The sequence below is a fragment of the Gilliamella sp. wkB195 genome (assembly GCF_001690445.1).
Taxonomy (GTDB): Bacteria; Pseudomonadota; Gammaproteobacteria; order Enterobacterales; family Orbaceae; genus Gilliamella; species Gilliamella apicola_E.
Window position 1 is genome coordinate 115,344 of the sequence record NZ_LZGP01000011.1, and the last position, 115,343, is coordinate 230,686.

Annotated in this window: 102 protein-coding genes, 4 tRNA genes, 1 other RNA gene and 1 riboswitch (2 of these 108 cut by a window edge); of the genes, 54 read left to right on the top strand and 53 right to left on the bottom strand. The window is 35.1% G+C overall.

Annotated features, from left to right (window positions below; translation table 11 throughout):
* Together proQ and A9G08_RS02710 are read right to left on the bottom strand one after the other, a co-directional pair.
* A protein-coding gene (gene proQ, locus A9G08_RS02705; protein ID WP_065562206.1) for an RNA chaperone ProQ crosses the window boundary here: on the bottom strand, positions 1–305 show its 5' portion. Its footprint begins 232 nt before the window's first position; only the first 305 of its 537 coding nucleotides appear in the window; its start codon is at positions 303–305; the stop codon falls past the left edge of the window.
* Between the two features lie 64 nt (positions 306–369).
* A complete protein-coding gene (locus A9G08_RS02710) occupies positions 370–726 on the bottom strand; it encodes a DNA-binding protein (RefSeq protein WP_065562207.1) in 357 nt (118 codons plus the stop codon).
* Between the two features lie 178 nt (positions 727–904).
* On the opposite strand from A9G08_RS02710, the gene A9G08_RS02715 reads away from it, so the two are divergent.
* From A9G08_RS02715 to rnpB, 3 genes are all read left to right on the top strand, one after another.
* On the top strand, positions 905–1,186 hold the full coding sequence (locus A9G08_RS02715; RefSeq protein WP_065562208.1) for a helix-turn-helix domain-containing protein: 282 nt from the start codon (positions 905–907) through the stop codon (positions 1,184–1,186).
* 209 nt (positions 1,187–1,395) lie between these two features.
* The gene (gene bamE / locus A9G08_RS02720) at positions 1,396–1,758 is read left to right on the top strand and encodes an outer membrane protein assembly factor BamE domain-containing protein (protein ID WP_065562209.1); all 363 of its coding nucleotides are present in this window, start codon (positions 1,396–1,398) and stop codon (positions 1,756–1,758) included.
* Positions 1,759–1,936: 178 nt separating this feature from the next.
* Positions 1,937–2,324: RNase P RNA component class A (rnpB, locus tag A9G08_RS02725), an RNA gene on the top strand.
* Between the two features lie 2 nt (positions 2,325–2,326).
* Here rnpB and A9G08_RS02730 read toward each other — a convergent pair.
* The 6 genes from A9G08_RS02730 to A9G08_RS02755 form a co-directional block, all read right to left on the bottom strand.
* Positions 2,327–3,013, bottom strand: a complete 687-nt coding sequence (locus tag A9G08_RS02730) for a DedA family protein (protein ID WP_065562210.1) — start codon at positions 3,011–3,013, stop codon at positions 2,327–2,329.
* Between the two features lie 30 nt (positions 3,014–3,043).
* A complete protein-coding gene (tldD, locus tag A9G08_RS02735) occupies positions 3,044–4,501 on the bottom strand; it encodes a metalloprotease TldD (protein WP_065562211.1) in 1,458 nt (485 codons plus the stop codon).
* Between the two features lie 49 nt (positions 4,502–4,550).
* Positions 4,551–6,026 carry a ribonuclease G gene (rng, locus tag A9G08_RS02740; RefSeq protein WP_065562212.1) on the bottom strand — a complete coding sequence of 492 codons (1,476 nt, stop codon included), beginning with the start codon at positions 6,024–6,026 and terminating at the stop codon, positions 4,551–4,553.
* Between the two features lie 12 nt (positions 6,027–6,038).
* Entirely contained in the window at positions 6,039–6,530 is a 492-nt protein-coding gene (gene mreD, locus A9G08_RS02745) for a rod shape-determining protein MreD (protein ID WP_065562213.1), read from the bottom strand.
* Positions 6,520–7,359, bottom strand: coding sequence for a rod shape-determining protein MreC (gene mreC / locus A9G08_RS02750; RefSeq protein ID WP_065562214.1), 840 nt, complete (start codon positions 7,357–7,359; stop codon positions 6,520–6,522). Before mreC ends, mreD begins: the two co-directional genes overlap by 11 nt.
* 109 nt (positions 7,360–7,468) lie before the next feature.
* Positions 7,469–8,512: a rod shape-determining protein gene (locus A9G08_RS02755; protein WP_065562215.1), complete on the bottom strand. Its 1,044-nt coding sequence runs from the start codon at positions 8,510–8,512 to the stop codon at positions 7,469–7,471.
* A gap of 368 nt (positions 8,513–8,880) precedes the next feature.
* Between A9G08_RS02755 and accB the strand changes: the two genes are divergently transcribed.
* The 3 genes from accB (at position 8,881) to A9G08_RS02770 (ending at position 11,427) form a co-directional block, all read left to right on the top strand.
* Positions 8,881–9,336, top strand: coding sequence for an acetyl-CoA carboxylase biotin carboxyl carrier protein (accB, locus tag A9G08_RS02760; protein WP_065562216.1), 456 nt, complete (start codon positions 8,881–8,883; stop codon positions 9,334–9,336).
* Positions 9,337–9,376: 40 nt separating this feature from the next.
* A complete protein-coding gene (gene accC / locus A9G08_RS02765) occupies positions 9,377–10,723 on the top strand; it encodes an acetyl-CoA carboxylase biotin carboxylase subunit (protein WP_065562217.1) in 1,347 nt (448 codons plus the stop codon).
* A gap of 65 nt (positions 10,724–10,788) precedes the next feature.
* Positions 10,789–11,427: a bifunctional 4-hydroxy-2-oxoglutarate aldolase/2-dehydro-3-deoxy-phosphogluconate aldolase gene (locus A9G08_RS02770; RefSeq protein WP_065562218.1), complete on the top strand. Its 639-nt coding sequence runs from the start codon at positions 10,789–10,791 to the stop codon at positions 11,425–11,427.
* Between the two features lie 46 nt (positions 11,428–11,473).
* Here A9G08_RS02770 and A9G08_RS02775 read toward each other — a convergent pair whose 3' ends face one another.
* On the bottom strand, positions 11,474–12,244 hold the full coding sequence (locus A9G08_RS02775; RefSeq protein ID WP_065562219.1) for an ABC transporter permease: 771 nt from the start codon (positions 12,242–12,244) through the stop codon (positions 11,474–11,476).
* Positions 12,237–13,175 (bottom strand): ABC transporter ATP-binding protein, encoded by a 939-nt coding sequence (locus A9G08_RS02780; RefSeq protein ID WP_065562220.1) that lies wholly within the window; start codon positions 13,173–13,175, stop codon positions 12,237–12,239. The genes A9G08_RS02775 and A9G08_RS02780 overlap by 8 nt, the downstream gene beginning before the upstream one ends.
* Positions 13,176–13,286: 111 nt before the next feature.
* Here A9G08_RS02780 and mog point away from each other — a divergent pair, with 111 nt between their 5' ends.
* The 5 genes from mog (at position 13,287) to cysS (ending at position 18,680) form a co-directional block, all read left to right on the top strand.
* A complete protein-coding gene (gene mog / locus A9G08_RS02785; RefSeq protein WP_218058380.1) occupies positions 13,287–13,865 on the top strand; it encodes a molybdopterin adenylyltransferase in 579 nt (192 codons plus the stop codon).
* 184 nt (positions 13,866–14,049) lie between these two features.
* Positions 14,050–14,508, top strand: coding sequence for a transcriptional regulator ArgR (argR, locus tag A9G08_RS02790; RefSeq protein ID WP_065562222.1), 459 nt, complete (start codon positions 14,050–14,052; stop codon positions 14,506–14,508).
* Between the two features lie 97 nt (positions 14,509–14,605).
* Positions 14,606–14,780: riboswitch (Lysine riboswitch) on the top strand.
* Between the two features lie 74 nt (positions 14,781–14,854).
* Positions 14,855–16,216 (top strand): lysine-sensitive aspartokinase 3, encoded by a 1,362-nt coding sequence (gene lysC, locus A9G08_RS02795; protein WP_065562223.1) that lies wholly within the window; start codon positions 14,855–14,857, stop codon positions 16,214–16,216.
* A 296-nt stretch (positions 16,217–16,512) separates the two neighbouring features.
* On the top strand, positions 16,513–16,755 hold the full coding sequence (locus A9G08_RS02800) for a GlsB/YeaQ/YmgE family stress response membrane protein (RefSeq protein WP_065562224.1): 243 nt from the start codon (positions 16,513–16,515) through the stop codon (positions 16,753–16,755).
* Between the two features lie 533 nt (positions 16,756–17,288).
* Positions 17,289–18,680, top strand: coding sequence for a cysteine--tRNA ligase (gene cysS / locus A9G08_RS02805; protein ID WP_065562225.1), 1,392 nt, complete (start codon positions 17,289–17,291; stop codon positions 18,678–18,680).
* A gap of 47 nt (positions 18,681–18,727) precedes the next feature.
* On the opposite strand, the gene trmJ is transcribed toward cysS, so the two are convergent.
* Positions 18,728–19,465, bottom strand: a complete 738-nt coding sequence (gene trmJ, locus A9G08_RS02810) for a tRNA (cytosine(32)/uridine(32)-2'-O)-methyltransferase TrmJ (protein WP_081299459.1) — start codon at positions 19,463–19,465, stop codon at positions 18,728–18,730.
* A gap of 246 nt (positions 19,466–19,711) precedes the next feature.
* Here trmJ and raiA point away from each other — a divergent pair, with 246 nt between their 5' ends.
* From raiA to A9G08_RS02835, 5 genes are all read left to right on the top strand, one after another.
* Positions 19,712–20,041, top strand: coding sequence for a ribosome-associated translation inhibitor RaiA (gene raiA / locus A9G08_RS02815; RefSeq protein ID WP_065562226.1), 330 nt, complete (start codon positions 19,712–19,714; stop codon positions 20,039–20,041).
* Positions 20,042–20,135: 94 nt separating this feature from the next.
* Entirely contained in the window at positions 20,136–21,287 is a 1,152-nt protein-coding gene (gene pheA, locus A9G08_RS02820; RefSeq protein ID WP_065562227.1) for a bifunctional chorismate mutase/prephenate dehydratase, read from the top strand.
* Positions 21,287–22,321, top strand: a complete 1,035-nt coding sequence (gene mutY, locus A9G08_RS02825) for an A/G-specific adenine glycosylase (RefSeq protein ID WP_065562228.1) — start codon at positions 21,287–21,289, stop codon at positions 22,319–22,321. The genes pheA and mutY overlap by 1 nt, the downstream gene beginning before the upstream one ends.
* A gap of 74 nt (positions 22,322–22,395) precedes the next feature.
* Positions 22,396–23,580, top strand: coding sequence for an MFS transporter (locus A9G08_RS02830; RefSeq protein ID WP_065562229.1), 1,185 nt, complete (start codon positions 22,396–22,398; stop codon positions 23,578–23,580).
* Between the two features lie 136 nt (positions 23,581–23,716).
* Positions 23,717–24,757 carry an NADH:flavin oxidoreductase/NADH oxidase gene (locus A9G08_RS02835; RefSeq protein ID WP_065562230.1) on the top strand — a complete coding sequence of 347 codons (1,041 nt, stop codon included), beginning with the start codon at positions 23,717–23,719 and terminating at the stop codon, positions 24,755–24,757.
* Between the two features lie 33 nt (positions 24,758–24,790).
* Here A9G08_RS02835 and A9G08_RS02840 read toward each other — a convergent pair whose 3' ends face one another.
* Together A9G08_RS02840 and tatA are read right to left on the bottom strand one after the other, a co-directional pair.
* A complete protein-coding gene (locus A9G08_RS02840) occupies positions 24,791–25,981 on the bottom strand; it encodes an FAD-dependent monooxygenase (RefSeq protein ID WP_065562231.1) in 1,191 nt (396 codons plus the stop codon).
* 14 nt (positions 25,982–25,995) lie between these two features.
* Positions 25,996–26,166 (bottom strand): Sec-independent protein translocase subunit TatA, encoded by a 171-nt coding sequence (tatA, locus tag A9G08_RS11485; RefSeq protein ID WP_141673909.1) that lies wholly within the window; start codon positions 26,164–26,166, stop codon positions 25,996–25,998.
* Positions 26,167–26,813: 647 nt separating this feature from the next.
* Between tatA and A9G08_RS02845 the strand changes: the two genes are divergently transcribed.
* Both A9G08_RS02845 and A9G08_RS02850 read left to right on the top strand, forming a co-directional pair.
* On the top strand, positions 26,814–27,503 hold the full coding sequence (locus A9G08_RS02845) for a LexA family transcriptional regulator (protein ID WP_065562232.1): 690 nt from the start codon (positions 26,814–26,816) through the stop codon (positions 27,501–27,503).
* A gap of 245 nt (positions 27,504–27,748) precedes the next feature.
* A complete protein-coding gene (locus A9G08_RS02850; protein ID WP_065562233.1) occupies positions 27,749–29,584 on the top strand; it encodes an ABC transporter ATP-binding protein in 1,836 nt (611 codons plus the stop codon).
* Positions 29,585–29,649: 65 nt separating this feature from the next.
* Here the strand turns inward: A9G08_RS02850 and dacB are convergent, their stop codons facing one another.
* Positions 29,650–31,083: a serine-type D-Ala-D-Ala carboxypeptidase gene (gene dacB / locus A9G08_RS02855; RefSeq protein ID WP_065562234.1), complete on the bottom strand. Its 1,434-nt coding sequence runs from the start codon at positions 31,081–31,083 to the stop codon at positions 29,650–29,652.
* 172 nt (positions 31,084–31,255) lie between these two features.
* Here dacB and A9G08_RS02860 point away from each other — a divergent pair, with 172 nt between their 5' ends.
* A complete protein-coding gene (locus A9G08_RS02860; RefSeq protein ID WP_065562235.1) occupies positions 31,256–32,272 on the top strand; it encodes a TerC/Alx family metal homeostasis membrane protein in 1,017 nt (338 codons plus the stop codon).
* 53 nt (positions 32,273–32,325) lie between these two features.
* Here the strand turns inward: A9G08_RS02860 and cycA are convergent, their stop codons facing one another.
* Positions 32,326–33,699 carry a D-serine/D-alanine/glycine transporter gene (gene cycA / locus A9G08_RS02865; RefSeq protein WP_065562236.1) on the bottom strand — a complete coding sequence of 458 codons (1,374 nt, stop codon included), beginning with the start codon at positions 33,697–33,699 and terminating at the stop codon, positions 32,326–32,328.
* A gap of 198 nt (positions 33,700–33,897) precedes the next feature.
* On the opposite strand from cycA, the gene mltA reads away from it, so the two are divergent.
* From mltA to asmA, 3 genes are all read left to right on the top strand, one after another.
* A complete protein-coding gene (gene mltA, locus A9G08_RS02870; protein ID WP_065562237.1) occupies positions 33,898–34,971 on the top strand; it encodes a murein transglycosylase A in 1,074 nt (357 codons plus the stop codon).
* A 69-nt stretch (positions 34,972–35,040) separates the two neighbouring features.
* Positions 35,041–35,622: a dCTP deaminase gene (gene dcd, locus A9G08_RS02875; RefSeq protein ID WP_065562238.1), complete on the top strand. Its 582-nt coding sequence runs from the start codon at positions 35,041–35,043 to the stop codon at positions 35,620–35,622.
* A 32-nt stretch (positions 35,623–35,654) separates the two neighbouring features.
* Positions 35,655–37,523: an outer membrane assembly protein AsmA gene (gene asmA / locus A9G08_RS02880; protein ID WP_065562239.1), complete on the top strand. Its 1,869-nt coding sequence runs from the start codon at positions 35,655–35,657 to the stop codon at positions 37,521–37,523.
* A gap of 81 nt (positions 37,524–37,604) precedes the next feature.
* On the opposite strand, the gene hslU is transcribed toward asmA, so the two are convergent.
* The 11 genes from hslU to sucC all read right to left on the bottom strand — a co-directional run bounded on the left by hslU (position 37,605) and on the right by sucC (position 47,423).
* The gene (gene hslU, locus A9G08_RS02885; protein ID WP_065562240.1) at positions 37,605–38,933 is read right to left on the bottom strand and encodes an HslU--HslV peptidase ATPase subunit; all 1,329 of its coding nucleotides are present in this window, start codon (positions 38,931–38,933) and stop codon (positions 37,605–37,607) included.
* A gap of 28 nt (positions 38,934–38,961) precedes the next feature.
* Positions 38,962–39,489: an ATP-dependent protease subunit HslV gene (hslV, locus tag A9G08_RS02890; RefSeq protein WP_065562241.1), complete on the bottom strand. Its 528-nt coding sequence runs from the start codon at positions 39,487–39,489 to the stop codon at positions 38,962–38,964.
* A 165-nt stretch (positions 39,490–39,654) separates the two neighbouring features.
* Complete coding sequence (gene tolA / locus A9G08_RS02895) at positions 39,655–40,731, bottom strand: cell envelope integrity protein TolA (RefSeq protein ID WP_218058381.1); 1,077 nt, start codon at positions 40,729–40,731, stop codon at positions 39,655–39,657.
* 26 nt (positions 40,732–40,757) lie between these two features.
* Positions 40,758–41,177, bottom strand: coding sequence for a colicin uptake protein TolR (gene tolR, locus A9G08_RS02900; RefSeq protein ID WP_065562243.1), 420 nt, complete (start codon positions 41,175–41,177; stop codon positions 40,758–40,760).
* Between the two features lie 2 nt (positions 41,178–41,179).
* The gene (gene tolQ, locus A9G08_RS02905; RefSeq protein WP_065562244.1) at positions 41,180–41,860 is read right to left on the bottom strand and encodes a protein TolQ; all 681 of its coding nucleotides are present in this window, start codon (positions 41,858–41,860) and stop codon (positions 41,180–41,182) included.
* Complete coding sequence (gene ybgC / locus A9G08_RS02910) at positions 41,861–42,256, bottom strand: tol-pal system-associated acyl-CoA thioesterase (protein WP_065562245.1); 396 nt, start codon at positions 42,254–42,256, stop codon at positions 41,861–41,863. It abuts the gene before it with no gap.
* Positions 42,257–42,422: 166 nt separating this feature from the next.
* On the bottom strand, positions 42,423–42,527 hold the full coding sequence (gene cydX, locus A9G08_RS02915) for a cytochrome bd-I oxidase subunit CydX (RefSeq protein WP_065562246.1): 105 nt from the start codon (positions 42,525–42,527) through the stop codon (positions 42,423–42,425).
* Positions 42,528–42,536: 9 nt separating this feature from the next.
* A complete protein-coding gene (cydB, locus tag A9G08_RS02920; RefSeq protein WP_065562247.1) occupies positions 42,537–43,673 on the bottom strand; it encodes a cytochrome d ubiquinol oxidase subunit II in 1,137 nt (378 codons plus the stop codon).
* 19 nt (positions 43,674–43,692) lie between these two features.
* On the bottom strand, positions 43,693–45,264 hold the full coding sequence (locus A9G08_RS02925) for a cytochrome ubiquinol oxidase subunit I (protein ID WP_065562248.1): 1,572 nt from the start codon (positions 45,262–45,264) through the stop codon (positions 43,693–43,695).
* A 101-nt stretch (positions 45,265–45,365) separates the two neighbouring features.
* Positions 45,366–46,232, bottom strand: a complete 867-nt coding sequence (gene sucD, locus A9G08_RS02930; RefSeq protein ID WP_065562249.1) for a succinate--CoA ligase subunit alpha — start codon at positions 46,230–46,232, stop codon at positions 45,366–45,368.
* 24 nt (positions 46,233–46,256) lie between these two features.
* Entirely contained in the window at positions 46,257–47,423 is a 1,167-nt protein-coding gene (gene sucC / locus A9G08_RS02935) for an ADP-forming succinate--CoA ligase subunit beta (protein WP_065562250.1), read from the bottom strand.
* Between the two features lie 173 nt (positions 47,424–47,596).
* Here sucC and fldA point away from each other — a divergent pair, with 173 nt between their 5' ends.
* The 5 genes from fldA (at position 47,597) to cls (ending at position 51,201) form a co-directional block, all read left to right on the top strand.
* Positions 47,597–48,109 carry a flavodoxin FldA gene (gene fldA / locus A9G08_RS02940; RefSeq protein ID WP_065562251.1) on the top strand — a complete coding sequence of 171 codons (513 nt, stop codon included), beginning with the start codon at positions 47,597–47,599 and terminating at the stop codon, positions 48,107–48,109.
* A gap of 77 nt (positions 48,110–48,186) precedes the next feature.
* Positions 48,187–48,645, top strand: coding sequence for a ferric iron uptake transcriptional regulator (gene fur / locus A9G08_RS02945; RefSeq protein ID WP_065562252.1), 459 nt, complete (start codon positions 48,187–48,189; stop codon positions 48,643–48,645).
* Between the two features lie 64 nt (positions 48,646–48,709).
* The gene (locus A9G08_RS02950; protein WP_065562253.1) at positions 48,710–49,252 is read left to right on the top strand and encodes an inner membrane-spanning protein YciB; all 543 of its coding nucleotides are present in this window, start codon (positions 48,710–48,712) and stop codon (positions 49,250–49,252) included.
* Between the two features lie 27 nt (positions 49,253–49,279).
* Positions 49,280–49,732 carry an acyl-CoA thioester hydrolase YciA gene (gene yciA, locus A9G08_RS02955; RefSeq protein WP_065562254.1) on the top strand — a complete coding sequence of 151 codons (453 nt, stop codon included), beginning with the start codon at positions 49,280–49,282 and terminating at the stop codon, positions 49,730–49,732.
* Positions 49,733–49,737: 5 nt separating this feature from the next.
* Entirely contained in the window at positions 49,738–51,201 is a 1,464-nt protein-coding gene (cls, locus tag A9G08_RS02960; RefSeq protein ID WP_065562255.1) for a cardiolipin synthase, read from the top strand.
* A 49-nt stretch (positions 51,202–51,250) separates the two neighbouring features.
* Here the strand turns inward: cls and cpdA are convergent, their stop codons facing one another.
* Both cpdA and nudF read right to left on the bottom strand, forming a co-directional pair.
* Positions 51,251–52,081 carry a 3',5'-cyclic-AMP phosphodiesterase gene (cpdA, locus tag A9G08_RS02965; RefSeq protein WP_065562256.1) on the bottom strand — a complete coding sequence of 277 codons (831 nt, stop codon included), beginning with the start codon at positions 52,079–52,081 and terminating at the stop codon, positions 51,251–51,253.
* Between the two features lie 162 nt (positions 52,082–52,243).
* Complete coding sequence (gene nudF, locus A9G08_RS02970) at positions 52,244–52,873, bottom strand: ADP-ribose diphosphatase (protein WP_065562257.1); 630 nt, start codon at positions 52,871–52,873, stop codon at positions 52,244–52,246.
* A gap of 138 nt (positions 52,874–53,011) precedes the next feature.
* On the opposite strand from nudF, the gene tolC reads away from it, so the two are divergent.
* Positions 53,012–54,358 (top strand): outer membrane channel protein TolC, encoded by a 1,347-nt coding sequence (gene tolC / locus A9G08_RS02975; protein ID WP_065562258.1) that lies wholly within the window; start codon positions 53,012–53,014, stop codon positions 54,356–54,358.
* Between the two features lie 56 nt (positions 54,359–54,414).
* Here the strand turns inward: tolC and A9G08_RS02980 are convergent, their stop codons facing one another.
* Complete coding sequence (locus A9G08_RS02980; protein ID WP_065562259.1) at positions 54,415–55,305, bottom strand: LysR family transcriptional regulator; 891 nt, start codon at positions 55,303–55,305, stop codon at positions 54,415–54,417.
* A gap of 215 nt (positions 55,306–55,520) precedes the next feature.
* On the opposite strand from A9G08_RS02980, the gene A9G08_RS02985 reads away from it, so the two are divergent.
* Positions 55,521–56,336 carry an SDR family NAD(P)-dependent oxidoreductase gene (locus A9G08_RS02985; protein WP_218058382.1) on the top strand — a complete coding sequence of 272 codons (816 nt, stop codon included), beginning with the start codon at positions 55,521–55,523 and terminating at the stop codon, positions 56,334–56,336.
* 319 nt (positions 56,337–56,655) lie between these two features.
* Here A9G08_RS02985 and metG read toward each other — a convergent pair whose 3' ends face one another.
* Positions 56,656–58,677, bottom strand: a complete 2,022-nt coding sequence (metG, locus tag A9G08_RS02990; RefSeq protein ID WP_065562260.1) for a methionine--tRNA ligase — start codon at positions 58,675–58,677, stop codon at positions 56,656–56,658.
* 244 nt (positions 58,678–58,921) lie between these two features.
* Between metG and apbC the strand changes: the two genes are divergently transcribed.
* A complete protein-coding gene (gene apbC, locus A9G08_RS02995) occupies positions 58,922–59,989 on the top strand; it encodes an iron-sulfur cluster carrier protein ApbC (protein WP_065562261.1) in 1,068 nt (355 codons plus the stop codon).
* A gap of 63 nt (positions 59,990–60,052) precedes the next feature.
* On the opposite strand, the gene A9G08_RS03000 is transcribed toward apbC, so the two are convergent.
* Positions 60,053–60,406 carry a DMT family protein gene (locus A9G08_RS03000; RefSeq protein ID WP_065562262.1) on the bottom strand — a complete coding sequence of 118 codons (354 nt, stop codon included), beginning with the start codon at positions 60,404–60,406 and terminating at the stop codon, positions 60,053–60,055.
* 170 nt (positions 60,407–60,576) lie between these two features.
* Between A9G08_RS03000 and A9G08_RS03005 the strand changes: the two genes are divergently transcribed.
* Positions 60,577–61,740 (top strand): sugar transporter, encoded by a 1,164-nt coding sequence (locus A9G08_RS03005; RefSeq protein WP_065562263.1) that lies wholly within the window; start codon positions 60,577–60,579, stop codon positions 61,738–61,740.
* Between the two features lie 21 nt (positions 61,741–61,761).
* On the opposite strand, the gene A9G08_RS03010 is transcribed toward A9G08_RS03005, so the two are convergent.
* Entirely contained in the window at positions 61,762–63,675 is a 1,914-nt protein-coding gene (locus tag A9G08_RS03010) for an ABC transporter ATP-binding protein (RefSeq protein WP_065562264.1), read from the bottom strand.
* A 183-nt stretch (positions 63,676–63,858) separates the two neighbouring features.
* Between A9G08_RS03010 and A9G08_RS03015 the strand changes: the two genes are divergently transcribed.
* Entirely contained in the window at positions 63,859–66,015 is a 2,157-nt protein-coding gene (locus tag A9G08_RS03015; RefSeq protein WP_065562265.1) for a phage holin family protein, read from the top strand.
* Between the two features lie 41 nt (positions 66,016–66,056).
* Here A9G08_RS03015 and glyA read toward each other — a convergent pair whose 3' ends face one another.
* Positions 66,057–67,313, bottom strand: coding sequence for a serine hydroxymethyltransferase (gene glyA / locus A9G08_RS03020; protein WP_065562266.1), 1,257 nt, complete (start codon positions 67,311–67,313; stop codon positions 66,057–66,059).
* A 291-nt stretch (positions 67,314–67,604) separates the two neighbouring features.
* On the opposite strand from glyA, the gene A9G08_RS03025 reads away from it, so the two are divergent.
* Positions 67,605–68,012: a DUF1218 domain-containing protein gene (locus A9G08_RS03025; protein WP_065562267.1), complete on the top strand. Its 408-nt coding sequence runs from the start codon at positions 67,605–67,607 to the stop codon at positions 68,010–68,012.
* Positions 68,013–68,245: 233 nt separating this feature from the next.
* Positions 68,246–69,172: a TIGR01212 family radical SAM protein gene (locus tag A9G08_RS03030; protein WP_065562268.1), complete on the top strand. Its 927-nt coding sequence runs from the start codon at positions 68,246–68,248 to the stop codon at positions 69,170–69,172.
* Between the two features lie 192 nt (positions 69,173–69,364).
* Here A9G08_RS03030 and A9G08_RS03035 read toward each other — a convergent pair whose 3' ends face one another.
* A complete protein-coding gene (locus tag A9G08_RS03035) occupies positions 69,365–70,303 on the bottom strand; it encodes a DMT family transporter (protein WP_065562269.1) in 939 nt (312 codons plus the stop codon).
* Positions 70,304–70,691: 388 nt separating this feature from the next.
* On the opposite strand from A9G08_RS03035, the gene A9G08_RS03040 reads away from it, so the two are divergent.
* Genes A9G08_RS03040 through A9G08_RS03050 form a run of 3 tightly spaced genes read left to right on the top strand, consistent with a single transcriptional unit; the run spans position 70,692 to position 74,244 of the window.
* Positions 70,692–71,813 carry a glycosyltransferase family 4 protein gene (locus A9G08_RS03040; protein WP_065562270.1) on the top strand — a complete coding sequence of 374 codons (1,122 nt, stop codon included), beginning with the start codon at positions 70,692–70,694 and terminating at the stop codon, positions 71,811–71,813.
* Positions 71,806–72,609 (top strand): lipopolysaccharide core heptose(I) kinase RfaP, encoded by an 804-nt coding sequence (gene rfaP / locus A9G08_RS03045; RefSeq protein WP_065562271.1) that lies wholly within the window; start codon positions 71,806–71,808, stop codon positions 72,607–72,609. The genes A9G08_RS03040 and rfaP overlap by 8 nt, the downstream gene beginning before the upstream one ends.
* Positions 72,610–72,624: 15 nt before the next feature.
* Positions 72,625–74,244 (top strand): DUF2813 domain-containing protein, encoded by a 1,620-nt coding sequence (locus A9G08_RS03050; RefSeq protein WP_065562272.1) that lies wholly within the window; start codon positions 72,625–72,627, stop codon positions 74,242–74,244.
* Positions 74,245–74,304: 60 nt separating this feature from the next.
* On the opposite strand, the gene ettA is transcribed toward A9G08_RS03050, so the two are convergent.
* Positions 74,305–75,972, bottom strand: a complete 1,668-nt coding sequence (gene ettA / locus A9G08_RS03055; protein WP_065562273.1) for an energy-dependent translational throttle protein EttA — start codon at positions 75,970–75,972, stop codon at positions 74,305–74,307.
* Positions 75,973–76,204: 232 nt separating this feature from the next.
* Between ettA and A9G08_RS03060 the strand changes: the two genes are divergently transcribed.
* A complete protein-coding gene (locus A9G08_RS03060) occupies positions 76,205–77,056 on the top strand; it encodes a YcxB family protein (protein WP_065562274.1) in 852 nt (283 codons plus the stop codon).
* Positions 77,057–77,109: 53 nt separating this feature from the next.
* On the opposite strand, the gene nfsB is transcribed toward A9G08_RS03060, so the two are convergent.
* A complete protein-coding gene (nfsB, locus tag A9G08_RS03065) occupies positions 77,110–77,754 on the bottom strand; it encodes an oxygen-insensitive NAD(P)H nitroreductase (protein WP_065562275.1) in 645 nt (214 codons plus the stop codon).
* A 580-nt stretch (positions 77,755–78,334) separates the two neighbouring features.
* On the opposite strand from nfsB, the gene leuA reads away from it, so the two are divergent.
* The 4 genes from leuA to leuD all read left to right on the top strand — a co-directional run bounded on the left by leuA (position 78,335) and on the right by leuD (position 83,111).
* Entirely contained in the window at positions 78,335–79,882 is a 1,548-nt protein-coding gene (gene leuA, locus A9G08_RS03070) for a 2-isopropylmalate synthase (protein ID WP_065562276.1), read from the top strand.
* 61 nt (positions 79,883–79,943) lie between these two features.
* On the top strand, positions 79,944–81,023 hold the full coding sequence (gene leuB, locus A9G08_RS03075; RefSeq protein WP_065562277.1) for a 3-isopropylmalate dehydrogenase: 1,080 nt from the start codon (positions 79,944–79,946) through the stop codon (positions 81,021–81,023).
* A gap of 64 nt (positions 81,024–81,087) precedes the next feature.
* Positions 81,088–82,497 carry a 3-isopropylmalate dehydratase large subunit gene (leuC, locus tag A9G08_RS03080; RefSeq protein WP_065562278.1) on the top strand — a complete coding sequence of 470 codons (1,410 nt, stop codon included), beginning with the start codon at positions 81,088–81,090 and terminating at the stop codon, positions 82,495–82,497.
* Positions 82,498–82,508: 11 nt separating this feature from the next.
* The gene (gene leuD / locus A9G08_RS03085) at positions 82,509–83,111 is read left to right on the top strand and encodes a 3-isopropylmalate dehydratase small subunit (RefSeq protein ID WP_065562279.1); all 603 of its coding nucleotides are present in this window, start codon (positions 82,509–82,511) and stop codon (positions 83,109–83,111) included.
* A gap of 212 nt (positions 83,112–83,323) precedes the next feature.
* On the opposite strand, the gene A9G08_RS03090 is transcribed toward leuD, so the two are convergent.
* The 12 genes from A9G08_RS03090 to manD form a co-directional block, all read right to left on the bottom strand.
* Positions 83,324–84,739 carry an RNA polymerase factor sigma-54 gene (locus A9G08_RS03090; RefSeq protein ID WP_065562463.1) on the bottom strand — a complete coding sequence of 472 codons (1,416 nt, stop codon included), beginning with the start codon at positions 84,737–84,739 and terminating at the stop codon, positions 83,324–83,326.
* 6 nt (positions 84,740–84,745) lie between these two features.
* Positions 84,746–85,471: an LPS export ABC transporter ATP-binding protein gene (gene lptB, locus A9G08_RS03095; protein WP_065562280.1), complete on the bottom strand. Its 726-nt coding sequence runs from the start codon at positions 85,469–85,471 to the stop codon at positions 84,746–84,748.
* Between the two features lies 1 nt (position 85,472).
* Entirely contained in the window at positions 85,473–86,027 is a 555-nt protein-coding gene (gene lptA / locus A9G08_RS03100) for a lipopolysaccharide transport periplasmic protein LptA (protein ID WP_065562281.1), read from the bottom strand.
* A 3-nt stretch (positions 86,028–86,030) separates the two neighbouring features.
* Positions 86,031–86,597, bottom strand: coding sequence for an LPS export ABC transporter periplasmic protein LptC (gene lptC, locus A9G08_RS03105; protein WP_065562282.1), 567 nt, complete (start codon positions 86,595–86,597; stop codon positions 86,031–86,033).
* Between the two features lie 101 nt (positions 86,598–86,698).
* Positions 86,699–86,977: an acylphosphatase gene (yccX, locus tag A9G08_RS03110; RefSeq protein ID WP_218058384.1), complete on the bottom strand. Its 279-nt coding sequence runs from the start codon at positions 86,975–86,977 to the stop codon at positions 86,699–86,701.
* 318 nt (positions 86,978–87,295) lie between these two features.
* Positions 87,296–90,463, bottom strand: coding sequence for a two-partner secretion domain-containing protein (locus A9G08_RS03115; protein WP_065562283.1), 3,168 nt, complete (start codon positions 90,461–90,463; stop codon positions 87,296–87,298).
* Positions 90,464–91,233: 770 nt separating this feature from the next.
* Complete coding sequence (locus A9G08_RS03120; protein ID WP_141673910.1) at positions 91,234–92,928, bottom strand: ShlB/FhaC/HecB family hemolysin secretion/activation protein; 1,695 nt, start codon at positions 92,926–92,928, stop codon at positions 91,234–91,236.
* Between the two features lie 321 nt (positions 92,929–93,249).
* Entirely contained in the window at positions 93,250–93,933 is a 684-nt protein-coding gene (locus A9G08_RS03125; RefSeq protein ID WP_065562284.1) for a GntR family transcriptional regulator, read from the bottom strand.
* A gap of 132 nt (positions 93,934–94,065) precedes the next feature.
* Positions 94,066–95,547: a mannitol dehydrogenase family protein gene (locus A9G08_RS03130; protein ID WP_065562285.1), complete on the bottom strand. Its 1,482-nt coding sequence runs from the start codon at positions 95,545–95,547 to the stop codon at positions 94,066–94,068.
* 12 nt (positions 95,548–95,559) lie between these two features.
* A complete protein-coding gene (locus tag A9G08_RS03135; protein WP_065562286.1) occupies positions 95,560–96,912 on the bottom strand; it encodes an MFS transporter in 1,353 nt (450 codons plus the stop codon).
* Positions 96,913–96,969: 57 nt separating this feature from the next.
* Positions 96,970–97,986, bottom strand: a complete 1,017-nt coding sequence (locus A9G08_RS03140) for a Zn-dependent oxidoreductase (RefSeq protein ID WP_065562287.1) — start codon at positions 97,984–97,986, stop codon at positions 96,970–96,972.
* A 15-nt stretch (positions 97,987–98,001) separates the two neighbouring features.
* The gene (manD, locus tag A9G08_RS03145; protein WP_065562288.1) at positions 98,002–99,216 is read right to left on the bottom strand and encodes a D-mannonate dehydratase ManD; all 1,215 of its coding nucleotides are present in this window, start codon (positions 99,214–99,216) and stop codon (positions 98,002–98,004) included.
* A gap of 444 nt (positions 99,217–99,660) precedes the next feature.
* Between manD and A9G08_RS03150 the strand changes: the two genes are divergently transcribed.
* Together A9G08_RS03150 and pabB are read left to right on the top strand one after the other, a co-directional pair.
* Complete coding sequence (locus A9G08_RS03150) at positions 99,661–100,227, top strand: anthranilate synthase component II (protein ID WP_065562289.1); 567 nt, start codon at positions 99,661–99,663, stop codon at positions 100,225–100,227.
* A 2-nt stretch (positions 100,228–100,229) separates the two neighbouring features.
* Positions 100,230–101,966, top strand: a complete 1,737-nt coding sequence (gene pabB, locus A9G08_RS03155; protein ID WP_065562290.1) for an aminodeoxychorismate synthase component I — start codon at positions 100,230–100,232, stop codon at positions 101,964–101,966.
* Positions 101,967–102,024: 58 nt separating this feature from the next.
* Here pabB and A9G08_RS03160 read toward each other — a convergent pair whose 3' ends face one another.
* From A9G08_RS03160 to A9G08_RS03170, 3 genes are read right to left on the bottom strand one after another with little or no spacing between them, the layout of a single operon-like run.
* The gene (locus tag A9G08_RS03160) at positions 102,025–102,606 is read right to left on the bottom strand and encodes a PqiC family protein (protein WP_065562291.1); all 582 of its coding nucleotides are present in this window, start codon (positions 102,604–102,606) and stop codon (positions 102,025–102,027) included.
* On the bottom strand, positions 102,606–104,243 hold the full coding sequence (gene pqiB, locus A9G08_RS03165; RefSeq protein WP_065562292.1) for an intermembrane transport protein PqiB: 1,638 nt from the start codon (positions 104,241–104,243) through the stop codon (positions 102,606–102,608). The genes A9G08_RS03160 and pqiB overlap by 1 nt, the downstream gene beginning before the upstream one ends.
* A gap of 15 nt (positions 104,244–104,258) precedes the next feature.
* The gene (locus A9G08_RS03170) at positions 104,259–105,497 is read right to left on the bottom strand and encodes a PqiA/YebS family transporter subunit (protein WP_065562293.1); all 1,239 of its coding nucleotides are present in this window, start codon (positions 105,495–105,497) and stop codon (positions 104,259–104,261) included.
* A 419-nt stretch (positions 105,498–105,916) separates the two neighbouring features.
* Between A9G08_RS03170 and recA the strand changes: the two genes are divergently transcribed.
* The 8 genes from recA to A9G08_RS03210 all read left to right on the top strand — a co-directional run bounded on the left by recA (position 105,917) and on the right by A9G08_RS03210 (position 111,132).
* Positions 105,917–106,963, top strand: coding sequence for a recombinase RecA (recA, locus tag A9G08_RS03175; RefSeq protein ID WP_065562294.1), 1,047 nt, complete (start codon positions 105,917–105,919; stop codon positions 106,961–106,963).
* A complete protein-coding gene (locus tag A9G08_RS03180) occupies positions 106,963–107,463 on the top strand; it encodes a regulatory protein RecX (RefSeq protein ID WP_065562295.1) in 501 nt (166 codons plus the stop codon). The genes recA and A9G08_RS03180 overlap by 1 nt, the downstream gene beginning before the upstream one ends.
* Positions 107,464–107,659: 196 nt before the next feature.
* Positions 107,660–110,293 carry an alanine--tRNA ligase gene (alaS, locus tag A9G08_RS03185; protein WP_065562296.1) on the top strand — a complete coding sequence of 878 codons (2,634 nt, stop codon included), beginning with the start codon at positions 107,660–107,662 and terminating at the stop codon, positions 110,291–110,293.
* Between the two features lie 139 nt (positions 110,294–110,432).
* Positions 110,433–110,633 (top strand): carbon storage regulator CsrA, encoded by a 201-nt coding sequence (gene csrA / locus A9G08_RS03190; RefSeq protein ID WP_065562297.1) that lies wholly within the window; start codon positions 110,433–110,435, stop codon positions 110,631–110,633.
* Positions 110,634–110,756: 123 nt separating this feature from the next.
* Positions 110,757–110,849 (top strand) — tRNA-Ser (locus A9G08_RS03195).
* 18 nt (positions 110,850–110,867) lie between these two features.
* A tRNA-Arg gene (locus tag A9G08_RS03200) sits at positions 110,868–110,944 on the top strand.
* A 16-nt stretch (positions 110,945–110,960) separates the two neighbouring features.
* Positions 110,961–111,037, top strand: a tRNA-Arg gene (locus A9G08_RS03205).
* Positions 111,038–111,055: 18 nt separating this feature from the next.
* Positions 111,056–111,132: transfer RNA gene (locus A9G08_RS03210), tRNA-Arg, on the top strand.
* Positions 111,133–111,641: 509 nt separating this feature from the next.
* Here A9G08_RS03210 and A9G08_RS03215 read toward each other — a convergent pair.
* A complete protein-coding gene (locus A9G08_RS03215; RefSeq protein ID WP_065562298.1) occupies positions 111,642–111,914 on the bottom strand; it encodes a DUF4190 domain-containing protein in 273 nt (90 codons plus the stop codon).
* 600 nt (positions 111,915–112,514) lie between these two features.
* Between A9G08_RS03215 and serS the strand changes: the two genes are divergently transcribed.
* Positions 112,515–113,807: a serine--tRNA ligase gene (serS, locus tag A9G08_RS03220; protein WP_065562299.1), complete on the top strand. Its 1,293-nt coding sequence runs from the start codon at positions 112,515–112,517 to the stop codon at positions 113,805–113,807.
* A gap of 74 nt (positions 113,808–113,881) precedes the next feature.
* Positions 113,882–114,778 (top strand): EamA family transporter RarD, encoded by an 897-nt coding sequence (gene rarD, locus A9G08_RS03225; protein ID WP_065562300.1) that lies wholly within the window; start codon positions 113,882–113,884, stop codon positions 114,776–114,778.
* A 53-nt stretch (positions 114,779–114,831) separates the two neighbouring features.
* On the opposite strand, the gene pflA is transcribed toward rarD, so the two are convergent.
* Positions 114,832–115,343 carry the 3' portion of a pyruvate formate lyase 1-activating protein gene (pflA, locus tag A9G08_RS03230; RefSeq protein ID WP_065562466.1) on the bottom strand. 247 nt of this gene lie beyond the right edge of the window, so 512 of the gene's 759 nt are visible here — the last part of the coding sequence; its start codon lies beyond the right edge, outside the window; its stop codon occupies positions 114,832–114,834.

The window sequence follows — 115,343 nt, forward strand, 5'->3', positions numbered from 1 at the left end:
TGTTGCTGAGCATGTTCCATTTGTTCTTTGGTAATAACTTCAGTTGGGTTACCATCTAAGTCAACGCGATTTGCACCTTCCTTTATGCAATATAGATAGCGCCAACCCATGGTGTAGGCTCTAAGTGCAATGCGAAGTTTGGTTTTGCTCAATAATTCACTATTTTCTAGGCGAGAGATAATATCTTGAAAGATGCCAATTTTTAAAGGCTTTGCTTCCCCTTCAATAGTAAAACAATTAGGAAACTGCTGGTTTAAATAATTAATAATCTCTTTAGTATTTGTTAATTGAAACTGATTTTCCATTGATTATTCCATTGCTACTAAAAATTTTCTGACGATAAAGTATATCTCAGCTTGTACAATAACACTAATTATCTTTTTTGTGTTTGTTAATAAAAGAAACAAAATCTTTGATACCATTTCGCATTATCCATGAACTGACAATCGTTTGTTCTTCTGCAGATAATTGTTCAAATGCTGTCATCCACAGTTGTAGTGGATTAATTGGCGAAACAACATAAGTTGCACTCTCTTCCTCAAGATACAAAGCTTTTTTAACTTCTATTGACAAGCTGCTAATGTGATACTCAATAGCTTTACCACGAACGCCTGAACGTTTACGAGAAGTCCAGTTTTCAGATCTTGCTTTACGATTTATACCTTGTGTTGTTGATGGCATCCCTGCAATACTTAATAGTTCTTTTGGTGAGAACCACTCTTTCATTCTAATAATCCTATTTTTAAGAAACAAGAAAAAGTTATAGAAATTAAAGAAACTTTGTTACAATACTAAGAAACTACCTACCATTGTTATTTAAAGTTAAATTATAAACTTACTGGTTTTGATAACTAGAAAGCATAACATAGATATTTAAGGTTATAAACTAAGAAGGAAGAAAAAAATGGAGATTAAATCTAATGATTGGCATAAAGCAGACATTATTGCCGCATTAAAAAAGAAAGGGACAACTCTCGCTGAACTATCTCGTCAATCCGGACTAAGTTCTTCAACACTTAGCAATGCGCTTGTTAGACCTTGGACAAAAGGAGAGTCAATTATCGCTAAAGCACTCAATTTAAAACCCTCGCAAATTTGGCCAAGCCGTTATATAAATTCAATGACAAGACAGCCAATTAAGCGAGTTTTGAGAAAAAGTTCAGATAATACATCTTCAAATCATTAACTGACAACAATCTAATTAACACTTTTTTACAAACATATGGAAACATATAGAAACGCTTGTTTTCATGTGTTCGTTTTTGCTTTATTCTTTTATCAATTCAATTCATCTATTTTCTTTATTTAAACTAACTTGATTATTTTCATCAATATTAATCCTATGCTATGATTAGCCATCTTTTGATATAAATCATAGTTTAATAGGCAATTATTATGAAAAATCTTAGTAAAATTTTGGTGCTTTTATTTTCAGTATTAGCATTATCCGCATGTTCACAAAAAAATTATTTAGAACAAGGTACCCCACTAAGTCATGAGAAAGTGGATAAAATTGTTGAAGGCTCAACCACTGAGGCACAACTGCTGCATATTTTTGGTCAACCAGCAAGTAAGGTTAGCATTAATGCTAACGAATCAAAATGGACTTATACATATCTTAAAAAAAGTTCAACCAAAAATGCAATTTTTGGGGAAACTCAATACGACATTCTTGAAGGTACGTTAGAAGTAGTGGTAAACCAAGGTGTTGTAACTTGGTTTAACTATTCGCAAAACAATAAACAGAAGAAGTGGTAATTATCATTTGATTATTAAGCACATCAATTAGATGTGCTTTTTTATCTATTTGCTTAATGATTGTTCTTACCGTTAAATCCCCTTATTCTCAGATTTTAATTTCATATTTTGTTTAGATTCCATTCATATACTTTATTCCGCTCTGGACAAAAGTCTTTATTACGTTATACTCATTTGCGAAATTAACCAGACAATCGCTGCTTTGTTGTAGTCCCTTGTAAAAGGGAGACAAACAGAGGGGAGGAAAGTCCGGGCTCCATAGGGCAGAGTGCCAGGTAACGCCTGGGGGTGTTGGCGAGAGCGAACATTCACGACTAGTGCAACAGAGAGTATACCGCCGATGGCTTAGCAATAAGATCAGGTAAGGGTGAAAGGGTGCGGTAAGAGCGCACCGCGCAGCTGGTAACAGTTGTGGCACGGTAAACTCCACTCGGAGCAAGGTCAAATAGGGATTCATTGGCGCGGCCCGCGTTGAATCCGGGTAGACTGCTTGAGCTAATGCGTGAGTATTAGCCTAGAGGAATGATTGTCCACGACAGAACCCGGCTTATCGGTTAATTTCACCTTTTTATTCTTTACGGTTTTGCTTTGCTTGTTTTTTATTACTCAACCAACGCTTTACTGCTAACCAAATCGAAAATACTAATCCTAATACCAATAAAAATACTGGTATTAACATTAATAAAGACATAATCTGTTTTTCGTATGTTTTAAAAATTGGTGATAAACCAAATAAATAGCCTAATGTAACAATCAAAAATATCCATAATGTTGCACTTACCCAATTGTAGATGTGAAATTTACGGCTATGCAAACCTGATAACCCCGCCATCATTGGTAATAATGTGCGAACAAATGCAATAAATCGTCCAATAAATAGTGCTTGTAAGCCATATTTGTGGAATAATACCTCTGATTTATGGTGATATTTTTCTGGCAAATGTGCCATCCAATTCTGTACAGTTTTGGTATTACCCAACCACCGGCCTTGTGCATAACCGAGCCATGTGCCGAAGGCAGCACCAGCAATTAGAATTAAGTTTATAAGACCAAAATGAAAAACATCAAGACTTATCAATACGCCAGTTAGAAACAGTAAACTATCACCCGGTAAAAAAGCAGCGGGTAATACACCGTTTTCTAATAGAATGATGACAAATAGCATTCCATATAATATCCATAACACATCTGGGTTTGAGAGTGTTTTTATATCCATATGAACAAATGCTTGATATAGTGTAATGATTGTATCCATTTAGCTTATTTTCTCATTAATGTATTATTATTAGTGGTTAATAGTACCACCTACGGTTAAATTATTCACTTTTAAAGTCGGTTGACCAACTCCAACAGGAACGCTTTGCCCTGCTTTACCACAAACACCAACACCTGGATCAAGTTCGAGATCATTGCCTACCATTGAAATCTGTTGCATCGTTTCAATACCTGATCCAATAAGCGTTGCACCTGTGACCGCTGTAGTAATTTTACCTTTTTCAATTAAATAGGCTTCTGAAGTTGAGAAGACAAATTTTCCTGAAGTTATATCGACTTGCCCACCTGCAAAATTAGGTGCATATAGTCCATAATCTACACTTTGGATTATTTCATCAAAACTCGATGTTCCCGCTAGCATGTAGGTATTGGTCATTCTAGGCATTGGTAAACAGGCGTACCCTTCACGGCGACCATTGCCAGTCGAATGGCAATTCATTAATTTTGCGTTTAGCTTATCAAACATGTAGCCTTTTAAAACACCGTTTTCGATTAATACCGTTTTTTGACTTGGCGTACCTTCATCATCAATAGAGAGTGAACCGCGACGATTTTCAATGGTTCCATCATCAACGATAGTACAAAGCTCTGAGGTAACTTGTTCGCCAATTTTTCCTGAAAACACAGAACTATTTTTACGATTAAAGTCTCCCTCTAACCCGTGTCCTACTGCTTCGTGAAGTAACACACCTGGCCAACCTGCACCTAAAACAACTGGCATGGTGCCTGCTGGAGCCGGTTTGGCTGAGAGCAAAACTAAAGCTTGACGCACTGCTTCTCGGGTATAACTATCTACATGACTTTCACCTGTTTTCGCGTTAGTCGTTAAAAAATAGTCATAACTAAATCGACCACCACCGCCACTACTCCCTCGTTCACGTTTACCATCTTGTTCGACAAGAACGGATACTGATAAGCGAACTAAAGGCCTAACATCTGCACATAAGGTACCATCAGTGCCAGCGATTAAAATGTCTTCATAACTACCAATTAAGCTTGCTGAAACTTCAATGACTCTTGGATCAATTGAACGTGCTAACTTATCAACTTGGTGTAATAAGGCAATTTTTTGCTCTTGAGAAAAGCTATTTATCGGATTAAGCGATGGATACTTGATGATATTGTTAGCCGTTTTAAATGGAGTAACCATAATGGGTGTTTGATTTTTAGTAATAGAGTTTGCGGCTAATACACTTTGCTCTAATCGAGCTAAAGAAAGCTGATCAGTATAGGCAAATCCTGTTTTTTCACCAATAATCGCTCTAACACCAACACCTTGATCGCGATGAAAAGAGGCATTTTTAATAATGCTATCTTCAAGAGACCAACTTTCGTAATAACCAGATAAAAAATATAAATCACCAAAATCAATTTGCCTTGAACTAAGCATATCAAGCAAATTTACTATATCTTGCTGATTTAAGTTATTTGGATTGAGTAACCGTTCACTCACTTGGGCTACGTTCATAAATTCCTTAATCTAATGATTATCAATATAAAAACTGTAAAATTTATTATTACATAAGTACTACATCATATTGTTCTTGAATATAAAGTGGTTCAACTTTTACTTCAACACGTTTGCCAACAAACACTTCAACTTCTGCTAGCGCATGTGATTCATCCGTCGTTAATGCATTAGCCACTGCAGCTGAGGCATAAACCAAAAAGTATTCAGAGCGGTGAGCTTTGTATATACGAACAATTTCACGGAGTATTTCATTACAAACCGTTTCTACTGATTTAACAATCCCTCGACCTTTACATGCAGGACACTCTTCACAAAGTATATGACCAATACTTTCTCGAGTCCGCTTACGTGTCATTTCAACTAACCCCAAACCAGAGAAAGTGTTCACGGATGTTCGTGCTCGGTCTTTGGCTAAAAAGTCTTGTAAAGATAGTAACACTCGTTCACGGTGAATATCTTCTTGCATATCAATAAAATCGATAATGATAATACCGCCTAAATTGCGTAATCGTAATTGACGCGCAATCGCAATGGTTGCTTCGATATTGGTGTTGAAAATAGTTTCTTCTAAATTACGATGACCTACAAATGCACCAGTATTAATATCAATGGTCGTCATAGCTTCGGTTTGATCAATAATTAAATAACCACCCGATTTTAATTTGACTTTACGGTCTAACGCTCGTTGAATTTCGTTTTCAATATCATACAGATCGAAAATAGGGATATTACCGCGATAATGGGTTAATTTGTTGGTAACTTCTGGCATAAATTCCTGTGTAAACTCAACCAACAAATCATAAGTAAGTTTAGAGTCAACCAAAATTCGTTCAATTGGGTCGCCAACAAAATCCCGTAATACTCGCTGAGATAAAGCAAGCTCACCATAGACTAAATATTTGCTGATTGGACGCGCCATTCGTTCTTGAATTTTTGCCCATAAACGTTTTAAAAAATTGGCATCTTGTTCAAGTTCGTGAGCATTTGCTCCTTCGGCAGCAGTTCTAACAATAAAACCACTTTCATCGGTAACATATTGTTCAACAATTTTTTTTAGCCTTTCACGCTCTTCTTCCGATTCAATTCGTTGCGATGTCGCTACATGAGCAGAGTTTGGACCAGGCATTAAAACTAAATAACGCGAAGGTAAAGTTATATCTGTAGTAAGTCTGGCACCTTTAGTCCCCAAAGGATCTTTAACAACTTGTACCATTAAATCTTGGCCTTGACGTACCAATTCAGAAATATCTTTAACTTGAAACTGTTCTTGTTCACTGTCCGATACGCATTCGGTATGCGGCATGATATCCGAAGCGTGCAAAAAAGCAGCTTTTTCAAGACCGATATCAACAAACGCAGCTTGCATACCCGGTAAAATACGAATGATTTTGCCTTTATAGATATTACCGACAATACCACGACGTGATTCACGATCTACGTGGATTTCTTGTAATATCCCATCTTCAATATATGCCACCCGAGTTTCTGATGGCGTTACGTTCATTAATAATTCGACAGACATAATGATCCCTTATTAATTAATAGCAAAGTTCCGTCTTATTAGTCGTAAGAATAGATAAATCACTATCCATAATACCCCATCAACAAAACTAGATACTAAAATTAAAGGTGAAATCGTTATGGTATGATAAATACTAACTTGAAACAGAAATACTAATATATTATAACAAAGCGAAACGGCAAAAATAATAATTGATTGTTGCCATAAAGCTAAATTACGGATTAACTGGAATTTAAACATTAACAAATAAGCCAGGCATGAAAAAATAAATGCGTGAATACCTAAAAGCGATCCTGAGAATAGATCTAAAATGATACCTAATAAAAATGCCATGCCCATACCAATTCGGTGCGGTAATGCTATTAACCAATAGGCCATAATTAACATTAATAAATGTGGCTTAAACATATTATATTCAGGTGACCACGGTATGATTTGTACACATAAGCCAATTAGCAACGTTAACCAAATAACCAGTATACTAATTCGATTATTACCCCTCATGTTTTACTCCTTGATCGCCCCACAATAACAGTAGATAACGTAAACGTTTTAAATCTGCGGTTGGCGTAGCAGAAATAATGGGGGTGGAATCACTTATATCAAGCTTTACTGAACTAACGACAGCCACTGGGTACCCTTCTGGGAAGCGACCATCAAGCCCAGAAGTGACTAAAACATCACCAACTTTGACATCAACATTGTTAGGTAAAAAATCAAGCGTTAAATCGTTACTGCATCCATTACCAACAGCTACCATTGAAATATCATTTCTTAATACTTGTACTGGAATTGCATGTTGATAATCACAAACTAAGATCGCTCGGCTTGTTGATTGAGCGGTTTGATAAATTTGTCCAACGATACCTTTTTCATCTACTACCGGCTGACCTATATATACACCGTCATTTTTACCTTTATTAATTACCACCTGATAAACGTAAGGATCAGTATCTGCTAATAATACTTGAGCAGCCATTTTATGTTCATCGTGTCTTAAAGGTGAACCTAATAGCCCTCTTAGGCGGTCATTTTCATGCTTTAAATGTTCAAGTAATAATAGATTACTTTTTTGTTGCATTAAGGTTTCTTGCAGTTCTGCATTTTCTTTAATTAGTGTCTCTTGTGTTTTCGACATTTCATACAGCGAATCAAATGATGATTTTGGTGCATTTGAAACATGATAAAGTGGCGAAATTAAGGTATCTAAATAATAACGAACCTCTTTAAAAGGACGATAATTGATATCTAGCACTATTAACGTCAAAGCGAGTGCCAGTGATATAAATAATTGAACACTCAGAGGCGAACGTTTAGAAAAAAGTAATTTCATTGTCCAGTATTTACCTGTTATATATCTAGAATTTAACTATTTTAAGATATGACTCCGCCGACAATGTCGGCGGAAAAAATGAAATATTCGTTACTTGCTAGTAATATTATTACTCTTCACTGAAGAGATCACCACCATGCATATCTACCATATCAAGAGCCTTACCACCACCACGAGCTACGCAAGTAAGTGGGTCTTCAGCTACAACAACGTGAATCCCTGTTTCAGCAGATAATAATTTATCAATATTACGTAATAATGCACCACCACCAGTTAATACCATACCATGTTCTGAAATATCAGAAGCTAGTTCTGGAGGACACTGTTCTAGAGCAACTTTAACAGCACTAACAATACCACTTAATGGCTCTTGTAATGCTTCTAAGATTTCATTCGAATTTAGTGTAAAACTACGTGGCACACCTTCAGCTAAGTTACGACCACGTACTTCGATTTCAAGGACTTCATCACCTGGATAAGCACTTCCAATGAAGTGTTTAATTTTTTCTGCGGTCGCTTCACCAATTAATGCACCATAATTGCGACGAACATAATTGATTATTGCTTCATCAAAACGGTCTCCACCAATGCGTGCAGAAGCGGAATAAACTACACCATTTAATGAAATAACAGCAACTTCTGTTGTACCGCCACCGATATCAACAACCATTGAACCAGTTGGTGCAGAAACTGGTAAATCAGCACCAATTGCCGCAGCCATTGGCTCTTCAATTAAATAAACTTCACGAGCACCAGCACCTAATGCTGATTCACGAATAGCACGACGTTCCACTTGTGTTGCGCCAACTGGCACACAAACCAATACACGAGGGCTTGGTCTTAAGAAGCTATGGCTGTGAACTTGTCGAATAAAATACTGTAACATTTTTTCAGTGACGGAAAAGTCTGCAATCACACCGTCTTTCATTGGTCTGATAGCTGCAATATTACCAGGTGTTCGCCCTAGCATCTGTTTCGCAGCATGGCCAACGGCAGCAACACTTTTAGGTGTTCCTGAGCGATCTTGACGAATGGCAACAACTGAAGGTTCGTTAAGCACAATGCCTTGCCCTTTTACATAAATAAGCGTGTTGGCTGTACCTAAATCAATCGATAAATCATTTGAAAACAAGCCGCGAACTTTTTTGAACATAATAAAAACTCTTCCTAGAATTAATCTTGTTTAAATATATTTGAGTATTAGAAGCAAACTTAGGCGTCTACAAAATATATATTTTAATTTTATCCGACAAATAATAGTTCATTTAGCAGATAAAAACCACAGCCAGCCTCAATAATAATTAAGGGTTATATTGTATCGCAATTTAAAAATAATACCTAGAAAATAGTATAACAAGTGTTTGTAAAGGAGATATATAATGACAAATTATGATTTACAGTGTATCCTTCCGCGTTAATGTTGAGTTACTATTTTTAGTATCGAATTAAAAGATTACTTTTAAGATATTAAAGGTACATTAAAATAATTGTTATTTATATCAAATAAACACGGTGTAATTCATGGATATACGTAAAATTAAAAAGTTAATTGAATTAGTAGAAGAATCAGGTATTTCTGAGCTTGAAATTTCTGAGGGTGAAGAATCGGTTCGAATTAGTCGGTCGACACCTACCTATACAGCTCCAGTGCAAAACATTCAAATTCCCCAACCGGTTGCTGTTCCTGCTCCAACAGTCACTGCGGCTACAGTTGAAGCAGAAGTCATCACAGAAACTAATAGTGGCACAACCATAAAATCACCAATGGTTGGTACGTTCTATCGAACTCCAAGCCCAGAATCTAAAGCATTTGTTGAAGTCGGTCAGTCTGTAAATGTTGGTGATGTGCTTTGCATTGTTGAAGCAATGAAAATGATGAACCAAATTGAATCAGAAAAAGCAGGGACTATTAAAGCTATCTTAGTTGAAAATGGTCAACCAGTTGAATTCGATCAACCACTATTCATTATTGAATAATCAGAATTATTTGTTAACTTAGACGATTAAGAGATTGAATATGCTTGATAAAATTCTTATTGCTAACCGCGGAGAAATCGCTCTTCGTATTTTAAGAGCATGTAAAGAACTTGGAATTAAAACTGTCGCTGTTCACTCTTCGGCAGATAAAGACTTAAAACATGTGCTACTTGCAGACGAAACCGTTTGTATAGGTCCAGCAGCTTCAGCCAAAAGTTATCTTAATATCCCTGCATTAATCTCTGCTGCCGAAGTAACCGGCGCAGCAGCTATTCATCCTGGATATGGATTTTTATCAGAAAATGCGGATTTTGCTGAACAAGTTGAACGTTCAGGCTTTATATTTATCGGTCCAAAACCTGATACTATTCGTTTAATGGGTGATAAAGTTTCAGCCATTGAAGCAATGAAAAAAGCAGGCGTACCTTGTGTTCCTGGTTCTGATGGTCCTCTTGGCAGTAATATGGACCTTAATAAGCAAATTGCTAAAAAAATTGGTTATCCAGTTATTATTAAAGCGTCCGGCGGCGGCGGTGGTCGTGGAATGCGTATTGTTCGTGAAGAAAAAGATCTCGAACAATCAATCAAAATGACTAAACTTGAAGCAAAAACCGCATTTAATAATGATATGGTTTACATGGAAAAATTCCTAGAAAACCCACGCCATATCGAAATACAGGTTTTATCTGATGGACAAGGTCATGCAGTTTATTTAGGTGAACGCGATTGTTCAATGCAAAGACGTCACCAAAAAGTACTTGAAGAAGCACCAGCGGTTGGTATTACACCGAAAATGCGTAAATTCATCGGTGAACGTTGTGTTAATGCATGTATCGAGATTGGATATCGTGGTGCAGGTACTTTTGAGTTCTTATTTGAAAATGGTGAATTCTACTTCATCGAAATGAATACTCGTATTCAAGTAGAACACCCAGTTACTGAAATGGTTACTGGAGTTGATCTTATTCGTGAACAAATTCTGATTGCAGCTGGACAACCTTTGTCAATTAAGCAAAGTGACATTGAAATTAAAGGCCATGCAATTGAATGCCGAATCAATGCCGAAGATCCTAAAACATTTATGCCATCTCCGGGCAAAATAACACGTTTCCATGCTCCGGGGGGATTTGGTATCCGTTGGGAATCACATATATATGCTGGCTATACTGTACCACCATATTATGATTCAATGATCGGTAAATTAATCGCCTATGGTGAAACTCGTGAAGTCGCTATTGCCCGCATGAAGAATGCATTAGCAGAACTGGTTATTGATGGTATAAAAACCAATATCGAACTTCATCTAGAGATTTTAAATGATGAAGGCTTCATAAAAGGTGGCACGAACATTCACTATTTAGAAAAGAAATTAGGTATTTATGAGTAAAATAAGCCCTCAATAATTTGAGGGCTTATTGCTGTATAGAAGTAAATAAAGTATAGGTAATACATATGAAAAATTGGAAAAAAAGCGCTGAAGAAATTTTAACATTAGGTCCAGTAGTTCCTGTTATTGTTATTGAGCGTTTAGAAGATGCCGTTCCTTTAGCAAAAGCATTGATTGCTGGTGGAGTGAAGGTTTTAGAAGTCACATTAAGAACAGCTTGTGCACTTGACGCAATTAAGAAAATTATTAACGAAGTTCCAGAAGCTGTAGTCGGTGCCGGTACTGTAACCACAGTAGAGCAACTTAAACAAGTAACTGAGGCGGGTGTAGAATTTATCATCACTCCGGGTATTACTGACTCTATTTTAAAAGCAGCAGTTGAAGGCCCTGTGCCAGTTATTCCTGGGATTGCAACCATTTCAGAATTATTAACAGCTCAAGAATATGGTTTAACTGCATTAAAATTCTTCCCAGCTGAAATTAATGGCGGTGTTGCTGCGTTAAAAGCATTTGCTGGTCCTTGTGGTTATATGAAATTCTGCCCGACAGGTGGTGTGAATCCTAAAAACTATCGCGATTATTTAGCGCTTGATAATGTTCTTTGCGTTGGTGGAACTTGGTTTATTCCAACTGATGCAATTGCTAAAGGTGATTTTGCTAAAATTACTGAAATGGCAAAAGAAGCCGTTGCAGGAGCAAAATAAGTTTTATCTTACCGCCGATATAAGTCGGCGGTTTAGTCTGATTTGTCTAACTTCTAAGCCCTCTTCCACTTTCAATTATTCGCCATGCTATAAAATATAAAATGCTAACAAATAATATAAGCATCGAAAAAGTAATAACTAATGAAACATCACTAATACCTAAAAAACCATAGCGAAAACCATTGATCATATAAACAATAGGATTAAGTTTAGAAACCCATTGCCAAAAAGTCGGTAACATAGTGATTGAATAAAAAACTCCGCCCAAGTAAGTTAACGGTGTTAATACAAAGGTTGGAATAATACTTATATCATCAAATGATTTTGCAAATACTGCATTTAACAATCCAGCTAATGAAAACAAAATTGAGGTTAATAATAAGGTGAAAACTACAAAAGTCCACGAATGAACTTCATATCTAACAAAAAATAACGATACAGCAGTGACCAACACACCAGTTAATAAACCACGCATTACACCACCACCAACATATCCCCAAATAATAATATGAGTCGGAACAGGGGCAACTAGTATTTCTTCAATATTACGTTGAAATTTAGCACTAAAAAATGAAGAACAGACGTTTGTATATGAATTGGTTATGACCGACATCATAATTAAGCCTGGCACAATGAATGCCATATAACTAAAGCCACCCATATCACCAACTCGCGAACCGATTAAATTACCGAAAATAATAAAATATAGTGACATTGTAATAACAGGAGGAATCAGTGTTTGGATCCAAATTCTTAAAAATCGGGTAACTTCTTTACGCCAAATACTTTTTAAGGCAATCCAATATAAATTATTCATCAATAGCTCCTTTGGTATCATTTCGCAACAAATCTACAAATAATTCTTCTAATCGATTAGCTTTATTACGAACACTAATCACTTTTATGTTTTGTTGATTGAGTTGTTCAAATAACTGATTTAATCCTTGTTGTTTATCTACGTTTACTTCTAACATGCCAGATTCAATATCAGTATAATTATACCCTTTAAGGGAGATTGGTGTTGATGTTGGTACATAATCAATAATAATTGTTTCAGATTGACTTTTTGCTAGTAAATCACGCATTGAAGAGTTAGCAATTAATTCTCCGTGCTGGATTATACCAATGTGACGGCAAAGCATTTCTGCTTCTTCTAAATAATGCGTGGTTAATATAATGGTGATGCCTTGTTTATTAATCTCACGTAGAAAATCCCACATGGAACGACGTAACTCTATATCAACCCCAGCAGTAGGTTCATCCAGAATTAATAATTTAGGTTCGTGGACAAGTGCGCGAGCTATCATTAGTCGTCTTTTCATCCCACCTGATAACATATTAGCTCTACTATGTCGTTTATCCCATAAATCTAAAATACGCAGATACTTTTCAGCTCGTTGTAAAGCCAATTTTCGTGGCAACCCATAGTAACCACCTTGATTGGTAACAATTTGGATTACTTCTTCAAATTGGTTAAAGTTAAATTCCTGAGGAACAAGTCCTAATTGTCTTTTTGCATTAACAAGATCTGTATCTAAGTCATAGCCAAAGATTTTAACTTGGCCTGAGGTTTTAGTAACTAAAGAGCTAATAATACCAATGGTGGTTGACTTACCTGCACCATTTGGTCCAAGCAAAGCATAAAAATCTCCTGCCGCTACAGTTAAATTAATTCCTATTAATGCTTCTACACCATTTTTATATTTTTTCTTTAGCGCTATAAGTTCTAGTGCAGGTGTTGACGACATAAATGTATCCTAATTGAGTAAATTGCTATTTGAATAATATGATATCATGTTTAATCAATTGACAATATTGTTTAATATTTAGATAAATATATGGATTAAGGAATAAATGTTATGGTTAAAATTGGATTAGTTTCAATATCAGATAGAGCATCACAAGGCGTTTATCAAGATGAAGGTATTCCAGCATTGTTATCATGGTTAAAATCTGCATTGAAAACAGCTTTTATTACCGAACAACGCATTATTCCCGATGAACAAATCATCATTGAAAAAACATTATGCGAATTGGTTGATGATTTGCAATGTAATCTGATTTTAACCACAGGCGGTACAGGACCAGCAATAAGAGATGTAACACCTGACGCAACTTTAGCTATCGCAGATAGAATAATGCCCGGATTTGGCGAACAGATGCGGCAGATTAGTTTACATTTTGTTCCAACTGCGATCTTATCCAGACAAGTTGGTGTTATTCGTAAGCAATGTTTAATTTTGAATTTACCAGGTCGACCAAAATCAATCAAGGAAACACTTGAAGGTGTAAAGGATGATGAAGGTAACACTATTGTTACTGGCATATTTGCATGTATTCCATATTGTATTGATCTGCTAGAAGGTCCTTACATCGAAACACATGATCACATCATTAAATCATTTCGTCCCAAAAATGCTATAAAATCTAATCTTTAATTTTATGCAAATATCATGCATAATTATGTAGATTATATTCAATATTTGAATGAAGCTTTATAAGCACTCTAGCTTAATTAGCAATCATTAAAAATAACTGACCGTAATCAAGCATTTTAGTTAACCCGTTAATATGACTTATTGTTTTAATCAGTTAGTCATAAATTAAATTTAAAGGAACAGTATGAAACAAAAAGATCTCACTAAAACTTTCAAAGAAATGCTTTTACAAGAAAAGTTTAGTTCTCAGATAGGTATCGTACAAGCCTTACAAGAACAAGGATTTGATAATATAAATCAATCTAAAGTATCGCGAATGTTAACTAAATTTGGCGCTGTAAGAACTCGCAACGCAAAATCTGAGATGGTTTATTGTTTACCTGCTGAAATGAGTGTTCCAACAACAAGCAGTCCATTAAAAAATTTAGTGTTAGATATTGATTACAATAGTTCAATGGTTGTTATTCGAACAAGCCCAGGCGCAGCTCAGCTTATTGCGAGGTTGTTAGATTCAATCGGTAAATCAGAAGGGATTTTAGGTTCAATTGCCGGTGATGATACGATTTTTAGCACACCAACTAAAGATTGTACTGTAAAAAAACTATATCAAACGATTATTGAATTATTTGAGCGAAGTTTATAATTAACAGTTTATTTTAATTGAGCCCTATAATTTTTTTTAATATTTAACCTATTGACACACTTGGCAAAATCGTTAATCCTATACGACACTAAAAATGAAATAAAGAAGAGGCGCATTACTCAGGCAGATCATTTTAGGGACTGGAGCCGCAAATAAATGATTGAGGGGATGTAATGCCGAGATTTAATTGTTATTCCAGAAAGCAATTAAATCGACTGCAAGGGCTGAATCCCTTGGGTTGTCACCCTAACAGGTGGAGCGCTTCATGGTATGTATTTTTTTAACTGTATTAGGACATGCCCGCTCTATCTCTGTTAAAAATAAAAATTTTTAATATGAGGAATACATGGAAACATCATTTATAATTGCTAAGTTTGGCGGTACGAGCGTTGCAGATTATCCTGCAATGGTTAATAGTGCCAATATTGTTATAGCTAATCCTAGTGTCAAAGTTGTTGTGTTGTCTGCCTCTGCAGGTATAACAAATTTACTGGTAGCATTAGCTGAAGGTCGTGATGCCAATGTTAGAGCAAAACATATCGCTAAAATTCAATCGATTCAATACAGCATATTAGAAAATCTTCCTGAAAATCCAACCCTAGGCGCTGAAATTGACCAAATAATTGCCAATATTGCCTCATTATCAGAAGCAGCCAGTTTAGCAACATCTCCTGCTTTGACGGATGAATTAGTCAGTCATGGCGAAATAATGTCATCAAAGCTATTTGTCGAAATATTAAAAGAAAAGCAAAAAAACGCCATTTGGTTTGATGTACGCAAAGTCATGCGAACTGATGATAAATTCGGTAAAGCCGTACCTAAAATTGACGAAATTAAACAACTTTGCTGTGCACATTTGAAATCTTTGAATCCAGAAGCTATCGTCGTTACTCAAGGATTCATTGGTAGTGAAAGTACAGGCAAAACCACAACTTTAGGTCGTGGTGGTAGTGATTATACCGCAGCTCTTCTTGGTGAGGCTTTAAACGCCACACAAATAGACATTTGGACCGATGTTGCTGGTATTTATACCACCGATCCTCGTATCACATCAGGTGCGAAACGAATTGACGAAATATCTTTTGCTGAAGCAGCTGAAATGGCGACCTTTGGCGCTAAAGTTCTACACCCTGCAACACTTGTCCCTGCGGTACGTAGCAATATTCCAGTCTTTGTTGGCTCAAGTAAAGCACCAGAAGCAGGTGGAACAATCGTCTATAACACACATAGCATAAAATCTGCACTACCCTCATTTAGAGCGTTAGCGCTTCGTCGCAAACAAACATTATTGACCTTAACTAGCTTAAATATGCTACACGCACAAGGTTTTTTAGCTAATGTATTTACCATATTGGCTAAACATAATATCTCGGTTGATTTAGTCACCACCTCTGAAGTTAGTATCGCATTAACCATTGATACTACAGGCACTAATACCAATGGAAATAGCCTACTAACAAAAGCATTATTCGATGAATTATCAACAGTTTGCCATGTTGAAGTTGAAGAAGATTTAGCACTAATTGCCATCATTGGTAACAATCTAACCACAACAAAAGGTATCGCTAAAGAAGTCTTTGGCGCTTTAGATGACTTTATTATTCGACTTTGTTGTTACGGTGCTAGCACCCATAATCTTTGCCTTCTAGCAAGAAGCAATGATGCTGAAGATGTAATAAAGGTTCTACACAAAACGATTTTCGAATAGTTTAATATCAGGGGCGATTTCGCTCCTAATCATTAATCATATAAATCGACAATTAAACAAAATACCTAGAATATTTGAAAAAATAATTGTAAACTACGCCTAATATTTGTATGAATTTGTGTTTCATACATTTATAGCTTCATACTGTTCTACATAATAATCATTTTTCTTCATATTTAGATAACAATTTTTAAAGCTGTAAATTTTACGTTTTATTAATATCTGTTCAACAACTATCATCGTTATTTTTTAGCTATACTAGTAACTTTCAACTTAATTAGACGAAGGAAATTATCATGGGTATTTTAAGCTGGATTATTCTAGGATTAATTGCTGGATGGATCGCTAAGTTTTTTATGCCATTAGGCCGTGTTGGTGTGATAAAAACTATCCTACTTGGTGTAGCTGGTGCATTAGTCGGCGGTTATATCAGTACCTTCTTTGGTTGGGGTAGTGTGACTGGTTTTAACTTCCCAAGCTTGTTTATCTCTGTGCTTGGTTCTATTTTACTTATTTATCTTTACCGCCTTTTTAAATAAATTCAATAGTAATTTAAATTGGCGAGTTTACTCGCCAATTTTCACTCATCTATCCAACCAAAGTTCTCTCATTTATATCGATGTTTAAAACCTATTAACTTAAGTAGCTTTTAAAGTATCAAAATTAATATATATATATATGATAGTGAGTGATAAATTAGCAAAAGACGCTAGAAGACATGCCAAAACACCAACAAAAAGTGCAATAAACTTATAATATTCTATATTGCCAAGGCCTCCTAAATCCTTGTTAACAAAAACCTCAAAGAATACTATTGCTAAAAGAATCCACGTAAACAAAATAGTAATTTTTCTAAGCGATTATCAAATTTAAAGCCTATTGCAATACAAATAACTTGAAAGGCAGTGAATATAATCATTAAAATTAGCCCGAAAGCCTCTACCCCAAATTTTGATATCATCAATTAATTCCATTTAATTTATTTCACGAGATTATAAGAAGTAATTTCGCCACTTCCAGTTTTTTGTTATATTAAACACTAAAATTTATCAAATTTATTCTGCAGGATAAAATGCTCAAAATATTTAATACATTATCACGTGAGAAAGAAATATTTAAACCAATTACACCAAATAAAGTTGGGCTATATGTTTGTGGTGTTACTATCTACGATCTATGCCACATTGGCCATGGCCGTACTTTTGTCGCATTTGATGTCGTTACTCGTTATTTACGTTTTTTAGGTTACGATCTCACTTATGTTCGTAATATTACCGATGTCGATGACAAGATCATCAAGCGTGCATTAGAAAATGGTGAAACTTGTGACGAATTAACTGAACGCATGTTAAATGAGATGTATGCCGATTTCGATGCACTTAATATCAAACGACCCGATGTCGAACCTCGAGCAACTCGTCATATGTCACAAATCATTGAACTTGTTGAAGAGTTAATAAGAAAAAATCACGCTTATATTGCTGACAATGGAGATGTGATGTTTTCGGTAGATAGTGATCCTAACTACGGTATTTTATCACGCCAAAATTTAGAACAGTTACAAGCAGGTGCTCGAGTTGATGTAGTGGACGTAAAACATAATCCAATGGACTTCGTTCTCTGGAAGATGTCAAAACCCAACGAACCAAGCTGGGATTCACCATGGGGAAAAGGTCGACCTGGTTGGCACATTGAATGCTCTGCAATGAATAGCCATCAATTAGGCAACCATTTTGATATTCATGGCGGTGGTTCTGACTTAATGTTCCCACATCATGAAAACGAAATTGCCCAATCAACCTGTGCCCATAATGGCCAATATGTAAATTATTGGATGCACTCAGGCATGGTAATGATAGACCAAGAGAAAATGTCCAAATCACTGAATAACTTTTTCACTATCCGTGATGTTTTAAAACATTATGATGCTGAAACTGTTCGATATTTCTTATTATCAGGCCATTATCGTAGTCAACTTAACTATAGTGAAGAAAATCTAAAACAAGCTCGTACCGCTTTAGAAAGACTTTATACGGCTTTGAGAGACACCGATGCTAACTATCCGCACAACACGCCAGATAGCGATTATCATCGACAATTTTGTCAGGCAATGGATGATGATTTCAATACTCCAGAAGCTTATTCAACTCTATTTGATTTGGCTCGAGAGATCAACAAAGCTAAAGCAGAAAATAACATGCCATTAGCTAATGAACTAGCTGCTGAGTTACGTTATTTATCTTCTGTACTTGGTTTACTTGGACAAGATCCGGTTAAATTCTTACAAGGTAATAGTCAAGATGATGAAGATACACAGCTAATTGAAGCGTTAATTAAACAACGCAAAGATGCTCGAGCAAGTAAGAATTGGGCTTTAGCTGATGAAGCTCGAGATAAACTAAATCAAATGAATATTATTTTAGAAGATGGTGCTAACGGCACAACTTGGCGTAAAAAAACTTAATAATAAAAAATCCCCTAGATTTACACAAAACTAGGGGACTAATCTCACTATTTTTTATCTATTGACGTTAAAATTCCCCGTAAAATATTGAGTTCTTGCTGTTCAATTCCAGCTCGCGTAAATAATCTACGTAAACGACCCATAATCTGCCCAGGATGATTAGGATTAATAAATCCGGTTTTTAATAACGTATGCTCTAAATGCTGATAAAACCGTTCAATATCTTCGCTTTTAGGATACTGAACCTCATTCAGATTATCATCATCATGTTTTAAAGATGCCTCTAAAGTTGACAACATTGACATTCGAATTTCGTAAGTTAGAACCTGAACTGACATAGCTAAATTTAAAGAGCTATAATCTGGATTAGCTGGAATACCAACATGAAAATGGCACTTTTGTAATTCATCATTAGTTAATCCAACTCTTTCTCGACCAAAAACTAAAGCCACTTGAGCATGATGCGCGGTTTCAGCAATAATTTTGTCGCCACACTCTTTCGGGGTTAAGTTTGGCCATTGCAAACTTCTAGGACGCGCACTGGTACCTATAACCAATGAACAATCGGCTACCGCCTCTTCAAGGGATGAAAAAATCTGTGCCTGTTTGATAATATCACTCGCCCCGGCGGCCAGTGAAATCGATTGGGAATCGGGTTTTATTACAGGGTTCACTAAACATAAACGAGTTAATCCCATCGTTTTCATTGCACGAGCAGCAGACCCCATATTACCAGTATGCGAAGTTTCAACTAAAACAATCTTAACATTATCTAAATAGCTCACATATTCCTCATTAAATAACTAAACTTAATACTTTAAATCAATCTAAATAAACCACAGTATATAATAAAAAACAGATTAAAAGCAGTTCTGTGCTGCTTAATATCAAATACCAATAAATTATTTTAGACAAAAGTCACAAAAATCTTAATATAAACTCAATAACCTATTGACTAAATGTGAAAAATTTGTCAATGTAATCAATATAATAATAGCTCAATTAGTAAGTAAACATAGTGGAGGTCAATTATGACTTTAAGTATCACAAGTAAACAAATGGACATTACTCCTGCAATTCGTAGTTATCTTGAAGATAAGTTTTCGAAATTAGATAAATGGAGAGCTCTACTAATCAATCCTCACTTTATCTTATCTAAAGAGCCCGATGGATTTATTATTGATGCAACCATTGCAACCAAAGGCTCGCCACTAGTTGCTTCCGCTAAACACACTGACATGTATGCTGCAATTAATGATTTAGTTGGTAAACTTGAAAGACAACTAAATAAACTCCAACATAAAGGTGAGTCGCGCCGTGCATTTGACAGTATTAAAAATACAGTAATTGAAGAAGAATAATAATTTATAATTTAACAAAAAGGCACTTTAATAGTGCCTTTATTTTTTTGCTTGTTATAATATTACCCATCGAATTTTTAATCTATTAATGAATATGACAACCAGCCCTTTATTGCCTTTACGAAACAAAATTAACCAACTTGATCAAAAATTAATTGAAATTATTGCTGAAAGACGCCAAATTTCAGCCGAAGTTATCCAGGCTAAAATAAAAGCAAATATCCCTGTGCGTGATTTAGATCGTGAACGTTCATTGATTAAGGCATTAATCGAACAAGGTAAACAATATCATCTTGATGACCTATTAATTAAACGTTTATACCAAATTATTATTGAAGATTCGGTTCTACTACAACAGAAGTTTTTACAAGAAAAACTCAACCAAGGCGTTATCTCATCAGCTAAAATTGCTTTCTTAGGACCAAAAGGTTCATATTCACATTCAGCAACTCGCCGTTATGCTAGTGCCCATTTTGATCAATTGACTGAATCAAGTTGTAATACATTTAAAGATGTTTTTGAAAAGATTGAATCAAAAGTTGTTGATTATGGAATTGTACCAATAGAAAACTCGAGTTCGGGATCTATTAATGAAGTGTATGATTTGTTACAAAAAACCAATTTACATATTATTGGTGAACTATCCTTAATGATTGATCACTGCATTTTAGCTCTTCCTAACACCAAACTTGAGCAAATAGATACTATTTATAGCCACCCGCAACCATTCCAACAATGTAGTAATTTTTTAGAAAAGTATCCGCATTGGAAAATTGTTTATTGTGATAGCACTTCGTCAGCAATGGAAACCGTAGCTAAATTAAATCAACCAAACATTGCAGCTATGGGAAATAAAGACGGTGGTGAATTATATGGCTTACAAGTTCTGGAGCACAATTTTGCTAATCAAAAAGAAAATATCACCCGCTTTATAGTGTTATCGCGTGAATCGATTGAAGTTTCCGATCAAATTCCGGCCAAAACTACAATCTTGATGAAAACGGGCCAACAAGCTGGGGCTTTGGTAGATGCTTTATCCGTATTACGTAATCATAATATTGTTATGACAAAACTTGAATCACGCCCTATCCATGGCACATCTTGGGAAGAGATGTTTTATATTGATTTACAAGGTAATATTAACGATTACGAAATGCAGATCGCACTTAAAGAATTAGCTTCCATCACTTTATATACTAAAGTGCTTGGTTGTTATCCTAGTGATTCTATTACCGCTGTTATGTAATGACTAACTTAAGTTTTTCAAATGCCGTACTCAACTGGTATGAACAGTACGGCAGAAAATCATTACCATGGCAAATTGAAAAAAGCCCTTATCATGTTTGGTTGTCAGAGGTTATGCTGCAGCAAACACAAGTTGCAACTGTTATTCCATACTTTAAGCGCTTTATTAAACAGTTTCCTAAAATTACCGATTTAGCTAAGGCTCCAATTGACGATATCTTACATCTTTGGACTGGCCTTGGTTATTATGCACGTGCTCGTAATTTACATAAAGCAGCACAAGTTATTGCTGACAAGTTTGGGGGAAAATTTCCAACCAAATTTGAGGATGTTATCGCCTTACCAGGCGTTGGGCGCTCAACCGCCGGGGCTATCCTATCTCTATCACAAAATCAACATTATCCAATATTAGATGGTAACGTAAAACGGGTTTTAACCCGAACTTTTGCTATAGACGGATGGCCTGGTAATAAAAATGTCGAAAATCAACTTTGGCAATTAAGTGAGCAAGTCACGCCTAAAAATGAAGTTGCTAAATTTAATCAAGCCATGATGGATATTGGTGCAATGGTTTGTACTCGTTCTAAACCCAAATGCACTTTATGCCCTTTACATCAATTATGTATTGCTTATAAGACCGACAGTTGGCAACAATATCCAACTAAAAAACCTAAAAAGACTATTCCTGAAAAAACCGCCTACTTTTTAATGCTTGAACATGACAACATGATTTGGCTTGAAAAAAGACCGCCTGCTGGTATTTGGGGCGGATTATATTGTTTACCACAATTTGCAAGCGAGCAAGCATTAACTGACTGGCTAGACAGCCATGGTATTAAAACTAGCAAACCCAAACAGTTAATTGCATTTCGACATACTTTTAGCCATTTTCATTTAGATATTGTGCCTATTTACTGTGAGATCAAAGGCAATACTAAATGTCTAGATGAATCGAATGGTTATTGGTATAAACTAAAATCGGAAAATGCAAAAATTGGCTTAGCAACACCTATTTATAATCTATTAAATCAATAATCAACACAATCTATCAGTATCTAACAACCTTTTGATATATAATTACACATTATTTATTTTCTAAATTGTTTATTATGAATAGCAAACAAGCTCAAGGGCTATCTGCATGGCTAGTATTCCTAATGGCATTTGCCATTGGCGTCGCGGTAGCGAGTAATTATTATGCACAACCACTATTACACTCGATAACTAATGATTTACATATTGCAATTAAACATGCAGGTTTTATCATTATGGCTGCACAATTTAGTTATGCTGTTGGCTTGCTGTTCATTACCCCACTGGGTGACAAAATAGAACGTAAACGATTAATATTGACCTTGATGATATTATCAACCTGTGGGCTAATTATTAGTGCAACTTCACAAAACTTATGGTTACTTTTGCTTGGTACCGCTATGACAGGTCTATTTTCAACCGTAGCCCAAGTATTAATTCCATTTGCCGCAACACTATCACGACCAGAGCATCGAGGTAAAATTGTCGGTACATTGATGAGTGGCATGTTGCTAGGTATATTATTAGGTCGCGCATTCGCTGGTTTTGTTTCTTCGATGACTGATTGGCATTATGTTTATTGGATTGCCGCGTCAGTAATGATCATTGTTACTTTGCTACTTTGGTTATCATTACCAACTTATAATAACACCATCAGTATTAACTATTTTCAACTATTATTATCAATTGGCTCACTATATAAACAAGAACCTGTTTTACGAATTCGCTCATTATTGGCAGTTATTTCCTTTGCATTATTTTCACTGTTATGGACACCACTTGCCTTTTTATTAAGTAATAAACCTTACTATTATTCTGATTTTATAATCGGTTTATTCGGTCTAGCCGGTGCCGCTGGTGCACTAGGTTCACCTATAGTTGGCAAATTATCCGACAAAGGAAAAGGCTTTTTAGCTACAACCATTGGCCTAATATTACTTCTTGCTTCATGGGTACCACTTTCTCTTGCTGAATATTCACTTTTAGCCTTAATTATTGGGGTAGTATTGCTGGATTTTGCTGTTCAAGTTACTCATGTATCAAACATGAATGCCATTTATCAAATTCGCCCAGAAGCACGTAGTCGTATGAACACGGGTTATATGGTAAGTTATTTTATCGGAGGCATGTTGGGTTCTATCGCTTCCACTTATCTGTATAGCAACTATGGTTGGATCGCGATAATTATTGCTGGAACAGTTTTAGGATTATTGGGTTTATTATGTTGGCTCTATTATCTTAAATCAGTTCGCAAACCATAAACGATTTAATTGCAAAAAAAGTTGAGGAACGGGGTTTTTTAACGTTTATTTGCTCTAATATTCCGTTTTTAAACACTATATACTATTCGTCAGTTATCTTAAACATTTGCACCATTAATAAAAACAGGAGCCATCCATGGCTAAAATAGCCTATATTAATACGCCATTTAAAGTAAAAAATTTATCACTCAAAAATCGTATTGTTATGCCGCCGATGTGTCAATATCAAGCAAAAGACGGATTGGCTAATGATTGGCACTTTGTTCATTATGTTTCACGAGCGGTTGGTGGAGTGGGTTTAATAATTTTAGAAATGACCAATATTGCTCCAAATGGTCGAATATCGCCAAATTGCTTAGGTTTATGGAATGATGAACAACGCGATCAGCTTAAACGTATCGTTGATGCGGTTCATGCTCAAGAAGCAAAAATCGCTATTCAAATTGCCCATGCAGGACGTAAAGCTTTGGGAGAGTCTGACGTCGTATCCTGTTCACCTATCCGCTATGATGGGAACGTCGAAGCGAATCCAAAATGGCAATATCAAATGCCAAGAGAATTAACCAAAAGTGAAATCGCTGATATTATCGAAAAATTTAAACAATCAACCAAACGTGCGGTTGAAGCAGGTTTTGACGCAATTGAAATACACGGCGCACATGGTTATTTAATCCATCAATTCAGCTCATCAAAAACGAATATTAGAACGGACGAATATGGTAAGGATAAATTATTATTTGGTGAACAAGTAATTAAAGCAGCAAAATCAGTGATGCCAAAAGATATGCCACTAATTGTTCGGTTTTCGGCTCAAGAATACGGTACTAATGGTTACGATATTAATTATGGTTGCCAAATTGCTAAACGTTTTGCACAAGCAGGCGCAGATGTTTTAGATGTGAGTGGCGGTGGTGATGGTCAGTTAGATCCAAAGCATACGCCTCTATTTCATGCTGGATACCAGGTTTATTTAGCGCGAGCTATTAGGAAGGTCACTAATTTGCCAATTATTACTGTTGGTATGCTTGAAGACCCTTATCTTGCTGATTATGTATTAAGTACTGGCGATGCTGATTTAGTTGCAATTGGTCGAGGTTTATTGAAAGATCCTTACTGGCCGCTAAGAATTCCAGCATCTCCATTTATCCCAACATCTTATCAAGTAGCTTTTAAATAAACTAATGATAATCCTGTAGTGTTAGCTACAGGATTAATTTACAATTTTCATGGCATATTTGATGAGACGTTTCTTTATTGGCGAAAAGTTATCAATTGCGTTCATCCCAACTGTTCTCACCATTTTTTTAAAAGCATTATCGCCATTAAACATATCTTGAATAGTTCGCATTGCAGTTAACATGACTAAAGCATCTTTACGGCGAGTGAATTGGAATGATTTTAAGTTTTCTACTAAACCAATATCTTTATGTTCATCAATAAGTTTATTAATGGTTGCCACCAATAATGCAGAATCTTCAAATCCTAAATTAACTCCTTGACCAGCCAATGGATGAATAGTATGGGCAGCATCACCAATTAGCACTAATCGATGTTTAATAAATTGTTTTGCAAACCGGGCTTTTAATGGAAACACCATTCTCGGATTGACCAACTGACATTGTCCTACTTTATCACCGCTTAATTTAAACAGCTCTTGGCAAAACTCAGATTCAGTTAACGAAGTTAAAATAGCTGCTTGCTCTGGTTTAGTTGACCATACTAAACAACTGTAATTGGGTTGCCAAAGTGGTAAAAATGCCACAATACCATTGGGATAAAAAATCTGCCTAGCACATGCTTGGTGAGGATATTGTGTTTCAACGGTTGTAATCACTGCATGATGAAGGTAATCACGCTCAAACACAGAAATTTTTTCCTGTCTGCGCAGCCAAGAGTGTGCGCCATCAGCACCTATAATCAGTTTTGCTTGTAACCGAGTATTATCCGAAAGCGTTAAAAAAGCATAATCTTCATTATAGTTATTATCTATAGCGGACAAATTGAAAATAGTGATATTTGAATTTGCTTGAGCATGTTGATACAGGTAGTAAGAAATTAAATTATTTTCGATGATATACCCAAGATTTGGATAACCATAATCTTTAGCACGTGCAGTAAGATGCGCTAAACCGTTTTTTTCCCAAACTCCGATCTCGCTAAAAGCATGAACACGTTCGCTCGCACATAAATCGTTCCAAATACCAATTTGAGAAAAATATTGCTGACTTGCGCCATTAATTGCAGAAGCTCTAATTCCTATTTCGTCAAAAGCAAAATTTTGATTATCATTAACGTTAACATCAACAATAGCTACAGTTAAATTAGATTGGCTAAGAGCACATGCAGTTGCTAAACCAACCAATCCACCACCAACGATGGCCACATCAAATTGCGTTTTCATATCAATAAATAGGGTTATTTCTTATCAAGCTTATTATCATCTTCAACATCATCATTCATCGCTTTTTTAAAACCTTTCAATGCTGAACCAAGATCAGAACCTAAATTACGTAACTTCTTTGTTCCGAAAATGAGAACCACCACGGCAAGAAAAACTAATAGATGTGGAATGCTAAATGACATAATTAAAACCTCATTTAAAAATGTATCGCTATTTGAACAAGTTAAACGAACAAATAGATTATTAAATATTGGAATTGATTATACTCTTTTTATGATGGGATTTCATGACAAGTTAATTAGATAAAAAAAAAGACCCGCATAAAATATACGGGCCAACATGAAATATAAGGAATATAAGGAAAGAAAACAATGAAAAATCCTTACGCTGCTTATTATCCACTTTTTTTCTTTTTAGTCAACGTTTTTATTTGCCTTTCAGCAAATGTAGCAATTTTAGCTAAAAAATGACTTTAACCATTATAAATCAATAGATTAAAATAACACCCAACATATAAATAAGAATAATATATATTTGATAAATATCAATTACGCATTAAAAAAAACTTAATATCTATAAAACTACTTGAAATTTCAACGGAAAAACAAAGGCAATAAAACGGAAAAAAAAGCCATACTTCTTATTATAACACTCGCTGTTTTTTTATTTTTATGCGAGAAAAGAATATTTTTCCATAATATAAAACGCGTTTAAACAAAAAATCGCATTAAAACTTAATAAAATTAAGAAGATTGATTCAAATTCATATGTAAAACTCATAAAAAATACAATATAATTATCAAACGGATGAAAAAATAAAAACGAAATAAGTATGATTAAAAATAAAAATGTAAAAACTTTTAAAGATAGGCTACATTCGTCAATGCAAGGATTATCTGTTTCATCCTTTGCAAAAAAATGTGATATGTCAGAAACGGTAATACGAGATTATTTGTCTGGAAAAACCTACCCTTCACTAACTCGTTTAGAAGTAATTGCTGAAAAATGTAATGTTTCATTCAACTGGTTAGCTACCGGTTATAAATTGGAAGTGTTGGATCCTAAAGACGATGATAATAACGAAGTTTATAATGAAAATATCTATCGTATCCCGGTTTATAAAAAACAATTACCAACTAAAGAAGAGGCGCAAAATCAACGTTACGTACGTGAAACGCCACCAGTAATGAATTATCCTATTGTTGAAGGTTGGGCTTCTCATCGTGGTTTAGATATCAAAAAACTTATAATCTATTGGGCGAAAGGTGATTTAATGGCACCTGAAATCGAAAATAATAATGGATTAATTATTAATACAGAAATAAACGAAATAATCGATGGCGCAATTTATTTAATTGAATACGAGAATTTCACTCTACTAAGAAAAATTCGCCTATCACTCGGAAATTGGATTTTGATTTGTAATAATCATCAATACCCAACGATTGAGGTTCCTAAAGCTCATTTCGAAAAATATAATATTGTCGGGCGCGTTGTACAAATTATTAAAGATGTTTTTTAAGACAATTATTAGTAATCTAGTACTTTTCACTATATAATTTGCCATGAGGAAAGCTCAAAAACCCCTTTCCTCAACTTTTTTTAATTTTTATTAATGTTAGTTTAATAGGTATTGGAGTGATGTCTCTTTTAATTTAAAAATATCATACTTAGCTTATAGCACTCAGCATTTGGTAATAAAACCCTCACTTTTTTAGATCATTGGTAAAGCTATCAATGAATAACCTTTTAACTAATAGGTCTAATATGTATCGATTTTTTGAAAAATTGGTATCACCTTATCCACAAGATGAACCACAGCCGATGGCTAAAAGTTTTTTTAGTTTTATTTGGCAATCGACGAAAGGCACACGTTCTTTCCTTCTATTATTAATCATACTGAGTTCATTAGCTGGCGCTTTTGAAGCCTTTTTATATGCTGCACTCGGTAAAGTTGTTGACTGGCTGGCAGCTGTTTCACCAAGTCAATTTTGGCAGCAGGAAAAATCAACCTTAATTGTATTTACGATCATTATATTAGCTAGCACGATCATTATTGCCTTACAAACCATCATTAAACATCAATGTTTGGCGGGAAACTTTCCAATGCGACTGCGTTGGAATCTACATCGATTAGTGCTAAATCAAAGTATGCGCTTTTTCCAAGATGAATTTGCCGGCCGTATATCAGCAAAAGTGATGCAAACCGCACTTGCGGTTAGGGATACCTGCTTTTTGGTTGCTGATATCTTTATCTATGTTTTGATTTCGTTTATTACTATGGCAACAATCATAGGTCAGTTAGATCTTTGGTTATTAGTACCGTTTATGGTTTGGTGTTTTGTTTATGGCATTGCGATGTATTACTTTATTCCACGACTAAGTAAAGTGGCAAGTATGCAAGCAGATGCACGTTCTACCATGACAGGCCGAGTGACTGATGCTTACACGAATATTATGACAGTTAAACTGTTTTCTCATGCTGGCAATGAAGCAAAATATGCACAAGAGTCGATGGACGAATTTTTAGTTACCGTTAATAAACAAATGCGTTTAGTTAGTAGTTTTGAAATTGTTAATCATTTATTGTCTATTTTCCTCGTTCTTGGTACTACTGGCTTATCATTATGGCTATGGACTAATGATTTAATTGCTGTTGGAGCTATCGCCACTACAACCGCTGTCGCACTTAGATTGAACGGCTTTTCACATTGGATTATGTGGGAAATGGCAGCATTATTTGAAAATATCGGCGTGGTTAAAGATGGTATGAATACGTTTTCTGTTGCTAAAACCGTTGTCGATGAACCTGATGCGCCAACTCTTAAGGTGACTGATGGTAAAATCGAATTTAAAAATATTAATTTTAGTTACGATGCAAAATTAAACAATGCCATTATCGACAACTTAAATTTAACCATTAAACCAGGTGAAAAGATCGGTTTAGTTGGCAGATCAGGGGCGGGTAAATCCACTTTAATCAATTTATTGTTGCGATTTTATGATTTACAAAATGGTCATATTTTTATTGATAATCAAGACATCACCAAAGTCAATCAAGAAAGCTTACGCGCTCAAATTGGTATGGTTACCCAAGATACTTCACTATTACACCGCTCAGTGAGAGATAACTTATTATACGGTAATAACCATGCCACTGAACAAGAGATGATAATCGCAGCTAAAAAAGCTCATGCCGATAGTTTTATTGAAACCTTAGTAGATGCTAATGGAAGAACTGGATATGATGCTTTTGTTGGTGAACGTGGGGTTAAATTGTCCGGAGGACAACGCCAACGTATCGCTATTGCTCGAGTTATTTTAAAAAATGCACCAATTCTATTGTTAGATGAGGCAACTAGTGCGCTTGATTCTGAAATTGAACAAGCTATTCAAGAAAGCTTATATACGTTAATGGAAGGTAAAACGGTTATTGCTATTGCCCATCGATTATCTACAATCGCGGCGATGGATCGATTAATCGTTTTAGATCAAGGAAAAATCATCGAACAAGGAACACATCAAGAGTTGCTTAGTAAAGATGGACTTTATGCTCAACTTTGGAAGCATCAAAGTGGTGGTTTTTTAGCTGAAAATTTTTAACTTAAAATTTAGGGCGATGAGTAAATAACATCGCCCCAAAATCTTAATTCTCAAATTAGTCAAATCTAATTAATGAAATTTTTATAAAACTCAGATTCGAACTTCATAACTGCCCCGTTTTTAGGTTCCCCTTTACTATCAGCCCGATACCCTGATAATAATTGAACAAAAGCGACATAACGTCCGTCTGATTTTTGAATAAATCCGGCTAAATTATAACTACCTTGAATATAGCCTGTTTTAGCAATAACTACATCTTTAAATGGTGCTTGACTGAAGCTTTTACGGTTTTGCAACGTTCCATCAACACCCGCAATTGGTAATTTTTCAATAAAAGCGAGTTGATTGTTATGTGCTGAAATATACTGCAACACTTCCATTAGTTTGTTGGCGCTAACTAGATTAAGACGAGATAAACCCGAGCCATCGGCAATCACTAAGTTTTCTAAGTCAATACCTGCTTTTTTGCGAAGGATTTGTTTAACCGCATCACCACCATTACGCCATGTTCCTGCAGTATTATAATAGCGTGCGCCAAGTGTTCTAAAAATGGTGTCAGCATACAAATTATTTGATTTTTTGAGCATAACCGTTATTAACTCAGAAAGCGGTGCTGATTGACTTGATGTTAATAACGTTAAGGAACCAGTGGATTTTTGTTTTCTTTCAAAAACACGTCCACCATAAGTTATTTTTTGTTGTTTTAATTCATTTTTTAAAACAGTCGAAAAATATTCAGTTGGATCCATTACTGCAAATTTTAATGGTGTTTTATCCGCATTAGAAGCGATGCATCCAGATAAATAGTAGCGATTTTTATCAGCATTAACATCAAGCTCACAATATTTATCATGTGCGTCTTTACTACTAGCGGAAATCGTTCTGACATCACCTGAAACCATAACTGGAATACTAGATGAAACAGAAACAGATGCTTTACCACCTACTTTACCCGGGGTTATTGTTGCATAAAAGCAGTTATCATCAATTGTTGCAGCTGATGCAGGAGCATTGTAACAAGCGGTTAAATTATTCCATGACCACCCTTCTGCTTTATCATGACTAGCAAAAATTGAAGTGTCTAAAATAACATTACCTGAAATTTTTTCTACACCCTTTTGACGAAGGGCGCTAATCATATTTTTTAATCTTTCTCGACTAAAAGTGGGATCGCCGCTCAATTTGATAATCAGATCACCATTGAGTTGTTTATTACTAACTGAACCATTCGCGTACATTCCAGTAACAAACCGAAAATCATTACCCAGTTCAAGCTGTGCAGCTAGTGCAGTTATTACTTTTTGCGTACTAGCTGGCTGTTTAAATTGATCACTTTTGTATTTGGCTAATGTTTTAGGATTGCCATCAACAGTTTGCACTAAAATTGATAAATCACTCCCTTTGGGTAATGATGAAATATATGGTTCAACCGATTGTGCTTGCAATAAGCTTGAATAAAAAGCAACGATAAATAGAAAAGATACCCTTATATTTGTCATGAATGTGTGCTCAAAAAATTTATTAAATATATTAGTGTGAAAACAAATATATCTTTTTTTGATAAGCCTATCAATATATACTCAGTCTCTTTAAAAATAATGTTCTAAATACCATTATATTTTACATTTTTGAATTTAATCCAAGAGATAATTTAATATAGGTAACAAGGCTATGATTCATCATTCATTAGGTTTTCCAATCGAAACTGTACTGATGTTCGTCATTTTGGCTTTAACTGCGATTATAATTGATTTATATGCTCACCATAACGATAAACCCATTAGCCTAACCAGCGCAATATTATGGTCTTTATTCTGGGTTGCTGTTGCATTAGGTTTTGCACTTTATCTTTATCTTCACCATGGAAGTGAGATAGCAAGTTTATTTATCACAGGTTATGTGCTTGAAAAAGCGCTTTCGGTAGACAATTTATTCGTTATTATGGCGCTGTTTTCATGGTTTGCGATCCCTAACAATTATCGACATCGATTACTTTATTGGGGCGTAATTGGGGCGATTATTTTCCGAGCTATTTTTGTTGTAATAGGTACAGGTTTATTATCGTTAGGTCCTTGGATGGAATTGTTCTTTTCAGTAGTGGTTGCATTAACTGGATTTATGATGCTGAAAAACCAAGGTCAAGATGAAAAAATAAAAGATTATTCAGAACATTTTGCTTATCGTATTGCTAAACGTATTTTTCCCTCTTACCCTAAGATAGTTGGTCATCACTTTTTATTAACCCGAAAACAACTAAACGCGGAGTTAACGAAGCCAGAAAATAGCGACCTAATTCATAAAATGCCAAAAAGTGCCTTATATGCAACACCACTATTTTTATGTGTTGTGGTGATTGAGTTGAGTGATGTTATGTTTGCATTTGATTCTGTTCCCGCAGTAATCGCGGTCAGCCAAGAACCACTCGTTGTTTATAGTGCAATGATTTTCGCTATTTTAGGGTTACGAACTATGTATTTTGTTTTAGAAGCAATGCAACAATATCTTGTTCATTTAGGTAAAGCAGTAGTCTGCCTACTATTTTTTATTGCAGCTAAACTAGCTTTAAATGCTAGCGACCATCTATTTAATTATGGTATTAACATAAGCCCTACTCTCAGCCTTTATATAGTATTAGGCATTTTATCTTTAGGTATTGTTGCAAGTTTTATTTGGCCAAATAAATCATAAAAATAATAAGGGAATTGATAATCGGCAGTAAACCTGCCGATTAAAGATGAGAGCTATTGGCGTGTTGATGAACGAATAAAGTAACTCACTCCTAAAATAATAAACCATAGTGGGGTTGCAATCAGAGCTTGGCGAGTATCCGCTTCAAATGTCAATAACACAATCACAAAAGCAAAAAACGCTAAACAAACATAACACATAAAAATTCCACCAGGCATTTTAAATTGTGATTCTTTATGCAAATTAGCTTTTTTACGGCGATAAGCAATATAGGAAATCAATATTAACGACCAAATAAACATAAATAAAATGGCAGAAATCGTCGTTACAATAGTAAATGCTTCCATCACATTTGGTACTAAATAAATCAATACTACCCCACCGAACAAGCAGGTACATGAAAATAACAAACCATTAGCGGGGACTGAACGTCTTGATAATTTACCAAATGGTTCTGGTGCATCTTGTTTTTTAGCAAGACCAAACAACATTCGACTGGTTGAGTAAATACCACTATTTGCTGAAGAAGCCGCCGAAGTTAATACCACAAAATTGATAATACTTGCCGCAGCAGGTAAGCCAATCAAGGTAAATAGTTCAACAAATGGGCTTTTATTGGGTGAAATAAACTGCCAAGGTGTTACACTCATGATAATAATCAAGGCAAAAACATAGAAAAAGATAATTCGTGCTGGCACTGAATTAATTGCCCGTGGTAAATTTTTATTTGGATCTAGTGTTTCTGCCGCTGTAGTTCCAACTAGCTCAATACCAACAAAGGCAAAAATTGCAATTTGGAAACCAGCAAAAAATCCCATCGTACCATGGGGAAAGAAACCACCATACTCCCAAAGATTAGAAAACGCTGCCGCAGTATTGGTTTGTTCTGAATGATAAGCCGTGAAAACTAAAACAAGTCCAATAGCTATCAAGGCTAAAATGGCCACTATTTTGATCATAGAAAACCAAAACTCAGTTTCACCAAACATCCTAACAGTTAACAAATTCAAAGTTAAAAGCACAATAACTGTAAGTAGCATTGGGATCCATGCTTGCAGTTCTGGAAACCAGTGTTGAGCATATCCTGCGATAGCAACAACATCTGCAATTCCAGTAATTACCCAACAAAACCAATAAGTCCAACCAGTAAAAAAACCAGCCCAAGGACCTAATAAATCGTTAGCAAAATCACTAAATGATTTATAATTTAGGTTGGATAATAAAATTTCTCCCATTGCCCGCATAACAAAAAATAAAACAAACCCAATAATCATGTACACAAAAATAATAGATGGTCCGGCAAGGCTGATTGTCTTCCCAGAACCCATAAATAATCCCGTACCAATTGCACCACTTATTGCTATTAGTTGAATATGTCTACTGGAGAGATTTCGTTTAAGATCATTATTTGAAGACGTACTGTTCATCGTATCGATTACCTGTCGTTTTTACAATTTTCGTTTTTTTATAAGAAGTAAAGGACTATAAAGTCTACAGCGCTAAATCGCAAGCTCAATCACATGAAAAATTTTTATAGCAATATCATAATTATTGGTAGTTTCTTATAATAGAATTGTGTAGCATAACCAACCATATCATTTAACTTATTACAATAAATTATCAAGATGAAAGAAAACAAATTTCACATTTATCTATTATGTTTAGCATTTATCATGTCACTACTTGCTGGCTGCCAGAGTGATCCTAATTCATCAAGTAAACAATTTAAAGACGGTAAACTACCACATGATTTAAATGCCAGTCGTCCGCATTTAGCTGTGCCTGTAAATATTTCTGACTATACAATTCAAATTGAAAAAATAAAAACAACCTCGCCCTCTTTGTATCGTAAAAATGAGCATATTTATAAAGCCGTTGATGCCTGGATTAATCGCTCATTGGGCTCAGCAGAATTCCATAAAGTAGGTCTAAAAAGTTATGAAATGGCTGGTAAAGATGGATATGGGAATGTACATTTAACCGGTTATTACACTCCTGTTATTAAGGCTAGATACCAACCAACTGGTGAATTTAAATATCCAATTTATAGAATGCCAACCCAATCTAAAGGGCAATTACCAAGTCGAGAACAGATCTACAATGGCGCATTAACTGGAAAAGGACTGGAGATCGCTTATAGTAATTCGTTAATGGACAATTTCATAATGGAAGTCCAAGGAAGTGCCTATATCGATTTTGAAGATGGTAATCCACTCGTTTTCTTCTGTTATGGTGGGAAAAATGGCCATGGCTATTCAAGTATAGGACGCTTATTGGTTGAATCAGGAGAGATCGCTAAAGAAGATATGTCTATTCAATCCATAAGAGATTGGGCAAAAAGTAAGAGTGAAAAGAAAGTCAAAGAGCTATTAATCCAAAACCGATCATTTGTTTTTTTTAAACCGCAATATAACGCCGAAGTAAAAGGTGCAGCAGCAGTACCCTTAGTTGCCAATGCAGCAGTGGCATCAGATAAAACATTAGTCCCAACCGGTTCAGTTGTATTAGTTGATGTACCACTGCTTGATAATGATGGTCAATACCGTGGAAGACGCGAAGTTCGTTTAATGGTTGCGCTTGATGTTGGCGGGGCAATTAAAGGCCATCACTTTGATCTTTATCTAGGTATTGGAAACAAAGCAGGTAAACAAGCAGGGTATTACAATCATTTTGGTCGAGCTTGGGTGATACAACCTTAACCAACCAACATCGACGCCATCAAAAGAACCTGCTAGAATAAGATAAAAAGCAGACTTTAAGGATAACTTATGAGATTATGTGACCGTGATATTGAAGCATATTTAGATAGTGGTAAATTAAAAATCACGCCACAACCTGCATCAAGTTGTATTAATGGAGCAACAGTAGATGTTCGATTAGGTAATCAATTTCGTACTTTCAGAGAGCATACAACACCTTATATTGATTTAAGTGGACCTAAAGAAGAAGTTGCAGCCGTTCTAGATCGCGTTATGAGCGAAGAGATGATATTAGCTGAAGGTGAAGCATTTTATTTACATCCTGGCGAACTTGCTTTAGCAGTGACACTCGAATCAGTTACGATTCCTGATGATTTGGTTGGCTGGTTAGATGGCCGTTCATCATTAGCTCGCTTAGGACTTATGGTACATGTTACTGCTCATCGTATCGATCCAGGCTGGCATGGACAAATTGTTTTAGAATTTTACAACTCAGGAAAGATACCAGTAGCACTTAGACCTGGTATGACTATTGGTGCATTAAGTTTTGAAACACTTAGTGGACCAGCTTCTAGACCATATAATCGCAGACAAGATGCAAAGTATAAAGACCAACATGGCGCTGTCGCCAGTCGTATTGATAAAGACTAATACAGTTCATAACCTTAATAAAGGACATTAATATGATAAAAAAAATATTGGTTACGCTATTTATCTTAATTTTGGTCATTGTTATCAGTATCGCTTCCCTTATTATATTTGTTGATCCTAATAATTTTCGTGGTTACATCTCACAAACAGTGAAAGACAAAACAGGGTATAAACTGACTATAGAGGGCAATCTACGTTGGCATATCTGGCCTCAAGTTAGTATTTTAACTGATTCGGTTAAATTATCCGATAGCGGTGCAACAAAACCTCTTTTAACCGCTGACAACATGAGGCTTGATGTTGAGCTTCTTCCTTTGTTTTCAAAAAATTTAGCAATTAAAAATGTATTTATTAAATCAGCAACAATCAATATTACGGATGAAAGCAAAGGTGAAAATGCTAAAAATAGCACTCAAGCTATTTCATCAGAAAAACAACCATCTGAAGATAAAAAAAATCCATCTGATTGGAAGTTCAGTTTAAATAAGTTTGAAATAGCGGATAGTACAATTGCATTTCAGCATAATCATGATTTGATAAATTTCAGAAATATTAATCTGTTATTAGAAAAAAATAACGATAAAAACCTTTCTCTTGAACTCAATGGGAATATCGATAAAAACCAGCAAGACTTAAATTATTCATTAAATGCCAATATTGATTTAGCCCAATTCCCTGAAAAAGCAGTTATTGATTTAAAAAAATTGGATTACACATTTAACGGTATAGTCAATTCAGAAAAAGAGATAAAAGGTAATGTAACTGGTCTATTTAATTATCAAAAAGCACCAATACAATTGGATAGCCAAAATTTGGTTTTTTCAATTAACGATAATGATTTTACAAGTAAGATCAATGTCCGTTTTGATAACAAACCGGTGATCGATTTCCAATTAAATTCAAATAAATTTGATTTAACACCTTTCATCCAAAAAAATGAAAATTCAACGAAAAGTACTAACGTTCAACAAACTTCACCAGTTGTATCGAATGTTTCCAAAAATGATAATGAATTAAGTATGCTTAATTCATTTGATGGAAAAGCAAAAATAAATATAAAAGAAGTCAAAGCGGATAAAATTGCATTAGGTAATTTGAATGTTGAAGTTGACAATCAAGATGGTATAGCAAACTTAAAAAATCTAACTTTCAATTTTGCAAATGGGCAAATTGCTGCCAACGGCACCGCTAATGGTAAACAAAGAAACCCACAAGTTAAATTGAATACTAAAGTTAGCAATATCAATTTAAGCTCATTTTTTACACAAATGAATATGGCTTATGATCTTGATGGAATATTCAATGCTTCTGGAGTATTAGAAACCAATACATTATCAACAACTAAATTATTAGAAAGCATTAAAGGTAATGCTAATATCGTCATTACCAACGCTAAACTAAATAATATTAACATCCAAAGCATCATCGAAAACGCTGCTGCGAAATATAGCAATGGTAATATAAGTTCTGAAAATCATAAAAAATATACTGAGTTTCATAAAATCACAACCAATGCTTATATAAATCAAGGTAACATTGATCTTAATTCACTCAATGCAAACTCTGAAACATTAAATGTGATAGATAGTTCAGGAAGAGTGGGAATGGTTAATCGTGATTTAGATGTTAATCTAAATATAAAAATATTAGGTGGTTGGAATAGTAAAAGTGAAACTATTGCAAAACTACAAAAAGTGACTATACCACTACGTATATATGGTCAATTTTCTAATTTACACTATCAACTAGATATTGCCAAAATAGTATCTGATGTGCTTAGTGATAAATTACAACAACGTTTAGATAAGCTACGTGATAAATTAGAAAACAATGGTTCCAGAGATAAAGATAAATCTAGACAAAAAGCAGTTGATATTTTAGGTGAATTTATCAAGAAATAAATATTTGATGAAATAATGATAATAGATATAAAAAAGGTGAGCTAAATAACTCACCTTTTTTTATTCAATTAATCTATTTGATTATAAAATGAATTTGCTTAAATCTTCATCAGCAACAAGTTTATCAAGATGATCGCTGACATATTTAGCATCAATTGTAATGGTTTGACCACCCAATTCACTGGCTTCGAAAGAAACCTCTTCCATCAAACGTTCAAGCACAGTATGCAAACGGCGAGCACCGATATTCTCATTTTGTTCATTAACTTGCCAAGCAGATTCAGCAATTTTACGAATCCCATCTGTTGTAAAATCAATATTAACACCTTCTGTTGCCATTAATGCTTTATATTGCACTGTTAACGACGCATTAGGTTCCGTTAAAATACGCTCAAAATCTTCACTCGTTAATGCTTGTAATTCAACGCGAATTGGTAAACGCCCTTGCAGCTCAGGAATCAAATCTGAAGGACTCGCAGTTTGGAACGCACCTGATGCGATAAACAAAATATGATCAGTTTTTACTGAACCATGTTTAGTTGAAACAGTACAACCTTCAACAAGTGGTAGTAAATCACGCTGAACACCTTCACGTGAAACATCAGGACCAGATGAATTACCACGCTTACACACCTTATCGATCTCATCGATAAACACAATACCATTTTGCTCGACAGCTTCGATGGCTTCGTGTTTAAGATCATCGGGATTAACCAATTTAGCAGCTTCTTCTTCAATTAGCTGTTTCAAGGCATCTTTGATCTTCATTTTACGAGCTTTGGTTTTTTGACCACCTAAATTTTGAAACATTGACTGTAGTTGGTTGGTCATCTCTTCCATACCTGGCGGTGCCATAATTTCAACACCAATATTAACGCCAGCTATTTCAATCTCAATTTCCTTATCATCAAGAGCACCTTCACGTAATTTTTTTCTAAATGCTTGTCTAGCAGTTGAATCATTATTGTTTTCAACTTGTCCCCAACCATCTTTTGCTGGCGGTACTAGCACATCTAAAATACGTTCTTCAGCTAATTCTTCTGCTCTATTACGATTGCGTTCAATTGCTTCTTGACGAATCATCTTAACAGCAGAATCGGTAAGATCACGAATGATTGAGTCAACTTCTTTACCTACATAGCCAACTTCCGTAAATTTTGTGGCCTCTACTTTGATAAATGGAGCATGTGCAAGTTTAGCTAATCGTCTTGCGATTTCTGTTTTACCCACCCCGGTTGGGCCTATCATAAGAATATTTTTTGGGGTAACTTCATGACGTAATGCTTCATCAAGTTGCATACGACGCCAGCGATTACGTAAAGCAATAGCAACAGAACGTTTTGCTTTATCTTGTCCAATAATATGTTGGTTTAATTCGCTTACAATTTCGCGAGGAGTCATTTCAGACATAATAATATTTCTCTTAAATCAGTTTTAATTAGTAATTAAGCTCTTCAATAGTTTGGAAGTTATTGGTGTAAACACAAATGTCACCAGCTATTGATAGCGATTTTTGTACAATATCATGCGCAGATAATGAAGTATTATCTAATAAAGCTCTTGCAGCAGCTTGTGCATAAGGCCCACCAGAACCTATCGCAATCAGATCATCTTCTGGTTGAATAACATCCCCTGTACCAGTAATAATTAATGATGCGGTTTCATCAGCTACAGCAAGTAATGCTTCTAGCTTACGCAACATCCTATCGGTTCGCCAATCTTTGGCTAGTTCAACTGCTGCTTTAGTTAAATGACCTTGGTGCATTTCTAATTTACGTTCAAATAATTCAAATAATGTAAAAGCATCTGCTGTACCTCCAGCAAATCCTGCTATCACTTTATTATTGTATAAACGGCGAACTTTTCGAGCATTACCCTTCATAATAATTCGTTCACCTAATGTAACTTGCCCATCGCCTCCAATAACGACTTGACCTTCACGACGGACACTGACAATTGTTGTCATATTCTGCTCCTTCTCTTACTAAAACACTTATTTCGGAATGAATAGAGAATATATTGGGATGATTAGTAAATTTTCAACATCTGATTATTAAAATGCGAAATATTTATTTATTAATAGATGGAATAGTTAAATATGGTATTGAGATTTAAGCAGTTCAGATCTTACTTATTTGGGTTGGAAATCAATAGTCATTGTTTTAACTTCATTGTATAACTTACTAGAAGGTTTTGGTATAACCGCTAATTTAGTAGCTGCTAAAGCCTCTCGACATAAATCAGCATCACCGCCTTTTGAGGTTACATTCAGCAATAAACCATCAGGCGCTATCTGGATTTGTAATGTACAAGTTTTTCCTCGATAAAGATTTTGCGGATTAATAAACTTATTGCTAATTGCATTTTGTACTAACGATCTATATTTATTTAATTCGCCATCTGAAACACCTCTACGACTAGCTGCACCACCGGAAACATCAGGAGAGCCTGATGTAAGACCGCCTAAGAGATCATTAAGCGCTTTATCCTTTTTTGCTTGCTCAGCCCTTTTTGCAGCTGCGGCCTTTTCGGCGGCAGCTTTTTCTGCAGCAGCTTTTTCGGCAGCGGCTTTCTCAGCAGCAGCTTTTTCAGCAGCGGCTTTCTCTGCAGCAGCCTTTTCTGCAGCAGCTTTTTCGGCAGCGGCTTTTTCAGCGGCAGCTTTCTCAGCAGCAGCTTTTTCGGCAGCGGCTTTCTCTGCAGCGGCTTTTTCTGCAGCAGCTTTTTCAGCAGCAGCTTTTTCAGCAGCGGCTTTCTCTGCAGCAGCCTTTTCAGCAGCAGCTTTTTCGGCAGCGGCTTTTTCAGCGGCAGCTTTTTCGGCAGCGGCTTTCTCTGCAGCGGCTTTTTCTGCAGCAGCTTTTTCAGCAGCAGCTTTTTCAGCAGCGGCTTTTTCAGCAGCGGCTTTCTCAGCAGCAGCCTTTTCGGCTTCGGCTTTTTCGGCTAATTCTTTAACTTGTTTGTCTAATTGCTCTTGACGCTGTTGATTTGCTTTTTCCTGATTAACTTGCGCCTGCAATTGTCTTTGATATTGTTCGGTCATAACTGACGGATCAATCATGATTGCGTCAATAGAATTACCATTAATGCTACCGTAATTTTCTCCATTATCATCAGGAATAAATTGATATCCTAAAACAATAATCAATATACCATGTAAAATAATGGATATGATAACTGGTAGACTTAGTTTTGATCTTAACTTGTTAGACATTGCTGACATTTTTTATAATTATTAATTTAAATTGGTTGAGTCATCAAACCGACAGATTTAACACCCGCAGATTGAAGCAAATTCAAAGCTTTTATAATTTCTTCATAAGGAACTTGTTTAGCTCCACCGACTAAAAACACTGCTTTATCATTTAATGACATTTGCTGTTTAACTTCTGCAACAATTTGCTCTTGAGGTATATTCGATTGTCGATTTTGATCAATAATTATTGCATAAACACCAACTCCGGAAACCTCAATAATAATTGGTTTATTATCGGAAGGTGAAACAGTTTTTGACTCTGTCGCTTCAGGCAGATCAACTTCAACACTTTGACTAATAATTGGGGCTGTCGCCATAAAAATCAATACTAATACAAGCAATACGTCAAGTAACGGTACAATATTGATTTCTGATTTGGCTGAATAGCGTGAACGTCTACTCATAATTATTTCCTAACAGCTACTGCTTGACGTTGTAAAATTGTAGAAAACTCATCAATGAAGTTCAAATAGTTTTGTTCCATTCGACTTACACTTAATGATAATCGATTATATGCTAATACAGCTGGAATCGCCGCAAACAAACCAATAGCTGTTGCAATTAACGCTTCCGCAATACCTGGTGCAACCATTTGTAATGTAGCTTGCTTAACTGCGCCAAGTGAAATAAAGGCATGCATAATACCCCACACAGTACCAAAAAGACCAATATATGGACTGATTGAACCGACTGTTCCTAAGAATGGGATATGCAATTCTAAGTTATCTAATTCACGATTCATTGCTAAACGCATTGAACGAGATGCGCCATCTAATGCAGCTTCTGGCATATTTGGATTAATTTGATATAAACGAGAAAATTCTTTAAATCCCGAATAGAAAATATGTTCTGTGCCACAGATCTCTTCTTTATTGAATTTTGCTTTATCAAAGAGCACATTTAAGTCTTCGGCAGACCAAAAACTATCGTCAAACTGTTCGACTTGTTTTTTTGCTTTGCTTAAAATTTTGCTACGTTGGAAAATGATAGCCCAAGACATTATCGAAAATGCTAATAACAATAACATAACACCTTGTACTAAAAGTCCAGCTTGTAAAAATAGATCAATAATATTGAGATTATCCACTTAAATTAACTCCAAAACTAATAACTTGGGAAGCGCACACGGCTTCATTTTAGTCATATTGACACAAGCAATAACGACATCAGCGCTGCTGATAATTTGCTTATTCTGGTTTAAAATTGTCTGTTTAAAAATAATAGACGCCTTACGAATTTGCTCAACCTTAGTGCTGATAGTTAGCATGTCATCTAAACGGGCTGGAAAATCGTAGTTAATATCCATCTTTTTGACAACAAATGCAATACCTTCCTGTAATAACTTTTGCTGACTAATATCAAGATGTCTTAGCATTTCCGTTCTAGCTCGTTCAAAGAAGGCTAGATACCTAGCATGATAAACTACTCCGCCAGCATCTGTGTCTTCATAATAGACTCTTGCATTCCAATTGAATTGTTTCATATTTTATAATTTGAACAAAAAATTTGCGTCATTATATATGATTATAAAATTCGCTGCACTATGATATAAAAATAGTTAAATGAAAACAATTATCATTTGTTAATTATTTGTCTAATATACAGCCCTATAACTAAAAAGGTGGCAATTTGCCACCTTTTTATCTATTTTATGACTCTTTAGTTTCTTTATCGTTATTTTCAAGCCAAAGTCCTGTAACAACTGCAAGCATACAAGCTGCAATTAATCCTGCTAACCATAGAAAGTAATACATAATAAATCCTTAATAAAGTGAATGTTTATTATTTTCAATATGATTTTTATCTAAACGGCCAAACATCTTAATGTAACACCATGTGGTATAGAACAGAATGAGTGGTACAAAGATTAGTGCTACACCAAACATGATATTAAGTGTTAATTGGCTAGAAGATGCGTCCCAAATTGTCAAACTCGCATTTGGCATAATGCTTGAAGGAATGATGAATGGGAATGTCGCAATACCATATGTCAGTAATACACAAGCAATGGTTAGTGCAGAAGATAAAAACACTAATCCATTTTTATTTAAACTAGAAAATAAAATAGTAAATAAAGGTAATAAAACACCTAAAGCTGGTACAACCCATAATATTGGATAGTTCATGTAATTTTTTAACCATGAAACATCTGTCGAAACAGTTTTGCTCAATGGGTTTGAAACACCATTAGGATCTATAGCGCTAGTTACCTCATAACCATGAATACCGAAGGCAACCCAAACTCCAGCTAATACAAATGCAATTAACATAATTAAACTAGCTATTTGAGTTGCTTTTCTTGCTCTTAAATAAAGTTCACCAGAAGTTTTCATTTGCAACCAAGCACCACCATGAGCAACGATTAACATTAAACTCACAACACCTGCTAATATTGCAAATGGGTTAAGTAAACCAAAAAATGAACCATCATAAAAAGAGCGATAACTATTATCAAATCTAAATGGAACGCCTTCTAACAAGTTTCCGAATGCAACACCGAAAACAAGAGCAGGAACAAAGCTACCTAAAAAGATTGCAATATCCCACATATTACGCCATTTAGAATTTTCTAATTTACTACGATAATCAAACCCAATTGGTCTAAAAAACAGTGCACATAACACCAAAATCATCGCAATATAAAATCCGGAAAAAGATACCGCATAAGCCATCGGCCAAGCAGCAAAAATACCTGCACCACCAGTAATTAACCAAACTTGGTTACCATCCCAGTGCGGTGCTATTGCATTTATCATAATACGGCGTTCAGTATCAGTTTTGCCAATAAATGGTAGTAAGATACCAACACCCATATCAAATCCATCGGTGACAACAAAGGCGATTAACACAACGCTAATCAGCACCCACCAGGTGACTCTTACAATTTCATAATCAATCATTGTATATACTCCCTATGCCTTATTCTGATATCGATTGTGTTTTTTCATAATGATAGCTGCCAGTACCTAAAGAGCTTGGTCCTAATCGAGCAAACTTGAACATTAAGAACATTTCAGCAACTAAGAATAATGTATAAAGCCCACAAATAAGAACCATAGTGAATAATACTTCACCTGGAGTTAATGATGAATTAGCAACTCCAGTTGGCAATATGTCTTGAATTGCCCAAGGTTGACGACCATATTCTGCAACAAACCAACCACATTCACATGCTAACCAAGGGAATGGGAGTGATAAAAGAAGTAAACGGCATAACCAACGTTTTTCACCAATTTTATTTTTGTAAGTTGACCATAAAGCAAGACCAGTACCTAAAATCATTAATAAACCGAAGCCAACCATTCCTCTAAATGCCCAGAATAAAGGCCATACAGCTGGGATTGAATCTTCAGTCGCTGCTTTAATATGTTCTTCAGTCGCTTCTGGAATTGTTAGGTTATCTTTATCGGTAAAACGTTTAACTAGGTAACCATAGCCCAAATCAACTTTATTATCTTCAAAGGCTTTTAATACCGCAGGGTCTTTATCACCTTTTTGAATTTTTTCTAAATTTGAATACGCTAAAATACCATTACGAATTCGAGTCTCATTAGATGCTAAAATATCTTTTAAACCAACAACTTGCTTATCTAATGAGCGAGTTGTCATAATTCCCATCGCATAAGGAATTTCAACCGCAAACAAGTTCTCTTTTTTCTCTTGTGAAGGGAAAGCAATAACGTTGAACGACGCAGGTGCTGGTTGAGTTTCCCATTCAGCTTCAATTGCAGCTAATTTAACCGGCTGTACAGTTGTCATTTCATGACCGGCTTCATCACCCATAATAGCGACCACAATTGACATAATAAAACCAAATACTGCAGCTACTGCAAAAGAGCGCTTAGCAAATGGTAAATCACGTTTTTTGAGTAAATAATATGAACTAATACTTAAGACAAAAATAGCACCAGTTAAATAACCCGCTGCTACGGTGTGAACGAATTTATATTGAGCAACAGAATTGGTAATTAACTCAAAAAAACTTTGCATTTCCATTCTTGAGTTAATTGGATTAAAGTCTGAACCGACAGGGAACTGCATCCAACCATTGGCAACTAAAATCCAGAGCGCAGAAAGATTAGAACCAAAAGCTACGCACCAAGTAACCATTAAATGCTTGCCACGGCTTAATCTATCCCATCCAAAAAAGAATAAACCAACCATGGTTGATTCTAAGAAAAATGCCATTAATCCTTCTATTGCAAGCGGTGCACCGAAAATATCACCTACATAATGCGAATAATAAGACCAATTGGTACCAAACTGAAATTCCATCGTTAAACCAGTAGCAACACCAACAGCGAAGTTGATACCAAATAGTTTACCCCAGAATTTAGTCATATCTTTCCAGACTTGCTTACCACTAACAACGTATACCGTTTCCATAATTGCAAGCATAAACGCCATACCTAGCGTTAATGGTACAAAAATAAAATGATACATTGCAGTGAGTGCAAACTGAAGGCGTGACAGTTCTACTATATCTAACATAAAGCGCTCCCTTATCCTTAAATGCCCACAAATTTTGTAACGTTATTATTGTACAACAAAATTTAATGAATAAAAATTGATTAATGTCAAAAAAATAAAACTTAAAAATGTTTTTTTATTGCTTCACCAATTTGAGCTAAGCTACTTACAACAGTAACACCTGCTGATTGCAGTGCTTTAGTTTTTTCTGCTGCGGTACCTTTATTGCCAGAAATGATTGCACCTGCATGTCCCATACGTTTGCCGGCTGGGGCCGAAACACCAGCTATATAAGCAACCACAGGTTTAGTCACATTATGTTTGATATAGTTGGCGGCTTCTTCTTCTGCGCTACCACCAATTTCACCAATCATAACTATGGCTTCTGTTTTAGGATCTTGTTGGAGTAATTTTAATATTGAAATAAAATCACTGCCGGGAATGGGATCACCACCGATTCCGACGCAAACGGATTGGCCTAATCCAATATCGGTTGTTTGTTTAACTGCTTCATAAGTTAGCGTACCTGAACGCGAAACAATCCCAACTTTACCAGCTAAATGAATATGTCCAGGCATGATACCAATTTTACACTCATCAGGAACAATAATTCCTGGGCAATTTGGACCAATCATAACAACATCATTTTGGGTTAATTTTTCTTTAACAATAAGCATATCCAAGGTTGGAATGCCTTCTGTAATACAGACGATTAATTTTATACCTGCATCAATGGCTTCTAAAATTGAATCTTTACCAAAAGCAGCAGGAACATAAATAACGGTTGCAGTTGCACCGGTTGCTTCAACTGCTTCTTTAACGGTATTAAAAACAGGTAAACCTAAATGTGTCGTACCACCTTTGCCTGGTGTTACACCACCAACTAATTTAGTACCATAAGCCAGTGCTTGTTCAGAATGGAATGTACCTTGGCTGCCAGTAAATCCCTGACAAATAACTTTTGTATCTTTATTAATCAAAATTGACATAGTAATTATTCTCCACCCATTCTCTTATTGTGCAACACTGACGATCTGTTGGGCTGCATCGACTAAACTTTTTGCGGTAATAACATTTAATTTACTTTTAGCTAAAATATCTCTTGCTAGTTCTGCATTATTACCTTCAAGACGAACGACAACAGGGACAGTCAAACCTATTTCCTTAATTGCATCAATAATGCCATTAGCAATAAGATCGCAGCGAACAATACCACCAAAAATATTGACTAATATTGCTTTCACATTTTTATCAGAAAGTATCAATTTAAAGGCTTCGGCAACCCGTTCTTTTGTCGTGCCACCACCAACATCTAAAAAGTTTGCTGGCTCACCACCATAAAGTTTAATCATATCCATAGTTGCCATAGCAAGACCTGCGCCATTAACCATGCAACCAATATTGCCATCTAAAGATACATAGCTAATGCCTTGTTTAGCGGCTATCGACTCCCGTTCGTCTTCCTGTGTAGTATCTCTTAATACGACTAAATCAGGATGTCTAAACATAGCATTATCATCTAGCACAACTTTAGCATCTAGACAGATTAACTCTTGTGTATCGGTAATAACTAAAGGATTGACTTCTGCTAAAGAAACATCTTTTTCAATGAAAAGATTAGCAAAATTAACAAATAATTTAGCGAATTGATTGACTAATTTACCGGTTAAGCCAAGTTTAAAAGCTAACTCTCGTCCTTGATATCCGCATGGTCCTGTTAAAGGGTCGAGTGATATTTTATGAATTAAATGTGGCGATTGCTCAGCGACTTTTTCGATCTCAACACCCCCTTCGGTAGATGCCATAATCACAATGCGTTTTGTACTACGATCAACAACCGCCCCTAAATAAAGCTCTTTCTCTATATTAGACGCTTTTTCAATTAAAATTTTATTAACTGGTTGCCCTTTAGACGTTGTTTGATAAGTCACTAAATATTGACCTAACCATTTTTCAGCAAACAATCTAATTTCATTAAAATCTTTAGTACAAATTACCCCACCTGACTTACCACGTCCACCTGCATGAACTTGGCACTTTGCTACCCAAGCATTAGATTGAGAAGAGAGCTCAGCCAATGTATCTTGTATTTCATCGATTGAATTACACACATAACCTTCTGGCACTGGCAAATTATATTGTTTAAATAGGTGTTTTGATTGATACTCATGCAGATTCATAAATAATTCCGAAACGTCGATTGCCATAAAATAGTGGCTAATTTTAATTCAAGTTGAAAAAATTGTGTAGTAAATAATTACTTATGTTTGGAGTTATTGAGAATTATTGCTGATAACTATCGACAGTGTTATACTCAAAATATGTATATTGTAAAAACAGTAAAGGTAAAAATATGGCACAAGTTGGAATTTTTTTTGGTAGTGACACAGGCAACACAGAAAATGTAGCTAAACAAATCCAACAAATTTTAGGTACAGACAAAGCAGATCTTTTTGATATTGCAAAAACAACAAAAGAACATATCGAAAAATATGACTTCTTATTTTTTGGTATCCCAACTTGGTATTACGGCGAATCTCAAGCGGATTGGGATGATTTTTTTCCTAACTTAGAAAACGTTGACTTTAATGGCAAAACAGTCGCAATATTTGGCTGTGGTGACCAAGAAGATTATGCTGAATATTTTTGTGATGCAATGGGAACAATTCGCGATATTATCGAACCTAAAGGCGCAAAAATTGTTGGTCATTGGTCTACTGAAGGTTACAGTTTTGAAGCATCTAAAAGCTTAGTTGATGACAACCACTTTGTAGGTTTAGCCATTGATGAAGATCGCCAACCAGAATTAACAGAAGAAAGAATTAATAATTGGGTAAACCAAGTAAAAACCGAAATGAATATTTGATCTATCAAAGTGATTTATTTTATTTTCCGTTCATATTTTATAATATGCCTAATTAATTAACTAAATTGGAATGTAATATGACAAATCATGATAAAGATAACAATGCAGCACTCAAAAGTGCGGGTTTAAAGGTTACGTTACCGCGATTAAAAATTTTAGAATTACTACGCGATCCTTCATGCCAACACATTACTGTGGAAGATCTTTATAAAAAACTACTTGATATGGGCGAAGAGATTGGTCTTGCTACTGTATATCGTGTATTAAATCAATTTGATGATGCGGGTATTGTAACACGCCACAATTTTGAAGGAGGAAGAGCCGTTTTTGAGCTTGCCTCACAAAAACATCATGACCACTTAATTTGTTTAGATTGTGGAGAAGTTTTTGAATTTCGAGACGAAATTATCAACAAACGTCAAAAAGAAATTGCAGAGCAATATGGCGTGGAACTCACCTTTCATAGCTTATATCTTTATGGTCATTGCAAATCAGGTAACTGTAAAACTCATCCAGAACTTCATACAAAAAAATAAGCCTATTTAATAGGCTTTTCACTTATTGAGAACATTTACTTTTATCTTTCAGGTTAATAATTAAATGAAGCAGCTATTAAATTTTATACCACTTATCGTCTTTTTTATATTTTTAACAATTTACGATATTTTTGTTGGCGTACAAGCCTTGATGGTTTCAGCAACCATCTCATTTTTAATTATTCTTGTTATGTATAAAAAAATTGATAAAGTCGAGCTCATCTCCTATCTGATGATAATGGTTTTTGGTGGTATAACACTTTATACACAAAATCAAGACATAATTAAGTGGAAAGTGACCATCATAAACTTCTTATTTGCGGCTGCATTATCTATTAGCCAGTTTGGTTTCAAAAAAAATCTACTACAAAAAATGTTAGGTAAAGAGATACATCTCGATATCGCTATTTGGAATAAACTCAACTTGATATGGATCGCTTTTTTTACGGCTTGCGGTTCATTTAGCCTAGTTGCAACCTATTATGCATCAAGTGATTTCTTCTGGATCTTCAAAGTATTTATTTTACCGATTGCATCATTAGTCATGTCATTGATATCGGGCATATACATCTATCGGCATATGAATAAAATGGCTGATAACGGATAAAGTAATATAAGTAGGAGTACTTTCAACATGACGCAAGACAACCCTAATGGACAACTCGTTTTACGCACTTTAGCCATGCCAGCAGACACCAACCCTCATGGCCATATATTTGGCGGGTGGATAATGTCACAAATGGATTTAGCCGGTGGCATTTTAGCTAAAGAAATTGCTAAAAGAAGAGTAGTAACAGTAAATGCAAGTAGTATCACCTTCTACAAACCAGCAATGGTTGGCGATGTTGTTTGTTGTTATGCACATTGTATAAAAACCGGTACAACATCCATTACAATTGGTATTGAAGTTTGGATAAAAAAAATAACAGATGCTGACAATGCAACACAACGCTTCTGCATTACTGACGCGACATTTACTTATGTTTCTGTAGATAAACATAATAATCCAAAACCGTTGCCTGAAATATTTCAAAATTTCGATTGTACTAAAGACCCAATTAGTAAACTAAACTTAAGTTATAGCTGATAATTATGCAATTTACATCATTTCATGCCTTAGTAAGTACATTAATATTTCTTGTTTACTGGTTGCTTATTGTGTCAACCACCTTACGTATTGTCTTCAAAAGACGACCAACCACTTACGTAATCGCATGGATGTTAGTAATATATATATTACCTATAATTGGTGTCATTCTCTATTTTGCACTAGGTGAAGCTCATCTTGGGCAACAAAGAGCCAAACGTGCGCAAAAAATGCGCCCGACTATTACAAAATTTATTAATCGATTAAGTGCTTTTCCTGACATCTTTACCACCAAAGTCAGTCAGGTTAGCAAACCTATTTTTCAACTCTGCAAACATCAAACAGGTCTTGATGGGATCAGAGGCAACCACATTGAATTACTGAGCAATACCGATGCCATTTTTGACCAACTAATTCAAGACATAAATCAAGCCAAGTCAAATATCGAAATGGTCTTTTACATCTGGAACGAAGGTGGTAGAGCTGACGATGTTGAACAAGCGCTTATACAAGCCACACAACGAGGCGTCACCTGTCGCCTAATGATTGACTCAGCCGGTAGTCGACATTTTATCCGCTCCAAAGCCAGCCAAAGAATGCGAGACGCAGGCATAACCATCATCGAAGCATTGCAGGTTAATCTATTAAGATTTATGTTTAGACGACTTGATTTACGACAACATCGAAAAGTCGCCATTATTGACAACTACATCTCATATACTGGTAGCATGAACATCGTAGATCCACGATTCTTCAAACAAAATAAACATGTTGGGGAGTGGGTTGATATCATGATCAGAATGTGTGGTCCAGTTACCACACTAATGGGTGCAATATACGCCAGTGACTGGGAGCTAGAAACAGGAAAATATTTAGCCCTTCCTCAAATTACTGATTTCGCAGAGCCGCCAGAAGATAAAAAACATATTATGCAACTGATTGCTTCAGGTCCTGGTTATACTGAAAACATGATCCACCAGGTACTCTTAACTGCAATCTACTCAGCTCAAGAACAAATTGTATTCACCACGCCATATTTAGTACCAAGTGATGATATATTACATGCAGTATGTACAGCCGCTCAACGAGGTGTTGAAGTCATCATCATCGTACCTAAAAAGAATGATTCGCTAATGGTTAAATGGGCAAGTCGAGCATTCTTTTCTGAATTATTAAACGGTGGGGTTAAGCTTTATCAATTTAATGATAATTTACTCCATACCAAAAGTGTATTAATCGACAACCAACTTAGTTTAGTTGGAACCGTTAACTTAGATATGCGAAGTTTATGGCTCAATTTTGAAATCACAACGGTAATTGATGATGCACAGTTTGCAAAATCACTATCTACACTGTTAGAACAATATTTATCACAATCAGACAAAGTGGATATTGAAAAATGGAAAAAAAGACCAATCTGGCAACGGATTGTTGAAAGACTATTTTACTTTTTTGCTCCATTGCTCTAAACAATCGTTGTAAAAATTAACGTTTGAGTAACCTTTGAAAAGATAGATATTAGTAACCTTTTTGCGAAACATCAGGCAAAAACAGATTATCTGCAATACGGAAAACGCTAGATTCGATTGTCCCATCTTCATTAAGCGTAATTTCACGCCAGCCTGGAGCTTCATCATTAGATAATTGAAACTCATAACAATTTGGCTTGAATTGAAAACAAGTAGAGGGTGTAGAAAACGCGTGGCAATTATGCCAAACATGATCTTGTTGTTGATGAATATGCCCCCAACCAAGACCTTTTATTGAAGGAAATTTTTTAACGATTTTCTCAAGCTCATTACTATTTTTTAAAATATGCTCATCTAACCAATGACAACCCGAATCAATAGGATGGTGATGCAAAAAGACCATCACATTTTTATCAGTATGAGCTAATAACGTCTTTTCAAGAAATTGCAACTCAGATTGAGGTAACAAACCACATGCCTGACCAACAACTTGGCTATTTAAAAGCACAATCAACCAATTATCACCAAGCGATACTACTTTATTTTCAGCCAGTTGGTAATTCGAAAACACTTCCTGCATATAACTAAAATTATCATGATTACCCGCCAACCAAACACATGGCGTATTAAACTGCTTAATCTGCTCGGCAAAGCGCGCATAGGATTTCTTCGAACCATCTTGCACAAAGTCACCTGTTGCAACGATCAAATCATACTTTCTATTACCACGCTTAATTTCATTAATAACCGATAAAAAACTCGCATTTGACTTAATGCCTAATAGCGCACCATCCTCATCAGCAAACAGATGTGTATCAGTAATATGCAAAATATTTGCACAATGCTTATTCTGTATTTGAAGCGTTAAAAGTGACTCCAAAATCTACCTCAATAATTATATATATGAAATCATGCCAGCAATAGAAATGATATTGTGATCAACATCACAATTTTTTATTTTTAAATCATGATGTTATATTAAATTGTAAAATAAAATTTATTTTTAGGGAAGCAATAATTTCCTGAATTTAACAAAAATCTCTTATTTCCACTCATTTCTTAGTGTCAAATGATTAAGTTGTAACCATTGTAAAGCAATAATTGATGCTGCATTATTAATTACGCCTTCTTCAACCCACTTATAAGCTTGCTCACGGCTGACTACATGAACCTTGATATCCTCGTTTTCTTCAGCTAAACCGTGCACGCCTTTAGCGGTTGAAGCATCAACCTGACCAACCAAAACATGTAACTTCTCAGTTAAACCACCTGGTGATGCAAGATAACTAATAATTAGCTTACATTGCCCAACAACAATACCCGCCTCTTCCAAGGCCTCTCGTTTTGCTACTTCTTCAATCGACTCATTCTCATGATCCATCATCCCGGCAATCAACTCTAACATCCAAGGCGAATCTTCTGACTCAATTGCAGCTATCCGAATTTGCTCAATAAGCACAACTTCATCACGCTTATCATCATATGCTAAAAGCACCACAGCATGGCCACGCTCCAGAATTTCGCGACTCACCACCTCACTGACTGAACCATCAAATTTACGGTATTGAAAACGGTATTCCAATAACGAAAAAAAGCCCTTATATAAAATGCGTTTAGTTAAATTAAAAACATCTTTCTTGTTAAAAAGCACAGGTGTAGGTTTAAATTTCATATCAAATTCTCAATTTTAAGCTAAATTTTAATAAAAAGTGCGAATCACGAATAAGTATACTTTCTATATGCTAATTATCTGTTAAAATTATGCAATTGAAAATATTATTCTATTTTATTGCTTTTAAAGAGAAGATTAATGAAAAAAACTTTAACCTTTTTAATTGGCTTAGTATTAAGCCAATCTGTGTTTGCTGAAAACTTAGTACAGGTTTATGAACAAGCGAAACAAACCAACCCAGATCTACGCAGTTCATTAGCTGAAAAAGATAAAGCTTACTCAGCAATTTCAGGTTCTCGTGCAAGCTTACTTCCGCAAGTTGGCCTTAGTGCTTCTTATGGTGTAGCACATGGACGTCGAGACAATAGCGGTGTTAAAACTAAAAGCGGTAGCTTATACCAAGTTGGTGTATCACAAAGTATCTTTAATTTTTCTAATTGGAAAGCGTTAGATATCACCAAAAAACAAGCCACTATTGCGGATATCTCTTATCAATACCAAGGCCAAACATTAATTTTAAACACCTCGGTAGCCTACTTTAATGTATTAAAAGCCCTTGATGCATTAAGTTTCATCGATGCACAAAAAAAAGCAATTGGTCGTCAATTAGAACAAACTCGCCAACAACATCAAGTTGGTCTAGTTGCTATTACCGACGTACAAAATGCTCAAGCAAATTACGACTTAACTGTTGCACAACAAGTTAATGCATTAAATGATTTAAATAATGCGCTTGAAGCATTACGCCAAGTGAGTGGACGCTTCTATTCTCAACTTGCTAGCGTTGACACCAAAACCTTTAGAACTGAGCAACCAACTCAAATCAACGCATTGTTAAAACAATCTGAAACCACCAATCTCAATTTATTAACAATGAAGTTAAACCAAGAGATTGCTCGCGACCAAATCAAAATGGCTCAATCTGGTTTTATGCCTACCGCAAGCTTAGAAGCATCAACCAACCTAAACAAAAGCGACAGTTATGGTAACACCAATTACGAACGCCATACTGCCGGTAAAAGATATACAGGCGATAACAAAATTGGGGTCAGCGTGAGTTTACCGCTATTCTCTGGTGGCGCAACAGTATCACAAGTACAACAAGCACAACACAGCTTCGTAAGCTCAAGTGAAAAACTTGAAAGTACTAATCGTAGTGTGATTAACCAAATCCGCTCATCTTACAACAACATCTCATCATCGATCAGTGCGATTAAAGCTTATCAACAAGCGGTTGTTTCAGCACAAAGCTCATTAGAAGCAACCTCTTCTGGATACCAAGTGGGAACACGTACTATCGTTGACGTACTTAACGCAACAACACAACTGTATAGCTCAAAACGAAATCTTTCTGATGCTAAATACAACTATTTAACAAGTTTATTACAGTTAAAATATGCAGTTGGAACCTTAACGGCAAGTGATCTAGATTACCTAAACAATATGTTAGGTAAAGAAGTAAGCACACTTGCAACAATAAAATAATTCAATAAAAATTAATAAAAAAGCGATCATCAGATCGCTTTTTTTATTTATCCCGATTAAGTCATCGCATTAATAATAAAATCGATAAAAATATTGAGCTTAGGCAACCGTTGCTTATCGGCGGTATACAACAAATGGACTTCCCTCGCCGGCGGTAAAAAATTTTGTAAAACTGGGATTAATTTATTTTGTTTAATTGACTCTCTCAACGTCGACTCAGGTAACATCGTAATACCTAATCCTTCAATAGCTGCAGCAGCCAGTGCTGCCGTATTATTACTTTGAAATGATCCTGTAATTGGAACATTAATCAATTCACCATTTATCTTAAACGGCCACAAATTATCTTTTTTGTTTGAATTAACATATTGATAGATTAAACATTGATGCTTTTTCAAATCATCGGGTACCGCTGGCACACCATAACGAGCCAAATAACTTGGCGATGCAGCAAAAATAAGTTGCAAATCACTAAGCTTTCTCGCAATTAATCCCGAATCACTTAAAGAACCGATTCGAAACACCACATCAAAATCATCTTTAACTAAATCAACATAACGATCGTTTAACTGAATATCAATATTCACCTTCGGATAACATTTCATAAAATGACTAATAACCGGAACCAAATTAAAATGCCCATAACTCACCGGTGCACTAATTCTCAAACGACCTTTCGGCTCCTTACTATATGTTTGTGCTAGTGTCTTAGTATTCTTAATCTCACTTAAAATAAATAGACATCGCTCATAATACTGCTTGCCAAACTCGGTCAAATTTTGCGATCGCGTCGTTCTATTTAACAACTTTAAGCCCAAATAATTTTCTAAAAACAAAATATACTTTGCGACCATTTGTGGAGAGGTATTTAAAGAGATTGAAGTTGCAGCAAACGATCTGGTCTTAACCGTTATCACAAAAGCTTCCATACACTTAACTAAATCCATATTATCAACCTCCAGTTGTTAATAAATAAATTTTGACACTATTTATACTCATTTTATATATAAATATAATACACATCATTAATTAAAAAAAGAAAATACTCTAAACAAAAAATTGTTATCATAAGTGTGAACTTTCATGTTCGCTGAACAATTTTAATGTGAGCAACTAAAATTGATTAATTAGGACATAGATACGGATATAAAAAGGATACAAAATGGAAATGGAAATGGATATCGAAATAGAAACTATTAACACTGAAAAAAGATATACAGTCATCACCGGAGCCAGCTCAGGAATAGGTTACGCGACAGCAATAGCATTTGCAAAAAGAAACAAAGATCTGATTATAATAGCAAGAAGAATAGAAAATTTAGAATCATTAAAAAACAAAATAGAAACAATCAATCCCGACATTGAAGTCATCATTAAAGTTTGTGATCTCAGCAATATACAATCCATCTACACATTATTTAATGAACTAAGAAATTACTTTATCGAAACATGGATCAACAATGCGGGTTTTGGACATTATGGCAGTGTTAGCACACAAGATTTAACTAAAATTGAGTCAATGCTCCACCTAAACATAGAAGCATTAACCATCTTATCAACCCTCTATGTACGCAAATACCATAACCACGCCAACACTCAGCTGATTAACATCTCTTCACGAGGTGGCTATACCATTGTACCTAATGCGGTAACCTATTGCGCCACCAAATTTTACGTCAGTGCCTTTACAGAAGGGCTTGCTCAAGAATTAATACAGACTAACGCAAAACTAAGAGCCAAAGTACTTGCCCCAGCTGCAACGCAAACTGAATTTGGCAAAAAAGCCAACAATGTTAGTGAATATAATTATGACAAAAGTTTCGCTAAATATCATTCTGCCGACCAAATGGCTGAATTCTTACTAGCGCTCTACGACAGTGATAAAACCGTTGGGGAAGTTGATACTAAAGATTTCTCATTCCAACTAAAAGACAGCCATTTTCCTTATTCAGGCAACCCAGCAGAAAATCAAAAATAAAAAGTTGAATATGGAAGGAACAATAAACGGATTTTGGGGTTCAAAAACCCCGTTCCTCAACTTTTTTTGATGGAAAAACACAGCTACTAAAAAGCGCCACAGTTAAAGCGGAATTATTTATTTGGGACAATATTTCAAAACAGAATTTAGAACCCCAAAAACCCCACTCCTCAACTTTTTTTTGATATAAAACACCACAAAAGCCTTTTAAGTTGAGAGTTGGGTTGTTTATGCTGGGAGCCAATTTTACAATGCCAATATTATCCTAAATACATCTTAACAAGCATTTAACTTGTTAAGATGTCAATAATTTAGAGGATTACGAAATTCGCATACCCGGTTTTGCCCCGCTATCTGGTGATAATAGGTAAACACCTTCACTATCATCTTTACCGCTTGCACAAAGTACCATGCCTTCTGAGATACCAAAGCGCATTTTGCGAGGTGCTAAGTTAGCGATCATTATGGTTAGTTTACCGACTAACACCGCAGGATCAGGATAGAACTGTTTGATGCCGGAAAATACGTTGCGAGTTTCATCACCAATATCCAGTGTTAACTGCAATAATTTATCTGACCCTTCAACCACCGTGGCATTTTTAATTAACGCAACACGCATATCAACTTTGGCAAAGTCATCAAAATTGATAGTGTCAGCAATTGGCTCTGCAATTTTCTCTTTGGCAGGTGTTGCTAAAGCGGTTTTGGTTTCTTCAATCATAGCAGTAATTTTATCCATATCTATACGGTTAAACAGGGCTTTGAATTGGTTGATCGTGTGCCCGGTTAATGGTTTATTAATCGTGTCCCAAGTTAATTGGCTGTTTAAAAACGCCTCACTGCGCTCCGCTAATGACGGCACGACAGGTTTTAAATAGGTCATTAAAATGCGGAATAGATGAATACCCATAGAACAAATATCTTGTAATGCTTGATCTTGCCCTTCTTGTTTAGCCACCACCCATGGCGCTTTTTCATCGATATAACGATTCGCTTCATCAGCCAATGCCATAATTTCACGAATCGCTTTGCCGGATTCACGTTGTTCAAAATAATCAGCGATGACTTTTGATTTTTCAACGAATAAAGCATAAAGTTCCGGCTCTGCAAGATTGTCGGATAATTCTCCGCCAAAGCGTTTACTGATAAAGCCAGCCGAACGGGATGCAATATTCACCACTTTGTTAACTAAATCACTATTCACCCGTTGCACAAAATCTTCTAAATTTAAATCGATATCATCGATATGTGGCGAGAGTTTTGCTGCATAATAGTAACGCAAACAGTCGGGATCTAAATGTTTCAAATAGGTGCTTGCTTGGATAAAGGTGCCTCGTGATTTTGACATCTTCGCGCCGTCAACGGTGACATAGCCATGCACAAAAATATTGGAAGGTTTTCGATGCTCGCTACCGTCTAACATTGCCGGCCAAAACAAGCTATGGAAGTAGACAATATCTTTACCGATAAAATGGTAAAGTTCAGTGGTTGAGTCTTTATTCCAAAACTGATCAAAAATCGGTTTGTTGTGTTTATTACAGTAATTGAGGAATGACCCCATATAACCGATTGGCGCATCTAACCAAACATAAAAATATTTGCCCGGTGCATCGGGAATTTCAAAACCAAAATATGGCGCATCACGACTGATATCCCATGGTTGTAGGCCTGCTTCAAACCACTCTTGCATTTTGTTAGCCACTTGATCTTGCAATGTTCCTGAGCGGATCCACGCTTGTAACATATCTGAAAACGCTGGCAAGTCAAAAAAGAAGTGCTCTGAATCTTTCATGATCGGTGTTGCACCCGATACGACTGATTGCGGATTAATTAAATCAATCGGATTATAAGTTGCACCACAAACTTCACAGTTATCGCCATATTGGTCTGGTGATTTACAACGAGGGCAAGTCCCTTTAACAAAACGATCCGGTAAAAACATCTTCTTTTCAGGATCGAATAGTTGTGATATCACTTTGGTTTTAATATAGCCATTAGCCTTTAATCGTTTGTAGATTTTTTCAGATATTTCACGATTTTCAGGGCTATGGGTTGAGTGGTAATTATCGTAACTAATATTGAAACCGGCAAAATCACGTTGATGCTCAATTTTAACTTCATCTATCATCTGTTCTGGGGTGATGCCTAATTGCTGTGCTTTAAGCATAATCGGTGTTCCATGCGCATCATCCGCACAGATAAAATAGATCTCATTACCGCGCATACGTTGGTAGCGCACCCAGACATCAGCTTGAATATGTTCAAGCATGTGACCTAAGTGAATTGCACCATTAGCGTAAGGAAGCGCACAAGTTACCAATATTTTGCGTTGAGTTGTCATGTTGAATTATTACCTTTTATTACATAATGGCGGAAATAGTACATCAATCGTGGGATTATCGCCAGATTTATGCCATAATTTGATAAAAATTCTTTATATACTTTGAGCGATATTGTGCAGGGAATGGTTTTCATTCTATTAGAAAGAATGATCACTCTTATCTAGTTAAAATAATATCGATAATCATATCTATTTGAAGCAATATGAGTATAAAACTTGTTGATAACAGTTAAGGGTAATAACCATGGAAGCAAAAAAAATTCTAGAGAATTTTACTCATCCCACTTTATCCAAAAATTTGATTGAGCTTGGCGCAATTACTCAATGTGAACAGGCTAACCAAGAACTGCTAATTAGCTTAGTGATGCCTTTTGCTTGGCAGACCGGCTTTGAAGATCTTAAAGCAACAGTTACACCACAGTTACTTAAATTGGATGGCGTTGAAAAGGTTAATTGGAAGATTAACTATAATATTGCGACGTTAAAGCGGGCAAATCATAATCATCCTATCAATAATGTTAAAAATATTATTGCGGTAAGTTCGGGCAAAGGTGGAGTTGGTAAATCATCAACCGCGGTTAATTTAGCTTTAGCATTACAAAAGCAAGGGGCTAAAGTGGGGATTTTGGATGCGGATATTTATGGTCCGTCTATTCCTACCATGCTCGGCACCGAAAAAGAGCAACCAGTAACACCGGATAATAAACATATGTCACCCATTATGGCCTATGGTCTTGCGAGTAATTCTATTGGTTATTTGGTTGAGCCTGATAATGCTATGGTGTGGCGTGGACCGATGGCAAGTAAAGCACTGTGTCAGATTTTGGAAGATACACTTTGGCCTGAACTTGATTATTTGATTATGGATATGCCTCCTGGAACAGGTGATATTCAATTAACGCTAGCGCAAAATATTCCGGTTACGGCAGCTGTGATTGTGACGACGCCACAAGATATTGCTTTAATTGATGCGCAAAAAGGGATTGTGATGTTTAATAAGGTTAACATCCCTACCCTTGGGATTATCGAAAATATGAGTTATCACATCTGTGAAAATTGTGGGCATCACGAAGCGATTTTTGGTGAAGAGGGGGCTAAGCATTTGGCTGAAAAATATCATACGAAATTACTGGGTCAGATTCCTCTTCATCGTTTATTACGTCAAGATTTAGATTCAGGCAAACCAACGGTTATTAGTCATCCTGATAGTGAATTTGCTCAGCTATATGGTCATATTGCTGCACAAGTTGCTAGCCAACTTTATTGGCAAGGTGAAACCATTTTGCCTGATATTTCATTTAAGGCTTTATAGTGCAATTGATATTGGTTGTTAGTATTTAACAACCAATATCATCAAGAATATTGAAAATTTGGATTATGCTAAAATTTTATCTTTAAACATAAAAAAAACTGCTCCGAGTAAACATAGCCCAGCCCAAATATAATCGGTTTTGAATGGTTCTTTTAAAATGTAAATTGAAAATGGAATAAAGACAGATAGGCTAATCACTTCTTGAATAATTTTCAATTGCCCTGCACTGGCTACTTGAAAGCCGATACGGTTGGCGGGTACTTGTAGCAAATACTCAAATAATGCTATCCCCCAACTCACCAATACAGCCACAATCCAAACTTGATTATGCAAAAAGCGTAAATGCCCATACCAAGCAAAAGTCATAAAAATATTACTACAGGTTAATAGACAAACGGTGATAAGAATTTGATTCATGATAGTTAATCGAAGAATGATTTAGGTGGTAATATTATAATCCATTAAAGTAATAAGTTGGTTGAATGATTTAATTTAATCTTATTATTTATTTGCTTTCTCTGTTTAATCGTCAAACATATTCAGCTATAATCACACTATTAACTATCAATCCCTTCTTAAAACTAATCATGAGAAAAGTTAACCACCGGTCTCGAATCTGGTCATCGATCTTTTGCCTTGCTTTTGCTGCATTTATATTTAATACAACAGAATTTGTACCGGTTGGGTTGCTACCCAATATTGCCGAAAGTTTTTCGATGGATGTTGCTCATGCTGGGTTGTTATTAACGATTTATGCTTGGGCTGTTTCGTTGTTGTCTTTGCCGTTAACGGTTTTAACATCAAGAATGGATCGCCGAAAACTTTTGATTTTTCTGTTTTGTTTGTTTATTGGTAGCCATATCCTTGCTGGCTTTGCTTGGAGTTTTTACAGTTTAATGGTTGCGAGGATTGGTATTGCCTGCGCTCATGCTGTGTTTTGGGCTATTACGACGCCTTTAGCGGTTCGGTTAGCGCCAAATGGTAAAAAAGCTAAAGCCATGGGCTTTATTGTGGTGGGGACTTCAATGGCAACGGTTTTAGGTATTCCAATTGGAACCATGATTGGGCAACTGGTTGGCTGGCGAGTCACTTTTTTATGTATTGGTTTTATTGCTTTTTGTGTCATGTTATCGTTACTCTACTTGTTACCCTCTGTACCAAGTTTGAACAAGATTTCAGTCAAAGATATTCCTAAAGTACTTAAGCGCCCTGTATTACTCAATATTTATCTGTTAACGGCAATTATGATTACTGGTCATTTTACGGCTTATACTTATATTACGCCGTTTATGATTAATGTTGGCGGTTTTGATGAGCACGTGATAGTTAACTTGTTATTAGCCGTTGGTTTTTCTGGCATGATTGGTAGCGTTATTTTTGCTAAGTATGCTGATTCTCACCCTGTTGCGATATTTGTAGTTCCTGCCCTACTATTAATAATCTGTCTATTATCGCTTTATGTTTGTTCGTTCAGCCTTATTACCGCAATATTACAAGGGATGGTCTGGGGGCTTTCGATTACCGTTATTAGTATGGTGATGCAAAGTAAAGTGATTGATGCAGCACCTGATGCTGCCGATATTGCAACTTCGGTTTATTCCGGTATTTATAATATCGGTATTGGTGGAGGCGCTTTTGTCGGTAGCCAAGTATTAGTTTATTTATCCACCCTTTACATTGGCTTTGTCGGTGCGATTTTTGTGATTTTGACACTTTTGCTTTTTTACTTTATTTCAAGAAAGACTTGGTAAATTAGCGCTCCGAGTGAGCGCTTATTGTGTTAATGCTTCTAATTGTTCCCAACGTTCGAACACGGCTTCAAGTTCCGCTTCTTTATCGGCTAAAGATTGTAATATTGGGCTGGTGACTTCATGCGGTTGATTGAAGAAGTCACTATGACCAATTTGTGCTTGTAAATCAGCAATCGCGGTTTCAAGTTCTTCAATTTTATTGGGTAACTGTGCCAATTCACGTTGTTCGTTATAGCTTAATTTGACCTTCTTTTTTTCGGTTTTTATTGGGTCGGTTTTTATTGGGTCATTTTTAACCGATTCATGACTTTTGCTGCTCGTGACTTGTGCACTCATTGATTGTGCTTGTTGTTGTAATGCGTCAGTGTAACCACCAGCATATATTCCAATTCGCCCTTGATCTTCAAAAAACCAACATTGAGTCACCACGTTATCAACAAATTGTCTGTCGTGGCTAACGAGTAAAACCGTTCCTTGATAATCATTAACCAGTTCTTCTAATAACTCTAACGTTTCAATATCAAGATCATTGGTTGGTTCGTCAAGTACTAATAAGTTACTTGGTTTCAAAAAAAGTTTTGCGAGTAATAGACGATTGCGCTCTCCACCAGATAGTGCTCTAACTGGAGTTCGAGCGCGTTTTGGTGGAAAGAGGAAATCTTGTAAATAGCCAAGCACATGTCTTAAACGACCATTTACCATCACCTCTTGCTTACCTTCTGCAAGGTTATCCATCACAGTTTTTTCGGGATCGAGTTCTAGTCGATACTGGTCAAAGTAAGCAACTTCGAGTTTGGTTCCACAGTGCACACTTCCTGATGTTGGTGCTAGGCTGCCTAACATTAGTTTTAATAATGTCGTTTTTCCAATACCATTCGGTCCAATTAAAGCGATCTTATCGCCTCTTAATACTTGCACGGAAAAATCATTAACCAGTAATTTATCTTCAATTTGATAAGTGACATTTTCTAGCTCGAATACAATTTTTCCTGAACGTAGCGCTTCTTCAATTTGCATTTTAGCGCTACCCATAACTTGGCGACGCTGTGAGTATTCTTGCCTCATGGCTTTTAGTGCTCGAACGCGTCCTTCATTGCGTGTTCGACGGGCTTTGATTCCTTGGCGGATCCAGACTTCTTCTTGGGCTAATTTTTTATCAAATTCCGCATTTTGTAACTCTTCCACTCGGAGTGCTTCTTCTTTACCAAGGAGATAACTGTCATAATCCCCTCCCCAAGAAGCAACTTTACCGCGATCCAAATCGATAATGCGAGTCGCCATCTGCCGAATAAACGATCGGTCATGCGATATAAACACAATGCTACCATTAAAGCTTTTTAAAAACTCTTCGAGCCATTTAATGGTTTCGATATCTAAATGGTTGGTTGGCTCATCGAGTAATAGAACTGAAGGTTGGCAAACAAGGGCTTTTGCTAACGCTGCTTTACGTAGCCAACCACCTGATAATGATGATAATAAGGCGTCGCCATCTAACGATAGTGAAGAGATAACATTGCGAATACGATTATCCAGTTGCCAACCGTTTTGGTGATCAAGCTGTTCTTGCATTTTAGCTAATTTAGATAGATTACTTTCACTTGGATCGGTTTCAACCAGATGTGATAATGCATAATAATCTTTCAATAGTTGAGCTTGCTCTTTTAATCCTTCTGCCACGAAATCAAAAACATTACCTTGAATATCTCGAGGCGGATCTTGCTGTAATCGAGAGACAACAACGTTACTTTCATAAACGATTTGGCCTTCATCCAATGGGATCTCTTTGTTAAGTACTTTTAGCAGTGTTGATTTACCTGCACCGTTACGACCAACAAGACAGACTCGTTCATTAGTTTCAATCGACATATCAATATGGTCAAGTAGTGGGGCATCACTAAAAGACAGATAAGCATTGGTAAGATTTATTAATGACATATTTTTTATTTGGATATTAAATAATAAGGCGTTATTCTATCATAAAGTTGCAATTGGCAATCAATTATCAAAGATATATTACCGCTCTTAAAAATGAGCATTCCTTTTCTCTTCTAAAAATAAATACTGCTATACTTATTAATAAATTGAATAAATTAATAATATTTTAGTATGGAGGTGATTATGAGTCATACTTGGACATTTCAGCGTGTTGGTGGATTAGATCAAGTCGTTTTAAAAAATGCCAATGACATTATCAATTTGCCCAATTTAGATCCAAAATTATGGGTGGCACTAAGTTGCCCGACTACCGGTTTAGATTTTGATCAACGAACATTAGAGCTATTAGATTCTGATAAAGATGGACGCATCCGTATTCCTGATATTTTAGATGCGATTAGTTGGGTAAAAGATAAAATCGTCTCTTTCGATGCGATTATTCAATCATCAGAAATATTGTCATTATCACAAATTGATGATTCAACCAAACAAGGCAAAAAATTATTAGTTACTGCGCATAGTATTTTGGCCAATTTAAATAAAAGCCAAGCCGATTATTTAACTCAAAATGATGTCCAACAATCACTAAAAATTAATGCCAGCAAGCTCTACAATGGTGATTTGATTTTTCCACCTTCTGCTGAGTTATCGCCAGAAATGCAAAGCTTTATCCAAACAGCCATTAAGACTACTGGCGGGCAAAAAGATATGAGTGGGCAAGATGGGATAAATCTAGAAATAGCCCAAACCTTTGTTAAAAATCTAAAAAGTTGGCAAGCATGGCAGACTAATATCAGTAATACCCAAACACCTTTTGGGGAAAATCGCTCCGAAATATGGAAATTAGTCCAAGAACTCAAACCCAAAATTGATGATTATTTTCTTCGTGTTGAATTAGCTCAATATGCGCCTCAAGCACAAACGGCATTAAATGTTGATGAGAAATATATTGTCCCTTCTCAAAATGGATTACTTTCAGATGAAGCGCTTTCTGAACTGCCTTTATCTAAGATTGATACTAATAATTCATTGGATCTCGTTAATGGGCTTAATCCACTTTGGAAAAGTAAAATCACTCGATTTAGGGCTTTAGTGACTTCTCACTTATCCGATCCAAATCATTTAACACAACAAGAGTGGCAAAATATTCAAACTAGTCTTGATGCATACGCGACATTAATTAGTTCTAAACCCGATATAGAGCAGTTAAGTGTTGCAACTAAACCAACGGCGAGTATTGAGGATATTCCTGCCGATCAGATCACGCATTTTATCAATGATAATTTATTAGATGAATTTGAGAAAATGGTCGAACAAGATAATAAAACGCCTATTTCAGCTTCGGATGTTTTTGTGTTAGAAAAGTTAGTACTTTTTCAAAAACATCTTTATCGTTTATTGATTAACTTTGCTTCATTTGCCGAGTTCTTCTCACTTGACCATTACGCCGCTTTTCAATTAGGCAAGCTTTATATTGACGGTCGCTGTGCGACGCTTTGTGTTGCCGTTGAAAACATCGCTAAACATTCAACAATGGCAAATTATTCAGAGCTATGTTTGCTGTATTGTGAATGTACAAGGCTAGGTCAGAAACAGACGATTGTCGCTGCCATAACCGCCGGACAAGGTGATTTATTAATGGAAGGTCGTAATGGGGTGTTTATTGATAATGCTGGTAATGATTGGGATGCTAATGTGGTCAAAATGATTAGTAAGCCAATTAGTATTCAACAAGCAATTTGGGCACCTTATCAACGTATTGGTCGATTAATTACGGAACAGATTAATAAATGGGCTAGCAATAAAGACGCCGATATTGAAAAGACCAGTACCCAAGCTGTGCAAAATCCAGAAAATAAATTTGATATTGGTAAGAGTGTTGGCATATTTGCTGCGATTGGCTTGGCGATAGGCGCGATTGGTACCGCACTTGCTACCATTTTTCAGGCTATTTTTTCTCTTTCTTGGTGGCAATTTCCATTGGTGATTTTAGGTTTATTCTTAATTATATCTGGGCCATCAGTCATTTTAGCTTGGTTAAAATTAAGAAGAAGAACACTAGGTCCATTGCTCGAAGCTTCAGGTTGGGCAATCAATGGGCAAGTAAAAATCAATTTACTTCTTGGTGGGCTACTGACCAGTAAGGCCGAATTACCAGCCAATGCTAAACGAAACTTAAGTGATCCTTTAAGAAAACGTAATAAAAAAGCACGGATAATATTTTGGTCAGCTATCTTAGTTGGTGTATTACTTGTTGGCAGTGCAGTATGGTTTAAAGATGATATTGCCAATTATGTTAAGCAGCAACAACAAATGACTCAAAAAACAACTCAAAACTAATATTTTATAATAATTTCGCCGACATAACGTCGGCGAGAATATTAATGTTGATAAACGGGTAATCGATGACAAATTGCCAAAACTTTTTGTTTAACTGCTTGAATCGCTTGTTCATCATCAATGTTATCTAATACATCACAAATCCAGTTGGCTAATTCACGAGATTCTTCTTCTTTAAAACCTCGACGAGTTATGGCTGGTGTACCAATTCGAACGCCAGATGTCACAAATGGACTTTGTGGATCATTAGGTACGCTATTTTTATTGACGGTGATATTAGCACTACCTAAAGCGGCATCAGCCTCTTTACCGGTTATCTTTTTATCAACCAAATCAATTAAGAATAAGTGATTTTTTGTTTCGCCAGACACGACTTTGTAGCCACGTTTGATAATTACATCAACCATCGCCTGAGCATTTTTAACAACTTGTTTTTGATATTCTTGATATGCTGGTTCCATCGCCTCTTTTAATGCAACTGCTTTGGCAGCAATGACATGCATTAATGGACCACCCTGTGCGCCAGGGAATACAGCTGAATTTAATTTTTTATAAAGTTCTTCACTGCCACCTTTGGCCAAAATAAGTCCACCACGAGGTCCGCCAAGCGTTTTGTGCGTTGTGGTTGTCACTACATGTGCAAATGGGACAGGATTTGGATAAACCCCTGCTGCTACTAAGCCGGCCACGTGTGCCATGTCTACAAATAAGAAAGCGCCTACACTATCAGCAATCTCACGCATACGCTTCCAATCAACCACGCCTGAGTAAGCTGAAAAACCACCGATGATCATTTTCGGTTTTGACTCTAAGGCCGTTTTCGCTAATTGGTCATAATCAATATGTCCAGTTTCGTCAACGCCATAAGCAACCACATTATAGAGTTTACCGGAAAAACTAACTGGTGAACCATGAGTTAAATGACCACCTTGCGATAAATTCATACCTAACACAGTATCGCCCGGTTTTAACAATGCCATATAAACAGCAAAATTCGCTTGTGATCCTGAATGTGGTTGTACATTGGCATAATCTGCACCAAATAACGCTTTGGCTCGTTCAATCGCTAATTGCTCAACAATATCAACATATTCACAACCACCATAATAACGCTTACCTGGATAGCCTTCAGCATATTTGTTAGTTAATTGAGTACCCTGTGCCTGCATCACTCTTGGGCTGGTATAGTTTTCGGAGGCAATTAATTCGAGATGATCTTCTTGACGTTGCTCTTCACCCTTAATGGCGTCCCATAATTCCTTATCATAATCGGCAATAGTCATTTCTTTACTAAACATATTGACTCCTTGTTTTTGGATTACATTGACTTTTTGACTTAATTATTGTTTTCAAGTATGGAAAACAGCATAACGAATATCCTTACTTAATCAGCCAACGATTTCAATCCTTTTTTTGAATTATAAAAAATATTTATAGTAAAGCAGAAGATCGCAATTATTGTTTTTTAGCCAGTTAATAAAAAATCAAACGACTTGTAAAAGTATCAGGACTAGACAAAAAAACGCTTTTTTTTTAATTAAATTTTTTGAATAATATTGGAAATTTGTCTTACCGAGTCTATTAACGCTATGAAAACGATTTGCCGCATAATAAGTTTTATTATTTGTATTTTATTCAGTCAGATAGCTACTGCCTCTTTCCAAAATCTCTGTTTGCTAACCGGGACATTATTAGAAGATCCACAACAGGGTATTTTTTCTATTGGCGAAGGCGAACAGGAACATGAAAAAAGTGTATTTGATATCAAGGTGTTAATTACCAAATCGGAAAAGAGGGGGCGCGCAGATCATGGTTGTTTTTTACCCAATGATAAACCTTACGAGTTAGAAGTAGGATTAGAAAAAGCCTTTCAATTACGCAATTATAAAAAAGGTGATCAGGTCGAATTAATACAATATGAAAGAGATATCCAAGATTGGAAAGATGATAGTAAGGTAGAAACTGAAACATCTTATTTTCTAGGTACAGAAAAATAAAAAGATTAGATTACTCGTATAATTTTCTCAGTATTAAGCTTTGAAAATATTGCGATTCTAAAAATCATCAATAAAACTTATTACGGCATAATATGTTACACCATAGTGTTCGTTTCAAAACATCTTAAAGAAAAGCCGACTAAAGTTACGTCAATTGTATATAAAAATTTATCATCGGTTGAATTTAACTCATTCGCTTCGTAAAATAGGCAAAATTTTATTTTTGGCTGATTATGCAACTTCATTTAGTGGTCAATACGTTTGGTGCTGACCTGCAACGCCGTTATGGCGAAAAAATCTATAAACTCACCTTACATGGCGGTTTTAGCTGTCCTAATCGGGACGGCACTATCGGTGTAGGTGGTTGCACCTTTTGTAATGTCGCATCGATTATCGATGAGTCGATTCAAGTCAAAACCATTTCACAGCAACTTGCCCAACAGGCGCATCAGATGAAAAAATCTAAGCGCTATCTTGCTTATTTTCAGGCTTATACCAGTACTTATGCCGAAGTCGAAATACTCAAAAATATGTATGAAGAAGCACTTAATAATGCCGATATTGTTGGACTTTGTGTTGGTACTCGCCCTGATTGTGTGCCGGATGAAGCGCTCGATTTACTTGCCAGTTATCATGCTAAAGGCTTTGAAGTTTGGCTGGAGCTTGGCTTACAAACCGCTCATGATAAAACCTTACACAGTATTAATCGTGGACATACGTTCGATGTTTATCATCAAACCGTTCAAAAGGCGCGTAGACTTGGTATAAAAGTTTGTACTCACTTAATTATTGGTCTACCTAAAGAAACTAAGCAAGATAATTTAATTACGCTAGATTGTGTTTTAAATAGCGGTGTTGATGGTTTAAAACTACATCCACTACATATTGTAGAAGGTAGTATTATGGCTAAAGCATGGCGTGCAGGTCGGCTTGATGTATTGTCCTTAGAGCAGTATGTCGATATTGCTGGTGATATTATTCGGCAAACCCCTGCCAATATTTTATACCACCGTATCTCCGCCAATGCCCGCAAACCCACCCTACTTGCCCCTGATTGGTGCGAAAACCATTGGCAATCGATGAATGCGGTTGATAATAATTTACGCCAATTTGGTGCGCAAGGTAGTGCAATTAATGACACTTATCGCTTTGAGTTATAATATTGCTATAGCTTAACTTTGCTATCAATCATTTAGTTGCAACTTGCTATAATTTTAATTATCTAAAAAGTGTAGATAAAACAGGATTCAATCATAGTAGATAAGGATTGACTTTGATAAGTGTTAAAACCATTCAAAGTCAATCGATGTCTGAATCAAAAAATCAAGTTAACCTTTTGTTGAAGTAACGATTTATTGATTGTCTCTATTTTTGTCGCTCTTTATCCACTTTTTAAAAACATTGACCGGTAATTTTGTTATAGCAAACCCACACAACATAATGATTGTACAAATGATGAAGTTAGTTGAAATGATTTTATGCTCATAAATCGATGAAATAAAAATAGCAACGACCGGGAAAATAATAAAAATAAATGACAATACTACCGGGCTCATTCGTTTTAATAAAAAGAAATAAGCAATAAAGCCAAATACGGATGCAAAAATACCGAGATAAATTAATGCTAACCAGCTATTTAACGAGATAGTTTGAAAATTATTTTCTTCAAAAGTAAAACTCAACAAACAAAGTGCGATACCCGCAACGCCTATCGGTAGAGTATTGAAGGTAAATACATTTATACCTTCGCCAGCTTTTTTGGAGTAAACATATAAAAAACCATGCATCAATGCCGCTAACAGTATTGATATTACGCCCCAAAAATCGCTATAGGAAAGAATAAAACCTTCAGAGATTAAAATGTACATCAAACATAAAAATCCCACTGTAATACCTATTACCTGATTTATATATATTTTATCTTTTAAGATTATCTTAGCGAAAATAATTGAAAAAATCGGCATGGTGCTAAATAACAATGAGGTTAAACCTGACGATACATATTGTTCACCAAAACTAATTAAATAATAAGGAATGGTAAAATAAAATAACGTTAATAGTAGAAAAAAATGGAATGATTTTCGAGGAAACAATATTGGTGATTTAGCAATAATTGTAATTAATACTAAAAAAGGAAATGCGATAACAAAGCGCAGACCAGCAGCTAACAGTGGGTTAACAGTTTCAACAGCAATTTTTATTCCAATCCATGTCGTTCCCCATGTGAAGCACACAACGAGAAAGAGAAATAAAATAACATATTTGTTATTAAAAAAAATGTCCTTATTCATACTAATCTTCTCTTATCCATTAATAAAAACTAAGTTAGCTAATATAATATAAAATATAGGTTTTTGTAAGCTTATAAAAAATATTGTTAGATTCTCTTCAGAAAAATAGTTTTAGCTATGAATTTACTTTGATATAAAGTGCTTTGAACATGTCTAAAACAATCATTTATTTTTTAGTTCTTTTAATATTGTTAATAAGAAATGAAAAGATAATTATTTGCGATTCTAACCGTTAAAATCGCTTTTAGATTCTATTTAGTTTTTACTATTTCACTCTTAAATACTGGAATTTATAAATAGTCTTAACAATCCTTGTAGGCAAAATCAAGCTTTGCGCATCAATCAAGAGTGAGTATATAATATTCCTTTCTGACTTGAGGCAATCTAGATGCAACTAGCTTTTTGTATTTATAAATATTTCCCTTTTGGCGGGTTACAACGTGATTTCTTGCAAATTGCTACCGCTTGCCAAGCTCGTGGACATCAGATCCGTGTTTATGTATTGGACTGGCAAGGTAATAAACCAGCTGGGATTGATATTATTATCGTGCCCCAAAAAGGATTCTCTAACCATAGCCGCAATCAAGCCTATTACCATTGGGTGAAAGCTCACTTACAAGCTAACCCGGTAAACTGTGTGGTGGGTTTTAATAAAATGCCTGATTTGGATGTCTATTTTGCTGGAGATACTTGTTTTGCTGAAAAAGCCGCTCATAAAGGCTTTCTTTATAGATTATCGAAACGTTGCAAGCACTATTTAGCATTTGAAAAATCGGTATTTTCACCTAGTTCACAAACTAAAATCATGGTGCTAACTAAGCAACAAATTCAAGATTTTAAGAATCACTATCATACCCAAGATGAGCGATTTTTTTTATTACCGCCAGGGATTGCTTTAGATCGAAAATATTGTGCTGATAGCCCCAAAAAACGTGAACAATTTCGACAAGCTAATCAAATTAGCTTAGATGATTTTGTAATTGTGCAAATTGGGTCAGATTTTAAACGTAAGGGAGTTGACCGTTCTTTGAGAGCTATTGCAGCTTTACCCGATGCGCTTAGGCAGAAAGTTAGCTATCTGGTCGTAGGACAGGATAATCCTGAACCTTATCAGAAGTTAGCCGATGACTTAGGCATTAGTAAACAAGTGCGTTTTTTCTCCGGTCGTAATGATATTCCTGATTTTCTATTTTCAGCCGATCTCTTGTTGCATCCGGCAAGGCAAGAAGCCGCAGGCATGGTATTGATTGAAGCTTTAGCGGCTGGGGTACCGGTGATTGTGTCGGGTATTTCTGGGTATGCTTATCATATCAGCCAAGCTAATGCCGGCATTGTGCTGCCAGAACCTTATGATCAAAGCACATTGAATCAAGCGTTAGAACGGTCTATTAGTGATAAGGAGCAATGGGGTAATTGGCATAATCATGCGATTGCTTATGGTGATAGTGAAGATTTATATCATCTAGCACAACGCGCAGCAGACATTATTTTAGGATGTCGTTATGAATGAAATCAAACTAAAATCACCCTTTAAAGAGTTATGGTTAGGTAAAGACCCATTCACTGAAGTTGAATTAATTTCAGGTAAAGTTTATCGTGCGGTTAAACAAAGAAAAACCCTTAATTTTGAGTTGGATGGTGAATCTTATTTTATTAAAATTCATCGTGGCAGCACGGTTAAAGAGATTGTAAAAAACCTTATTTCTTTACGTTTGCCAGTTCTAGATGCTAAACAAGAGTGGGATGCAATTCATCGTTTAGAGCAAGTTGGTGTTAATACGATGGATGGGCGCGCTTTTGGGCGCAAGGGATTAAATCCGCTTACTCGGCATTCGTTTATTATTACTAAAGATCTTAATCCAACCATTAGTTTAGAGGATTTTACTCGACCATGGTTAGACAATCCACCTAGCTATCATTTAAAACGTTCGTTAACTATTTATTTAGCTAATATGACCGCTAAAATGCACGGCGCGGGTGTGAATCACCGTGATTGTTATTTGTGTCATTTTTTGTTGGATTTACCGTTATATGAAAATAGTGAAGAAATAAAACTTTCTGTAATTGATCTTCATCGAGCACAAACACGTGATAAAGTCCCGACGCGTTGGCGTGATAAAGATTTAATTGGACTTTACTTTTCATCAATTAATATTGGGCTAACTCAGCGAGATATTTGGCGTTTTTTAAGAACCTATTTTAATAAACCCATTAAAGCCATTGTACGTGATGAGCATAAGTTAATTGATAGTGCTAAGCATAAAGCTGAGCGCATTGCGAAACGAACTGAAAAGTACCAACTTTAACCATAAGGATATGTCATGTTTATTGAACAAATTGATATCAAAGGGTTTAGAGGAATTAAGCAACTTTCGTTAAAACTTAACGCTAAATCAAGCGTTCTAATTGGTGAAAATCAATGGGGGAAATCAAGTTTACTTAGTGCGTTAAAGTTGCTAACTCTAGATAATAAGTTTTATCAGTTTGTCGATTCAGATTTCTATTATGATAATGATGGTAATCATATCTCAATAAAAGTTGTCTATTGTGAATCCTATCCAAATCAATTAAATGAACAAGCTTATCAACCTTTGCAAGCCGTTAGCTATAGCTCGCAGTTAGATAATTTATATCGAATTACTTACCAAATGAGTGCTCAAAAAAGTGGTGATAGTATTATCACTGAGCATCATTTGTTAAATGAGCACGGACAGTTGTTAAAATTAGATGATTCTAAGTTATTAATTGCTATTTTAATTAATTTGAATCCAGTGATGCCGCTTAAAAATTCGATTAATGCTAAAGATTTACCTGTTACTAATCAACCTTTATCACAACACTTTATTGACCAGCTTTCCGAACAGTTAAAAGCCCATTCAGAGCAATTGAGCCAAGCTGAACTTAATCGAGGATTACAAGCTGCTCGTTCATTATTAGAATACTATTTTGTTGATTATCAACAACGTTCTAATTATAAAAAAATGGCGCAGAAAAATAGTCCAAAAGTAGAAGATTGGAATTCTCTTGAGCGCATCAATAATATTTTGGATGATTTGGATAATGATTATTTACGTACTGCCCTTTTAGGTATATTTGGTTCTATTGTTAATGCTAAGGGTGATAATCCACTATCACACAGCTCAGTCCCTATTTTAATTTTGGAAGAGCCAGAAAGTCAGCTACATCCAATTATTTTATCGGTTGGCTTTCGATTATTGAAAAATTTACCGGCTCAAAAAATTATTACCTCTAATTCAAGTGATTTGGTGTCGTTATTTCCTTTGGAGAGTATTTATCGATTAATCCGACTTCCAGATCAAATTGTCACTAAGTACATTTCACCTCATTCATTGAGTGTTGCCGATAGTCGACGCATTTTATTCCATGTCCTTTATCGACGCCCTACAGCCCTATTTGCCCGTTGTTGGTTACTGGTTGAGGGTGAAACTGAAGTGTGGTTATTAAGAGAGCTCGCAGAACAAAGTGGTTATCACTTAAGTTCGGAAGGAATTCAATTGTTAGAATTTGCGCAATGTGGTTTAAAACCATTAATCCATTATGCAAATAAAATGGGCATTCGTTGGTACGTGATTACTGATGGCGATATGGCTGGAAAAAAATATGCCGAAACCGTGCAATCACAATGTGCTCCAGGTGAAAATCTAAACGATTATATTACTGTATTACCCGCGCGTGATATTGAAAACTTTTTATTCAAACATGGCTTTAGTCATGTTTATAAATTAGCTGCTTATAATACGGTTGCTCATATTGATATGTCGGTACCCAAGATTATTCAAAAGGCGATCCACAAAAGTTCAAAACCAGACTTGGCTATTGCGGTGTGTGATGATGCTAAAGCTCGAGGCATTACAGCAATTCCAAGATTGTTAACCGATACTTTTGCTAAGTTGGTTAAGACATCTAAATCCTTGCTTTAAATTTTTATTGATTAGACATTGATAACCCGCCGATAACTTTCGGCGGAATAATTTATGAAGTTATTTTGTAATTCGTTTATATTTGGCTCGTTTAGGTTCAAGTGCCTCCGCGCCTAAAGTGCGTTTTTTCCACTCTTCATATTCGGTAAAGTTACCTTCAAAGAACTCCACATGCCCTTCATCTTGGTAATCGAGAATATGAGTTGCAATGCGGTCTAAGAACCAACGGTCATGCGATATTACTAATGCACAGCCCGGGAACTCTAATAACGCATTTTCCAGCGCACGTAAGGTTTCGACATCAAGGTCATTGGTTGGCTCATCGAGTAATAGTACATTACCACCAACTTGAAGTAATTTAGCTAAATGCACCCGACCACGTTCACCACCAGACAATTCACCAACTCGTTTTTGTTGATCCACACCTTTAAAATTAAAGCGACCAACATAAGCACGGCTTGGGATTTCGAAGTTACCAATACGCATGATATCTTGCCCATTTGAAATTTCATCCCAAACAGTCTTATTATCATCCATACTGTCACGGAATTGATCGACAGAGGCAAGTTGTACGGTATCACCTAATGTGATAGTTCCTGAATCTGGTTGTTCTTTACCTGATAGCATTCTAAATAGCGTCGATTTACCCGCTCCATTTGGACCAATGATCCCAACTATCGCCCCTTTAGGAATACTAAAAGAAAGATTATCGATTAATACTCGATCGCCATATGATTTAGTTAAATTAGCGACTTCAATGACTTTATCACCTAAACGTTGCCCAGGCGGAATAAAGAGTTCGTTAGTTTCATTACGTTTTTGGTAATCGTTGCTATTAAGCTCTTCAAAACGGGCTAAACGAGCTTTGCTTTTTGCTTGTCGCCCTTTCGGATTTTGACGCACCCATTCAAGCTCTTTTTCAATCGACTTACGGCGAGCGGATTCGGTTGCCGCTTCTTGCGCTAATCGCTGATCTTTCTGTTCAAGCCAAGAAGAGTAATTACCTTCCCATGGAATACCTTCACCACGGTCTAGCTCTAAAATCCAACCAGCAACATTGTCTAAGAAGTAACGGTCATGGGTTACAGCGACCACCGTGCCTTCATAGTCATGTAAAAAGCGTTCTAACCATGCGACAGATTCAGCATCTAAATGGTTAGTCGGTTCGTCAATTAATAACATGTCTGGTTTTTCCAGCAATAACTGACAAATAGCAACACGGCGACGCTCACCACCGGATAAATTTTCGATTTTTGCATCCCAATCCGGTAGACGCAAGGCGTCAGCTGCTCGCTCTAGTTGGTTATCTAAATTATGCGCATCTTGCGATTGTATGATTGCTTCAAGTTCCGCTTGTTCTTTGGCTAATTTGTCAAAATCAGCATCTGGATCAGCATAAGCCGCATACACTTCATCTAAACGAGCCAAAGCTTTTTTGGCATCACCAACGGCTTGCTCAATAGCTTCACGTACAGTTTGCTTAGGATCAAGTTTAGGTTCTTGCGGTAAATAACCTATTTTAATGTCCGGCTGTGGACGAGCTTCACCTTCAATTTCGGTATCCACTCCAGCCATAATTCGTAGTAATGTCGATTTACCTGCCCCATTTAAGCCAAGAACACCAATTTTGGCACCGGGGAAAAAACTTAATGAGATATCTTTTAAAATATAACGTTTAGGAGGAACAATCTTCCCAACACGATTCATGGTATAAACATATTGCGCCATAAAACATCATCCGTTTGTTAAATTAATCATAGCTAAGTTAATTTTACTTGCTATAAAAGTCATGCCGTATATTGTAACGTTTCTGTCAATGGGGTCTAGGGTTATTTGTCGAATTGATTAGATTTATTCACTGTCGGTTTTGTTTTTTACATGCAATTTAATCGGTTTCATATATAATCAATAACCTATTAAATTGACAGTATGAGTGATAAAGACCATTTTAGGAGCAAGTATGAGTAACATCACCGTTCATTGCCATATTGATCGACAATATTTAGTCGATACTTATTACGCGCTGCAAGGTTGTTTGGATGATAATTTTACACAAAAATTAGATGATTCAATTGCTGATAATATGCGTAATTTTACCTTCACCTTCGATAATGAAAAAATAGTACGGCTAAATAACGATAAGAACGAAGTCAGTACTTTCTATTACTCAGATCTGTATCAAATACATGAAGCTAAAACTGGGTTATTTTTTTTTAGTAATAAGATTATTTTTGAATTTGTTCGTTATGATCTGTTTCAACCGGATGAGTTAGAGCGCCTAAAAGATTATCTGGCGCCTTATTTGAGCAAAAACCAAGAATCCAAAATAGCAATGATTAATTATCAATTTGACTGTCAACGTGTATATGCGTTTATTTGTCATCAATTTCGAAATTCAAGAAAAAGGATGTTTATTTTATCTACTATCCTTTTATTTTTGAGTTTGTTGCTATTTCCAAAAAATCCTACTTTATCAGTACTAATTTTCATACTGCCTATTTTATTACTTACCTTATTTTTGGCTAATTTTAAAAAACAATCAAAAAAGCAGGTTTTAACATTGAATGAACGCTTTGGCAGTATGACCTGTATTTTTTATGATGATCATCTAACCTTCAGTTACATAAAAAAAGTGGGAGTTTCTAATATCAACTATGCTGAATTTTATAAAATAGAGAAAACATCAAAAGGTTATGTGTTTTTCATACAAGAGAGTTCGGGGTATTACTTTTTTTATAACGAGTTTAGTTTAGAACAACAACAAGCGCTGGAAGAGAAACTGAAACACTATAGCAATTATTCAGAGAAGTAATATTATACCCTTTTTACTCATCCCACCTAATACGAGGTGGGATGTTAATCAGATTATAAGAAGGTGAAGATTTGATCTTTCGGCAGACGTGATTTTGGACGATGCGCATTACCATCATCTTGAGCACGATAACCTAACGTTGCAACCACAATGCTTTTCAATCCTTTGCTTTTAAGATCTAAAATTTCATCCATTTTAGCAGAATCGTAACCCTCTATTGCAGTAGAATCAACACCAATTGCCGCAGCGGCAAAAAGCAATTGCCCTAATGCAATATAGGCTTGTTTACCTTCCCAGCACTGTTGTGATTCAGGTGTTTTGCTATTTAAATTTACAAAATAACGTCGGCCCTGATCTTGAGACGCCTTTAATTCCGCCGAAGGTAAACGACCGTCTTTCTCTTCTTGATTAAGTAGATTAACTAAATGGGCTTCATCCAATGGGGTTTTAATGCAAAAAACAATAGTATGTGATGAGCCGGTGACACGTGGTTGATTAAAATCAGCTATTGCCGGCAAAATTTTATTTTTAGCCGCTTCATTATCAATAACATAAAAATGCCACGGTTGAGAGTTGACCGATGACGGACTGTTTCTTAAAACAGTTAATAACTGCTCAATCTTATCTTGGGGAATCTTTTTCGTTTTGTCATAATGTTTGGTGGTATAACGTTTTTGTGAAATTTCGACAATATTCATAATGGCTCCAATAATTGATAATTAATTCTGAAATAGCGTTACTTGTGTAAAACTATTTTTTAGAGCAAAAAATGATACATAAATAATGAACATTCTTATTTTTGAAATGATTATTTTGAATCTATTGAAAAGTACTTATCAGGCACCTTATCGCTTATGCCCTTAAACTCCTACCATTTTGCATACTATTAAACTATTTTTCAATTCAATTCTTGACGTTCTTTATTATTCATCATCAATAAATCAAAATAAAAGCTTAATAGTTAGACAAATTTTAACTAATGTTTTATCAAGTAAAAGAGTAAATTTTAAACATCTTTCTTGACATGCGTGAAGATTTTTGATAAAAAATGCAATAATATTTAATAAGTAATATAACAATTGAGAAGTTAATGATTAAATTTACTAGCCTCCTACTCAGCCTCCTCCTCGCATCAGTTTGCGCGGATAGCTTGTGTGTGGAGTAAAAGTGATTTAATACTTAACTCGACAAATTAACAAGAACCCGCGCTAAAGTGCGGGTTTTTTGTTTTCTTAACTTGAAATACCGAGATAGCACCAAAATATAAAGGAAATAACAATGAGCGATCAGATTATTATTTTTGACACAACATTACGTGATGGTGAGCAAGCGTTACAAGCAAGTTTAAGTGTTAAAGAAAAATTACAAATAGCTTTAGCATTAGAAAGAATGCGGGTTGATGTGATGGAAGTTGGTTTTCCTATCTCATCGCCTGGTGATTTTGAATCAGTACAAACTATCGCTAAAACCATTAAGAATAGTCGTGTATGTGCGTTGTCTCGTTGTATTGACAAAGATATTGATGTTGCCGCTGAAGCGCTAAATGTAGCCGATCAATTTCGTATTCATACCTTTATGGCAACATCAACCTTACATGTTAAAGATAAATTAAAAATGACATTTGAAGATGTCGTTGAACGAGCGGTGCACTGTGTTAAACGTGCACGTAATTATACAGATGATGTGGAGTTTTCTTGTGAAGATGCAGGCCGTACCCCAATTGATAACTTATGTCGGATTGTTGAAGCAGCAATTCAAGCAGGGGCAACAACGATCAATATTCCGGATACTGTCGGTTATACTGTCCCTTATCAATTTGGTGGCATTATTCGTACCTTATTTGAACGTGTCCCGAACATTGATAAAGCGATTATCTCTGTTCATTGTCATGATGACTTGGGCATGTCGGTGGCTAACTCGATTAGCGCGATTCAGGAAGGTGCTCGGCAGATTGAAGGCGCGATGAATGGTTTAGGTGAACGAGCCGGTAATACTGCTTTAGAAGAAGTGATTATGGCGATCAAAGTTCGTCAAAATATCTTAAACGTTCACACTAATATCAATCATCAAGAAATCTACCGTACCAGCCAAATTGTAAGCCAAATTACTAATACACCAATACCGTCTAACAAGGCGGTTATTGGTAGCAATGCTTTTGCCCACTCTTCAGGAATACATCAAGATGGTGTATTAAAAAACCGCGAAACTTATGAAATCATGACACCAGAGTCGATCGGTTTAAATCAAATCCAATTAAATTTAACTTCACGCTCTGGTCGAGCAGCTGTTAAACATCGCCTAGAAGAATTGGGTTACCACGATAACGATTATAATTTAGATCAAGTTTATGAAGCTTTTTTAGAGCTTGCTGATAAAAAAGGCCAAGTTTTTGATTATGATTTAGAAGCTTTGATATTTATCAATCAACTTAAAGATGATCAAGAGCATTATGTTTTAGATTATTTTAATGTTCAATCAGGCTCTACTGTCGTTTCAACTGCGTCAGTAAGTTTGATTATTGGCGATCAAAAATATTCAGATGCGGCAACTGGTAATGGTCCAGTTGATGCAGTTTATCAAGCAATAAATCGTATTACCGGTGAACCAATTACCATTGTAAAATATCAATTAGCCTCTAAAGGTCAAGGTGAAAATGCCTTAGGTCAAGTTGATATCGTTGCCGAATATAAAGGGCGCAAATTTCACGGTGTTGGGCTTGCGACTGATATTGTTCATTCATCCGCATTAGCATTAATTAATGTTTTAAATAATGTTTATAGAGCTAATCAAGTTGCTGAGCAAAAACAAAAATTGCACCACGATTAAATAATAGATGCGATTTCGTTATTTATTGACGAAATGCTTAAATTAATTATAAGGAATAGATATGTCTCAAAATTACCATATTGCAGTATTACCTGGCGACGGTATTGGTCCAGAAGTGATGAAACAGGCTTATAAAGTGCTTGAAGTCATTCGTCAAAAATATAACCTTGCAATTACGACTAGTGAATATGATGTCGGTGGTGCAGCAATTGATATTCATGGTTGTCCATTACCTAAAGAAACACTAGAAGGTTGTGAAAAAGCCGATGCTATTTTGTTTGGCTCAGTTGGTGGTCCAAAATGGACAAACTTACCGCCAGATCAACAACCTGAACGCGGAGCTTTATTACCATTACGAAAACATTTTAAATTATTTGCGAATATGCGTCCTGCTAGTTTATATCAAGGTTTAGAAGAATTATGTCCTTTACGTGAAGATATTGCTAAGCGTGGTTTTGATATTTTATGTATGCGTGAGCTAACTGGTGGTATCTATTTTGGTTTACCTAAAGGTCGTGAAGGTTCTGGCCCTCAAGAACGTGCTTTTGATACTGAAGTTTATCACCGTTTTGAAATTGAGCGTATAGCTAAAATGGCATTTGAAGCTGCAAAAATTCGTCGTAAAAAAGTCACTTCTGTTGATAAAGCTAATGTATTACAAACATCAATATTGTGGCGTGAAGTTGTAAACGAAGTCGCTAAACAATATCCAGAAGTCGCACTTGAACATATGTATATCGATAATGCAACCATGCAACTTGTTAAAGATCCTTCTCAATTTGATGTATTATTATGTTCTAATTTATTTGGTGATATTCTATCTGATGAGTGCGCTATGATTACCGGTTCAATGGGAATGCTACCGTCTGCTAGCTTGAATGAAGATGGATTTGGATTATATGAACCAGCTGGCGGTAGTGCACCAGATATTGCTGGTAAAAATATTGCTAATCCAGCTGCACAAATTTTATCTTTAGCATTATTAGTGCGTTATAGTTTAAAACGTGATGATATCGCCAAAGCTATTGAAAATGCAGTTAATAAAGCTTTAGAACAAGGGACCCGCACTATCGATCTTGCTCGTGGTGGTAGTTATGTTTCAACCGATGAAATGGGTGACACCATTTGTCGTTTAATTTAATTTTTAGACTAAGGGTTAAGCTATCATATTAACCCTTTTAAAGAATATTAAAGGAATATAAGCAATGTCTACAAAACCAAAAACATTGTATCAAAAATTATATGATGCACATGTTGTCTATGAAGCACCGAATGAGACCCCTATTTTATATATCGATCGCCATTTGGTTCATGAAGTAACCTCTCCTCAAGCCTTTGATGGCTTACGAGCGATGAATCGTAAAGTCCGCCAACCTCATAAAACATTTGCTACGATGGATCACAATACTTCAACGAAAAGCAATGAGTTAAGTGCTTGTAGCGAGATGGCTAGAATCCAATTAACTGAATTAGCTAAGAATGCTGAAGAATTTGGCGTATCTTTATATGGTTTACAAAGTCCATTACGAGGTATCGTTCATGTTGTTGGACCTGAACAAGGCATGACATTGCCTGGTATGACCATTGTGTGTGGTGACTCACATACTGCAACGCATGGTGCTTTTGGTGCATTAGCTTTTGGTATTGGGACATCAGAAGTTGAACATGTTTTAGCTACCCAAACCTTAAAACAAGGTCGGGCTAAAACCATGAAAATTGAAGTAAAAGGCAAAGTAGCCAGTGGCATAACTGCTAAAGATATTATTTTAGCCATCATTGGCAAAACAACAAGCGCAGGTGGTACTGGCCATGTGGTTGAATTTTGCGGAGAAGCAATTACATCCTTGTCTATGGAAGGTCGAATGACATTATGTAACATGGCGATTGAAATGGGTGCCAAAGCTGGATTAGTTGCACCGGATGAAACGACATTTGAATATTTGAAAGGTCGACAATTTTCGCCTAAAGGGGTAGATTTTGAGCAAGCAGTCGCTTATTGGAAAACCCTAAAAACCGATGAGGGTGCACATTTCGATACGATTGTAACTTTGGAAGCTAAAGATATTGCTCCACAAGTAACTTGGGGAACTAACCCAGGTCAAGTAACCGCTATTGATAAGCAAGTTCCAAATCCACAAGATTTTTCTGATCCGATTGAAAAACAGTCTGCTGAACGTGCGTTAGCTTATATGGGTTTAACTGCTGGTACTAATATGTCTGATATTAAGATCAATAAAGTGTTTATCGGCTCTTGCACGAATTCTCGTATCGAAGATCTTCGTGCTGCAGCAGAAGTCGCCAAAGGACGCAAAGTAGCTGATGGCGTTCAAGCTTTGGTTGTTCCTGGTTCTGGGCCTGTACGTGAACAAGCGGAAGCTGAAGGATTAGACAAAATTTTCATCGATGCAGGTTTTGAATGGCGTTTACCAGGATGTTCAATGTGTTTAGCGATGAATGATGATAAGTTAGCTCCTGGCGATCGCTGTGCATCAACCAGTAATCGTAATTTCGAAGGACGACAAGGACGTGATGCCAGAACACATTTAGTTAGCCCTGCAATGGCTGCTGCTGCTGCCATTACTGGTCATTTTACTGATATTCGCAAACCATTTTAAGGAGACTTGTCATGGCGAAATTTACAAAACATACTGGATTAGTCGTTCCTTTAGATGCTGCAAATGTGGATACTGATGCCATTATTCCTAAACAATTCTTACAGAAAGTTACTCGTACAGGATTTGGACAACATGCATTTCATGAATGGCGATTTTTAGATGATGCCGGTAAACAACCAAACCCAGAATTTGTGTTAAATAAACCTCGTTATAAGGGTGCGAGCATTTTATTAGCTCGTGAAAACTTTGGCTGTGGATCTTCTCGTGAACACGCTCCATGGGCATTAACAGATTATGGTTTTAAAACTATTATAGGATCGAGTTTTGCCGATATTTTTTATAATAACTCGTTCAATAATCAACTATTGTTAGTGAATCTACCTGAAGAAGATGTTGATGAGCTTTTCAAGATTGTAGAAGCCAACGAAGGAATTGAGTTTACTATTGATTTGGTTAACGAAGTTGTCATTGCTGGAGATAAACAATATCCTTTTAAAATTGATGCTTTTAAACGCCATTGTTTATTAAATGGATTAGATAATATCGGTTTAACACTTCAACATGAAGATGCAATTAGTGCATTTGAACACAAGATTCCAACATTTTTAGCTTAAAATCTTTATGAAAATATCATCGCTTGTTGTTTAAGCGATGATATCTCACTACTTCTTAAATAAATTTTCAACTACACTTCATATAAATAACTAATCGAAGCTATACTTGTAATCACTCAGTTTTATATTAATAAATTCAATAAGATAAATGGCTTATTGTTTATCAGTTAAGTTATCACTTAAGGTGTGATGACTACATATTAAGCATTAAGTTAAAGCTGTTTTCGATGGCTTGATGGAGGTATTGATAACGCTTCACGATATTTGGCCACTGTACGGCGAGCAATTATGATACCTTGATTTTCAAGGAGTGAGACTAATTTACTATCACTCAACGGTTTTTTAGAATCTTCATCAGAAATATATTTTTTAATTAATGCCCGAATTGCTGTGGAAGAGGCTTCCCCACCGGATTGAGTGTTAACATGACTTGAGAAAAAGAATTTTAACTCAAAAATACCGGTTGGGCATTGTAAATATTTTTGCGTTGTCACTCGCGAGATAGTCGATTCATGCATATCAATAGCTTCAGCAACATCAGATAAAATCATTGGCTTCATATATTCAGCGCCATTTTCAAAAAAGTCTTGTTGATGCTCAACAATAAATTGACTAACTTTTAATAACGTCTCGTTACGATTCTCGACACTTTTTATAAACCAATTAGCGTCTTGTAAATGTGAGCGAATATATTGGCTGTCATGTTCATTGCTGACTTTTTCCATCGCAGCATAGTGTTGATTAATTCGTAGCGTTGGAACAGTATCATTATTTAATTCAGCTATCCATTTACCATCAATTTTTTTCACTACAACGTCCGGAATAACATAATCAGGTGGTGTAGTATTAACAGAATCCCCCGGATAAGGCTGTAAATGTTGAATAAAGTTTATAGCTTGTTTTAGTTGCTTATCAGAAGCATTTAATCGTTTTTTCAGTGTCCGGTAATCATGACTTGCTAATAAATCTAAATAGTCATTGATGATCTCTTTTACTAACGCCGGTGGAGTGACATGTTGAATTTGAATAGATAAACATTCTTGTAATGTTCTTGCCCCAACCCCGATCGGATCAAAATGCCAAATTCGCTTTAATACTGCTTCCACCTCGTCGAGCTCAATTTCACTATTACCTTGTTCCTCTAAAATTTCTTCAGTTGAAACAGTCAGGTAACCTCTTTCGTCTATTGCTTCAATAATGGATAGCGCAATTGCACGATCAACCTCACTAAAAGGCGTTAAATCTAACTGCCAATTTAAATAATCATGCAAGGTTTCGTGTGTTTCACCTTGATAGATAGGTAACTCATCATTACGATAATCAGAATAGGTTCCTGATGGTGTGCCTGCAGTATAGATATCATCTAAAGTTGCATCTAAAGGAATATCCTCTGGGATTTCTTGACTATCGAGTGCTTCACGAGTATCAATATTTTCGTTAGGTTCATGCTGTTCAACATTGATCTCATCGTATTGCTCAGCAACCTCTAATAGTGGATTGTTTTCAAGTGCGGTTTGAATTTCTTGTCGTAATTCTAATGTAGACAATTGCAACATTCGAATCGCTAGTTGCAATTGTGGCGTCATTGACAACTGTTGCGATACCTTCAGTTGTAACCCTTGTTTTATCATAATCTATAATCTGAATTCATGTCCTAAGTAAACACGTTTTACATATTCATTATTTAATATGCTATCTGGCGTACCTTCAGCAATTAAATGTCCCTTATTTACTATATAGGCACGTTCACAAACATCAAGCGTTTCGCGGACATTATGATCGGTAATTAGTACGCCTAACCCACGATCTCGTAGATGTTTAATGATATTTTTGATATCAATAACAGAAATCGGATCAACCCCAGCGAATGGTTCATCAAGTAAAATAAATTTTGGATTAGCAGCCAAAGCTCGAGCAATTTCAACTCTTCGTCTTTCACCGCCTGATAAAGATTGGCCTATATTGTCTCGAATATGTGTGATATGAAATTCTTCAAGTAACTCTTCTGCCCGATTTAATTTTTCATTTTTGTCAATATCTTGGCGCGTTTCTAAAATAGCCATAATATTGTCTATAACAGATAATTTTCTAAATATTGAGGCTTCTTGAGGTAGATAACCAATACCTTTTTGAGCACGCTCATGTAATGGTAATATACTGATATCATGATCATCAAGATAGATTCTTCCTGCATTTAAAGTCACAATGCCAACTACCATATAAAAAGTAGTAGTTTTACCCGCACCGTTAGGACCAAGTAAACCAACAATTTCACCAGAATTGACGGTGAGACTTACATCTTCAACAACACGTCGTTTTTTATAAACTTTTGCAAGGTTTTCAGCTTTTAAAATTGACATTTTATTTATTCATCTCTTTAACTTGACTTGGGATGATAGTAGATTTCACCCGTCCTGAATTACCCGGCTGCGCAAGTATTCGTTGTTTTTTGACATCATAAGTAATGATCGGACTTTTTATACGGTTATCTTGCTGAATAAGCTCCGCATCACCTTGCAGTACAATATTACTTTCTTTCACATCATAAATAACTTGGGATGAATGACCTGTTACAACTTTATTATTTTTAGGCATAATTTGCTTATATCTTACAGGGTTACCATATCCAGTAATTTTTTGTTTGGTAGAGTCTTGCATATCGGTTATAACAACCTTATCAGCCCAAATGGTAAGACCTTCCTGAACAATCTGTACATTACCACTAAAAGTAATAATATTTTTTTCAATATCAATTTGTTGGTTATCTGCATCAATTGTAATGGGTTTATCATTAACAACCATCTTTTGATCTTTTTGAGGGGAAGACGCTTCAAAATTAGGCTCATCTGCAAAACAAGCAAATGATACATATAACATAAAAAATAATGGATAAATTGCTTGTTTTCTCAATCTCATTTTTTATTGTGCCTCAGTATTATAATAGGTTTTTATATTCTCAAGTATATTTGCCGTTTTTTCTCTTAAATCGCCGACTAAACCTGTCCCGGTCGATAAAAAACCAATCCCTTTTATTTTCACAGGATCATTTGAGGTGACAAGTTGTGTTTTTAAATCGACTACTGCGTTATCTGTCAATACTTGCTGTAATTGTGAATCAGGTGATAAATTTGTTAATTGTACATCTTGATAAAGGTAGATTAATTTATCATTAGTCAATGTTGCACGTTTTGCTTGAATATGCCAAGTCGCGGCATGTTCCTGATCGTAAAGCGTGACATTAGGTAAATCAAAATCTGTATTTTCATTGCTATCAAAATGTTTTACTTTGCTTGATGCAATTTTATATACCATAGTGCCTGATAAATCATAGACATTGGTTATCATCTCATCACTTTGATAAATGGGTGTATCAGGCGAATTTGCGTTTGATGGCGCGACCGAAACACTATCTTCTGTTTGGTAAACAGAATAAATACCAATTATCAGAATAAGGAGTAGGATACAGATTAAATTTTTTTTATTCATAGTTTACGTTAATTATGTAAATAAAGTTAATCACTAATAAAAGTAGACCTTTATTACAAATCACCCAAAAATTGCCTTATTTTACTTTATTTTTTAGTAAATTAATATCTAACATTAAAAGAAGTTAAATCATTTTGAGGTACCATTTGAATAATTTTAATATTTGAAATTTTTGCTGAAGTTGGTCCTCCAGAATTAAGCCAATTAACTAGTGAATCTATCTGTTTACTCTCGCCAAGTGCGATAATTTCAACATTACCATTATCTAAATTTTTGACGTAACCTAATAAATTAAGTTTTTTTGCTTGCTGATAAGTAAAAAATCGAAATCCAACACCTTGAACTCTTCCACTAACCTGTATTTTAATTTGTTTTATCATCATATAACCTAAATAATTCAAGTTTACCTATTAGCCTAAATCAGTTATCGTTTTAATTAAACACTAATATTAATATTTTGGTTAAAATTTATTAAATTATTTAAAACATTAGTAATCTATCAGGCTGATTTTCTTTTGAATGAAATTGATAATATGGCTTCTAGTTTATTTAATATTCAACCATCAATACTAATTAAGTAAAAGTAAGGTTGCATAAAACACATAAAAAAGATCCTAGATTATTTTGCCTTAAAACAGGATAAATAAACTAGGATCTTATTTTATTTAAGTAATATTTTTGAAATTCAATTAAAATGATTAATTTTCAATTATTGTATTTTGATTGTTATCAACAAAATCGCCTTGCATATAGCCTTTATTGATAAAGTCAACCATATTGCCATGTATTGTTTCTGTAATCATACTACCCTGACTTGAATTTTCAAATTTATCACCTGATAATCTAATATGTATGTTTGATTTCAATTTGCCATCATTTTTGATGTTTTTACCATTAATATTAATAGCGTGATTAGCTAAAATTGATCCTTCATTGTGTATTTGATTTCCCTTTATATCAATTTGCCAATTTGAGCTTAATTCACCTGATCTGTAATTTTTGACATTGTTTGAATCAAATCTTAGATAGTTAGCTGAATATAATTTGTTATGATTCTCAACGTTGGTTGAATTAATATCGAAATTATGAAGGGCATTTGCATTACCATAATTTTCAAATTTATCACCTGCTATGGAAATATCAGCACCCTTAATTACGCCAAGCCAATCATTTTTGAAGTTTTTTGCATTAATAACAGCCTTGATAGTATCTATCAAACCATTATTTAGGATATTATCACCTCTCAAATCAATTTGCTTATCGGATTTTAAAATACCTGTTGAGTTGTTTGTAAAATTGGTAGAGTTAATTGTAAGGTATTCTCTAGATAACAAATTTGAAGCATTCATAACATCAGTTGAATTAATATAGAAATTATGTTCTGCTCGTGCACTACCATAATTATCGAATTTATTACCACTTATCGTAATATCACCACCTTTAATTACTCCATACCAATCATTTTTGAAACTATCTCCAAAAATGATAGCTTTTTTAGACGCTATTATTTCACCAGTATTGACACCACTTTCAGTATTAATTTTGATATCACCACTATTGAGTGTACCAATCACTTTAGTGCCATCTTCTGTAGTATAACGTCTATTGTTAAACTCTTTCTTGGCTTTAATTTCAATAAGATCAGCTGATTTTATTTGTGAACGATTTTGGAAATCATGTGCTTGAATTTTAACAATATGCTCGGATTCAATTGATGAACCATGATCATTATTTAAATATTCCGTATTCAAGTTAACTTGATTTTTTGCAAAAATTTTAGCGTAGTTATCAATTTTTTTAAACGCAAGGTCCAATACATTTTCTGCACGAATTTGACCTTTATTATCTAAAGTATCACCTTCTAAATTAACATTTCTACCTTCTATAGTAGCTCCATCTCTATTGTGTAGTGTTAATACATAGCCTTTTAAGTCTTGTTTTGCCTGTAATTTTCCAATATTTTCAAGGTAATCGACTTCTAATTCCAGATTTTCAATTGGCTCAATTTTTCCATAATTAATTAATTTAATTGCATTAATATCAGCATTGTTCGCAACTATATTTCCGTACCAATCATTTATTAATGAATCAGATTTTATGTTTAATTGATTGCCGGCAATTATATCTTTTTGGTTTCCAAATTCATGAGTCAAAATATTCAAATTATTATTTGAGTATATCACGCCTTTATTAACTAGTTTATCAGCTTTAAATTGAACATTCTGCCCCTTAACAAGACCCGCTGAATTAATGGTTTCAAAAATATTACTTACTACTGATACTTGCTTGTTACTCGAAAGTTCTCCTGAATTGGTAACATCTAACACATGAACAGTAAGGTCTTCTGAAGCATGAGCTTTACTTCTGTTAAATAATTTATCACCCTGTAAAAGTATGTGTTTGGCTGAAATAGAACCGCCGTAATCGTTTATAATTTCTTTACTAGCAATATGAACTTCATTATCAGCTGACATATTACCTTGATTTTGGGTAAGTTCAGATTTAATATCAATGTTATTTTTTACTTTCATATCACCAGTATTTTTAGTTATATAACTTGTAACATCAATATCTTGAGCGTCAATCGTTGCCCCAAAACCATTATTGAATTCATTACCTTGAGCTGTTACCGTTTTACCAGCAGTAATTACACCATTATTACCAGTCCAACTCCCTGATGAAAAATTAACATTTTCTCTAGCCTGTAATGTGCCGTTATTTTTGATTTCATGATAACTAGCTAATGATATATTCTTATTTAAACTTTTTATTTTTCCATTATTTTCAATAGCATTACCTTTACTTCGCAAACTTACATCACCAACAGCGTCTATTATATTCTCATTAACGACTTTACCATCGGTTGTAATATTGATAGAGCCAGCATTGGTATATATTTTACCTTGATTACGTACACCTACACCATTTTCTGTACCTACCATAGTAATTTTACCGGCATACATTCCACCTAATGCGGAAACATCAAGCGCAAATTCAGGTTTATCTGCATTAGAATCCGCACCTTGTCTTTCAACCTTACTTAAGTCAGCACTGACTTTATTTTTACCTGTTACAATATTCACTTCATTATCTGCCCATAACTTGGCATTAATTGAAACTGAACGCGAAATTAAATCAGTATAATTTTGACCGCCACTACGTAAACCATCACCTTGGATTTCAATTTTGCCTTGTCGAACATCGTAACCTTTTAATTCTCCATCTTCCATGATCGGCTTACCTGTAGTTAATGTTGTACGATCAGCATTAATAAAACCGCAACCATTACAAGTAATACCCGCAGCATTAGCAATAACCACTTGTGCTTTTTGACCTGCTACTTCAATAGAACCAAGAAGTTGACTTGGATTATTAGAATTTACTTCATTTAAAATGACCCTTGCATTATTTTTTAATCGTTTATTCCCATTAATATTTCCTGCTAACTCGGTATTTGTATCTGTGAGTGAGTTATTAAGAATCAAACCGTCTTTTGATACATCAAATTGTGTAAATTTGTTATGTGATATACCACCTTTAGTTGGAGATACGATATCAACTTGTGTAGTACCATTATTTAATTCTTGAACATTAGGTCTTTGATTTTTTCCTGCATTAGGATCTACAACGACACCGCCTGCATAACTATTACTAACAACACTTACCATACCTAAAACAACATAAGATAAGAAAACTATAGGCTTTAAAACTGCTTTTTTCTTACCTATAATATCCGCTTGAGTGTTAGTATCTTTTTTTCTTTGACTCTTACCTGAAATAGCTTGATGCGATTTAACAATTTCTGACACCACAACAAATAATCCTCGAGCCTGATTAAAAACAATCCGATAAAAATTTTTATTCATAGTATTTTGCCTTTCATCTTATTTTGTTATTCAAATGTCTAAACAAAAAGTTATTATTTCAAATAAAAACAATTTATTTACAACGATTAATATTTACTACAAAATAAATTGCAAATTATCATTAATTTACAATTCATAACGATATAATTTATTTATCTTTTACTACCAATAAATAAAACTATATTTTAGGGACTGCTTGTACTACAAACTTAACTATAAAATATAATCCATTTTACTAATTGCGATTAAATCCAATTTAATGTCGAGAAAAGAGTTATTTAAATTATTTATAAAATATTTAAAGAAAAACTAAAGCATCAATTATTGTTTACTTTATTTAAAAAGGGAAAAGGATACATAGCATCCAAACAGGCAAATTAAAACTTAATAGCCATTTATTGAAGACAAATTAAATGTGATCAATAAAAAGTCGCCTTTTTAATATTACTCATACCACAAAATCATATTACTTAGTTGTATTATGCTACTGACATTACTAAATATTAAAAATTACAAAAACTTTTTACTACAAATTGATAATTAAAAAATTCAATTAATCATTGATAATGATGTATCTTTTTACAAGAACTTAAAAGCTCCTGCATATATAATAATACTTAATATAACATAAGGTAAAAGATTTTTTTTATTATTTATATCCATAATTTTTCAAAATTTTCTAACTAATTCTTATTTAATCAACAATCTTTTTATTATAAATATTCTTTGTTACTAAAACTTGCCGACTAAAAAGGCGTAAAACCAAAATACTAGTAAGTCCAATTTAAATAAAAGGCTAGTGTCAAATGATTTGTTTTAAAATTATCGGGTTTGTGCAAAGGTACTCCAGCAAATACATCATAATAGACATTAAATTGTTGACCTCTTATACCTAGTGCCGAACCAACAAGTCGTTTACCGCTCAACCGTTCTGAATTTCGCCCACTAACTTGCCCAGCATCTAAGCCAAAGTATAATTGTTGCCTTATAGGCATTTGCCAAATCAAATCATTACGCAGATACCAGCCATTATCAGCCGTCAACATTTGCTCACCATCAAATCCTCTAACAGTCCAACGACTTCCGATTGAAAATCGATCTGGAGGAGTTAATTTATTACCTCTTGTCATTTGACCATTATAATCAAAACTATAAGCAAAATTCTGATTACCTAGAGTGAATGGAGCATAAAATGAAACATCAAACTTGAAAATATTAGTCAACGCACTAGCTATGTTTATTTCTTCTTCTCGAGCTTTTTCTGCACCGAACCATCGCACTCCTTTTTGATACCATACATCAACATCTAAAGTCATATCGTCAATATAATGACGATGTTGTAAACCTAATTTCCAATTAGTTGTTTTTCGACGCTGATTTTCAAGTTCAAGATCATTCATAAAGTTGTGAGATTGTCTTAAGTTAATACCATAACTTAAAGTTGTTTTTTGTGTTGAACTACGGTGCAATACCCGGCTAATCTTGAAATTGTAATTTTTACTTCGACCTTTGTATTGATAATCTACAATACCTGGGATATTTTGGTGGTAGGTATTACCATAAATTAAAGTTTCAAACATCCAATATCCATAAGGAACTGAATAAGAAAAATAATAATCACGGTTACCATATTTGTCTTTATTTTCTAGATCATGATCACCTGAAACATAAAATGAATCACTAAGGCCTAGAGGATTATCTAAATAGAGCGTTAATCCGCCTAGATATCGACCCGTATCTTTAGTGCCCGAGTTATCTACAGACATCCCTACCCGCCAAAACTTTGATTGATTGCGCTTTATAACAATTTCGGTTTCCCCTTCTTTAGCACCAGGGATTAACTCGATTTTAGCATCTACAGTAGGAATTCTCTGTAAATTCTCTAAACCTTGTTCAAGTGCCCGTAAATTAAGTAATTCACCACTTCTTAAAGGAATACTGGTATACAAATTTGCATAGGTATCACTACCTTCTGAATAGTGTATACTTTTTACGGAACCCTTTAAGATTAATAGAGTGAAAGTACCCTGTGATAAATCTTGTTGTGGAGCAACTACACGAGTAGTAATAAAACCATAATTAATAAGTTGGTTTTGCAATTCGGTCATCAATAAATTTAGACCCTGACTACCTAAACATCGCCCTTCGGCTTGCTTTGTTAAAGGACTTAATGGAACATAAAATGGTAAAGTTTCCTTTTCTAATAACTTAACATGGGAAATAGGGAAACATAATTTTTCCTCTGGAAAATCAATATTATTAATTTTCTTTAATGGGGATAATAAATTAACATCAGGCGTTTTGGGGGATAGCGCTTCTTCCGCTGCTTTTTGCCGTTCCTGTTGATAAATTAGCTGTTTGTCACTAACCTTTTGATTTTGAATGGTTACTTGAGAATCCGCCCCAACATAACCAGAAAGAATAAAGCCTACTACAATAACTGATAACTTCCTGACATTCATCATTTTCTTTACCAAAATTATAATATTTATGCTTTTGTGCTGTCATATGTTAAAACGATTACATGATTTAGTCTATAAAAAGAATCAATCAAAAATTAATGATACATAAAAAAATAAAGTTTAAAAACATCAATTCATCAATAAGAGAAGTTAAATAAAAAAGGTTAATAACTCTTCTTTTTTTGAGGTAATCGGCGATATTTAGATATATAAAAACATTGATGAATATTTCTTAAATCAGCGCACCATGAAAAAAACTAAATTTCATTTATCTTTATTTAAGAAAAAATGATAATGAAATTATTACCTTTGAAATATAAAAAATTAATCAACAAACCATTCATTATGCTGTTGTGATACTATTTTTATCGTTTTTAATATAGTTGCTAAATGCTCATGTAGTGCAAGTGCAGCCATTTCTGGATTATGCTTTTCTAGTGCAATAACAATTTTTTCATGCTGTTTAACTAGGTCTTCTGGTGGAGAAATATCTTCTAAAGTAAGGTATCTAACTCTATCCATCATCGCTTTGATATTTTCGACGGTTTCCCAAGCCATTGGACAATCAATAACATTCATTAAAATTTGATGAAACTCATCATCTTTTTCTAGAAAATAACCAATATCTTTACGCTTGTTAGCTTCAATTTGTTCTTTCAGATTTTTTTTGAGTAATAAAAGATCTAAGTCACTAATTTCTTGTGCAACACGTTTTATAATCGCACACTCAACAGCATCACGAATAAATTGACCATCAATTACTTTTTTAACTGATATTTTCGTCACAAAAGTCCCACGTTGTGGAAGAATTTGGACCAATCCAGCTTCTGCTAGTTTAATGAAAGCTTCACGAACTGGTTGGCGTGATACATTAAACTGACCAGAAATATCTTTTTCAGACAATAAAACACCAGGTAGTACTTGGCAAGTGATAATTGCCTTTCTTAATTGGCGATATATTTGTTGATTAACAGGTTCTGAGATAGTTAACACTTCAGATTTGAACATATATTACTTTCAAAAAACAAATTACAAGAAAAGAGAATATAGGGGATTTTTGAATATAAGAAAAGTTTTTTATTTAATAATAAAAGTGCAATCATCTAAAGATGATTGCACTTTGCTTATTAATTAGTGGAATTAAAAATTTTGAGTTATTTGTTTAACGGTCTCTTTTGCTCCTATGTCTCTTAAAGAAAGATAAGCTTTAGTTACCTGTTCAATAAACAATGGATTTTGGGGTAGATCCTCTCCAAAAACATGTTTTAAAGATAACAGTGCATTAACTCGATCTTGATTATCAGAACTATTTAAAACCAACTCTTTTAATTTTTCGGCTGCTGGATCGCAAACTTCAATAACGTTACCACTATCATCCACGCCACTAACATAACGCATCCAAGCTGCAATACCTAAAGCTAAACAATCAAATGGTGTACCATTAGCCAAATGATATCTAACAGAATCAAGCATACGTTGAGGAAGCTTTAATGTTCCATCCATTGCGATTTGCCATGTACGATGTTTTAAACCGGTGTTGCGATATCGATCTAGTAATGAATCAGAATAAGCTGACAAATCAACATTTTTTACCTGTAATGTAGTTGCTTGCTCATTTAACATTAAATGCCTAGCTGCTTTAACATAATTAGGATCTTGCATACATTCATCAATATGCATATAGCCAGCTAAATAACCTAAATAAGCAAAAAATGAATGACTACCATTTAACATGCGTAATTTCATCTCTTCATAAGGCAATACATCATTAACTAATTCTGCCCCTGCTTTTTGCCACTCTGGACGACCAGCCACAAAATTATCTTCAATCACCCATTGTCTAAATGGTTCACCAGCGATACCTGCCGGATCATCAATACCACCAAGTTGTTTTTTTATTTTAGCCATCGTTTCTGGTGTTGCCGCAGGTACAATTCGATCAACCATTGTTGATGGGAAAGTAACATTATCCTCAATCCATTGCGCTAAACTTTCATCGCGCTGCTTAGCTAAGGCTAAAACAACATTACGAGTAACATGTCCATTTTCAGGCATATTGTCACAAGACATAACTGTAAAAGGTTTTAATCCTTGCTCTTTACGTAAACGTAAAGCTTCCACAATGACACCTGGAACAGATTTAGGTGTATGTGGATTAGTTACATCATGAATAATTAATGGATTATTAGTATCAATTGATGATGTTGATGGTAGATAGCAATAACCTTTTTCGGTTACAGTGATTGACACAATTGCAATTTCTGGACGAGTCATCACATCTAAGACTTTCTGAATTCCATCAACATCTGCATGTAATGCTTCTTTTGCAATACCTACAACACGAGTATTCCAATTATCATAAGACATTTCACACACACTAAATAAGCAATCTTGTTGTTTTAAATCTTGAATTTGTGCTTCACCACCAATCAAGTTAACTTCACAGTATCCCCAATCGCTATCATATTGCGCAGCCAATATATCTGCATAAATAGCTTGATGAGCACGATGAAATGCCCCAAAACCAAGATGAACAATTTTGGTTTTAATTTTGCTTCTATCATAAGTTGGAACAACTACCTCTTTAGGTAGTTGTGATAAAGTTTGATTCGATAATCTCATTATTTCTTCCGTTTAATTTTTACTATCTGCCGCATCATGTAAGTCAGCTAAATCACGATCTTTTACCTCAGGCATAAAAATAGCCGAGATAAGACCAATACATGAGTAAACAATAATCATAGCCACAATTGGCCACCAATCATTTACCATTTTACAGAAAATTCCAGCCAGAATTGGGCCGAATCCTACAGCAATTAAACCGCCTGCTTCTTTAGATATTGCCATTTGGGTAAATCGATTGCGAGCACCGAACATTTCGGCCATGGTGATGTTTTCTAGGGCAAATAAACCTAAAACTGCAATATTATGAATGAGAATAAGACATAATGTAATAGTATTTACAGAATGATTTATATCTACAATGATAGATAACATTGGATATGCTAGTATAATTGCAGACAATGTTAGTATTATATAAGGAATTTTTCGACCAATCTTATCTGATAACCAACCTAAGAAAGGAATAGTCAAGAAGCCGACAATTGAACTAAACATAATTGCATCAGTTGGAATACTTTTATTAAATAATAATGCTTGCACTAAATATCCCGCTAAGAAAGTTTGGATTAGCCCAGAATTTCCTGCTTGACCAAAACGTAATCCTGTAGCTAACCAAAATGATTTACTTTTAAACATTTCAAGTAATGAGATATGTTTTGTAACATCATTATCATTTTTTAGCGTATTAGTATCATTAACCTCATCAAATACAGGGCTTTCTTTTAAATTCATTCTTAACCAAATTGCAAAAATCATAACAATAACACTTGCTATAAATGGAATGCGCCAACCCCATGCAACTAATTGATCTTTATCTAATAAAAAGAACATAAATGCCCATATTGCTGTTGCACTTAATGTCCCACAGTTAGTTCCCATTGCAACTAATGAAGAAATTACTCCTCTTTTCCCTTTCGGTGCATATTCAGCGAGCATTGTTCCTGCACCAGAAATTTCAGCACCAGCACCTAATCCTTGAATTATACGTAAAATAACCAACATCAATGGCGCTAAAATACCTACTTGAGCATAAGTTGGTAGTACACCAATTAACGTAGTACATACCCCCATCATGGTAATAGTAATGAATAGAACTTTTTTACGACCGATAGCATCCCCCATGCGACCAAAAACGAAGGCACCAATGATTCGTGCAACATAACCAGCACCATAAGTGCCCATTGCTAAAATCAACGCCATAATAGCAGATTGTTCTGGAAAGAAAATTTCATGAAAAACTAAAGCAGCACCTAAAGAATATAATTGAAAATCCATAAATTCTAAAGCTGTTCCTAACCAACCTGATACTGCAGCTTTAACTAAATCCGAAGTATCCCTCTCACACTTATTTCCTATATTATTCATACTGTTCTCTCTTTTAATATTTTATCTAAAAAGGTTTTTCACAAGACTTTTTTAGTGCTAATTAAAGGTCAATAAAACTTTGCAGCAATGTTTCTGATCTTTTTCAAAAGTTTCAATCGCTTGAATTACTTGGGTATAATCAAATTGATGTGTGATTAACTTTTTGGGGTCGATTAATTTTTTCTTTAACCAATCGATAACAACTGGAAACTTATTCGCATTTAATCGAGAAGAAAAAATAGATAACTCTTTACTGGTTATCCCTTGTTGAGTAATTACACAAGGATCACTTGAAAAGCCCATGATTAGGATCCTTGCTGCAGGGGAGGCAATAGAAATTGCTTCTGGCAAAATCGAAGGATGACATGCAGCGTCAATTATAATTGTCGGTTTAATATTAAGTTTTTCTAATTCATTTTTCAGTGATAGATTAGTATTATTGATAACTTTATCTGCACCACTCGTTTGTGCCATAGCCAAACGTTCATCAATGCGATCGACAACAATAACTTGTTTAACTTTATAAACACCTTTTAGCGCTTGAACTGATGTTAGTCCCATTGGACCTGCACCATAAATTAAGGCAACATCATTTTCAGCTGGTTTCAAATGACTAGTCGCATTCGCTGCAATAGTGAACGGTTCAATCATTACGGCAAATTTATCACTAATGTCATCAGGAATCGCATAGGCATTTTTGCTTGGCACTGTTGTATATTGACTAAATCCACCATCACGATGAACGCCTAAAACAGTCAAAGATGTACAAACATTGGGACGCCCAACTGAACAAGGGTAACAACAACCACAGCTAATGACGGGATCAACAGAAACACGTTCACCAATTCTTGATCGATCTACTCCTTCACCTACCTCATCAATAACGCCAAAAAATTCATGTCCTATGACTCTTGGGTATTTTGCAAATGGATTGTGTCCTCGATAAATATGACTATCTGAACCACAGATGCCAGCTAGTTTAACTTTGACTCTTACTTCACCTTTAGCTGGTTGAGGAACTTCACGTTCCTCGATTTCTAGTTCATTAGGTTTTTTTACAACGATACTTTTCATATAAGCTACCTCAACTTACCAATTCCACAACGTGCCATCTTCTAAACGAGCAATTGGCAAATAAGCGGGGTTGTATGGATATTTTGCTGCTAGTTTTTCATCAAAATCGATACCTAAACCTGGTTTGTCACTTGGGTGCATATAACCATCAGTAAAGGTCCAGTTTGGTGAGAAGACTTCTAGCATTTGCTCTGAGTAACCCATAAATTCTTGAACACCAAAGTTAGGTACCCACATATCAAAATGAAGTGCAGCTGCATGACAGATTGGTGATAAATCTGATGGTCCATGAGAGCCTGTTCTAACTTGATAAAGCGACGCAAAATCAGCTATTCGACGCATATGTGTTATACCACCTGCATGGGTTATTGTGGTTCGGATATAGTCAATAAGCTGTTCTTCAATTAACTGTTTACAGTCCCAAATACTGTTAAATACTTCACCTACAGCAATTGGTGTTACAGTGTGTTGGCGAATTAATCGGAAACATTCTTGATTTTCAGCGGGTGTTGGGTCTTCCATCCAAAACAGGCGATAGTCTTCAACACTTTTACCAAATCGAGCTGCTTCAATTGGTGTTAAACGATGATGCATGTCATGCAATAAATGTTCGTTAAAACCAAATTTATTTCTCACTGCCTCGAATAATTTTGGTGTGAAATCAAGATATTTGTCGGTTGCCCAAAACTGTTCTTCAGGATAGTTACCTCGTGTTGCTGGTTCGTAAGCTAAGTTTTTACCTTTACTTTGACCGTAGGTGGTTTTCATTCCTGGTATGCCACACTGCACTCGAATGGCCTTAAAGCCCATTTCTTTATGTTTAGCATAGTCATCTAAGGCTTCTTCAATATCTTTACCTGTGGTGTGGCAATACACCATTACACCGGTACGAGAAGCTCCACCTAATAATTGATAAAGTGGCATATTGGCAACTTTACCTTTGATATCCCATAACGCCATATCTATGGCTGATATTGCTGACATCGTCACAGGTCCACGACGCCAATAGGCACCTTTATAGAAATATTGAAAAATATCTTCTATTTGACTAGCATCTCGCCCTATTAATTGTGGGCAAAGATGATCTTTAAGATATGATGCGACGGAAAGCTCACGTCCATTGAGCGTCGCATCACCTACTCCATATACGCCGTCTTCTGTCGTTATTTTTAGTGTGACAAAATTCCTTCCTGGACTACAAACAAAAACTTCTGCTTTTACAATTTTCATTAAATACCTCATAAGTAATTTGTGTAACGACAAATTAATCGATCCAATACTACCATACAAGTAGATTAGTATGTTTTTGTGAGTAAGATCACATTAAAAAGACATATTGCAAAGAAAAATAGAGTTTTTAGTTTGTAGCTGAATTCAAATAAATATAATAGAATTAATAAGATAAAATTGGTCTAGCATTATTGAAGGTGAGATATCATTCATGTTACTTATAAAGTCATTATCCGATTCCATACATGCTTTAATCGCTAAAATTGATTTTTTGCTGAAATTGTATTCAAAAACCCCGTTCCTCAACTTTTTTTTAAAATTTTGAGGAACGGGGTTTTTGAGCACCAGGGTATAAACTGCTTTATGTATTATCCCTTTTTATAATAGAATCACCTGTCACATTTTAAATCTTCATTTTTAAAATAATAAGTATTGGATATAATTTTGATTCTTCTGATTGATAACAACGATTCTTTTACATTTAATATATATGATTACCTGTGCCGTGCTGGTGCCAAGGTTATGGTCATCAAAAATGATGAAAAATCTATTGATGAATTAAAACAATTGTCGTTTTCTAAAATGGTAATTTCCCCAGGGCCAGGAACGCCAGATAATGCTGGAATATCATTGTCAGCGATTCAGGCTTTTGCTAATCACCGCCCAATACTAGGAATTTGTTTAGGTCATCAAGCTATTGCTCAATATTTTGGATTTACGATAGTCAAAGCGCCAGTACCAATGCATGGTAAAATTGATGAAATCATTCATGATGAAAAAGGATTATTTACTGGCATTAAAAATCCGCTATCTGTTGTAAGATATCATTCGTTAATTGTACAAAATTCGTCAAATGAGTCACCTTTAACAATCACTGCTACTAATAAACAAGGGTTGATTATGGGGTTACGTCATAAAACATTACCTATCGAATCAGTACAATTCCACCCTGAAGCGATCAAGACTGAATTTGGTTTAAAAATGATAAGCAATTTTGTTAGTGAGCAATAAGCATGAAAATTTATATCGATTTTGAGGGGCAACGTAAATATTTTTGTGATCCAATAAAGATTATAAAGTCATCTGATTATCACTCAATAAAAAAACATATTGATGAGATAGAAGAGTTTATACAACAAGGTTATTTTGCTTGCGGCTATCTTGCTTATGAAAGCGCTATGGGTTTTAATGAGTCGAATAAGACCAAAATAGTCACAAAGTCAGACCAGGATTTACCTTTACTTTTTTTTGGTATTTTTGAGAGCTATACAACAATAGCTCATACTGAGTGTGCTTCACCCGAGTATTTTGAATTGTCTTGTGACACAAATATTGACGAATATCAGCAGAAAATTAGTTATATTCGATCACAAATTGAATTAGGCAATACTTATCAAACCAACTATACCATTCAATTTAACGCACCATTCAATGGTGATCCTTTAGATTATTATCATTTTCTACAAAAAAATAATCAGGCAAATTATTGTGCCTATATTGAATTTGAAAATTATCATATTTTATCTATCTCCCCTGAGCTATTTTTTAAATTAGAAGATAGAACCATTACAACTAAGCCGATGAAAGGAACAGCAGCACGAGGTTTAAATTCTGACCAAGATAAACAACAAGTGGCGCTGTTGAAGTCAGAAAAAAATCTTGCTGAAAATATGATGATTGTTGATTTACTTCGTAATGATTTAAGCAAAATATCAGTGCCAGGTTCAGTAACCGTTCCACATTTATTTACAGCAGAAAAGTATCCGACTGTCTGGCAACTCACTTCAACTATTCAAGCAACCGTAAAAGAAAATATAAGTTTGTATCAGCTATTTAAAGCGCTGTTTCCGTGTGGTTCAATTACTGGTGCGCCCAAATCAAGTACCATGCAAATCATTAGTGATATTGAAAACTCGGCTCGCGGGGTTTATTGTGGCACCATTGGTTTTGTAGAACCTTTAATGAAAAAGGCAGTATTTAATATTCCAATACGAACTTTAACCATACATAATCAACAGTTGAATTATGGTGTTGGTGGTGGCATTACATGGGATTCAACTGCTGATGATGAATATCATGAGATTTTAGCTAAAACAGCCATCTTAAATCGAACGCTAACTATTCCTGAATATATTATTGAAACATTATTGCTTAAAGATGGCGAGTTGGTTTTGTTTGATATGCATTTAGATAGGTTGATAAATTCAACGAGTTATTTTGATTTTGAATGTGATATTCAAACAATTAAACAGACATTAACTAATTTAGCAAAAACTCATTCATCAGGAAGATATAAAATTAGGCTTCTGCAACCTAAATATGGCCAAGCAAAAATAAGTCTCGATAAACTTACTCATTCAATGGTAATTGATAAGCTTGATTTTGCACCCAAATGTGTCGATAAGGAAAACACTTTTCTCTATCATAAAACGACTAATCGACAACACTTTCCCGAATTAGCAGTTGGGCAAGAATATATCAATTATAATCAATATGATGAAATCACTGAGTTTGTTAATGGTAATATTGCGTTGTTGATTAATGAAAAGTGGGTAACACCAACTATTACTTCGGGTTTACTTGCTGGTACTATGCGACAGTATTATTTGGATAATCATCAATTAACCGAGCAAAAGATTGTCAAACAAGATATTTTGAAAGCCGAGAAAATAGCATTTATTAATAGTGTGCGAGGATGGGTTGAAATTAAAGACCAGATATTAGATAAATTAAAAGCACAGTTTTCATGATCTGAAATTAAGAGCATAGAACATTCCGTCATCATATTGACGGAATGTTTAGTAAGTATTAATAATGTTTAATTGAATTTGCAAAGTCTAATTCTTCATTTTGCCAGCCTTCGGATAAGGCTTTTACCAAAGCATCATAACCATTTGTTGCAAGTGGAACATGACGTTCAATAGCTTTAGTAACGATTTTACCTTTCTTATCTGTCACTACCCAGCGCCCTTTTATGATTGCATCGCCATTATAACCGCCATGGAAACCATCAATAAAAAGTTTAACTGTAAAAGTTGGCGTGGTAATTGATTTAGTTGACACCAAATAATTAGGCAAAATTTGAGTTAAGTCTTGTGACAATCGATCGGCAAGTTGTTGAGACAGCGTTGATGCCCATAAATGATTAGTTGCTGTGACATATTTTATGTCCTGTGTTTGCAGGACAATACCGGGTTTGTTTAAGAAACTAGCTACCTCAATGGACTCAATCCAAATAAAATGATCTGTAGTTTGTGTCATTCTTGAGCCAGTCAAATTACTAGTTAATTGAAAATAACTTTTACTCGGTGCATTTGATGAACAACCAATTATAGCTCCTAATAATGTCACCAATATCGTAACTTTTAGCGTTCGAATTAATTTAACCATTATTTCTTACCTCTGGCTTTGGGTTCTTGGTCTTTTTTATTTGGCGCTGAGAAAATCAATGCATTACTTTTATTATTTAATGTGTTAAGTAAAGGAGTCAGCTCATCCATCATTAGTTGAATTTTCTGTAAACTTTCGATCATTTGCGTGTTAAGTTCAGATCCCGGTTGCAACCCTTTCATGGTCTCGTGTAATGAACGAATTGCCTTTTGTAAATCCTTCGGCATAGCTTGCATCTCTTTACTCGCCATAATTTGATTTAATGAATTCATTAGTTTTTCACTTGATTCTAATGATTTATTAAATTGAGTCATCGTGTTATTCAACGGTAAACTATTAAAGTTGTCGAGTAATTGCAATATTTTTGCTTGAATTTGAGCAAATCCTGTTGATGTTGTTTCGATAGTATCGTAACCATATTGGTTAGCTAATTTTATATCGTATTTATTTTTCAAATCAGGATAAAAATCTAAATCAATATAAAGCGCACCAGTAAACATATTGGACGTTTTTAATGATGCTCTTAGTCCATTTTTTTGTTCATCTTTTATCAAAGCTGCTATATCGATCTTATCATCAACTAATTCTGATAGACGGTCAGGCTCTATTCTGATTAATACTGGTACTTTTTGATTGAGAATAGATCTTTCTTTTAACATTTCTGTAGTATAAAACGGTACTTTACTCACTGTACCCAATCTTATACCATGATATTCCACTGGCGCACCTTCGGTTAATCCCGATATGGAATCAGTAATCATAATTAGAAATTCTTTATATTCAGTGTACTGTGAATCTTGAATCGATTTTCTATCGTCATATAATTTATAAACATCATGTTGCTTGGCCGGTTCGCCTAGTTTTGCGCCATCTGGTAAATCAAAGCTAATTCCACCAGACATTAGAACATCTAACGAAGGAACTTCAAGACTTGCTCCACGTGATGATAAAGATAAATTGATACCACCCTCTTTCCAAAAGCGTACATTTTCCGTCACTAAGGCATCATAAGGTTTTTTGATGAACACTTGATACTTCATTTTACGGGCATCAACATCAAATAACGACGTTTCAACATTACCGACTTGATAACCTCGGAACATCACTTTTGCACCACGAGGTACTACACCACTTTGGTCACTTTCTAAATTTAAGCGAATTCCTTTTATACTTGGATCAGATAACGGCGGTGTATCAGATAGAATAAATGGGCTATTTTTGAAACTATGCGTATCGTTGCCTGAGACCAATTCAATATATACACCAGATAAAATAGTGCCAAGTCCTGTCACACCATCACGGCCAATTTCAGGTTTAACTACCCAAAAAATTGAGTCATTTTTTAACAATGGCTCCATATCATTATAAATTCGACCTTTTATGACGACTTTCTTGTAGTCATCAGATAATGTCACTTCATCAACTATACCAACGTCAACACTACGATTTTTGATTACTGTCTTACCTGCAACAATGCCATTTGCATCATTGGCTAATAAGGTAAAAGATGTGCCTCTATCAGCAAAGTGGGCATAGATAATCCATAATCCAACAACGGCGGTTACTATGGGAATAATCCATATTGCAGAAATTGCTCGGATTTTAATTATTTTTGCTAATTTTCTTGAGGTTGCCATATTATTCCTATTATTCTATTTTCGATTTCGATCCCAAAGTAAGCGTGGATCAAATTTTTGGGATGCAATCATAGTAATGATGACGACGGTTGCGAAAAAAGTAACACCAATATCAGGATAAACTCCCATCATTTGTTGGTTTCTAACTAAAGAACAAACTACAGAAACAACAAAGATATCTATCATTGACCATTTACCAATAAATTCTACCGCATTATATAATTTCTTCATTTTTAAGCAATTATGTTTATTTTTATCTTTCACGGCTAAAGCAAAATAACATAACCAGCTGAGTGAAATAATCTTTAAAATTGGAATAACCACGCTTGCGGAAAAGATAACTAATGCCACTGGTACATCCCCTGACTGCCACATATAGATAACACCATCCATAATAGTTGAGGTCGACGCTGAGCCAAATACAACTGTGATCATAATTCCGAATAAATTAGCGGGAATATAAATTATTAATGAAGTTACCAATAATGCAATTGTCCATTGTATTTTATCTCGCCCTCTTACTTGGCTTTTTTGTTTACATCTTGGGCATTTGGCATACTCAACAGGGACGATTGCATGGCAACATTGACACAATTTTATATTTTGAGAAATTCCCGTCTCACCAACTTCTAGTGCTTTTATTGAAAAATTACTTCGATGAATTTCATTCCAGATTTTACCCGGAGTGAAGATAACTAAAGCTTTAATATAAAAGAATACGAATAAACAAAATGCCCAAAATGTGCTAGTGACACCAATATTGCCATAACTCATTAATTTAACGAAACTAACTAATATGCCAGTTAAAAATATTTCAGGCATACACCAATGTTGGAATTTTTCATAAACAATAAGTAAATCTCTTTTCCGATATTTGGTTAAATTAATATTTGAACAAAGTAAGGCAATAATAGATAAATTGAGTAATGGAAAGACTAATACGAAAAAAATAAATAATGCTGAAATATAACTATATTTATCAATAAAAAGTATTCTTGGAATGTCCAGCACACTTACGCCATTGACATTACCAACTAAATTGATATCAATAAAAACAAAACCACAAGCAACAATGAGCATAATTAGAGAGCAAATTGCATACATTGCCGCTCTAAACTTCATATTGACATTGTTTTTAAATAGTATTGTATTACATCGTGGACAAACAGCTTTGTGGCCAACTGCAACATCAGCTAATTCGATGACCAAATCACAATGAGAACACAATACATAGTCTTGACTATCAGTGGTCATTATTTTCCTTTATTTATATTTTAAGCTATAAAGATGTTTTTGATTAGCATAACATTTAGGTATAAAAATCTTCAATGATTATAATATGTTGAGGCAATTAATTTAATACATCAATAACGACTAAAATTTATTTCTATCATCATACCAAATGGTCTTTTTTTATGAAAGTATTACCTAATTAAATTACCTTAATTTGATTATTCTCATTTTTTAAAAGCTCTATTTTTTAGTCGCCTTTTTAAATAATTCAATATCTTTTTCAGCACGAGATCATAAACAAATTCTGCAAAAAATTAATAAATTTTGTGACCAATTTCACAGAGTTAACTAATTTATGAATGTTTATAAAAAAAACTTGATACTGTATAACAATACAGTATAATGTACCCCAATATCCTTACTTATTGGAATTTTATTATATGAATGAAAACAAACAACGTGCACTTTCTGCAGCATTAAGCCAAATCGAGAAACAATTTGGTAAAGGTTCAATAATGCGTTTAGGTGATACTCAGACACTAGACGTAGATGCGGTTTCAACAGGTTCTTTAGGGTTAGACATTGCATTAGGTATCGGCGGCTTGCCAATGGGAAGAATTGTTGAAATTTTTGGGCCAGAGTCATCAGGGAAAACAACATTAACATTATCTGTTATTGCTCAAGCACAAAAAGAAGGTAAAACCTGTGCATTTATCGATGCTGAACATGCTTTAGATCCTATCTATGCAGCTAAGTTAGGTGTTCAAGTCGATGATTTATTAGTTTCTCAACCTGATACAGGAGAGCAAGCTCTTGAAATTTGTGATGCATTAGTTCGTTCTGGTGCAGTTGATGTGATTATTGTGGACTCGGTTGCAGCATTAACACCAAAAGCAGAAATTGAAGGTGAAATGGGCGATTCTCACATGGGGTTACAAGCACGCTTAATGTCTCAAGCATTACGTAAATTAACCGCTAATATCAAAAATGCAAATTGTCTTGTCGTTTTCATTAACCAAATTCGTATGAAAATTGGTGTAATGTTTGGAAATCCAGAAACCACTACCGGTGGTAATGCCTTAAAATTCTATGCATCTGTTCGTTTAGATATCCGTCGTACTGGTGCGGTAAAAGAAGGCGAAGATGTTATTGGTAGTGATACGCGTGTAAAAGTAGTTAAAAATAAAGTAGCTGCACCGTTTAGACAAGCGGAATTCCAAATCCTTTATGGGTGTGGTATCTCTAAAGAAGGTGAATTGATTGATTTAGGTGTTAAACATAAATTAGTTGATAAGGCAGGAGCTTGGTATAGCTACAATGGTGAAAAAGTAGGTCAAGGTAAAGCAAATTCAATTAAGTTTTTACAAGAACATCCTGAAATTGCTAAAGAACTTGAAACTAAATTACGCGATTTACTATTAAACAGCCCTGCAGTTTTCTCTGCTGATGATGAAGACGTTTCGGCAGATGATGAAAGCTTTGAGTAATGGAAAAAAAACTCAATAAATTAATCTTAAATAAAGCTGTGCAATTACTTGCACAGCGTGATCACTCATCATGCGAACTTAGCCGAAAATTAACCTTATTTTTTAGCAAAAAAATTACTTGCTCAAAAGATAATTATCCAGAACAACTAAATAAGTTAAAAACAGAAATAGAACATGTAATTGCACACTGTACTAATCAACATTGGATGGATGATAAGCAGTATATTGAAAAGTATATCTTTATGCGTGCTCATAAAGGTTATGGAAAATATAAAATAAGCTTGGAATTAAAACAGCGAGGTTTGTCATCAGATCTTAGTAGAGAGCTATTACTTTTAGCTGATATTGATTGGTCAAAAATTGCACATCATCAATTATTAAAAAAGTTCAAACTTATCGAACCAAAAAATAATCAACAAAAACAAAAAGTAATACAATTTTTAAAAGCCCGAGGATTTACACAACTTGATATAAAAACTGTGTATAGTTTGTTGACTTAAATTATTATAGTCCCTACAATATTACTTAGATAATACCCATTACGTAAAAAGCTCTCAAGATCTTTTAATTTTATTCCTTACTACTTATTAATAGTAACTAGATCAATCGTTGTACTAAGAATATTTACTTTTCAACTTAAGTTGTAACGGGTATATTACTATGTCTAAAAATTTATCGTTTAATATGGAAGCATAAATGAAAAGCACTGCAGAAATTCGTCAAAGTTTTCTTGACTTTTTCCATAGCAAAGGACACGAAATCGTTGCAAGTAGTTCCCTTGTTCCACACAATGACCCAACACTTTTATTTACAAATGCGGGAATGAATCAGTTTAAAGATGTTTTTCTTGGTATTGATAAACGACCTTATACCAGAGCAACAACATCTCAACGTTGTGTGCGAGCAGGCGGAAAACATAATGACCTTGACAACGTAGGTTATACTGCTAGGCATCATACTTTTTTTGAAATGCTTGGGAATTTCAGTTTTGGCGATTATTTTAAACGTGATGCGATTCATTTTGCTTGGGAACTACTAACCAGTGAAAAATGGTTTAATCTACCAAAAGACAGATTGACGGTTACTGTTTATGCAACTGATGATGAAGCATTTGCTATTTGGGAAAATGAAATCGGTATTCCTAAAGAGCGTATCATCCGCATAGGCGATAATAAAGGTGCACCATATGCATCCGATAACTTTTGGCAAATGGGTGATACAGGACCTTGTGGACCTTGTACAGAAATTTTTTATGATCATGGTGATCATATATGGGGTGGACCACCTGGAAGTGCTGAAGAAGATGGTGACAGATTTATTGAAATTTGGAATCTCGTCTTTATGCAATTTAACCGCCTTGCTGACGGTACTATGGAACCTTTGCCTAAACCATCAGTTGATACTGGTATGGGGCTTGAACGAATAGCTGCTGTGTTACAACATGTCAATTCAAATTATGATATTGATCTGTTTAAAACATTAATAAAAGCTGCAGCTGAAATCATTCAAGTTAAAGATTTAGAAAGTAAATCATTAAGAGTAATTGCAGATCATATACGTTCTTGCGCCTTTTTAGTTTCTGATGGAGTCCTACCTTCAAATGAAGGGCGTGGTTATGTATTACGTCGAATTATTCGCCGAGCAGTACGCCATGGACATATGTTAGGTGCTAAAGATATTTTCTTCTATAAGCTAGTTAAACCATTAATTGACGTAATGGGAAGTGCTGCTAATGAATTAGCAAATAATCAAAAGATAGTTGAAAATACACTTAAAACTGAAGAAGAGCAGTTCTTAAAAACATTAGAACGGGGTTTATTGTTACTTGACCAAGAGTTAGGTAAGATTACTAACAATGTATTACCTGGCGATATTGCTTTTAAACTCTATGATACTTATGGTTTTCCATTAGATTTAACCGCTGACGTTTGTCGCGAGAAGAATATCACTATTGATGAAAATGGCTTTAATCAATGCATGGAAGAACAACGTAAACGAGCTCGTGAATCTAGTTCATTCAGCGTTGATTATAGCAATATGATTAAGCTTGATGATAAGACAGAGTTTTTAGGTTATCAGTCTAGCGAAGCTTCAGGAAAAGTGATTGCAATCTTCCAAAATGGAAACAAAGTTGAAACAATAAATGCCGGTGATCAAGCTGTTGTCATATTAGATAAAACACCATTTTATGGTGAATCTGGTGGTCAAGTTGGCGATAAAGGTGTATTAACCGCTGCCGATTTAGTATTTAACGTTTCAGACAGCCAGAAATATGGTAAAAGCATTGGTCATATAGGTAAGGTCACCAAAGGATCATTGAAAGTTGGTGATATAGTAACAGCTGCAATCGATGTAGAGATACGTGAACGCATTCGTCGTAATCATTCTGCAACACATTTATTACAAGCCGCGTTACAACGTATTTTAGGAAGTCATGTACATCAAAAAGGATCATTAGTTAACGATAGCTATCTTCGGTTTGATTTTTCACATAATCAACCGATTACATCAGAACAAATTGAAGAAATTGAAAATTTAGTTAATCAACAAATTCGACGTAATTTACCAGTAGACATAGAACTCATGCCTATTGATCAGGCTAAAAATAAAGGTGCTATGGCGCTATTTGGTGAAAAATACGAAGATATTGTAAGAGTATTAACTATGGGAGATTTCTCCATTGAGCTTTGCGGTGGAACACATGTTGATAGAACTGGAGATATAGGACTATTTAAAATTATTTCTGAGTCAAGTATTGCATCAGGAGTACGTCGTATTGAAGCTACTTCAGGTCAAAATGCGATGGAATATATACACCATGAATCCAATTTGCTAAATCAAATTGGACAATTGGTTAAAAGTGATAAATCTGCTGTTTTATCACGAATTGAGCAACTGCTCGATCAAACCAAAACACTTGAAAAAGCTATAGAGCAGTTAAAAGCCCAACAAGCTAGCCAACAAAGTGGGCAATTGCTTAATCAATGTGTGGAAATCAATAATAAAAACTTACTAATTGCTAAGGTTGATAACGTCGAGGCAAAAATGTTACGTACCATGATTGATGATCTTAAAAATCAATTAAAAACTGGCGTAATTATTTTAGCAGCTGTCAATGATGGCAAAATCAATTTAGCTGCTGGTGTAACCAATGATTTATTAAACATTGTTAAAGCTGGCGAATTAGTTTCTCAATTAGCATTAAAAGTAGGTGGTAAAGGCGGTGGGCGGCCTGATTTCGCCCAAGCAGGTGGAATGGATCTTTCGGCGTTACCAGAAGCGTTATCTTCTGTAAAAAAGGAAATCAGTAATAAATTACAAGCAAGTTAGCCGGAAGTACTCCAGTGTTGTTAATTAGACATTAGTGTATTTCTGTAAAATTACGTCTTTCTATCTCTTCGATAGTAGGCTGACGAAGCTATATCTTAAAATTGTTTGGATATATACTTAACTGATATTAGGAGATCTAATGTTAATTTTAACTAGGAGAGTAGGTGAAACACTTATCATTGGTGACGATGTTGTTATTACCGTCTTGGGCGTGAAAGGTAATCAGGTCAGAGTCGGTATTAACGCACCTAAAGAAGTTTCTATTCATAGAGAAGAAATCTACAACCGTATTCATCAATCACAAGACAAAGTTGATGAATTAGTTCAACCCAAAGAGTAATATTGGGCACTAAATAAACAACCAGCACGTGTTCGCAAAAAAATGTTTGACTTATTTTTTGTAGAACGTAATATGTGCGCCACACATTATGATTTTGTTGTTCAAGCAGAGTCATAATGTTTTGGTGAGATGGCCGAGAGGCTGAAGGCGCTCCCCTGCTAAGGGAGTATGCGGTCAAAAGCTGCATCGAGGGTTCGAATCCCTCTCTCACCGCCATTTTAAAAATTAAAATATGCATCCGTAGCTCAGCTGGATAGAGTACCCGGCTACGAACCGGGCGGTCAGGGGTTCGAATCCCTTCGGATGCACCATTTTAAAATCTAATACGCATCCGTAGCTCAGCTGGATAGAGTACCCGGCTACGAACCGGGCGGTCAGGGGTTCGAATCCCTTCGGATGCACCATTTTTTACGAACTTACAAGCATCCGTAGCTCAGCTGGATAGAGCACTCGGCTTCGAACCGAGCGGTCAGGGGTTCGAATCCCTTCGGGTGCGCCATTTAAGCATCCTAAAAACCTTCTTCGATTTATAATGCCAATTAAACGTTATATTGAATATCATGAAAGGTTATACTCATTAACAATGTTATTTACTTTTTAGCTTATTAGTACTACAAACTATTTTAAAAACGTTGAATGCTATAAATCACTATACAAAGCTTTTTCTGTTTTCCCTTAAATATTAACCCTACCCGCTCTTAAAAAGCTTCGTACAAGCTTAAATTTTAAATTGGCAATAATAAAATTAAAGTACATCGACTTAGAAAAAATAAAGTTATAAAAAGAACATCAAGGACAACCGAAAAATAATTACTTAAAAGCTTTGTTTATACTTTCAATGATGAAATTAAAGAATTAAATATTAAGAAGCCTATATATTGAATGTTTGATATGAAATGCAATGCGTTTATTGCAGAAACAAATTGGGTATTTATTAGAACCCAATCTTTTATTCATAATAAGCTGACAGCTTTTAATTCACCATAACATTATTCTTTATTTATGAGATTAATGGTTAGCTGATAATATTATACTGCCAATTACGAAAAAGAATAAAAACCATAATACAAGGGTAATGATTCCACAAACGATTCCTGCTGTTGCAAAACCAGAACCACTTTTGTTATTAGTTTTTATATCACTTTTAGCAACTGCACTTAATACTATAGCTACAATAGCTAATACAATGCTTATAAGGCCTATTGGGATTAGTGATATAATTCCGCAAACCATCCCTGCTATAGCTAAACCACTTATTACTTTATATTGCTGTTGATCCACTTATTTTTTGCTCCGTAAAGATTTCGAAAAGTTAAACAAATTGTGATTAAGTATAATATTATCGGTTTAGCAGATCAATCTAAGACAGATTCCACTTTACCAATGGCAAATCATAATAATTTATTCCATTAAATATCTTAATAAGATTTATATCAGCAAAAATATACATATAATCTTAAATAAATGGTTTGTACGTTGATTTACAACTATGAAATACAGAAAAATAGACTTCAACTCAAAATACAGCATTGGTATTATAAAATTTACTAAAAAATGATTGTTAATAACTTGTATTTGTTTTTCCTTTTATGAATAATAGTTAAGTTAAAATATTCAACAGTATTAGCAAATAAAATAATAGATAAAATTTATATATGTATAAAATCAGCGTATATAAAAAATGATTATTTTTTATCCTATTGAACTACTTTGATTTATGGCTATCAGTTAGATTTCTTCGGGTTTACCACTTCGGTTGAAACCCGATATAATTCTAGTATACTAAGCTCACAAATTTCATATGTGTTATTCATCATATTTTTTGTTAACTCAAACAGAAAATTAAATAGATAACATTAATAAACGATAATGGACTTTTTTATGTTGGACCCAAATTTACTTCGAAACGAATTAGATCTTGTTGCTAGCAAATTAGCACGTCGTGGTTTTAAATTAGATGTTGAAACCATTCGACAATTAGAAGAAAAGCGCAAAATATTACAAGTTGAAACTGAAAATTTACAAGCACAGCGTAATGCCCGCTCTAAAGCTATTGGGGAAGCTAAAGCACGTGGTGAAGATATTTCAGTTGTACGAGAAGAAGTAAACCAATTAGGCGAAAAGCTTAACAGCGCTAAAGCAGAGCTTGATATCCTTTTAAACCAAATTAAAGATATTGCATCCAACATTCCAAATATTCCTGATGACTCTGTACCCGATGGTAAAGATGAAAGCGATAATGTTGAAGTATCTCGTTTTGGTACTCCAAGGACTTTTGATTTTCCAATCCAAGACCATGTCGCTTTAGGTGAACGTTTTGGTGGCCTTGATTTTGCTGCTGGGGTAAAACTTACTGGTGCACGTTTTGTGGTGATGAAATCACAATTAGCCCGTTTACATCGAGCGATTACTCAATTTATGTTAGATCTGCATACTGAACAACATGGCTATGCTGAAATCTATGTTCCATATCTTGTTAATCATGCTACCTTATTTGGCACAGGTCAATTACCTAAATTTGCAGGTGATCTTTTCCATACTAAACCTCTCGATGAAGAAGCTGAAAGCAGTAACTATGCATTAATTCCAACGGCAGAAGTCCCGGTAACTAACTTAGTGCGTGATGAGATACTTGATGAAAGCCAGCTTCCAATGAAAATGACTGCTCATACACCTTGTTTCCGTTCTGAAGCAGGCTCTTATGGCAAAGATACCCGTGGCTTAATTCGTATGCATCAGTTTGATAAAGTCGAACTTGTGCAAATTGTTAAACCGGAAGAATCAATGAAAGCTTTAGAAGAGCTGACAGCACATGCGGAAAAGGTTTTACAGCTACTTGAATTGCCATACCGTAAAATCGTATTGTGTACCGGCGATATGGGCTTTGGTTCATGCAAAACTTACGATCTTGAAGTTTGGGTACCGGCTCAAAACATTTATCGAGAAATCTCGTCTTGTTCTAATATGTGGGATTTCCAAGCTCGCCGAATGCAAGCTCGATATCGTAATAAAGCGGATAACAAAACTTATTTAGTCCATACCTTAAATGGCTCAGGATTAGCTGTTGGACGCACATTAGTGGCAATTATGGAAAACTACCAACAGGCAGACGGAAGCATTAAAGTGCCTTCTGTTTTAGTGCCATATATGAATGGTGTTGAAGTAATCGGTTAACCATGTTCTAAAAGTTTGCTTACTTCATTTTTAGCGCTATTAATTAGCGCTATTTTTTTATTAAAGGTGGAAAAATGATTAAAGGTGTTGTCCTTTCAATACTCGCATCATGCCTTTTTGGCTTACTTTACTACTATCCGGTTTTACTACAGCCTCTTCCTGTGGTTGACATCTTTTGCTGGCGTTTATTAACCTCGTTTCCAGCCATAGTGGTGTTAGTCTTTATAGAACACCAGTGGTCCGCAATTAGGGATTTATTTAAGCGTATTAGAGAGCAACCGATGATTTTAGTCGGATTGATCTTTTCCTCCCTATTGTTAACTATTCAGATGTTAATTTTCATTTGGGCACCGCTTAATGGGCATGGCTTATCGGCTTCTTTAGGTTATTTCTTATTACCATTAACCATGGTGATTTCAGGTCAGATTTTTTACAAGGAAAAACTCAGCTTTTTGCAAAAGATTGCCGTTTGCCTTGCTGCTATCGGCGTAGCCGTTGAAATCTATACCACAGGCGCATTTTCGTGGGAAACAGCAGTGGTTGCATTGGGTTACCCCATTTACTTTATTACACGTCGTAAATTGCAAATAGAGGGGATTTGTGGCACCTTTTCTGATTTCTTTTTTATATTTATTGGCTGCGTGATTTATTTCGCCTTTAATTACCCATTTAGCCAGATTGTGAGTGATATTACACACTTTCACATTTTTATCCCAATGCTGGGGATCATTACGGCTATCGCTTTTGCTATGTACTTTTTAGCTAGACGATTATTACCTTTGGGGTTATTTGGTTTGCTTGGATATGTTGAACCCGTTTTATTAACGCTTATATCAGTTCTATTTTTGCATGAATCGATCTCGGCACAACATATTATCTCTTACAGCTTTATTTGGTTGTCAGTATGTGTACTTGCGCTGGAGGGAACGATTTTTGTTTTGCGAGCAATAAAGCGTAAAAGAATTAGATAAAAAAGGATAGCAACTAAAAAGGTACCATAGCTGGTACCTTTTTTATTATCATGTTATTTACTAAATGTAACCGATTGACCATAACTTTCTATGATCTGTTGTATTCTGTCTAAGGTTTCTCGCGGTGGCGCCTCTACCCCTTCTAACTGATATTTATCTCCGAACGTATCCCATTTGTAAGCGCCCATTTTATGATAGGGTAATAACTCTACTCGCTCAATATTCTCCATACCTTGAATAAATTGCCCTAAAAGATGTGCGGAATTATCATCATCAGTCCACCCCGGTACAACCACATATCGTATCCAGGTTCGTTTATTAATTTTTTGTAGATATTTAGCAAACTCGAGCACACGCTTATTAGGTACGCCAACTAGTTTTTGATGTATTTCATCATTGATTTGTTTGAGATCTAACATGACTAAGTCTGTCACTTCCATAAGTGCTTCAACTATGTGATCTAACTGTCTTGCATAACCATTGGTATCTAAGCATGTGTGAATACCTTCTTGATGACAAGCTTTGAACCATTCAGTAATAAACTCAGATTGTAGTGTCGCTTCGC

What these genes read in the sequence shown, in the direction of transcription:
- dcd (WP_065562238.1), top strand. Translation starts at nt 35,041, where the DNA reads ATGAGATTATGTGACCGTGATATTGAAGCATATTTAGATAGTGGTAAA.
- A9G08_RS03180 (WP_065562295.1), top strand. Translation starts at nt 106,963, where the DNA reads ATGGAAAAAAAACTCAATAAATTAATCTTAAATAAAGCTGTGCAATTA.
- A9G08_RS03135 (WP_065562286.1), bottom strand. Translation starts at nt 96,912, where the DNA reads ATGAATAATATAGGAAATAAGTGTGAGAGGGATACTTCGGATTTAGTT.
- A9G08_RS03040 (WP_065562270.1), top strand. Translation starts at nt 70,692, where the DNA reads ATGCAACTAGCTTTTTGTATTTATAAATATTTCCCTTTTGGCGGGTTA.
- mltA (WP_065562237.1), top strand. Translation starts at nt 33,898, where the DNA reads ATGAAAGAAAACAAATTTCACATTTATCTATTATGTTTAGCATTTATC.
- lptB (WP_065562280.1), bottom strand. Translation starts at nt 85,471, where the DNA reads ATGTCAATTTTAAAAGCTGAAAACCTTGCAAAAGTTTATAAAAAACGA.
- A9G08_RS03140 (WP_065562287.1), bottom strand. Translation starts at nt 97,986, where the DNA reads ATGAAAAGTATCGTTGTAAAAAAACCTAATGAACTAGAAATCGAGGAA.
- A9G08_RS02715 (WP_065562208.1), top strand. Translation starts at nt 905, where the DNA reads ATGGAGATTAAATCTAATGATTGGCATAAAGCAGACATTATTGCCGCA.
- A9G08_RS02780 (WP_065562220.1), bottom strand. Translation starts at nt 13,175, where the DNA reads ATGTCGTCAACACCTGCACTAGAACTTATAGCGCTAAAGAAAAAATAT.
- A9G08_RS02800 (WP_065562224.1), top strand. Translation starts at nt 16,513, where the DNA reads ATGGGTATTTTAAGCTGGATTATTCTAGGATTAATTGCTGGATGGATC.
- nudF (WP_065562257.1), bottom strand. Translation starts at nt 52,873, where the DNA reads ATGAAATTTAAACCTACACCTGTGCTTTTTAACAAGAAAGATGTTTTT.
- A9G08_RS03115 (WP_065562283.1), bottom strand. Translation starts at nt 90,463, where the DNA reads ATGAATAAAAATTTTTATCGGATTGTTTTTAATCAGGCTCGAGGATTA.
- A9G08_RS02770 (WP_065562218.1), top strand. Translation starts at nt 10,789, where the DNA reads ATGAAAAATTGGAAAAAAAGCGCTGAAGAAATTTTAACATTAGGTCCA.
- A9G08_RS02730 (WP_065562210.1), bottom strand. Translation starts at nt 3,013, where the DNA reads ATGGATACAATCATTACACTATATCAAGCATTTGTTCATATGGATATA.
- A9G08_RS02980 (WP_065562259.1), bottom strand. Translation starts at nt 55,305, where the DNA reads ATGGATTTAGTTAAGTGTATGGAAGCTTTTGTGATAACGGTTAAGACC.
- leuC (WP_065562278.1), top strand. Translation starts at nt 81,088, where the DNA reads ATGTCTACAAAACCAAAAACATTGTATCAAAAATTATATGATGCACAT.
- A9G08_RS03035 (WP_065562269.1), bottom strand. Translation starts at nt 70,303, where the DNA reads ATGAATAAGGACATTTTTTTTAATAACAAATATGTTATTTTATTTCTC.
- cysS (WP_065562225.1), top strand. Translation starts at nt 17,289, where the DNA reads ATGCTCAAAATATTTAATACATTATCACGTGAGAAAGAAATATTTAAA.
- metG (WP_065562260.1), bottom strand. Translation starts at nt 58,677, where the DNA reads ATGACAACTCAACGCAAAATATTGGTAACTTGTGCGCTTCCTTACGCT.
- A9G08_RS03005 (WP_065562263.1), top strand. Translation starts at nt 60,577, where the DNA reads ATGAGAAAAGTTAACCACCGGTCTCGAATCTGGTCATCGATCTTTTGC.
- asmA (WP_065562239.1), top strand. Translation starts at nt 35,655, where the DNA reads ATGATAAAAAAAATATTGGTTACGCTATTTATCTTAATTTTGGTCATT.
- nfsB (WP_065562275.1), bottom strand. Translation starts at nt 77,754, where the DNA reads ATGAATATTGTCGAAATTTCACAAAAACGTTATACCACCAAACATTAT.
- cydB (WP_065562247.1), bottom strand. Translation starts at nt 43,673, where the DNA reads ATGATTGATTATGAAATTGTAAGAGTCACCTGGTGGGTGCTGATTAGC.
- A9G08_RS03050 (WP_065562272.1), top strand. Translation starts at nt 72,625, where the DNA reads ATGTTTATTGAACAAATTGATATCAAAGGGTTTAGAGGAATTAAGCAA.
- recA (WP_065562294.1), top strand. Translation starts at nt 105,917, where the DNA reads ATGAATGAAAACAAACAACGTGCACTTTCTGCAGCATTAAGCCAAATC.
- tolA (WP_218058381.1), bottom strand. Translation starts at nt 40,731, where the DNA reads ATGTCTAACAAGTTAAGATCAAAACTAAGTCTACCAGTTATCATATCC.
- rfaP (WP_065562271.1), top strand. Translation starts at nt 71,806, where the DNA reads ATGAATGAAATCAAACTAAAATCACCCTTTAAAGAGTTATGGTTAGGT.
- A9G08_RS02985 (WP_218058382.1), top strand. Translation starts at nt 55,521, where the DNA reads ATGGAAATGGAAATGGATATCGAAATAGAAACTATTAACACTGAAAAA.
- rarD (WP_065562300.1), top strand. Translation starts at nt 113,882, where the DNA reads ATGATTAAAGGTGTTGTCCTTTCAATACTCGCATCATGCCTTTTTGGC.
- A9G08_RS03130 (WP_065562285.1), bottom strand. Translation starts at nt 95,547, where the DNA reads ATGAGATTATCGAATCAAACTTTATCACAACTACCTAAAGAGGTAGTT.
- mutY (WP_065562228.1), top strand. Translation starts at nt 21,287, where the DNA reads ATGACTAACTTAAGTTTTTCAAATGCCGTACTCAACTGGTATGAACAG.
- lptA (WP_065562281.1), bottom strand. Translation starts at nt 86,027, where the DNA reads ATGAGATTGAGAAAACAAGCAATTTATCCATTATTTTTTATGTTATAT.
- ettA (WP_065562273.1), bottom strand. Translation starts at nt 75,972, where the DNA reads ATGGCGCAATATGTTTATACCATGAATCGTGTTGGGAAGATTGTTCCT.
- tolC (WP_065562258.1), top strand. Translation starts at nt 53,012, where the DNA reads ATGAAAAAAACTTTAACCTTTTTAATTGGCTTAGTATTAAGCCAATCT.
- tldD (WP_065562211.1), bottom strand. Translation starts at nt 4,501, where the DNA reads ATGAACGTAGCCCAAGTGAGTGAACGGTTACTCAATCCAAATAACTTA.
- lptC (WP_065562282.1), bottom strand. Translation starts at nt 86,597, where the DNA reads ATGAATAAAAAAAATTTAATCTGTATCCTACTCCTTATTCTGATAATT.
- mog (WP_218058380.1), top strand. Translation starts at nt 13,287, where the DNA reads ATGGTTAAAATTGGATTAGTTTCAATATCAGATAGAGCATCACAAGGC.
- leuD (WP_065562279.1), top strand. Translation starts at nt 82,509, where the DNA reads ATGGCGAAATTTACAAAACATACTGGATTAGTCGTTCCTTTAGATGCT.
- A9G08_RS02755 (WP_065562215.1), bottom strand. Translation starts at nt 8,512, where the DNA reads ATGTTCAAAAAAGTTCGCGGCTTGTTTTCAAATGATTTATCGATTGAT.
- A9G08_RS02850 (WP_065562233.1), top strand. Translation starts at nt 27,749, where the DNA reads ATGTATCGATTTTTTGAAAAATTGGTATCACCTTATCCACAAGATGAA.
- A9G08_RS03160 (WP_065562291.1), bottom strand. Translation starts at nt 102,606, where the DNA reads ATGGTTAAATTAATTCGAACGCTAAAAGTTACGATATTGGTGACATTA.
- ybgC (WP_065562245.1), bottom strand. Translation starts at nt 42,256, where the DNA reads ATGAAACAATTCAATTGGAATGCAAGAGTCTATTATGAAGACACAGAT.
- A9G08_RS02710 (WP_065562207.1), bottom strand. Translation starts at nt 726, where the DNA reads ATGAAAGAGTGGTTCTCACCAAAAGAACTATTAAGTATTGCAGGGATG.
- A9G08_RS02845 (WP_065562232.1), top strand. Translation starts at nt 26,814, where the DNA reads ATGATTAAAAATAAAAATGTAAAAACTTTTAAAGATAGGCTACATTCG.
- pheA (WP_065562227.1), top strand. Translation starts at nt 20,136, where the DNA reads ATGACAACCAGCCCTTTATTGCCTTTACGAAACAAAATTAACCAACTT.
- pqiB (WP_065562292.1), bottom strand. Translation starts at nt 104,243, where the DNA reads ATGGCAACCTCAAGAAAATTAGCAAAAATAATTAAAATCCGAGCAATT.
- apbC (WP_065562261.1), top strand. Translation starts at nt 58,922, where the DNA reads ATGGAAGCAAAAAAAATTCTAGAGAATTTTACTCATCCCACTTTATCC.
- alaS (WP_065562296.1), top strand. Translation starts at nt 107,660, where the DNA reads ATGAAAAGCACTGCAGAAATTCGTCAAAGTTTTCTTGACTTTTTCCAT.
- accB (WP_065562216.1), top strand. Translation starts at nt 8,881, where the DNA reads ATGGATATACGTAAAATTAAAAAGTTAATTGAATTAGTAGAAGAATCA.
- cydX (WP_065562246.1), bottom strand. Translation starts at nt 42,527, where the DNA reads ATGTATTACTTTCTATGGTTAGCAGGATTAATTGCAGCTTGTATGCTT.
- A9G08_RS03170 (WP_065562293.1), bottom strand. Translation starts at nt 105,497, where the DNA reads ATGACCACTGATAGTCAAGACTATGTATTGTGTTCTCATTGTGATTTG.
- leuB (WP_065562277.1), top strand. Translation starts at nt 79,944, where the DNA reads ATGTCTCAAAATTACCATATTGCAGTATTACCTGGCGACGGTATTGGT.
- A9G08_RS03060 (WP_065562274.1), top strand. Translation starts at nt 76,205, where the DNA reads ATGAGTAACATCACCGTTCATTGCCATATTGATCGACAATATTTAGTC.
- mreC (WP_065562214.1), bottom strand. Translation starts at nt 7,359, where the DNA reads ATGAAATTACTTTTTTCTAAACGTTCGCCTCTGAGTGTTCAATTATTT.
- manD (WP_065562288.1), bottom strand. Translation starts at nt 99,216, where the DNA reads ATGAAAATTGTAAAAGCAGAAGTTTTTGTTTGTAGTCCAGGAAGGAAT.
- fur (WP_065562252.1), top strand. Translation starts at nt 48,187, where the DNA reads ATGACAAATCATGATAAAGATAACAATGCAGCACTCAAAAGTGCGGGT.
- A9G08_RS03030 (WP_065562268.1), top strand. Translation starts at nt 68,246, where the DNA reads ATGCAACTTCATTTAGTGGTCAATACGTTTGGTGCTGACCTGCAACGC.
- serS (WP_065562299.1), top strand. Translation starts at nt 112,515, where the DNA reads ATGTTGGACCCAAATTTACTTCGAAACGAATTAGATCTTGTTGCTAGC.
- A9G08_RS02835 (WP_065562230.1), top strand. Translation starts at nt 23,717, where the DNA reads ATGGCTAAAATAGCCTATATTAATACGCCATTTAAAGTAAAAAATTTA.
- lysC (WP_065562223.1), top strand. Translation starts at nt 14,855, where the DNA reads ATGGAAACATCATTTATAATTGCTAAGTTTGGCGGTACGAGCGTTGCA.
- A9G08_RS02925 (WP_065562248.1), bottom strand. Translation starts at nt 45,264, where the DNA reads ATGTTAGATATAGTAGAACTGTCACGCCTTCAGTTTGCACTCACTGCA.
- A9G08_RS02950 (WP_065562253.1), top strand. Translation starts at nt 48,710, where the DNA reads ATGAAGCAGCTATTAAATTTTATACCACTTATCGTCTTTTTTATATTT.
- sucD (WP_065562249.1), bottom strand. Translation starts at nt 46,232, where the DNA reads ATGTCAATTTTGATTAATAAAGATACAAAAGTTATTTGTCAGGGATTT.
- A9G08_RS02830 (WP_065562229.1), top strand. Translation starts at nt 22,396, where the DNA reads ATGAATAGCAAACAAGCTCAAGGGCTATCTGCATGGCTAGTATTCCTA.
- A9G08_RS03000 (WP_065562262.1), bottom strand. Translation starts at nt 60,406, where the DNA reads ATGAATCAAATTCTTATCACCGTTTGTCTATTAACCTGTAGTAATATT.
- A9G08_RS02840 (WP_065562231.1), bottom strand. Translation starts at nt 25,981, where the DNA reads ATGAAAACGCAATTTGATGTGGCCATCGTTGGTGGTGGATTGGTTGGT.
- accC (WP_065562217.1), top strand. Translation starts at nt 9,377, where the DNA reads ATGCTTGATAAAATTCTTATTGCTAACCGCGGAGAAATCGCTCTTCGT.
- yccX (WP_218058384.1), bottom strand. Translation starts at nt 86,977, where the DNA reads ATGATAAAACAAATTAAAATACAGGTTAGTGGAAGAGTTCAAGGTGTT.
- A9G08_RS03120 (WP_141673910.1), bottom strand. Translation starts at nt 92,928, where the DNA reads ATGATGAATGTCAGGAAGTTATCAGTTATTGTAGTAGGCTTTATTCTT.
- A9G08_RS03125 (WP_065562284.1), bottom strand. Translation starts at nt 93,933, where the DNA reads ATGTTCAAATCTGAAGTGTTAACTATCTCAGAACCTGTTAATCAACAA.
- argR (WP_065562222.1), top strand. Translation starts at nt 14,050, where the DNA reads ATGAAACAAAAAGATCTCACTAAAACTTTCAAAGAAATGCTTTTACAA.
- tolR (WP_065562243.1), bottom strand. Translation starts at nt 41,177, where the DNA reads ATGAGTAGACGTTCACGCTATTCAGCCAAATCAGAAATCAATATTGTA.
- bamE (WP_065562209.1), top strand. Translation starts at nt 1,396, where the DNA reads ATGAAAAATCTTAGTAAAATTTTGGTGCTTTTATTTTCAGTATTAGCA.
- leuA (WP_065562276.1), top strand. Translation starts at nt 78,335, where the DNA reads ATGAGCGATCAGATTATTATTTTTGACACAACATTACGTGATGGTGAG.
- sucC (WP_065562250.1), bottom strand. Translation starts at nt 47,423, where the DNA reads ATGAATCTGCATGAGTATCAATCAAAACACCTATTTAAACAATATAAT.
- A9G08_RS02775 (WP_065562219.1), bottom strand. Translation starts at nt 12,244, where the DNA reads ATGAATAATTTATATTGGATTGCCTTAAAAAGTATTTGGCGTAAAGAA.
- A9G08_RS02860 (WP_065562235.1), top strand. Translation starts at nt 31,256, where the DNA reads ATGATTCATCATTCATTAGGTTTTCCAATCGAAACTGTACTGATGTTC.
- A9G08_RS03015 (WP_065562265.1), top strand. Translation starts at nt 63,859, where the DNA reads ATGAGTCATACTTGGACATTTCAGCGTGTTGGTGGATTAGATCAAGTC.
- fldA (WP_065562251.1), top strand. Translation starts at nt 47,597, where the DNA reads ATGGCACAAGTTGGAATTTTTTTTGGTAGTGACACAGGCAACACAGAA.
- A9G08_RS03025 (WP_065562267.1), top strand. Translation starts at nt 67,605, where the DNA reads ATGAAAACGATTTGCCGCATAATAAGTTTTATTATTTGTATTTTATTC.
- csrA (WP_065562297.1), top strand. Translation starts at nt 110,433, where the DNA reads ATGTTAATTTTAACTAGGAGAGTAGGTGAAACACTTATCATTGGTGAC.
- A9G08_RS03010 (WP_065562264.1), bottom strand. Translation starts at nt 63,675, where the DNA reads ATGTCATTAATAAATCTTACCAATGCTTATCTGTCTTTTAGTGATGCC.
- hslU (WP_065562240.1), bottom strand. Translation starts at nt 38,933, where the DNA reads ATGTCTGAAATGACTCCTCGCGAAATTGTAAGCGAATTAAACCAACAT.
- yciA (WP_065562254.1), top strand. Translation starts at nt 49,280, where the DNA reads ATGACGCAAGACAACCCTAATGGACAACTCGTTTTACGCACTTTAGCC.
- mreD (WP_065562213.1), bottom strand. Translation starts at nt 6,530, where the DNA reads ATGAGGGGTAATAATCGAATTAGTATACTGGTTATTTGGTTAACGTTG.
- glyA (WP_065562266.1), bottom strand. Translation starts at nt 67,313, where the DNA reads ATGTTTAGTAAAGAAATGACTATTGCCGATTATGATAAGGAATTATGG.
- raiA (WP_065562226.1), top strand. Translation starts at nt 19,712, where the DNA reads ATGACTTTAAGTATCACAAGTAAACAAATGGACATTACTCCTGCAATT.
- cycA (WP_065562236.1), bottom strand. Translation starts at nt 33,699, where the DNA reads ATGAACAGTACGTCTTCAAATAATGATCTTAAACGAAATCTCTCCAGT.
- rng (WP_065562212.1), bottom strand. Translation starts at nt 6,026, where the DNA reads ATGTCTGTCGAATTATTAATGAACGTAACGCCATCAGAAACTCGGGTG.
- hslV (WP_065562241.1), bottom strand. Translation starts at nt 39,489, where the DNA reads ATGACAACAATTGTCAGTGTCCGTCGTGAAGGTCAAGTCGTTATTGGA.
- cls (WP_065562255.1), top strand. Translation starts at nt 49,738, where the DNA reads ATGCAATTTACATCATTTCATGCCTTAGTAAGTACATTAATATTTCTT.
- pabB (WP_065562290.1), top strand. Translation starts at nt 100,230, where the DNA reads ATGAAAATTTATATCGATTTTGAGGGGCAACGTAAATATTTTTGTGAT.
- dacB (WP_065562234.1), bottom strand. Translation starts at nt 31,083, where the DNA reads ATGACAAATATAAGGGTATCTTTTCTATTTATCGTTGCTTTTTATTCA.